Annotated in this window: 78 protein-coding genes and 1 riboswitch; of the genes, 52 read left to right on the top strand and 26 right to left on the bottom strand. The window is 55.4% G+C overall.

The genetic code is table 11. The annotated features are described in order from the left end of the window. Window positions 1–649 precede the first annotated feature (649 nt). The 6 genes from dppA to DBY68_RS17450 all read left to right on the top strand — a co-directional run bounded on the left by dppA (window position 650) and on the right by DBY68_RS17450 (window position 6,711). The gene (gene dppA, locus DBY68_RS17475) at window positions 650–2,257 is read left to right on the top strand and encodes a dipeptide ABC transporter periplasmic-binding protein DppA (protein ID WP_108476741.1); all 1,608 of its coding nucleotides are present in this window, start codon (window positions 650–652) and stop codon (window positions 2,255–2,257) included. A 158-nt stretch (window positions 2,258–2,415) separates the two neighbouring features. After that, window positions 2,416–3,435, top strand: coding sequence for a dipeptide ABC transporter permease DppB (dppB, locus tag DBY68_RS17470; RefSeq protein ID WP_108476742.1), 1,020 nt, complete (start codon window positions 2,416–2,418; stop codon window positions 3,433–3,435). Window positions 3,436–3,444: 9 nt separating this feature from the next. Further along, window positions 3,445–4,347: a dipeptide ABC transporter permease DppC gene (gene dppC / locus DBY68_RS17465; RefSeq protein ID WP_108476743.1), complete on the top strand. Its 903-nt coding sequence runs from the start codon at window positions 3,445–3,447 to the stop codon at window positions 4,345–4,347. Window positions 4,348–4,357: 10 nt separating this feature from the next. Beyond that, window positions 4,358–5,341 (top strand): dipeptide ABC transporter ATP-binding protein, encoded by a 984-nt coding sequence (gene dppD / locus DBY68_RS17460; protein WP_108476744.1) that lies wholly within the window; start codon window positions 4,358–4,360, stop codon window positions 5,339–5,341. Continuing rightward, window positions 5,338–6,345, top strand: a complete 1,008-nt coding sequence (gene dppF, locus DBY68_RS17455) for a dipeptide ABC transporter ATP-binding subunit DppF (RefSeq protein WP_108476745.1) — start codon at window positions 5,338–5,340, stop codon at window positions 6,343–6,345. Before dppD ends, dppF begins: the two co-directional genes overlap by 4 nt. A 258-nt stretch (window positions 6,346–6,603) precedes the next feature. Continuing rightward, complete coding sequence (locus DBY68_RS17450; RefSeq protein ID WP_041686144.1) at window positions 6,604–6,711, top strand: type I toxin-antitoxin system toxin Ldr family protein; 108 nt, start codon at window positions 6,604–6,606, stop codon at window positions 6,709–6,711. Window positions 6,712–6,794: 83 nt separating this feature from the next. On the opposite strand, the gene bcsG is transcribed toward DBY68_RS17450, so the two are convergent. From bcsG to bcsE, 3 genes are read right to left on the bottom strand one after another with little or no spacing between them, the layout of a single operon-like run. After that, the gene (bcsG, locus tag DBY68_RS17445) at window positions 6,795–8,474 is read right to left on the bottom strand and encodes a cellulose biosynthesis protein BcsG (RefSeq protein ID WP_108476746.1); all 1,680 of its coding nucleotides are present in this window, start codon (window positions 8,472–8,474) and stop codon (window positions 6,795–6,797) included. After that, window positions 8,471–8,665: a cellulose biosynthesis protein BcsF gene (bcsF, locus tag DBY68_RS17440; protein WP_108476747.1), complete on the bottom strand. Its 195-nt coding sequence runs from the start codon at window positions 8,663–8,665 to the stop codon at window positions 8,471–8,473. Before bcsF ends, bcsG begins: the two co-directional genes overlap by 4 nt. Next, window positions 8,662–10,221 (bottom strand): cellulose biosynthesis protein BcsE, encoded by a 1,560-nt coding sequence (bcsE, locus tag DBY68_RS17435; protein ID WP_108476748.1) that lies wholly within the window; start codon window positions 10,219–10,221, stop codon window positions 8,662–8,664. Before bcsE ends, bcsF begins: the two co-directional genes overlap by 4 nt. 172 nt (window positions 10,222–10,393) lie before the next feature. On the opposite strand from bcsE, the gene bcsR reads away from it, so the two are divergent. From bcsR to DBY68_RS17390, 9 genes are all read left to right on the top strand, one after another. Beyond that, on the top strand, window positions 10,394–10,594 hold the full coding sequence (bcsR, locus tag DBY68_RS17430) for a cellulose biosynthesis protein BcsR (protein ID WP_108476749.1): 201 nt from the start codon (window positions 10,394–10,396) through the stop codon (window positions 10,592–10,594). Window positions 10,595–10,604: 10 nt separating this feature from the next. Further along, window positions 10,605–11,357, top strand: coding sequence for a cellulose biosynthesis protein BcsQ (bcsQ, locus tag DBY68_RS17425; RefSeq protein WP_108476750.1), 753 nt, complete (start codon window positions 10,605–10,607; stop codon window positions 11,355–11,357). Next, the gene (gene bcsA, locus DBY68_RS17420; RefSeq protein ID WP_108476751.1) at window positions 11,354–13,972 is read left to right on the top strand and encodes a UDP-forming cellulose synthase catalytic subunit; all 2,619 of its coding nucleotides are present in this window, start codon (window positions 11,354–11,356) and stop codon (window positions 13,970–13,972) included. The genes bcsQ and bcsA overlap by 4 nt, the downstream gene beginning before the upstream one ends. 13 nt (window positions 13,973–13,985) lie before the next feature. Beyond that, window positions 13,986–16,298 carry a cellulose biosynthesis cyclic di-GMP-binding regulatory protein BcsB gene (bcsB, locus tag DBY68_RS17415; RefSeq protein WP_108476752.1) on the top strand — a complete coding sequence of 771 codons (2,313 nt, stop codon included), beginning with the start codon at window positions 13,986–13,988 and terminating at the stop codon, window positions 16,296–16,298. A 6-nt stretch (window positions 16,299–16,304) separates the two neighbouring features. After that, window positions 16,305–17,411, top strand: coding sequence for a cellulose synthase complex periplasmic endoglucanase BcsZ (gene bcsZ / locus DBY68_RS17410; RefSeq protein WP_108476753.1), 1,107 nt, complete (start codon window positions 16,305–16,307; stop codon window positions 17,409–17,411). Next, the gene (gene bcsC / locus DBY68_RS17405; protein WP_108476754.1) at window positions 17,393–20,881 is read left to right on the top strand and encodes a cellulose synthase complex outer membrane protein BcsC; all 3,489 of its coding nucleotides are present in this window, start codon (window positions 17,393–17,395) and stop codon (window positions 20,879–20,881) included. Before bcsZ ends, bcsC begins: the two co-directional genes overlap by 19 nt. A 266-nt stretch (window positions 20,882–21,147) precedes the next feature. Further along, window positions 21,148–23,151 carry a biofilm formation regulator HmsP gene (hmsP, locus tag DBY68_RS17400; protein ID WP_108476755.1) on the top strand — a complete coding sequence of 668 codons (2,004 nt, stop codon included), beginning with the start codon at window positions 21,148–21,150 and terminating at the stop codon, window positions 23,149–23,151. Between the two features lie 157 nt (window positions 23,152–23,308). Next, the gene (locus DBY68_RS17395; RefSeq protein ID WP_108476756.1) at window positions 23,309–24,595 is read left to right on the top strand and encodes a dicarboxylate/amino acid:cation symporter; all 1,287 of its coding nucleotides are present in this window, start codon (window positions 23,309–23,311) and stop codon (window positions 24,593–24,595) included. Window positions 24,596–24,825: 230 nt separating this feature from the next. After that, on the top strand, window positions 24,826–26,316 hold the full coding sequence (locus DBY68_RS17390) for a pitrilysin family protein (protein WP_108476757.1): 1,491 nt from the start codon (window positions 24,826–24,828) through the stop codon (window positions 26,314–26,316). A gap of 117 nt (window positions 26,317–26,433) precedes the next feature. Here DBY68_RS17390 and DBY68_RS17385 read toward each other — a convergent pair whose 3' ends face one another. Next, window positions 26,434–27,363, bottom strand: coding sequence for a sugar kinase (locus DBY68_RS17385; RefSeq protein WP_167405898.1), 930 nt, complete (start codon window positions 27,361–27,363; stop codon window positions 26,434–26,436). 203 nt (window positions 27,364–27,566) lie between these two features. On the opposite strand from DBY68_RS17385, the gene pdeH reads away from it, so the two are divergent. Continuing rightward, window positions 27,567–28,340: a cyclic-guanylate-specific phosphodiesterase gene (gene pdeH / locus DBY68_RS17380; RefSeq protein ID WP_108476758.1), complete on the top strand. Its 774-nt coding sequence runs from the start codon at window positions 27,567–27,569 to the stop codon at window positions 28,338–28,340. A 67-nt stretch (window positions 28,341–28,407) separates the two neighbouring features. Then, window positions 28,408–30,465: an AsmA family protein gene (locus DBY68_RS17375; protein ID WP_108476805.1), complete on the top strand. Its 2,058-nt coding sequence runs from the start codon at window positions 28,408–28,410 to the stop codon at window positions 30,463–30,465. 131 nt (window positions 30,466–30,596) lie between these two features. On the opposite strand, the gene DBY68_RS17370 is transcribed toward DBY68_RS17375, so the two are convergent. The 3 genes from DBY68_RS17370 to DBY68_RS17360 form a co-directional block, all read right to left on the bottom strand. After that, a complete protein-coding gene (locus DBY68_RS17370) occupies window positions 30,597–31,919 on the bottom strand; it encodes an MFS transporter (protein ID WP_108476759.1) in 1,323 nt (440 codons plus the stop codon). Between the two features lie 272 nt (window positions 31,920–32,191). Beyond that, window positions 32,192–33,220: an inner membrane protein YhjD gene (gene yhjD, locus DBY68_RS17365; RefSeq protein WP_108476760.1), complete on the bottom strand. Its 1,029-nt coding sequence runs from the start codon at window positions 33,218–33,220 to the stop codon at window positions 32,192–32,194. A gap of 51 nt (window positions 33,221–33,271) precedes the next feature. Further along, complete coding sequence (locus DBY68_RS17360; RefSeq protein WP_108476761.1) at window positions 33,272–34,171, bottom strand: LysR family transcriptional regulator; 900 nt, start codon at window positions 34,169–34,171, stop codon at window positions 33,272–33,274. 119 nt (window positions 34,172–34,290) lie between these two features. On the opposite strand from DBY68_RS17360, the gene DBY68_RS17355 reads away from it, so the two are divergent. Together DBY68_RS17355 and DBY68_RS17350 are read left to right on the top strand one after the other, a co-directional pair. Then, the gene (locus DBY68_RS17355) at window positions 34,291–35,049 is read left to right on the top strand and encodes an SDR family oxidoreductase (RefSeq protein WP_108476762.1); all 759 of its coding nucleotides are present in this window, start codon (window positions 34,291–34,293) and stop codon (window positions 35,047–35,049) included. A gap of 440 nt (window positions 35,050–35,489) precedes the next feature. Further along, a complete protein-coding gene (locus DBY68_RS17350; protein ID WP_108476763.1) occupies window positions 35,490–36,116 on the top strand; it encodes a response regulator transcription factor in 627 nt (208 codons plus the stop codon). Here the strand turns inward: DBY68_RS17350 and DBY68_RS17345 are convergent. Continuing rightward, entirely contained in the window at window positions 36,072–36,548 is a 477-nt protein-coding gene (locus tag DBY68_RS17345) for a lysozyme (protein WP_108476764.1), read from the bottom strand. The two genes, DBY68_RS17350 and DBY68_RS17345, sit on opposite strands and share 45 nt — an antisense overlap. Before the next feature lie 303 nt (window positions 36,549–36,851). Here DBY68_RS17345 and DBY68_RS17340 point away from each other — a divergent pair, with 303 nt between their 5' ends. Further along, window positions 36,852–38,432 (top strand): STY4199 family HEPN domain-containing protein, encoded by a 1,581-nt coding sequence (locus DBY68_RS17340; protein WP_108476765.1) that lies wholly within the window; start codon window positions 36,852–36,854, stop codon window positions 38,430–38,432. A 50-nt stretch (window positions 38,433–38,482) separates the two neighbouring features. Here DBY68_RS17340 and DBY68_RS17335 read toward each other — a convergent pair whose 3' ends face one another. From DBY68_RS17335 to DBY68_RS17320, 4 genes are all read right to left on the bottom strand, one after another. Further along, the gene (locus tag DBY68_RS17335) at window positions 38,483–40,132 is read right to left on the bottom strand and encodes an alpha,alpha-trehalase (protein WP_108476766.1); all 1,650 of its coding nucleotides are present in this window, start codon (window positions 40,130–40,132) and stop codon (window positions 38,483–38,485) included. 227 nt (window positions 40,133–40,359) lie between these two features. After that, a complete protein-coding gene (locus DBY68_RS17330) occupies window positions 40,360–41,190 on the bottom strand; it encodes an SdiA-regulated domain-containing protein (RefSeq protein ID WP_158529127.1) in 831 nt (276 codons plus the stop codon). Window positions 41,191–41,263: 73 nt separating this feature from the next. After that, window positions 41,264–42,616 carry a glutathione-disulfide reductase gene (gene gorA / locus DBY68_RS17325; protein ID WP_108476768.1) on the bottom strand — a complete coding sequence of 451 codons (1,353 nt, stop codon included), beginning with the start codon at window positions 42,614–42,616 and terminating at the stop codon, window positions 41,264–41,266. A gap of 101 nt (window positions 42,617–42,717) precedes the next feature. Continuing rightward, entirely contained in the window at window positions 42,718–43,560 is an 843-nt protein-coding gene (locus tag DBY68_RS17320) for a 23S rRNA (adenine(2030)-N(6))-methyltransferase RlmJ (RefSeq protein WP_108476769.1), read from the bottom strand. A gap of 215 nt (window positions 43,561–43,775) precedes the next feature. Here DBY68_RS17320 and prlC point away from each other — a divergent pair, with 215 nt between their 5' ends. Next, window positions 43,776–45,818 (top strand): oligopeptidase A, encoded by a 2,043-nt coding sequence (gene prlC / locus DBY68_RS17315; RefSeq protein WP_108476770.1) that lies wholly within the window; start codon window positions 43,776–43,778, stop codon window positions 45,816–45,818. A gap of 7 nt (window positions 45,819–45,825) precedes the next feature. Continuing rightward, on the top strand, window positions 45,826–46,578 hold the full coding sequence (gene rsmJ / locus DBY68_RS17310; protein ID WP_108476771.1) for a 16S rRNA (guanine(1516)-N(2))-methyltransferase RsmJ: 753 nt from the start codon (window positions 45,826–45,828) through the stop codon (window positions 46,576–46,578). Between the two features lie 126 nt (window positions 46,579–46,704). On the opposite strand, the gene DBY68_RS17305 is transcribed toward rsmJ, so the two are convergent. Further along, on the bottom strand, window positions 46,705–47,907 hold the full coding sequence (locus DBY68_RS17305) for an NAD(P)/FAD-dependent oxidoreductase (protein WP_108476772.1): 1,203 nt from the start codon (window positions 47,905–47,907) through the stop codon (window positions 46,705–46,707). A gap of 219 nt (window positions 47,908–48,126) precedes the next feature. Between DBY68_RS17305 and DBY68_RS17300 the strand changes: the two genes are divergently transcribed. Beyond that, complete coding sequence (locus tag DBY68_RS17300) at window positions 48,127–48,630, top strand: Rrf2 family transcriptional regulator (protein ID WP_108476773.1); 504 nt, start codon at window positions 48,127–48,129, stop codon at window positions 48,628–48,630. 92 nt (window positions 48,631–48,722) lie between these two features. On the opposite strand, the gene uspA is transcribed toward DBY68_RS17300, so the two are convergent. Beyond that, the gene (uspA, locus tag DBY68_RS17295; RefSeq protein ID WP_108476774.1) at window positions 48,723–49,160 is read right to left on the bottom strand and encodes a universal stress protein UspA; all 438 of its coding nucleotides are present in this window, start codon (window positions 49,158–49,160) and stop codon (window positions 48,723–48,725) included. Window positions 49,161–49,585: 425 nt separating this feature from the next. Between uspA and uspB the strand changes: the two genes are divergently transcribed. After that, the gene (uspB, locus tag DBY68_RS17290) at window positions 49,586–49,921 is read left to right on the top strand and encodes a universal stress protein UspB (RefSeq protein WP_015962600.1); all 336 of its coding nucleotides are present in this window, start codon (window positions 49,586–49,588) and stop codon (window positions 49,919–49,921) included. Window positions 49,922–49,982: 61 nt separating this feature from the next. Here uspB and pitA read toward each other — a convergent pair whose 3' ends face one another. Next, window positions 49,983–51,479, bottom strand: a complete 1,497-nt coding sequence (gene pitA, locus DBY68_RS17285; RefSeq protein ID WP_108476775.1) for an inorganic phosphate transporter PitA — start codon at window positions 51,477–51,479, stop codon at window positions 49,983–49,985. Between the two features lie 230 nt (window positions 51,480–51,709). On the opposite strand from pitA, the gene DBY68_RS17280 reads away from it, so the two are divergent. Continuing rightward, window positions 51,710–52,915, top strand: a complete 1,206-nt coding sequence (locus DBY68_RS17280) for an NAD(P)/FAD-dependent oxidoreductase (protein ID WP_108476776.1) — start codon at window positions 51,710–51,712, stop codon at window positions 52,913–52,915. 57 nt (window positions 52,916–52,972) lie between these two features. Here the strand turns inward: DBY68_RS17280 and DBY68_RS17275 are convergent, their stop codons facing one another. Beyond that, window positions 52,973–53,986: a magnesium transporter gene (locus tag DBY68_RS17275; RefSeq protein ID WP_108476777.1), complete on the bottom strand. Its 1,014-nt coding sequence runs from the start codon at window positions 53,984–53,986 to the stop codon at window positions 52,973–52,975. A 53-nt stretch (window positions 53,987–54,039) separates the two neighbouring features. Further along, a riboswitch (M-box (ykoK) riboswitch) is annotated at window positions 54,040–54,222 on the bottom strand. A 180-nt stretch (window positions 54,223–54,402) separates the two neighbouring features. Between DBY68_RS17275 and DBY68_RS22945 the strand changes: the two genes are divergently transcribed. From DBY68_RS22945 to DBY68_RS17260, 4 genes are all read left to right on the top strand, one after another. After that, window positions 54,403–54,540, top strand: a complete 138-nt coding sequence (locus DBY68_RS22945; RefSeq protein WP_158529126.1) for a hypothetical protein — start codon at window positions 54,403–54,405, stop codon at window positions 54,538–54,540. A 63-nt stretch (window positions 54,541–54,603) separates the two neighbouring features. Further along, window positions 54,604–55,671, top strand: a complete 1,068-nt coding sequence (locus DBY68_RS17270; protein ID WP_108476778.1) for an HlyD family efflux transporter periplasmic adaptor subunit — start codon at window positions 54,604–54,606, stop codon at window positions 55,669–55,671. After that, window positions 55,668–58,403, top strand: a complete 2,736-nt coding sequence (gene rbbA / locus DBY68_RS17265; protein ID WP_108476779.1) for a ribosome-associated ATPase/putative transporter RbbA — start codon at window positions 55,668–55,670, stop codon at window positions 58,401–58,403. Before DBY68_RS17270 ends, rbbA begins: the two co-directional genes overlap by 4 nt. Continuing rightward, entirely contained in the window at window positions 58,403–59,527 is a 1,125-nt protein-coding gene (locus tag DBY68_RS17260) for an ABC transporter permease (RefSeq protein WP_108476780.1), read from the top strand. Before rbbA ends, DBY68_RS17260 begins: the two co-directional genes overlap by 1 nt. A 90-nt stretch (window positions 59,528–59,617) precedes the next feature. Here DBY68_RS17260 and DBY68_RS17255 read toward each other — a convergent pair whose 3' ends face one another. Continuing rightward, window positions 59,618–60,478 (bottom strand): LysR family transcriptional regulator, encoded by an 861-nt coding sequence (locus tag DBY68_RS17255; RefSeq protein WP_108476781.1) that lies wholly within the window; start codon window positions 60,476–60,478, stop codon window positions 59,618–59,620. A 96-nt stretch (window positions 60,479–60,574) separates the two neighbouring features. On the opposite strand from DBY68_RS17255, the gene DBY68_RS17250 reads away from it, so the two are divergent. Further along, window positions 60,575–61,084 (top strand): phenolic acid decarboxylase, encoded by a 510-nt coding sequence (locus DBY68_RS17250; protein ID WP_108476782.1) that lies wholly within the window; start codon window positions 60,575–60,577, stop codon window positions 61,082–61,084. 3 nt (window positions 61,085–61,087) lie between these two features. On the opposite strand, the gene DBY68_RS17245 is transcribed toward DBY68_RS17250, so the two are convergent. Then, window positions 61,088–62,137 carry an AI-2E family transporter gene (locus DBY68_RS17245; protein ID WP_108476783.1) on the bottom strand — a complete coding sequence of 350 codons (1,050 nt, stop codon included), beginning with the start codon at window positions 62,135–62,137 and terminating at the stop codon, window positions 61,088–61,090. A gap of 142 nt (window positions 62,138–62,279) precedes the next feature. On the opposite strand from DBY68_RS17245, the gene DBY68_RS17240 reads away from it, so the two are divergent. Then, on the top strand, window positions 62,280–63,500 hold the full coding sequence (locus DBY68_RS17240) for an MFS transporter (protein WP_108476806.1): 1,221 nt from the start codon (window positions 62,280–62,282) through the stop codon (window positions 63,498–63,500). Here DBY68_RS17240 and DBY68_RS17235 read toward each other — a convergent pair whose 3' ends face one another. Further along, the gene (locus DBY68_RS17235; RefSeq protein WP_015962611.1) at window positions 63,501–64,058 is read right to left on the bottom strand and encodes a DcrB family lipoprotein; all 558 of its coding nucleotides are present in this window, start codon (window positions 64,056–64,058) and stop codon (window positions 63,501–63,503) included. 73 nt (window positions 64,059–64,131) lie between these two features. Beyond that, window positions 64,132–64,797, bottom strand: coding sequence for a 7-cyano-7-deazaguanine/7-aminomethyl-7-deazaguanine transporter (locus DBY68_RS17230; protein ID WP_108476784.1), 666 nt, complete (start codon window positions 64,795–64,797; stop codon window positions 64,132–64,134). Window positions 64,798–64,996: 199 nt separating this feature from the next. On the opposite strand from DBY68_RS17230, the gene tusA reads away from it, so the two are divergent. The 4 genes from tusA to DBY68_RS17210 all read left to right on the top strand — a co-directional run bounded on the left by tusA (window position 64,997) and on the right by DBY68_RS17210 (window position 68,227). Continuing rightward, window positions 64,997–65,242 (top strand): sulfurtransferase TusA, encoded by a 246-nt coding sequence (tusA, locus tag DBY68_RS17225; protein ID WP_015962613.1) that lies wholly within the window; start codon window positions 64,997–64,999, stop codon window positions 65,240–65,242. A 186-nt stretch (window positions 65,243–65,428) separates the two neighbouring features. Further along, window positions 65,429–66,412: a TRAP transporter substrate-binding protein gene (locus DBY68_RS17220; protein WP_108476785.1), complete on the top strand. Its 984-nt coding sequence runs from the start codon at window positions 65,429–65,431 to the stop codon at window positions 66,410–66,412. Between the two features lie 10 nt (window positions 66,413–66,422). Further along, window positions 66,423–66,932 (top strand): TRAP transporter small permease, encoded by a 510-nt coding sequence (locus tag DBY68_RS17215; protein WP_015962615.1) that lies wholly within the window; start codon window positions 66,423–66,425, stop codon window positions 66,930–66,932. Window positions 66,933–66,943: 11 nt separating this feature from the next. Beyond that, window positions 66,944–68,227: a TRAP transporter large permease gene (locus DBY68_RS17210; RefSeq protein ID WP_108476786.1), complete on the top strand. Its 1,284-nt coding sequence runs from the start codon at window positions 66,944–66,946 to the stop codon at window positions 68,225–68,227. 182 nt (window positions 68,228–68,409) lie between these two features. Here the strand turns inward: DBY68_RS17210 and zntA are convergent, their stop codons facing one another. Next, on the bottom strand, window positions 68,410–70,611 hold the full coding sequence (gene zntA, locus DBY68_RS17205) for a Zn(II)/Cd(II)/Pb(II) translocating P-type ATPase ZntA (RefSeq protein ID WP_108476787.1): 2,202 nt from the start codon (window positions 70,609–70,611) through the stop codon (window positions 68,410–68,412). A gap of 78 nt (window positions 70,612–70,689) precedes the next feature. After that, window positions 70,690–71,316 (bottom strand): lysoplasmalogenase, encoded by a 627-nt coding sequence (locus tag DBY68_RS17200; RefSeq protein WP_108476788.1) that lies wholly within the window; start codon window positions 71,314–71,316, stop codon window positions 70,690–70,692. A 135-nt stretch (window positions 71,317–71,451) separates the two neighbouring features. Here DBY68_RS17200 and DBY68_RS17195 point away from each other — a divergent pair, with 135 nt between their 5' ends. Then, a complete protein-coding gene (locus tag DBY68_RS17195) occupies window positions 71,452–71,820 on the top strand; it encodes a DUF2500 domain-containing protein (protein ID WP_108476789.1) in 369 nt (122 codons plus the stop codon). Window positions 71,821–71,868: 48 nt separating this feature from the next. Here the strand turns inward: DBY68_RS17195 and DBY68_RS17190 are convergent, their stop codons facing one another. Both DBY68_RS17190 and rsmD read right to left on the bottom strand, forming a co-directional pair. Continuing rightward, the gene (locus tag DBY68_RS17190; RefSeq protein ID WP_108476790.1) at window positions 71,869–72,141 is read right to left on the bottom strand and encodes a DUF1145 family protein; all 273 of its coding nucleotides are present in this window, start codon (window positions 72,139–72,141) and stop codon (window positions 71,869–71,871) included. Continuing rightward, window positions 72,131–72,727, bottom strand: coding sequence for a 16S rRNA (guanine(966)-N(2))-methyltransferase (rsmD, locus tag DBY68_RS17185; RefSeq protein ID WP_108476791.1), 597 nt, complete (start codon window positions 72,725–72,727; stop codon window positions 72,131–72,133). Before rsmD ends, DBY68_RS17190 begins: the two co-directional genes overlap by 11 nt. Window positions 72,728–72,919: 192 nt before the next feature. Here rsmD and ftsY point away from each other — a divergent pair, with 192 nt between their 5' ends. The 5 genes from ftsY to livJ all read left to right on the top strand — a co-directional run bounded on the left by ftsY (window position 72,920) and on the right by livJ (window position 78,765). Then, window positions 72,920–74,506, top strand: a complete 1,587-nt coding sequence (ftsY, locus tag DBY68_RS17180; RefSeq protein ID WP_108476792.1) for a signal recognition particle-docking protein FtsY — start codon at window positions 72,920–72,922, stop codon at window positions 74,504–74,506. Window positions 74,507–74,508: 2 nt separating this feature from the next. Further along, complete coding sequence (gene ftsE / locus DBY68_RS17175) at window positions 74,509–75,177, top strand: cell division ATP-binding protein FtsE (RefSeq protein WP_015962623.1); 669 nt, start codon at window positions 74,509–74,511, stop codon at window positions 75,175–75,177. Beyond that, a complete protein-coding gene (gene ftsX / locus DBY68_RS17170; RefSeq protein ID WP_108476793.1) occupies window positions 75,170–76,225 on the top strand; it encodes a permease-like cell division protein FtsX in 1,056 nt (351 codons plus the stop codon). Before ftsE ends, ftsX begins: the two co-directional genes overlap by 8 nt. A gap of 243 nt (window positions 76,226–76,468) precedes the next feature. Continuing rightward, the gene (gene rpoH, locus DBY68_RS17165; RefSeq protein ID WP_015962625.1) at window positions 76,469–77,323 is read left to right on the top strand and encodes an RNA polymerase sigma factor RpoH; all 855 of its coding nucleotides are present in this window, start codon (window positions 76,469–76,471) and stop codon (window positions 77,321–77,323) included. Window positions 77,324–77,661: 338 nt separating this feature from the next. Beyond that, entirely contained in the window at window positions 77,662–78,765 is a 1,104-nt protein-coding gene (livJ, locus tag DBY68_RS17160) for a branched chain amino acid ABC transporter substrate-binding protein LivJ (RefSeq protein WP_041686153.1), read from the top strand. A 102-nt stretch (window positions 78,766–78,867) separates the two neighbouring features. Here the strand turns inward: livJ and panM are convergent, their stop codons facing one another. Then, window positions 78,868–79,251, bottom strand: a complete 384-nt coding sequence (panM, locus tag DBY68_RS17155) for an aspartate 1-decarboxylase autocleavage activator PanM (protein WP_108476794.1) — start codon at window positions 79,249–79,251, stop codon at window positions 78,868–78,870. A gap of 419 nt (window positions 79,252–79,670) precedes the next feature. Between panM and livK the strand changes: the two genes are divergently transcribed. The 10 genes from livK (at window position 79,671) to ugpQ (ending at window position 89,782) form a co-directional block, all read left to right on the top strand. Then, the gene (gene livK / locus DBY68_RS17150) at window positions 79,671–80,780 is read left to right on the top strand and encodes a high-affinity branched-chain amino acid ABC transporter substrate-binding protein LivK (protein WP_108476795.1); all 1,110 of its coding nucleotides are present in this window, start codon (window positions 79,671–79,673) and stop codon (window positions 80,778–80,780) included. A gap of 54 nt (window positions 80,781–80,834) precedes the next feature. Next, window positions 80,835–81,761, top strand: coding sequence for a high-affinity branched-chain amino acid ABC transporter permease LivH (livH, locus tag DBY68_RS17145; RefSeq protein ID WP_108476796.1), 927 nt, complete (start codon window positions 80,835–80,837; stop codon window positions 81,759–81,761). Continuing rightward, a complete protein-coding gene (locus tag DBY68_RS17140) occupies window positions 81,758–83,035 on the top strand; it encodes a high-affinity branched-chain amino acid ABC transporter permease LivM (protein ID WP_108476797.1) in 1,278 nt (425 codons plus the stop codon). The genes livH and DBY68_RS17140 overlap by 4 nt, the downstream gene beginning before the upstream one ends. Continuing rightward, entirely contained in the window at window positions 83,032–83,799 is a 768-nt protein-coding gene (gene livG / locus DBY68_RS17135; RefSeq protein ID WP_015962634.1) for a high-affinity branched-chain amino acid ABC transporter ATP-binding protein LivG, read from the top strand. Before DBY68_RS17140 ends, livG begins: the two co-directional genes overlap by 4 nt. A gap of 1 nt (window position 83,800) precedes the next feature. Beyond that, window positions 83,801–84,514, top strand: a complete 714-nt coding sequence (gene livF, locus DBY68_RS17130) for a high-affinity branched-chain amino acid ABC transporter ATP-binding protein LivF (protein ID WP_108476798.1) — start codon at window positions 83,801–83,803, stop codon at window positions 84,512–84,514. 289 nt (window positions 84,515–84,803) lie between these two features. Further along, window positions 84,804–86,120, top strand: coding sequence for a sn-glycerol-3-phosphate ABC transporter substrate-binding protein UgpB (gene ugpB, locus DBY68_RS17125; protein WP_108476799.1), 1,317 nt, complete (start codon window positions 84,804–84,806; stop codon window positions 86,118–86,120). A 123-nt stretch (window positions 86,121–86,243) separates the two neighbouring features. Beyond that, complete coding sequence (ugpA, locus tag DBY68_RS17120; RefSeq protein WP_108476800.1) at window positions 86,244–87,131, top strand: sn-glycerol-3-phosphate ABC transporter permease UgpA; 888 nt, start codon at window positions 86,244–86,246, stop codon at window positions 87,129–87,131. Continuing rightward, window positions 87,128–87,973 (top strand): sn-glycerol-3-phosphate ABC transporter permease UgpE, encoded by an 846-nt coding sequence (ugpE, locus tag DBY68_RS17115; protein ID WP_108476801.1) that lies wholly within the window; start codon window positions 87,128–87,130, stop codon window positions 87,971–87,973. Before ugpA ends, ugpE begins: the two co-directional genes overlap by 4 nt. Before the next feature lies 1 nt (window position 87,974). After that, window positions 87,975–89,045 carry a sn-glycerol-3-phosphate import ATP-binding protein UgpC gene (locus DBY68_RS17110; protein WP_108476802.1) on the top strand — a complete coding sequence of 357 codons (1,071 nt, stop codon included), beginning with the start codon at window positions 87,975–87,977 and terminating at the stop codon, window positions 89,043–89,045. Further along, window positions 89,042–89,782, top strand: coding sequence for a glycerophosphodiester phosphodiesterase (gene ugpQ / locus DBY68_RS17105; RefSeq protein ID WP_108476803.1), 741 nt, complete (start codon window positions 89,042–89,044; stop codon window positions 89,780–89,782). Before DBY68_RS17110 ends, ugpQ begins: the two co-directional genes overlap by 4 nt. On the opposite strand, the gene DBY68_RS17100 is transcribed toward ugpQ, so the two are convergent. Next, window positions 89,779–90,219, bottom strand: a complete 441-nt coding sequence (locus DBY68_RS17100; protein WP_108476804.1) for a DUF2756 family protein — start codon at window positions 90,217–90,219, stop codon at window positions 89,779–89,781. The two genes, ugpQ and DBY68_RS17100, sit on opposite strands and share 4 nt — an antisense overlap. 124 nt (window positions 90,220–90,343) lie before the next feature. Here DBY68_RS17100 and ggt point away from each other — a divergent pair, with 124 nt between their 5' ends. Further along, the gene (gene ggt / locus DBY68_RS17095; RefSeq protein ID WP_108476807.1) at window positions 90,344–92,092 is read left to right on the top strand and encodes a gamma-glutamyltransferase; all 1,749 of its coding nucleotides are present in this window, start codon (window positions 90,344–90,346) and stop codon (window positions 92,090–92,092) included. Window positions 92,093–92,221 lie beyond the last annotated feature (129 nt).

Here is a 92,221-nt window from a genome sequence, read left to right as displayed (position 1 = left end):
TGTAAGTGTCTACCATGTCTCCGAACAAGTGTTCACTATGTCCCCGGACTGTACAGGGAGAGGGCCGGGGTGAGGGGAACAGCGTGCGACGATCACACATAAGGCCCTTTACGCATCTGAATCATCGCGACCTCTCCATTTTGTGACCTATTCCATTGCTTTTTTTTATACATAGTCAGATCTTTTTTTTCGTTGCTTATGGATAACCTCAGCATTTTCCCCTGTGCGTTTTAACGTTCGCGGTATTTATCGCTCAGATAATCACCATTCTGTCATTATTTTTTCATAATGTGATTAAACGTTAATCACTGACCACCTGGAATTATCAAGAACAAAACTCTGGCTTGTCGCGAGTAGCATAAATTTCTCTGCTGAAAATACCGCTCTGGAGTTTTTTTAATCTTTGCCTGTCAATTCTCACCCTTGTTGTAAATCCCGGATGAGTGTATTGACGTTTTCACATTCTGTTGACAGATTGTAGGGCACGAGGGGCATTTCAGGGAGGATCTGCGCTGCAACTCACACGCTCACCTGAAAGGAATCTCCATCCCCTGTAACGCCTTCGGGCACCACCGACCAGACCGGTTAAAAAACAAATAAAGGCTGGCGGAATAACAACAACACAACACACATAACCTGGAGCAGAATAATGAGTATTTCCTTGAAGAAGTCAGGGATGCTGAAGCTTGGTCTCAGCCTGGTGGCGATGACCGTCGCAGCGGGCGTACAGGCTAAAACCCTGGTTTATTGTTCTGAAGGCTCGCCGGAAGGCTTTAACCCACAGCTCTTTACCTCGGGAACCACCTACGACGCCAGCTCGGTGCCAATCTATAACCGTCTGGTGGAGTTCAAAACCGGCACCACCGAAGTCATCCCTGGGCTCGCTGAAAAGTGGGAAGTCAGCGAAGATGGCAAAACCTACACCTTCCACCTGCGTAATGGTGTGAAGTGGCAGGACAGCAAAGATTTCAAACCAACGCGTGACTTCAACGCCGATGACGTGGTGTTCTCATTCGATCGTCAGAAAAACGATCAGAACCCGTACCATAAAATTTCTGGTGGCAGCTATGAATACTTCGAAGGCATGGGCCTGCCGGAGCTGATTAGCGAAGTGAAAAAAGTCGATGACCACACGGTTCAATTCGTGCTGACTCGTCCGGAAGCGCCGTTCCTCGCCGACCTGGCAATGGACTTCGCCTCTATTCTGTCAAAAGAATATGCTGACAACATGCTGAAAGCCGGTACGCCGGACAAAGTTGACCTGAACCCAATCGGTACCGGGCCATTCCAGCTGCAGCAGTACCAGAAAGACTCCCGTATTCTCTATAAAGCCTTCCCGGGCTATTGGGGCACCAAGCCGAAGATCGACCGTCTGGTCTTCTCCATCACGCCTGACGCTTCCGTGCGTTACGCCAAGCTGCAGAAGAACGAATGCCAGGTGATGCCGTACCCGAACCCGGCAGACATCGCGCGCATGAAGCAGGATAAAAATATTACCCTGCACGAGCAGGCGGGCCTGAACGTGGGCTATCTCTCCTACAACGTGCAGAAAAAACCGCTCGATGATGTGAAAGTTCGCCAGGCGCTGACCTACGCGGTGAACAAAGAAGCGATCATCAAAGCCGTTTATCAGGGCGCTGGCGTGGCCGCGAAAAACCTGATCCCGCCAACCATGTGGGGCTATAACGATGATGTTAAAGACTACAGCTACGATCCTGAAAAAGCGAAAGCGCTGCTGAAAGAAGCGGGTCACGCGGACGGTTTCACCATCGATCTGTGGGCGATGCCGGTTCAGCGTCCGTATAACCCGAACGCACGCCGTATGGCGGAGATGATCCAGGCCGACTGGGCCAAAGTGGGCGTGAAAGCCAATATCGTCACCTACGAATGGGGTGAGTACCTGAAACGCGCGAAAGCCGGTGAACACCAGACGGTAATGATGGGCTGGACCGGTGATAACGGGGATCCGGATAACTTCTTCGCTACCCTGTTTAGCTGCGCGGCGTCAGAGCAAGGCTCCAACTACTCAAAATGGTGCTACAAGCCGTTTGAAGACCTGATTCAACCGGCACGCGCGACCGACGATCACAACAAGCGTATTGAACTCTACAAACAAGCTCAGGTAGTGATGCACGACCAGGCGCCAGCGCTGATCATTGCTCACTCCACCGTGTACGAGCCGGTGCGTAAAGAAGTCAAAGGCTATGTGGTTGATCCGTTGGGCAAACACCACTTCGACAACGTCTCTATCGAATAATAACGATGTTCCCCCTCTCCCTCAGGGGTGAGGGCGGGGTGAGGGTGGCCTGGTGTCACCTTTAGCCTCCCCTGTGCCCTGAGGGGGCGGGTATTTACATTTGTGAGCAATACAGACACCCAGTTCCAGGCTGCGTGTCACTAGAGAGAATCCGGGTTATGTTGCAGTTTATTCTCCGACGTTTGGGGCTCGTCATCCCCACGTTTATCGGTATTACCCTTCTCACGTTTGCGTTTGTCCATATGATCCCCGGCGACCCGGTGATGATTATGGCGGGCGAGCGTGGCATCTCCCCTGAACGCCATGCCGAACTGTTGGCCGCGCTCGGCCTTGATAAGCCGATGTGGCAGCAGTACCTCCACTATATCTGGGGCGTCATGCATGGTGATTTAGGGATCTCACTGAAAAGCCGTCTTCCGGTGTGGGACGAGTTTGTGCCGCGTTTTAAAGCAACGCTGGAACTCTGCATCTGCGCCATGATGTTCGCCGTCGCCGTGGGTATCCCGGTGGGCGTGCTGGCTGCGGTAAAACGCGGCTCTATCTTCGATCACACCGCCGTTGGCCTGGCGCTGACCGGCTATTCCATGCCTATTTTCTGGTGGGGCATGATGCTGATCATGCTGGTTTCGGTGCACTGGAACCTGACGCCGGTCTCCGGGCGTGTGAGCGACATGGTGTTCCTTGATGACTCGAACCCGTTGACCGGTTTCATGCTGATTGATACCGCCATTTGGGGCGAAGAGGGTAACTTTATCGACGCGGTGGCGCACATGATTTTGCCCGCCATCGTGCTGGGTACCATCCCGCTGGCGGTGATTGTACGTATGACGCGCTCCTCCATGCTGGAAGTGCTGGGTGAAGATTATATCCGCACCGCACGCGCCAAAGGGCTGACCCGCATGCGAGTTATCATCGTACACGCGTTGCGTAACGCCATGCTGCCAGTGGTGACCGTTATCGGCCTGCAGGTCGGTACGCTGCTGGCAGGCGCGATCCTGACAGAAACCATCTTCTCCTGGCCGGGCCTTGGCCGCTGGTTGATTGACGCGTTACAGCGCCGTGATTATCCGGTGGTACAGGGCGGCGTGCTGCTGGTGGCGACGATGATAATCCTGGTCAACCTGCTGGTTGATCTTCTCTATGGCGTGGTGAACCCGCGTATCCGGCATAAGAAGTAAGGGGCCATCATGTCACAAGTCACTGAAAATAAAACGGTGTCCGCACCGGTGCCAATGACGCCGATGCAGGAGTTCTGGCACTACTTTAAACGTAACAAAGGTGCGGTGGTTGGCCTGATTTACGTGGTCATTGTGCTGTTTATTGCGATTTTCGCTAACTGGATAGCGCCTTATAACCCGGCGGATCAGTTCCGTGATTCCTTACTCGCCCCGCCTGTGTGGCAGGAAGGCGGAAGCTGGGCGCATTTGCTGGGGACTGATGACGTAGGCCGTGATGTGATGTCGCGTCTGATGTACGGTGCGCGTTTATCGCTGCTGGTGGGTTGTCTGGTGGTCGTGCTGTCGCTGGTGCTGGGGATTGTCCTCGGGCTGGTGGCGGGCTACTTCGGCGGCCTGGTGGATAACGTCATTATGCGCGTGGTCGATATCATGCTGGCGCTGCCGAGCCTGCTGCTCGCGCTGGTTCTGGTGGCGATTTTCGGCCCCTCTATCGGTAACGCCGCGCTGGCGCTGACCTTTGTTGCGCTACCGCACTATGTCCGTTTGACGCGCGCCGCCGTACTGGTGGAAGTCAATCGCGACTACGTCACCGCGTCTCGCGTGGCGGGGGCGGGGGCGATGCGCCAGATGTTCGTCAATATCTTCCCGAACTGCCTTGCGCCGCTGATTGTTCAGGCGTCGCTCGGCTTCTCTAACGCCATTCTCGATATGGCCGCCCTTGGCTTCCTCGGCATGGGTGCGCAGCCGCCAACACCGGAGTGGGGCACCATGCTCTCCGACGTGTTGCAGTTCGCGCAAAGCGCCTGGTGGGTCGTGACCTTCCCGGGTCTGGCGATCCTGCTGACGGTGCTGGCATTTAACCTGATGGGTGACGGTCTGCGTGACGCGCTCGATCCCAAACTGAAGCAGTAAGAGGTTCGAGATGGCGTTATTACATGTAGATAAATTATCGGTGCACTTCGGCGACGAAGGCACACCGTTTCGCGCCGTGGACCGCGTCAGTTATCGCGTGGATCAGGGTGAAGTTGTGGGGATTGTTGGCGAGTCGGGTTCCGGTAAATCGGTCAGTTCGCTGGCGATCATGGGGCTGATTGATTATCCGGGCCGTGTCATGGCGGAGAGCCTGGCGTTCAACGGCCAGGATTTGCAGCGTATTTCAGAAAAAGAGCGTCGTAACCTGGTGGGCGCCGAAGTGGCGATGATCTTCCAGGACCCGATGACCAGTCTTAACCCGTGCTACACCGTCGGTTTCCAGATAATGGAAGCGATTAAGGTGCATCAGGGCGGCAATAAGAAAACGCGTCGCCAGCGGGCGATTGACCTGCTGAATCAGGTCGGTATTCCCGATCCGGCCTCGCGGCTGGATGTCTATCCGCATCAGCTTTCCGGCGGGATGAGCCAGCGTGTCATGATCGCCATGGCGATTGCTTGCCGGCCAAAACTGCTGATTGCCGATGAACCGACGACGGCGCTCGACGTGACCATTCAGGCGCAGATCATCGAACTGCTGCTGGAGTTGCAGCAGAAAGAGAATATGGCGCTGATCCTGATCACCCACGATTTGGCGCTGGTGGCGGAAGCGGCACATAAAATTATCGTGATGTATGCCGGCCAGGTGGTGGAAACCGGGGCGGCGCGCGATATCTTCCGCGCGCCGCGTCATCCGTACACTCAGGCGCTGCTGCGCGCGCTGCCGGAGTTTGCGCAGGACAAAGCGCGTCTGGCCTCATTGCCGGGCGTAGTTCCGGGCAAATATGACCGCCCGAACGGCTGTCTGCTGAATCCGCGCTGCCCGTATGCCACGGATAAATGCCGCACTGAAGAGCCGGATCTGAACCTGCTGGATGGCGCGCGTCAGTCCAAATGTCACTACCCACTCGATGACGCCGGGAGGCCTACACGATGAGTACGCAAGAGGCCGCTCTGCAACCGCTGTTGCAGGCAACCGATCTGAAAAAATACTACCCGGTGAAGAAAGGGTTATTTGCCCCTGAGCGCCTGGTGAAAGCGCTGGATGGCGTGTCGTTTACGCTTGAACGCGGTAAAACGCTGGCGGTGGTGGGCGAATCTGGCTGTGGCAAATCAACGCTGGGCCGTCTGCTGACGATGATTGAAACCCCCACCGGCGGGGCGCTGTCTTATCAGGGCCAGGATCTGCTGAAACATGACCCGCACGCGCAGAAGCTGCGTCGGCAGAAAATTCAAATAGTCTTCCAGAATCCTTACGGCTCTCTGAACCCGCGTAAAAAAGTGGGGCAGATTCTGGAAGAGCCGCTGCTGATTAACACCTCACTTAGCAAAGCTGAACGCCGTGAAAAAGCGCTGGCGATGATGGCGAAAGTGGGCCTGAAAACGGAACACTATGACCGTTATCCGCATATGTTCTCCGGCGGCCAGCGTCAACGTATCGCCATCGCCCGTGGTCTGATGCTCGACCCGGATGTGGTGATTGCCGACGAACCAGTTTCCGCGCTGGACGTCTCGGTGCGCGCGCAGGTGCTCAACCTGATGATGGATTTGCAGCAGGAGCTGGGGCTGTCTTATGTATTTATCTCGCACGATCTGTCCGTGGTCGAGCACATTGCCGATGAAGTGATGGTGATGTATCTGGGGCGCTGCGTGGAGAAGGGAACGAAAGACCAGATCTTCAATAACCCGCGTCACCCGTACACCCAGGCGCTGCTATCGGCGACACCACGTCTGAATCCGGACGATCGCCGTGAGCGTATTAAACTCACCGGCGAACTGCCAAGCCCGCTGAATCCGCCGCCGGGCTGTGCCTTCAACGCCCGCTGCCGTCGTCGCTTTGGGCCATGTACCCAACTCGCGCCGCAGCTAAAAGAGTATGGTGGTCAATTGGTTGCGTGCTTCGCCGTAGACCAGGATGAAAACCCTGAAAAGGCGTTATAAGGTCTGGAAGGCAGTGCGCATATTGCGAGATTGCCTGGTGAAGGGAATAAACAGAAAAGCGTAGTATCGACGCCAGGCCGGGTTCGCCCGGTCAGGCGCAATGTTGCGGGGGCTTGATCCCCGGCGGCATTGGTTGCTGGAAAGAGAAAACCCCCGCGCGTTGAGAGGTTTAACCTGACAACATAACGGGGGCTAATCTTGACTCTAGACAATTCAAGAATAGCCGCGAACTGTTGTCATTTCAAGCAAGGCGGCTATATGACGTTCGCACAACTCTGTGTGATCTTCTGGCACGATCTGGCAGCGCCGATTCTGGTGGGGATTATCACCACCGCAATCGTGAGCTGGTGGCGTAACCGGAGATAATATGCAGGCGGGCGTCAGGCTGTCGAGATGGCAACGCGCGCCCGAATCGGGCCGCAGGGGTAACATCCTGCGGCCTTTTTTGCTTACTGCGGATACGGTACCCAGTCGCCACCGTTCAGGCGAACATACGGTTTACCCTGGTATTGCATCACCACGGCGTTGGAGTTCTCAGAGACCGGCGCCGTTTGCGGCAGGCTATTGGTGTAGGCCTGCCAGTCCACGCTATCTTCATTAAACATCTTACCGTCAACGGCGCGGGCAACCAGTTCCGAGACCGCAAGGTAGCTGCTCGGCTGATCGATAACGATCGGCGCGCCCTGATGCGGTGCTTTCATACCGAAGAATTTCACCGCTGCCGGGACATGCGTAATAGACGGGCTCGGAATATCGCGCAGGCCAGAAACCTGCATTTTATCGCCCTGCAGCGCCGCGCCGTGTTCCGGCACCACAACCACCATCACTTTACGCCCCGATTTTTCCAGTTCGGTAAAGAAGGTATCCAGCTCGTCGAACAGCTTCTGCGCACGCGCTTTGTAATCGGCTGTTTTGCTCTGGCCCTGATAGTGGTTACCGTCGTGGAGCGGCAGAATGTTGAAGAAGGTTGCGGTACGTTTTTCCGCGCCCTGGCCTTCCGACTCCTGCCAGCGTTTCAGAACGGCAAGGTCGTCATATACCGGTGAGCCGTCGAACGAGAGCAGGTTAATCGGCAGTTTGCTTTGATCCATCAACGGGCTTTGCACACCCCCGTTATCACGTATCTCTTTCAGGAAGCCACCGAAGACGCCGTTGTGATCCAGCATCAGTTGCTGCGCGAAGCCCAGTTTGCTCAGGTTATCGAACAGGTAGCACTGATTACCGGCGGGCTGATACAGATTGGTATGCGACGCTTGACCGCAACTGGCGCGCAGCAGACGAATCGCCGCCGGGCCGCTGTAAGAGGTGGCTGAGTTGAAGTTGGTAAAGCGAATATCAAAGTGCGACCACAGCGGATGCTGCATCAGACCAGCCGCTTCAATATCGGCGTTCGAGAGCGAGCAGATGTTGATCACCAGCAGTTCAAAAGGCTGGGCATCGGCAGGCAACGTATCGGGGAATTTGGTCGAGCGCTTTTCTTCCGATTGATAGAAACTGCTCAGCCAGGCATTAAGATTGGCGGAAGTCGGCGGTGCGGTTTGCGCCGGAATATCACCCACAACCGGCGTATTGCCCGCCGTAGCGACCGTCGCGGCAGCCGTGCCGCCGGTGGTGGTGACGGTATTGGTCGGCTGACCGCCGGGGAACAGGCTAAAGGAAGGGCCAACCAGCGTAATCAGATTCAGCCAGACCATCGCCGCGACCACAAACACCGTCACGCGGATCCACTGGGTTAAGAACAGCCAGGCGACCAGCAGCACAAAGAAGGCGCCAACCATCTGCCAGTTGATAAAGCGGGTGACCAGATCCCACATATAGTCCGCGCTGAAGCCCGCAATTTGCGAGCCCTGGCTCATAATACTTTCCGGACCAGGCAGCCATGTATCATGCCAGAAGAGGGCAAAGCCTATCGGAATGGCAATCCAGTTGCGCCACTTATGCAGACGGCGATTGGGCAGTGGAAACAGCAGAAACGCCATAAACACCAGGTTCTGCATGGCGTGAAAATTGAGGTAACCGGCCCACAGCAGGCCAAATTTTACCAGGAAATAGAAGTTCCAGCCGGACAAGCCGCGCCAGTATTGCCAGAGTGGCGATGAGGCCGTGGCGGTTTGGGTTGATTGGGTCATTTTTCTGTTTTCGCTCTGGAACTTGAACCCCGGCGCAGGACGCCAGCAGGTTTAACATAACGCGGTTTAAAGAACATCAGCCGGAAGGCGTTTTCGATGCGGCGTTGATAGTGGCGTGTCAAATATCCCAGCGGGAAGAAGAGCAGCGCGCACAAGACAACTAACTGAATAATATCGCTTATCGACATCATGTTGGTTGTTCTCCCGTATCGGTGGATAAACGATGCGGTTCCGGATAACGGCGCCAGTGTCGGCCATCGTGCGTGGCGTTGATAATTTTGCCCGGCTGGGTGGTCACTGGCAGCGGTTTCGTCCAGCGTTCCGGTTTCACGTCCTGCATATTCACCAGTTCCGCCGCGATTTGCTTATCTTCAAACCAAATTACCCGGTTAGAAAAAATGTCGCCCGTTGGCAGTGGGAAAATATGGTTCAGGGCGATATCAAGATCGTTGACCCGACAAAAGGATAAAAAGATCATCAGCCGCTTATCCGCAATGGTGGCAATATCCCCCATACGGTGCGGGCGGCACAGGGTCAGCGCTTGTTCAACACGTAAGCCCGGTGCCGGACGCAGCGCGACGAGCACGCCTTTACCATCGGCTGGGAGCAGCGGATTGTTGACGATTTTTTGCACCGCCTCGCAGAACACATCCCACTTCTGGTAGCCTTTGAGCTTTAATGGTTCGGTATTACTAAACAGCGTAGCCAAATCTTCAGGCACGCGGCGGCTGAATTGCTGATTTTGCACGCTTTCAATTAACGTCAGACAGCGCGAAAGCGCCGAACTGTGCGAGATAACCAGGTTTGCACCGCAGCTTAACAATAGACGCTCATCGGTGGCGCGCAGACTGGGCACGCTTTCACGCACCACGATTTTAATTGCCGTACCGCGCTGACGCCGTAGCGTGTGAATATATCGCGCGAGCTGTTCGATCTGGCTGTTCTGGCCCATAACGAAAATAATCGTCGCGGCCTGTGCGCTGCGCGCGGCATTAAAGACGGCGTCATTGGTATCGAATACCGTCCAGTGTTCAGAAAGGGGCGGAGCGCCTTCCAGAAAGGCGATATTGCTGAACACTTCCTTTTCATCCGTGCGCGGCTGAACATTTGCCAGTTCTTCCTGAACTAATTCCAGGCCGTTATCGTGTTGCCTAACGAGAAGCTGCTGACGGGCGCTTACGCCTTTTTCATTCGCCCAAAAAGCAATGTCAAAAAGCAGCCCATCGCCCTGATAACGTAAACTTGCCAGACCGGCAAGTGAACCGTACTCACTTAACAAACGCGAGGTTTGCGCATCAGAATTGTTTCCGGGGCTGAGAATCAGAAGGGTGCAACAATGGTATTTAACCCACTTATTGGATTTACGAAGCCAATCATGAAATTTTTCTGGAGGAATATTTTTCCATGCATTATTGCTGCATAAAACCACAATCAGGAAATTTGTAGGATCGAGAGAGCAGAGTAAATCGCGGCGCATAAAGTATAGACTACTTTCATTTTCCTGCATGGAAAAAAGATCTATTTTTTGAGGCCCGCGGTCTTCTTCTAACCTTATGATTTTCTTTGGATCTGAACCCATGCATACCACCGCGACCCGCGCCTCTTTTTGTTGCGCGGCAAGGGTTTGGTTTAGCAGGCTGACAGCGTCTTCATGGCGATCGGTATTAACCCACCAAACGCCACCGGTCGGCATGTGACTGACTTCGTCCCATAATGACTGAATACCAATAGAAAATATGGGGTTCATCGTGTCCTTCTTTTTGCGGATTTGCCTGCATATCAGTTTACTAGCGAAAGCAGTAGAATAAACCTAAGATTGAAATTAAATAACATCAGATTTAGCATGTAAACGAATTTCAGGAAAAGCTTGCTTAGCACCGTAGCGTAGTTCCTGGTTTATTCCATAGGGATCGACAAAAATGCCGGATAATGAACCCATGACTTCGTCAGATTCGACGCTCGGTTATACATTTCAGAATGACTTCCTGGCGTTGAGCCGGGCATTTTCTTTGCCAGATATTGATTACACCGATATTTCTCAGCGCGAACAACTCGCCGCAGCTTTTAAGCGTTGGCCTTTGCTGGCTGAGTTTGCAGATCAAATAGTCGAACAAAAATAAGGAAGCCATAATGGCCATTCTGGGATTACAGGGCTTGCGTGGCGGAGTGGGGACCACTTCCGTTACGGCGGCGCTAGCCTGGTCATTACAACTACTTGGCGAATCGGTGCTGGTGATTGACGCCTGCCCCGACAATTTGCTGCGCCTGTCATTTAATGACGAGATAGCCCATAAAGGCGGCTGGGCGCGCGCGGTGCTTGACGGTGAAGACTGGCGCGACGCCGGGATGCGTTACACCTCGCTAATCGATGTTTTGCCGTTTGGCACGCTGACGCCGGGCGAGCGTGAAAACGTGTTGTCGCTGGCAGATCAACTTGCTGAAATCACCGCCATTGCCGAAGCGCTCGAGCGTAAAGGAGAGTATCGCTGGATCCTCCTCGACCTGCCGCACGGCTTTTATCCGTGGACGCAATCTCTGATGGCGGCCTGCCACCATACGCTGATGATTGTCCAGCCCGACACCAACTGTCACGTGCGCCTGCATCAGCAGGCGCTGCCGGTAAACGCCCATATCCTGATTAACGACCTGCGCGTCGGCAGCCAGCTTCAGGAAGATCTGTATCAGGTATGGCTGCAAACCCAACGTCGCCTGCTGCCGATTGCCGTCCATCGCGACGAAGCGATGGCCGAGTGTATGGCGGCGAAACAACCGCTGGGCGAATATCGCCATGACTCGCTGGCGGCGGAAGAGATCCTGACGCTGGCGAGCTGGTGTCTGCTGCATTACGCCGGTGTTCGTGCTCCAGAGGAGTCGGCATCATGATTCGCCTGAGCGCCTGGCTGTTTGCCCCGGAAGCCTATGCGCGCCTTCATGCGCGTTATCAGGGCTACCGGCGCGCGGGCGCATCTCGTTTTAGCGCGTCGCTGGGCTGCTTTTGGGTGGCACTGGTGTGGGCGTTTATTCCGCTTGAACAGGCGAACTGGCAGCGGCTGATCGCCCGCCAGGATGAGCTTTATCCCCATATTGATGCTGAGCGTCCGCGTCCGCTCGACCCGCTACGCTATCTGCTGCAAAGCGTGTGGCTGCTGGCGACAAAGCGACCTGAACCGGCGAAGCGTCCTGGCTGGCGATCGCTTGCGGCGGTGCAGGGCGTGATGGGGCGCTATCATCAGTGGGTGGAGGCGATCCCGGCGAAAGTTAACGCGCGAACCGGGCATCTCGATAGCCACAAAGAGCTGGCGCACATCAACCCTAAAATCCGCCGTATCGTGTTGGGCGTGGTGGTGACGCTGTCGCTCGCGCTGGCGCTCATCTGTATCACCCAACCCTTTAATCCACTGTCTCAGTTCATCTTTTTAATGTTGCTGTGGGGCGTGGCGCTGCTGGTCAGACGCATCCCAGGGCGCTTCTCGGCATTGATGCTGATTGTACTGTCGCTCACCGTGTCCTGCCGCTATATCTGGTGGCGCTACACCTCGACGCTGAACTGGAACGATCCGGTGAGCCTGGTGTGTGGCCTCATTCTGCTGTTCGCTGAAACCTACGCGTGGATTGTGCTGGTTCTGGGGTATTTCCAGGTTGTCTGGCCGCTCAACCGCCAGCCCGTTCCGCTGCCAAAAGATATGAACCAGTGGCCAACGGTCGATATCTTTGTGCCGACCTACAACGAAGACCTCAACGTGGTGAAGAACACGGTCTACGCGTCGCTGGGTATCGACTGGCCGAAGGATAAAGTGTCAATCTGGATACTGGATGACGGTAACCGCCCTGAGTTTCGTCAGTTTGCGAAAGATGTCGGTGTCGAGTACGTGGCGCGCAGTACCCATGAGCATGCGAAAGCCGGGAACATTAACAACGCGCTGAAGCTGGCGAAAGGCGAATTCGTGTCGATTTTTGACTGCGACCACGTGCCAACGCGCTCGTTCCTGCAAATGACCATGGGCTGGTTCCTGAAGGATAAAAAGCTGGCGATGATGCAGACGCCGCACCACTTCTTCTCGCCGGATCCGTTTGAACGTAACCTGGGTCGTTTTCGTAAAACGCCGAACGAAGGCACGCTGTTCTATGGCCTGGTGCAGGATGGTAACGACATGTGGGATGCGACCTTCTTCTGCGGTTCCTGCGCCGTCATTCGCCGTAAACCGCTCGATGAAATTGGCGGCATCGCCGTGGAAACGGTGACGGAAGATGCGCACACCTCGTTGCGTTTACACCGTCTGGGCTACACCTCTGCTTATATGCGTCTTCCACAGGCCGCGGGGCTGGCGACGGAGAGTCTATCCGCGCACATCGGCCAACGTATTCGTTGGGCGCGCGGAATGGTGCAAATCTTCCGCCTGGATAACCCCTTGTTTGGCAAAGGGTTAAAATTCGCGCAGCGGCTCTGTTACGTCAACGCCATGTTCCACTTCTTGTCCGGCGTGCCGAGGCTCATCTTCCTCACCGCGCCGCTCGCTTTCCTGCTGCTGCACGCCTATATCATTTACGCCCCGGCGCTGATGATTGCACTGTTCGTGCTGCCGCACATGATCCACGCCAGCCTGACCAACTCGAAGATCCAGGGCAAATATCGCCACTCCTTCTGGAGCGAAATCTACGAAACGGTGCTGGCATGGTATATCGCGCCGCCGACGCTGGTGGCGTTGATTAACCCGCATAAAGGTAAATTCAACGTCACGGCGAAAGGCGGGCTGGTGAAAGAGGAGTATGTTGACTGGGTGATTTCCCGGCCATACATCTATCTTGTTTTACTCAACCTTGTGGGCGTGGCGTTTGGTATCTGGCGCTTTATGTACGGCCCGGAAGATGAAATTCTCACGGTCTGGGTCAGCCTGATATGGGTCTTCTACAACCTGATTATCCTCGGCGGCGCGGTGGCCGTGTCGGTGGAAAGTAAACAGGTTCGCCGCTCGCATCGCGTAGAGATCAAAATGCCTGGCGCAATTGCCCGCGAAGACGGTCATCTCTTCTCCTGTACGGTGCATGACTTCTCCGATGGCGGCGTGGGGATCAAAATTAACGGCGACGCACAGGTGCTCGAAGAGCAGAAAGTGAATCTGCTGCTCAAGCGTGGCCAGCAGGAGTACGTCTTCCCGACGCAAGTGGTGCGCGTGATTGGTAGCGAAGTTGGTCTCAAACTGTTACCGATGACCACCCGTCAGCATATCGATTTTGTTCAATGTACCTTCGCGCGTGCCGATACCTGGGCGCTCTGGCAGGACAGCTATCCGGAAGATAAACCACTGGAAAGCCTGCTGGATATTCTCAAGCTCGGCTTCCGGGGCTATCGCCATCTGGCGGAATTCGCCCCTCCGTTTGCAAAAGTAATTTTCCGTACGCTCACTTCGCTGGTGGCCTGGGTGGCTTCTTTTGTCCCGCGTCGCCCTGAGCGTGAAGCTGTGCAGCCGCACTCACAGCCGGTTATGGCTCAACAATAATGATGAATACACGATGAAAAGAAAACTCTCCTGGATTTGTGCAGTGGCGATGGGAATGGGCAGCCTGCTGCCTGCGACAACCTGGTCTGAACCGACGACCGCAACGCCGGTCATGCCGCCTGCTCAGGAGAGCGCGACGACGCCTGCTGCTGCGCCGTCTGATGCTTCACCCGTGGTGGTGGAAAGCGTGCCATCGCGCGATGTTAAACTCACCTTCGCGCAAATTGCGCCGCCGCCGGGCAGCATGGTGCTGCGCGGTGCGAATCCTAATGGCTCTATTGAATTTGGTATGCGCAGCGACGAAGTCGTGTCGAAAGCCTTGCTGAATCTCACCTATACGCCATCGCCATCGCTTCAGCCGGTATTGTCGCAACTGAAGGTGTATCTGAATGAAGAGCTGATGGACGTGCTGCCGGTCACCAAAGAGCAATTGGGGAAAAAGGTCAGCGCGCAAATTCCTATCGACCCGCTCTATATCACCGACTTTAACCGCGTGCGTCTGGAGTTTGTCGGCCACTACCGTGACGTCTGTGAAAACCCGGCCAACACCACCGTCTGGCTGGACGTGGGCCGTAACAGTTCGCTGGATTTAACCTATCAGGCGCTGAATGTGCGTAACGATCTGTCGCACTTCCCGGTTCCATTCTTTGATTCTCGCGATAACCGCCCCTTAACGTTGCCGATCGTTTTCGCGGCGACGCCGGATCTGCAACAGCAGCAGGCGGCGGGGATTGTCGCCTCGTGGTTTGGTTCGCGTGCGGGCTGGCGTGGGCAAAACTTCCCGGTCAGCTACAACACGCTGCCGGATAAAAATGCCATTGTCTTTGCCACCAACGACAAGCGCCCTGATTTCCTGCGCGATCATCCGCCGGTGAAAGCCCCGACGATCGAGATGATCAACCACCCTAACGATCCTTACGTCAAGCTGCTGGTGATCATGGGCCGCGACGATAACGATCTGCTGATGGCCGCGAAAGGCATTGCTCAGGGCAATATCTTGTTCCGTGGCGACAGCGTGGTGGTGGATGATGTGAAACCGTTGCTGGCACGTGTGCCGTACGATGCGCCGAACTGGGTGCGTACCGATCGTCCGGTGACGTTTGGTGAGCTGAAAACCTATGAGCAACAGCTGCAATCCACCGGGCTGGAACCGGCGTCCATTAACGTGGCGCTGAATCTGCCGCCGGATCTCTACCTGCTGCGCAGCAATGGTATCGATATGGATCTCAAATATCGCTTTACCATGCCGGCGGTGAAAGACAGTTCGCGAATGGATATCAGCCTGAACGATCAGTTCCTGCAGTCGTTTAACCTTAACAGCACCCAGGAAGTGAGCAGTCTGCTGCTGCGTCTGCCAGTATTGCAGGGGTTAGTTGACGGTAAAAACGAAGTGACCATTCCGGCGCTGCGCCTGGGCGCAATGAACCAGCTGCGCTTCAACTTCCAGTATATGAACCCGATGCCGGGCGGCTCGATTGATAACTGTATTACCTTCCAGCCGGTGCAGAACCATGTGGTGATTGGCGATGACTCGACGATCGACTTCTCCAACTACTATCACTTCCTGGCGATGCCTGACCTGCGCGCGTTTGCCAACGCGGGCTTCCCGTTCAGCCGTATGGCGGATCTCTCTGACACCACCGTGGTGATGCCGAAAAACCCGACCGTTGAACAGGTGACCACGCTGTTGAATACCGTGGGTGAGATGGGCGCACAGACTGGCTTCCCGGCGATGAACGTCACGCTCGCCGATGAGGGCAGCGACATTCAGGGCAAAGATACCGACCTGCTGCTGATTGGCTCCATTCCGCAAAAACTGAAAAACGACAAGCAGATTGACCTGCTGGTTGAAGCCACGAAGAGCTGGGTGAAAACGCCGCTGCGTCATCATGACCTGCCGAGCATCTATCTTGATGAAAACGAACGTAAGCCGAACGTGCAGACGGACGTCACCTCCTCCGGCCCGATGGCGGCGATAGTCGGTTTCCAGTCGCCGTATAACGATCAACGCAGTGTGGTTGCGCTATTGGCGGACAGCCCGCGCGGTTATGAACTGCTGAACGGCGCACTGAACGACAGCGGCAAGCGCGCGGCGATGTTTGGTTCGGTGTCGGTGATTCGCGAATCGGGCGTAAGCAGCCTGCGCGTGGGCGATGTGTATTACGTCGGTCACCTGCCATGGTTTGAGCGCCTGTGGTTTGCCCTCTCTAACCATCCGATTCTGCTGGCGCTGTTTGCCGCTATCAGCATCGTATTGCTGGCGTGGGTACTGTGGCGACTGCTGCGCATTATCAGCCGCCGTCGACTGGATCCTGAAGACGAGTAAGCCGTGATGAAAAGCGTACGCTGGATAGTTTTGCTGTTAGCGCTGGGCACAATGGTACAGGCCCGGGCGGCCTGTAACTGGCCTGCCTGGGATCAGTTCAAAAAAGACTATGTCAGTGCTGAAGGGCGCGTCATCGACCCGAGCGATGCGCGCAAAATTACCACTTCCGAAGGGCAGAGCTACGCATTGTTCTTCGCGCTGGCGGCTAACGATCGCGAAACGTTCGGCAAACTGTTCGACTGGACGCAGAACAACCTGGCGCAGGGTGACCTGAAAAGCACGCTGCCCGCCTGGCTGTGGGGCAAGAAAGAGGACAACACCTGGACGGTGCTGGATACCAACTCCGCGTCCGATTCTGACGTCTGGATCGCCTGGTCGCTGCTGGAAGCAGGCCGCCTGTGGAAGAACGCGAACTATACCGAAACCGGGAAAGCGCTACTCTCGCGCATTGCCCGTGAAGAGGTGGTGAACGTGCCGGGGCTGGGCTCGATGCTGCTGCCGGGCAAAATTGGTTTTGCCGAAGCGAATAGCTGGCGTTTTAACCCAAGCTACCTCCCGCCGCAACTGGCGAGTTATTTCACCCGCTTTGGCGCGCCGTGGACGACGCTGCGTGAAACCAACCAGCGTCTGCTGATGGAAACGGCCACGAAAGGTTATTCGCCCGACTGGGTGAATTACGAGAAAGGCAAGGGCTGGCAGAAGCAGAGCAAAACGCCACTGGTGGGCGGTTATGACGCCATCCGCGTCTATTTGTGGGTGGGCATGATGCACAACAGCGACCCGCAAAAAGCCCGTCTGTTAACCCGATTTAAAGCGATGGCGGCGCAGACCGCCCGCGAAGGCGTTCCGCCGGAAAAAGTCGACACCCTCACTGGCAACGTGACCGGCAATGGCCCGGTGGGCTTTTCTGCCTCACTGCTGCCGTTCCTGCAGGATCGCGATGCGCAGGCCGTTCAGCGCCAGCGCGTGGCCGACAACTTCCCTGGCGCAGACGCCTATTACAGCTATGTCCTGACCCTCTTTGGCCAGGGCTGGGACCAACACCGTTTTCGCTTCAGCGCCCGCGGTGAATTACTACCTGACTGGGGCCAGGAATGCGCAAGTTCACACTAAGTTTACTCACTTTCTCGTTAGGTATTACGCTGGCTCCGGCGAGTTATGCCGCGCCTTCCGCGCAGGAACAACTGCTCAATCAGGTACGTTTGGGGGAAGCCAGCAAGCGCGAAGATATTGTGCAGCAGTCGCTGTATCGCCTGGAGCTGATTGACCCAAATAATCCGCAGGTTCTCGCCGCGCGATTGCGTTACATGCTGCGTCAGGGCGATACCGCCGGGGCGCAGAAACAACTTGAGCGGCTGAAAACGCTGGCACCCAATTCAACGGAATACAACGCCTCGCGTACAGAGCTTTTGTTGAATTCGGCGGAAGGGCGCCAGGCGCTGCAACAGGCGCGTCTGCTGGCGACTACCGGCCATGCCGATGAAGCCATCGCGGCCTATGAGAAAGCGTTTAACGGCCCGCCGCCGGACGGTGACTATGCGGTTGAGTACTGGACGACGGCGCTGAAAATTCCGGCGCGCCACAATAATGCGCTGGCACGTCTGCAGGCGCTGAATAAGCAGATGCCGGGCAACGTCACGCTGCAATCCACTCTGGCGCGCACGTTGCTGGCGGATAACCGTCGCGACGACGCGTTTGCTGTGCTGGAACAGATGGCGAAATCCTCCAACGGGCGCAATGAAGCGGGCGATGTCTGGTTCAATGCCATTAAAGATCAGCCACCGAGCCAGGCGAGCGTGCAATCGCTTCAGCGTTTCCTGCAAATTTTCACTACCGGCGAGCAGGCGGATGACGCCCGTGGCTTGCTGGCTGAACAACAGAAAACCCTGTCTGATCCTACCGTTCGCGCGAAGAGCGAAGCCGCTGCCGCGCTGGCGTCAGGCAATGCCGCGTCTGCCATTGCGGATTTGCAACGCGCTGTAGCAACAAACAATAAAGATGCCGACGCTATCGGTACGCTCGGCGAAGCCTATTCGCAGAAAGGCGACCGCGCGCGTGCGGTCGCGCAACTGCAAAAAGCGATTGCCCTCGACCCGCAAAACACCAGCCGCAGCAAGTGGGATAGCCTGCTGAAAACCAACCGCTACTGGCTGTTGATTCAGCAGGGCGATGCGGCGTTGAAGGCAAACAATCCGGCGCAGGCGCAAACGTATTACCAGCAGGCACAGCGGGTGGATAACAGCGACAGCTACGCGATTCTTGGGTTGGGCGACGTCGCTGCTGCACGGAAGGATTACCCGACGGCGGAAGGCTACTATAAACAAACCCTGCGCATGGACAGAGATAACAATCTCGCCGTGCGTGGCCTGGCGAATGTATACCGAGCGCAGTCTCCCGAGAAAGCGACCGCTTACATTCAGTCGTTACCCGCCGCACAGCGTCGCAGCATTGATGATATTGAACGCGGCCTGACTAACGATCGCCTTGAACAGCAGGCGGAAACGCTTGAGAGCCAGGGCCAGTGGGCGCAGGCCGCCGAGGTTCAGCGTCAGCGTCTGGCGCTCAACCCGGACAGCGTCTGGATAACCTATCGTCTGGCGAAAGACCTCGACAGCGCGGGCAAGCGCGGTGAAGCCGATTCGCTGATGCGCAATCTGGCGCAGAAGCAAGCCGAAGACCCGGATCAGGTGTATGCCTACAGCCTGTATCTCTCCAGCACCGACCGTGATGCTGCCGCCATTTCCCATTTAGGGACGCTGCCGCGCAGTCAGTGGAACAGCAATATTCAGGAGCTCTCAGACCGCCTGCACGTTGCGAAGACGATGCAGGAGGCGAACCGGCTGCGCGATGCCGGTCAGGAGAAACAGGCGATTGCGCTTCTGCGCAAACAACCCGCATCTACGCGAATCACGTTGACCCTCGCCGACTGGGCAGAGCAGCGCGGCGATGCGCCGCAGGCTATCGCGCTCTACAACGAGGTGCTGAGCAAAGAGCCGCAGAATGACGATGCGCGTCTGGGGCTGGCCGAGCTTTATTTAGCGCAGGGCGATAAAGCCGCCGCGCGTGCGCAACTGGCACAACTCTCCACTACGGGCGAAGCGCCATCGATGGGTATGCAGAGGCGTATTGCGCTGGTGCAGTCTGGCCTCGGTGAAAACGAAAAAGCGCGTAATACCTTTAACACGTTGGAACAGCAGGCGAAATCTCAGCCGCCGTCAATGGACAGCGCGCTGGTGCTACGCGATGCGGCACGTTTTCAGGCGCAGGACGGCAATCCGCAGCAGGCGCTGGAAACTTATAAAGACACGATGGTCGCCACCGGTATTACGCCGACGCGACCGCAGGATAACGACACCTTCACCCGCCTGACGCGCAACGATGCCAGCGATGACTGGCTTAAGCGTGGCGTACGGAGTGACGCAGCCGATCTCTATCGCCAGCAAGATCTCAACGTGACACTGGAACATGATTACTGGGGCTCCAGCGGCACGGGCGGGTATTCAGCCCTGAAAGCACATACCACCATGCTTCAGGTGGATGCGCCGCTCTCAGACGGGCGGATGTTCTTCCGCTCCGACTGGGTGAACATGAACGTTGGCAGCTTCTCGCGTAAAAGTGATGGCAGCTACGCACCGGACTGGGGTACCTGTGGCATTAAAGATCACGCCTGTCGCGGTGGCGCGAGCGCAAGCGATAACGGCGTCAGCGTAGCGGTGGGCTGGAAAAACGACACCTGGAGCGGCGACATCGGTACCACGCCGATGGGCTTTAACGTGGTGGATGTGGTCGGTGGCCTGAGCTACAGCAGCAAAGCGGGCCCGATTGGTTACACTCTCGAAGGTCACCGTCGCCCGATCTCCAGTTCGCTGCTGGCCTTTGGTGGCCAGCAGGATAACAGCAAAGAGGGTCACACCGGCAAGAAATGGGGCGGGGTACGCGCCGACGGTGGCGTGCTCAGCCTGAGTTATGACAAAGGCGAAGCCAACGGTGTATGGGCGTCGCTGGGCGCGGACCAGTTAACCGGCAAGAACGTTGACGATAACTGGCGCGTGCGCTGGATGACCGGCTACTACTACAAGGTGATTAATGAAAATAATCGCCGGGTGACGGTCGGCCTGAATAACATGATTTGGCATTATCAGAAGGATCTGAGCGGCTATACCCTGGGCCAGGGTGGATACTACAGCCCGCAAGAGTATGTGTCGTTTGCCGTGCCGGTGACCTGGCGTCAGCGCACGGAGAACTGGTCGTGGGAGCTCGGCGGTTCGGTATCGTGGTCGCATTCGCGCACCAAGTCTCAGGCCAGCTATCCGCTGATGAATCTGATTCCGCCCGACTGGCGGGAAAACGCCAGCCAGGATAGCAGCAGTGGCGGCAGCAGTCAGGGCTTCGGTTACACCGCGCGTGCGCTGGTCGAACGTCGGGTGACCTCAAACTGGTTTGTTGGCGCGGCGGTGGATATTCAGGAAGCGAAGGATTACACCCCAAGCCATGCGTTGCTGTATGTGCGTTACTCAGCGGCAGGCTGGCAGGGCGATCTGGATATGCCGCCTCAGCCACTGGTTCCTTATGCTGACTGGTGATTTTAATCGCTGAAATTAACCGGCAACTGTCACGAAATCCATTCTCTTAGCGTATAATCGGCCCGCGAAGCATAATATTTTGTTACGTTATCGCGGGCTTTGTCCTGTTTTGTTGCGCATCTGATATCTGCACAGTAGGCTTTTGCGTTTTCTGTTGCGGATCGTCGTTTTGTCGGCCTGTTCCTTTTTGGTCACCTTTTGACTTTGTCATCGACCTCGTTATCCTCATGACGGGCAGTGCGTTAAGTTTTTAGTGGAGAATTCTTTTGCGCGTCAGCCGTTCACTTACGATCAAACAAATGGCAATGGTTGCAGGCGTAACCATGGTGTTCGTGTTTGTCTTTTGTTTCATTCTGCTTTTTCACTTTGTGCAGCAGAACCGCTATAACACGGCCACGCAACTTGAAAGCATCGCCCGTTCTGTTCGCCAGCCGCTCTCGGCGGCTATTCTCAAGGCCGATATCCCGGAAGCGGAAACCATTCTTGGCCGCATTCAGCCCTCCGGCATTGTGAGCCGGGCCGATGTGGTGTTGCCTAACCAGTTTCAGGCGCTGCGCATGAGCTTTATCCCGGAACGCCCGGTTCCGGTGATGATCACCCGTATTTTTGAGCTACCGGTGCAAATTTCGCTGCCGCTCTATTCGCTGGAACGCCCGGCAAATCCACAGCCGCTGGCTTATCTGGTGCTTCAGTCCGATTCATACCGCATGTACAAATTTGTAATGAGCGCCCTTGCTACGTTAGTGACTGCTTACTTACTTTTAGTGCTGATCCTCACCGTGGCGCTGACGTGGAGTATTAACCGCCTGATTGTGCGTCCGCTGCGCGCGATTGCCAATGAACTGAACGACCTCTCGCCGGAAGAGCGCGTGGGGCATCAGCTCGCGCTGCCGCGTCTGCATCATGACGATGAAATAGGCAAAATGGTGCGTAGCTACAACCGCCATCAGCAGCTCGCTTTGCGCCAGTATGATGAGCTTTGCAGCCGTGCGACGCGTTTCCCGGTTTCCGAGTTACCCAACAAAGCCTTCTTACTGGCGTTGCTTGAGCGAACCGTCAGCCAGCAGAAAACCACCGCGCTGTTGATGGTGGCGTGCGAGACCTTGCAGGACACGGCAGGCGTATTGAAAGAAGAGCAGCGCGAAATGCTGCTGCTGACCCTGGTTGAGAAGCTGAAACAGGTGATTTCGCCGCGCATGGTGCTGGCGCAGATCAGCGCCTATGACTTCGCCATTCTGGCCGAAGGTGTCACCGAGCCGTGGCACGCCATCACATTAGGTCAGCAAGTACTCACTGTCATGAATGAGCGTTTGCCGTTGCAGGGTATTCAACTGCGCCCAACCGCAAGCGTCGGTATCGCCATGTTTGAAGGTGGACTGAGCGCCGAGCAACTCTATCGCCGCGCGATTTCGGCGGCCTTTAGCGCGCGCCGTAAGGGCAAAAATCAGATTGAATTTTTTAACCCGGAGCAGATGGAAAAAGCGCAAAAACGCCTGACCCAGGAGAGCGATATTCTCTCGGCGCTGGAACACCATCAGTTTGCCGTCTGGTTACAGCCGCAAATCGATACCGAGACCGGCAAGGTGTGCAGCGCGGAAGTGTTGCTGCGCCAGCAGCAGGGGAATGGCGATTGGGAGTTGCCAAACGACCTGATCGATACCATCGAATCCTGCGGGCTGATGGTGACCGTCGGCCATTGGGTGCTGGAAGAGGCGTGTCGCCTGCTCTCCGCGTGGCAGAAGCGCGGCATCATGCTGCCGCTGTCGGTCAATCTCTCTGCTCTGCAACTGATGCATCACAACATGGTGCCGGACATGCTGGCGCTGCTCGAACGCTACCGCATTGCACCGGGCACGCTGGTGCTGGAAGTGACTGAAAGCCGCAGCATTGACGATCCCAAAGCCGCTGTAGCGATTCTGCGCCCGTTGCGCAATGCTGGCGTGCGTATCGCGCTGGATGATTTCGGCATGGGCTATGCGGGGCTCCAGCAGCTTCAGCATATGAAGTCGCTGCCGGTGGATATCCTCAAAATCGACAAGCTGTTTGTGGATACCCTGCCGGAAGATGCCAGTATGGTGGCGGCGATTATTCAACTCGCGCGTAGCCTGAATTTGCGCCTGGTGGCGGAAGGCGTAGAGACGCAGGAGCAATATGCGTGGCTGAAAGAAGCGAAAGTGGATGTGTTGCAGGGCTTCCTGTTCGCGCGTGCGGTATCACCGGAAAGTTTTGAGCAGGACTACCTGCCGGATGCGGCGGTGAAACCCGATTGAAAATGATTTCGCAGTTGTGCGAGTCAGCTCAAGTTTTTTAACAATTCAGTTGCAAATGAGGCTATATATATTTCCGTAATGTTTCGTGGGTGTTATTTTGAGGTCACAAGTTGGGTAATCCCCTACCTGGTTTGTGGTTTTATCTTAAGGACATCCTATGAAAACCTCTTTCTTCAAAAGCCTCTACGTGCAGGTTCTGACCGCCATCGTCATCGGTGTGCTGTTGGGACACTACTACCCTGAGTTAGGCGCGCAAATGAAACCGCTTGGCGATGCGTTCGTTAAGCTGATTAAAATGATCATCGCGCCTGTCATCTTTTGTACCGTCGTGACCGGTATTGCCGGGATGGAAAGCATGAAGGCGGTAGGGCGCACCGGTGCGGTGGCGCTACTCTACTTCGAAGTCGTCAGTACCATTGCGCTGATAATCGGCCTGATTATTGTAAACCTGGTGCAACCCGGTGCGGGCATGAACGTTGATCCGGCAAGCCTGGATGCAGGGGCGGTTGCGGTGTATGCCGAGCAGGCGAAGGATCAGGGCATTGTCGCCTTTATCCTGGATATCATTCCTTCCAGCGTGATTGGCGCGTTCGCCAGCGGTAACATTCTGCAGGTGCTGCTGTTTGCGGTGCTGTTTGGTTTTGCGCTACATCGTCTGGGCAGCAAGGGCCAGCTGATTTTTAACGTTATCGAGAGCTTCTCGCAGGTTATCTTCGGCATTATCAACATGATTATGCGCCTGGCACCTATTGGGGCTTTCGGGGCCATGGCCTTCACCATCGGTAAGTACGGCGTAGGCACGCTGGTGCAACTCGGTCAGTTGATCATCTGCTTCTACATCACCTGTATTCTGTTCGTGGTGGTGGTACTGGGTTCTATCGCCAAAGCGACCGGCTTTAGCATCTTCAAATTTATCCGCTACATCCGTGAAGAGCTGCTGATTGTGCTGGGGACATCGTCCTCCGAATCGGCGCTGCCGCGTATGCTGGACAAGATGGAGAAACTGGGTTGTAAGAAATCGGTGGTGGGGCTGGTGATACCGACGGGATACTCGTTTAACCTCGACGGCACCTCAATTTACCTGACGATGGCGGCGGTGTTTATCGCCCAGGCGACCAACAGCCACATGGATATCTTCCATCAAATCACCCTACTGGTGGTGCTGTTGCTCTCCTCCAAAGGGGCGGCGGGTGTCACCGGAAGCGGGTTTATCGTGCTGGCGGCAACCATTTCCGCCGTGGGGCATTTACCGGTAGCTGGCCTGGCGCTGATTCTGGGTATCGACCGCTTTATGTCGGAAGCGCGCGCGTTGACTAACCTGATTGGTAACGGCGTGGCAACCATTGTGGTGGCAAAACGCGTTAAGCAGCTCGACCAGCAACAACTGGATGATGTGCTGAATAATCGTACGCCAGCCAACAAACCGCACGAATTATCCTCTTAAATCCTCATCTTATGCTCGCGCTCCCTTGCTGGAGTGCGGGCTCCTGCGCATAATTAGGCGGCGTTGCATTATTGCATGCAGCGACGTCATGCTATCGTAAGACATTATTTTTCGTAGCGATGTGACGTTTTGACGATCGTGTGGTCAAACAGACGTGTTTACGACATTCTTTTCGGCAACCACGACGTGTGGATTGCCTTTGTAACCAGGAACGTTCATCAGGGGTTCACATGCAGGGCACAAAAATTCGACTCTTAGCTGGCAGTTTGCTGATGATGGCGACAGCGGGTTATGTGCAGGCAGAGGCGCTACAGCCCGATCCCGCCTGGCAACAGGGTACCCTGGCTAATGGTTTTCAGTGGCAGGTGCTTTCCACGCCTCAGCGTCCCAGCGATCGCGTTGAAATCCGGCTGGTGGTGAATATCGGCTCGCTCTCTGAAAGCGCGCAACAAACCGGCTACAGCCATCTCATTCCCCGCATTGCGCTGACGCAAAGCGGAAGCTTACAACCGATGCAGGCGCGCTCACTGTGGCAGCAGGGCATCGACCCGAAACGGCCGCTGCCGCCCGCGATCGTTTCTTATGATTACACCCACTTTAATTTAAGCCTGCCGAACAACCGCACAGACTTACTGAAAGAGTCTCTCGCCTGGCTTGCCAGCGCGGGCAACAGCGTGTCGATTACGCCTCAAACTATTGAACATGCGCTGAATACGCAGGATATGGTTGCAACCTGGCCACAGGATACTAAAGATGGCTGGTGGCGCTATCGTCTGAAAGGTTCAACCATGCTGGGTCACGACCCGGCAGAACCGCTGAAGCGTCCGGTGGATGCGGAACAGGTGAAAGCGTTCTACCAGAAATGGTACACCCCGGATGCGATGACCCTGATTGTGGTGGGGAACGTTGACAGCCGCACGGTTGCAGAGCAAATCAACAAAACCTTCGGCGAATTGAAGGGCAAACGTGAAACGCCAGCGGCGGTACCGACGCTTTCGCCGCTGCGCCCGGAAGCCGTCAGCATCATGACCAAAAACGTCACTCAGGATCGCCTGTCGCTGATGTGGGATACCCCATGGCAACCGATTCGCGAATCTGCGGCTATGCTGCGCTACTGGCGTGCGGATCTCGCGCGTGAAGCGCTGTTCTGGCATGTTCAGCAGAAACTGAGCAAAAACAACGCGAAAGATATTGCGTTAGGCTTTGATTGCCGGGTGCTGTATCTGCGTGCGCAGTGTTCTATCAACCTGGATTCTCCGGGCGATAAGCTCGACGGCAATCTCGGCGTGGTGGCGAAGGAGCTGGCGGAAGTCCGCGAAAAGGGTTTGCCGGTTGAAGAATTCGACGCGCTGGTGGCGCAGAAAAAACTGGAGCTGCAAAAACTGTTCGCGACTTACGCGCGCACCGACACCGATGTGCTGATGAGCCAGCGTATGCGTTCGTTGCAAAATCAGGTCGTGGATATCGCGCCAGAGCAGTATCAGCAACTGCGCCAGAACTTCCTTGATACGTTAACACTCGATATGGTGAATCAGGATCTGCGCAGCCAGCTGTCGCAGGATATGGCGCTGATTTTGCAGCAGCCGGCCGGTGAGCCAGAGCATAACATGAAGGAACTGAAGGCGACCTGGGATAACGTGATGGCAGCGCCTGTGGCGGCAGAACCGGTAAGCGGGGATGACGTGCACCAGGAAGTGTCGGATATTCCGCCGGGGCAGTAAAACAACCCTCACCCCGCCCTCTCCCTGAGGGAGAGGGAGAAAAACCGCACACGTTTAACCTTTGGCACAATCGGTACCCTCTCCCTTAGGGAGAGGGTTAGGGTGAGGGGCTTGCCCTTAAGCCGGCATCGCCTCGCGCGGAATAATCGCGCCGCGATGCTGAATCACGGTGCTGGCGGTCAGGTGACCACGTTGTGCCGCCGCGACCGCATCGCCACCGGTCAGACGTACCGCCAGGTAACCCGCACTGAAAGAATCGCCCGCTGCGGTGGTATCCACAACTTTCTCTTTCGGCAGTTTCACCGCAGGAACATCAACCACGTTCTGGCCTGCAATCGCTACCAGACAGGAGTCTGCGCCGCGTTTCACCACCACTTCCTGCACGCCTGCCGCGTGGGTACGCGCAATGACGTCTTCAACCGGCTTCTCGCCCCACAGTGCGTCTTCGTCGTCCAGCGTCAGAAAGGCGATGTCGGTGCATTCCAGCATCTGCTGGTAAACCTGCTGGGTTTCTTCTTTGCTGGCCCACAGGCGCGGACGGTAGTTGTTGTCGAAAATGACTTTCCCGCCGTTAGCGCGGCATTCGCGCAACAGAGAGAGCAATTTTTCGCGGCTGGTCGGGCTCAAAATCGCCAGGCTGATCCCGCTCAGGTAGAGGTAGTCGTAGGTCGCCAGCTCTTCGCAAACGGCAGCGGCTTCATCGCTTTCCAGCCAGAATTTTGCCGCGGCTTCGTTACGCCAGTAGTAGAACGTACGCTCGCCGGTGTCGTCGGTTTCGATGTAGTAGAGGCCTGGCATGCGGTTGCTCATACGCTGAATCAGCCCGGTACCGACGTTTTCTGCTTGCCAGGCATCCAGCATCTGCTGGCTGAACGTATCGGTGCCCAGTGCGGTGACGTAGTCGACGCGCAGCGCAGCAGAATCAACCTGGCGTGCGATATACACTGATGTGTTTAAAGTGTCGCCGCCAAAGCCGCGGGTAACGTCTGCGCCCTTCTCGGACAGCTCAATCATGCATTCGCCAATCACGGCAATTTTTTTAGACATAGTCGTGAACCTGATCTGAATCGGAATATTAGCGCTAGTGTGCGCTGCGCTGTTTTAGTGGTCAACTATATTAAAACATCGTTCCATTATTTTTTTGAGCTAGCGCGTGTTAGCGCAAATTTTTGCACATAAAGTTCTCCTTTAACCCGCCGATAACCTGTTGACGAGTTCCATTCGATCCCTCATTGCAACAGGAAGCTGAAATGAAGTTAACGCCGGTCATCCCGCAGTTGAGCATTCCTGAGCCAGGTCTCGCGAATCTGCAGGCACAGCACGACTGGCTGGAGTGTGAACGCGCCTACACTTACCAGCCCATCTATACCACTGAAGGCCGCCTGATGGCGATTGAAGTGCTGACGGTCGTGACGCATCCCAACCATCCTTCTCAACGCATTGCGCCCGACCGCTATTTCTCTGAAGTGCCGGTCAGCCAGCGTATCGCTGTCCTAAAAGAGCAGTTGCACATGCTGATGCTGAAGCAGGAATTCTTCGCGCAGAACCACATCCTGGCGTCGGTCAACGTGGACGGCCCCACGCTGATGGCGATGCAGCAGGATCAGGCGCTAAAAGACATGATTGAGCCGCTCGACTGGCTGCGTTTCGAATTAGTTGAGCATACGCGTCTGCCGCAGGAATCGTCGTATGCGTCCATTTGCGAGTTTGGCTCGCTGTGGCTCGATGATTTTGGCACGGGCATGGCAAACTTCTCATCGCTCAGTGAAGTGCGCTACGACTACATCAAAGTCGCCCGCGATCTGTTTATCATGCTGCGCAAAACGCCCGAGGGGCGCAATCTCTTCACCATGCTATTACAGTTGATGAACCGCTACTGCCGCGGCGTGATAGTGGAAGGCGTGGAAACTCAGGAAGAGTGGCAGGACGTACAGGAATCGCCCGCCTTTGCGGCGCAAGGTTACTTTCTTTCCCGCCCGGTTCCCATGAAGACGCTCGACGATGTCGTAATAGCATTTTCCTGATTTACGCCGCTCTCTTCTCCCTCAGCTATCTTTATGAGAGGTGAGGAATTTCATGAAAGGAGCGAGCGTGACGAAATTAAGCAAAGCGATTGCCATCACCGCAGGGGTATTAGTGGCCCTGATTATCCTGCTGGTGATAATTATTGCGACCTTCGACTGGAACCGGCTGAAGCCAACCATCAACGAAAAAGTCTCCACAGAATTGCACCGGCCCTTCGCCATTCGCGGCGATCTTGGCGTGGTGTGGGAGCGTCAGAAGCAGGAGACCGGCTGGCGAAGCTGGATCCCCTGGCCGCACGTGCATGCTGAAGACATCATGCTCGGCAACCCGCCGGATATCCCTGATGTCACCATGGTGCATCTTCCGCGCGTAGAAGCTACGCTTGCGCCGCTGGCGCTGTTGACCAAAACGGTCTGGCTACCGTGGATTAAGCTGGAACAGCCGGACGCGCGCCTGATTCGCCTCTCGGAAAAAAACAATAACTGGACTTTCAATATCGGTGACGGCAAGGATGAGAAAAACGCCCAGCCATCGGCGTGGTCATTCCGTCTGGATAATATTTTGTTCGATCGCGGGCGCATTACCGTGGATGACAAAGTGAGCAAGGCAGATATTGAGATCCTGGTTGATCCGCTCGGCAAACCGCTGCCGTTCAGTGAAGTCACCGGCAGTAAAGGAAAGGGCGATAACACGAAGGCCGGGGATTATGTTTTCGGCCTGAAAGCGCAGGGGCGCTATCGCGGCGAACCGCTTACCGGCACGGGTAAGATTGGCGGGATGCTGGCGTTGCGCGGTGAAGGGCAACCTTTCCCGGTGCAGGCCGATTTCCGATCCGGTAATACACGAGTGGCGTTTGTTGGCGCGATCAACGATCCGATGAAGATGGGCGGTGTCGATCTGCAGCTTAAATTCTCCGGTGACTCCCTGAGCGATCTCTACGATCTCACGGGCGTACTTCTGCCTGACACCCCGCCGTTTGAAACGGATGGTCGGCTGGTGGCGAAAATTGATAGCGAAAAGTCGTCCGTTTTTGACTATCGCAAATTCAATGGTCGTATTGGCGACAGCGATATCCATGGCTCGCTGACCTATACCACCGGGAAACCGCGCCCGAAACTGGAAGGCGATCTGGAATCGCGTCAGCTTCGGCTGGCGGATTTAGGCCCGCTGATTGGCGTGGACTCCGGAAAAGGTGCGCAAAAAGCGAAAAGCGCCGAGGCGCGTAAAGGGGAAGCCACGGTACAGCCTGCCGATAAAGTGTTGCCTTATGACCGCTTCGAAACCGACAAATGGGACGTGATGGATGCGGATGTGCGTTTTAAAGGGCGCCGTATTGAGCATGGCAGCACGTTGCCGATTAGCGATTTGTCGACGCACATCATCCTCAAAAATGCCGATTTGCGACTGCAGCCTATCAAACTTGGGCTCGCGGGCGGCACGATCAGCGGCAATATCCATCTGGAGGGCGACCGTAAACCGATGCGTGGTCAGGCGGATATTCAGGCACGTCGTCTGAAGCTGAAAGAGCTGATGCCCAACGTGGAACTGATGCAGAAAACGCTCGGTGAGATGAACGGCGATGCGCAGTTCCGCGGTACCGGGAATTCCGTGGCGGCGCTGCTGGGTAACAGCAACGGTAACCTGAAGCTGCTGATGAACGATGGGCTTATCAGCCGTAACTTAATGGAGATTGTTGGTCTGAACGTGGGCAACTTTATCGTTGGGCAGATTTTTGGCGATGATGAAGTGCGGGTGAACTGTGCGGCGGCAAACCTCGATATTGTCAACGGCGTAGCGCGTCCGCAGATTTTTGCCTTTGATACGGAAAACGCGCTGATTAACGTGACCGGCACCGCCAGTTTCGCTTCAGAGCAGCTCGATTTGACGATTGACCCGGAAAGTAAGGGGATTCGCATCATTACCCTGCGCTCGCCGCTGTATGTACGCGGCAGCTTTAAGAACCCGCAGGCAGGCGTGAAAGCCGGGCCGCTGATTGCACGCGGTGCGGTGGCGGCGGCGCTGGCAACGCTCGTCACACCGGCGGCGGCGCTGCTGGCGTTGATTTCGCCGTCAGAAGGGGAGGTGAATCAGTGCCAGACGATTTTGTCGCAGATGAAGCATTGATGCTGGACGGTGCGCGCTGATGCCCTCACCCTAACCCTCTCCCACAGGGAGAGGGAACCGACAGTGCTAATTGTTAAGTTTGTGCGGTTTTCTCCCTCTCCCTGTGGGAGAGGGCGGGGTGAGGGGACGTTTTACAACGCCTGATGCTTGGTCTCATGGGTCAGCAGCAGCGCAATCAGCGTCAACGCCGCCATCGCTGCCAGATACACGCCTACGTAGTACAACCCGTAGCTGCCCTGTAACCAGGCCGCGATGTACGGCGCAACCGACGCGCCAAGAATCGACGACACGTTATAAGAGAACGACGCCCCCGTATAACGCACTTCCGTCGGGAACAGCTCCGGCAGCAGTGCGCCCATTGGGCCAAACGTCAGCCCCATCAGGCTCAGGCCAATCAACAGGAACAGCATAATCAGCGACGGCTCGCCGGAGCCGAGCAGTGGCTGGAAGAAGAACAGCGCGAACAGAATAATCAGCGAGGTAATGACAATCATGCTGGAACGGCGGCCAAAACGATCGGCCAGCAGCCCGGCAATCGGCACCATCACGCCAAAACCAATCACCGCCAGCATCAGCATCCACAGCACTTCATTGCGCGGCAGTCCTAAACCGTTCGGCGCAGCGGCGGTGCTGTAACTCATGGAGTAAACGGTCATGATATAAAACAGCGTATAGGTCGCCAGCATGATAAAGGTGCCGAGAACCGTCACGCGCACGTGCTTCGTCAACAGCGTGCCCATCGGCACTTTTACCTGTTTTTTCGCGGCGGCGACTTTGGCGAACACCGGCGTTTCATGCAGCGACACGCGGACGTACAGCCCGATAATGACCAGCACCGCAGAGAAAATAAACGGCACGCGCCAACCCCAGCTCATGAATTGCTCGTCGGTTAACAGCCAGGAGAGCAGCAGGAAGGTGCCGTTGGCAAAGAAGAAGCCGATAGGCGCGCCCAGTTGCGGGAAGGAACCGTACAGCGCGCGCTTACGCGGCGGGGCGTTCTCCGTTGCCAGCAGCGCCGCGCCGCCCCATTCACCGCCCAACCCCAGCCCCTGGCCAAAACGCGCCAGCGCCAGCAGCATCGGTGCCAGAATGCCGATAGTCTCGTAGCCCGGCAGCAGGCCGATCACCACCGTGGAAATCCCCATCGTCAATAACGAGGCCACTAACGTCACTTTACGCCCAACGCGATCGCCAAAGTGGCCGAACAGCGCAGAGCCAATCGGACGCGCGACGAAGGCGATGGCAAAGGTCGCCAGCGACTGAAGCGTGGCTGCGGCAGGGTCGCCCTGCGGGAAGAAGATGTGTGGGAAAACAATCACTGCGGCGGTGGCGTAAATATAGAAATCGAAGAACTCGATGGCGGTGCCGATGAGTGAAGCGACGACGACTTTATTACGTGAGTTAACCGGTGCGATGTCTTGTTCGTTATCGAGTGTTGTGGCGGTAGCTTGCATAGTCTTTTCTTATTTTATAGCGAACGAACGGCCATATTAGACATAGCAAAATCGACATTTCAATCTGTAACAGACCGGGCGGAAGCGTGGAAAAACGGCAAAAAGTGGATAGTTTTTAAGCCAGCGAAATCGCTTCTATGAAATGCTTCACAGAAATTACACGTTAGTGGATAAAACTGGATTTTGGTTAAAAAAAAGTTACTAACTGGATTTATCTGCTGAAATGATGAATCGGGCTGAAATTTTGCATTTTCATTCAGCCCGATAGCGCATTAACGATGCGTCTTGCCCGGCATGCGCGGGTCATCTTTGTACTGCGCGGTGGCAATCCATGCGGCGCAAAACAGGGTTAAGCGCGCGAAGAAGTAGAAGAACGCCATCAGACCCAGAACCGAACCGAACGCCGCGCCGGACGGGGATTTCACCAGTGCAGGCAGTGTCCAGGTCATGATGATTTTAATCACCTCAAAGCCAATAGCCGCAATGAACGTGCCGCGAATCAGGGCTTTTTTACGTGGGCGATGACGCGGCAGCCGCCAGAAGATCCAGAAGAAGAGCAGATAGTTGGCGAAAATGGAAATCGCCAGGCCAATCAACCGCCAGGCCGGTTTCAGCCACTCAATGCTGTCGAGATAGAGGGCTGAAATGATCATCTGCTGTGCCGAGCCAGAAACCGAGGTAATCGACAGGGTGACAATCAGCGCAACCAGCAGGCCAATCAGCGAGACAAAATCGCGCAGGTATTTAACCCAGATTTTTTCCTGATCCTGCGGGGTGCGCTCCCAGACATCACGCGATTGCGCGCGGATGGCCTCTCGCAGGTTACCCATCCAGTTCACGCCTGAGTAGAGCGCCACTGCAAGGCCGACTAAACCGACGGTGGTACGCTGCTGGACGGCGGTATTGATCGTGCTTTTTAGCGTGGCGGCAAGCGTTGGGTCGCTCACGTTAGTCAGAATTTTATCGAAGATGTCCTGCAACAGCGTGGGGTGCGAGGCGAGAATAAAACCGCCAGCAGCAAACGACACCATCAGAATAGGAATCATCGACAGGAATGAAAAGTAGGTGATGGCGGCGCCAAACTGATTGCCCAGACGATCGTTAAAGCGCTCGGCGGCGCGGAGCAGGTGGGCGATGATCGGCTGCTGCTGAATTTTCTGCGCGGTATGTGTGACTTTGTTCAGCGCTTGCGTGGCTTTTCCTGGCTCCTCTGGAGCCCGATGCATTTCGGTATCGATGGGTTTGATGGGGTCGTGCTCCAGTTCCTGAGTAGGACGTTTTACGTCATTTTCCGGCGTCATCAGGTCGGTTTTCCTTTTCTCTTGTTTACTATCACTAAATTATAGACTCTGCTAATCAACGTACGCTTTCATCACCTCAGTTAGCCATTCCATAAACAGATGCACCCGGCGTGACAGGTTGCGGCGATGGGGATAAATCAACGAGACCGGCATCGGCTCCGCGCGATACTGTGGCAAAATTTCGATGAGCTTACCGCTGCGCAGCGCCTCCCGCACGCCAACGCGCGGCACCTGAATAATCCCCAGCCCGGCAAGGCAGGCGGCGTGATAGGTTTCGGTGCTGTTGACCGTCAGCACACCACCGGTTTTCACCCAGCGCGTGGTTTTATCCACCAGCACCTCAAACCCCTGTGGGCGCACACCGAGGCTGGTGGCGTAATGCACCACCGCATGATCCTCGAGCTCATCCAGCGATTCTGGATAGCCGAATCGGGCCAGATAATCCGGGCTGGCGCAGTTCACCACCGTCAGCTTGCCGAGCGGCCTGGCGATTAATCCTGAATCCTTAAGATGGCCTACGCGTACCACGCAGTCGAACCCTTCACGAATGACATCCACCAGGCGATCGCTGCTGCTTAGCTCCAGCTCAATGCCGGGGTAGTGCTGCAAAAACGCGGGCAGCCGGGGAATGACCACATTTTGCGCGACGGCTACGGGCATATCGACGCGCAAGCGCCCACTGACGCTGCTGGGGTCGCTCTGGAACATGCTGTCGAGCTCTTCAAGATTGCTGAGCAGATCTTTGGCGCGTTCATAGTAGACCATACCGTCCTGCGTCAGGTGAACACGCCGCGTGGTGCGGTGCAGCAAACGACAGCCAAGCTGGTTTTCCAGCGCCTGAATCTGGCGCGATACGCTACCTTTAGGAAGGCCGAGGGTATCGGCGGCGCGGGAGAAACTCTCCAGTTCCGCTACGCGGATGAACAGTTGCATTGCATGAATTTTATCCATCCCTAACCCTTATTGTTGTTTTAAATGAGACAGTGAAGCGTAATCAGCAATATTTATTGTTCTTTTATCACCTAATAAGCTTGTTCTCAACGAACATACCCACTGAAATGAGGTTTCTCATGACGCAACGTATCGCATTAGTGACTGGCGGCAGCCGTGGTCTGGGCAAAAATGCCGTATTAAAGCTGGCGGCTCAGGGAACAGATATTATCTTTACCTGGAATAGCCAGCAGCAGGCGGCACAGGATGTGGTAGAAGAACTTCAGCAAATAGGCGTGAAAGCGGTGGCATTACAATTGAATGTCAGTGATATCAGCACGTTTGGCGATTTTACGCAGCAGGTTACACAGGCGCTGAAAGAGACGTGGCAGCGCGACACGTTTGATTATTTAGTGAACAATGCTGGAATCGGGATCAATGTACCGTTTGCCGAGACCACGGAAGCACAGTTTGATGAATTATTGAACATTCAGTTTAAGGGGCCGTTTTTCCTGACTCAGCATCTGCTGCCGCTGATAAAAAACGGCGGACGCATCCTGAACGTTTCGACGGGGCTGGCACGTTTCGCGCTTCCGGGCTTTGCCGCCTATGCCGCCATGAAGGGGGCGATGGAAGTGCTGACGCGCTATCAGGCGAAAGAGCTGGGCGAGCGCGGCATTTCGGTGAATGTGATTGCGCCAGGGGCGATAGAAACCGATTTTGGCGGTGGCAGCGTGCGGGATAATGAACAGATTAATCAGTACATTGCCTCGCAAACCGCGCTGGGGCGCGTGGGTGTGCCAGATGACATTGGTGACGCGATTGCCGCGCTGCTAAGCGATAAACTTGGCTGGATGAGTGCACAGCGGGTGGAAGTGTCTGGGGGAATGTTTTTGTAGTACCCCCTCACCCCAGCCCTCTCCCACAGGGAGAGGGAGAAAACCGACGCAGTTCTGTAAGCTATGCACAATCAGTCCCCTCTCCCTGTGGGAGAGGGTTAGGGTGAGGGGGGAACCCAACAACGCGTGCTATTTCACACTTTGTAACACTCGCCTCTTTCCATCACCTTTCCTTTATTTTCGCCATCGCGCTATTCTTCTCAAAATTAATATTTATTCCGCTGAAAATTATATTCAGGATTTCCTTAAATAGAATGTAATAAATAATGAGAATAAGTAATCTCTCCCCAGGACTCCAAATCATTCATAACAAAAATGTTTTTATTTTTATTTTCATCAGTAAAATAGCCCAGGCCAAACAGCGAGTTCTTATTTACCTCCGCTAGTAATACCCTTCACCCCTCAATGTGTAGGGTTCATTTTTCTGATGAGGAATCAGTATGCAGGTAATCATGTTTGACAGGCAGTCAATATTTATTCATGGAATGAAAATCAGTTTGCAGGAAAATATTCCTGAAGTAGATATTTACGCCGTCAGTCAGGCTGATGAACTGTGGCGACGGTTGCTGGAATATCCAGAGTCATTACTTATTCTGGATGGCGACATGGATAAATCGTTTTGCAGTTGGTTATTGCAGGAAAAAGCACAGCAATTTCCGTTATCACACACGGTGATTGTAGCGAGTGATTGTCAGCAAGCGTGGCTCAAAGAGTCGCTTGCATGGAATGTTCAGGCTATTGTGCCGCGCCATGAAAGTGTCGAAACGTTTGTGCAGGCGATCAATAGCGCCGCGTGTGGGTTAATGTGCCTTCCCGGCGGTTGGATGTTTAATTACGAAAACGAGAAGCGTGGTCTCGATCAGCTCAGCCATCGCCAGCGTGAAATTCTGGAACTGCTGGCTAATGGCGAGTCGAATAAGGAGATCAGTCGGGCATTGAATATCAGCGCAGGTACGGTGAAAGCGCATCTGGAATCACTGTACCGACGTCTGGATGTGAAAAATCGTACTCAGGCGGCGATGTTATTCGGCGCACACGAATTCCCGTCCCAGATCTGCTCGGAATAAGGCACATTCGGCCTGACGTTGTCTGTTCAGGCCGTTGCTTTTCACCCCGTTAAGCTCTGTTTCGGCTCGCCATACCGCAAGTGCTTTCGCGAACTGTTGCTGATTGATATAGCGCACGATAGCGGAGGCGGCAAACCTCTCTGGCCCCACACTGAGCGCCAGCGATAGCAACGCATCGTATTGAGACTGGAGAAGGGGCACCTGTATTTCGTGCGCCAGTACGCGTTGACAGACGTGAATATCCCATTGCAATAACACATCGGCCTGCTGCTGGCTAAGCGGCATATCGAACGTCTCGCTTCCCTGAATCAAATGACCATAACCCACGACCCACAGATGACATTCATCCTGGTAGGGCTCGGCAGAAAATCCCTGACATTTTTTAATAAACGCTAACCCTTCTGGGCTGAGACGCAGGGCTGTATTTGGCATTTTTCTTCCTCACTCAGATGGTTAGCGAGTGTAGAGGATGCGATGACGCGCGCCTATTTGCCAGATGGCCTGGTTCAATCGGGTAGGAGGCGAGAATATTTCCCCTCAATCGTAAAATTCGCTGCAACAATAGAAAGACAGGCCAATCGTTTGCGGAATGTCGTGAGAGGGATCGACTTTCGCATCAGTGACGGCGCCGTGGCCTTTTAATTTTGAAGGTTTCGTATATGTTGTATCAGCAAAAAAACAAAAATAGACCTTACTAATCTTCGGGTTATTTCCCACTGTGGGTTAAGGATGTGGATGATGCCTACTCCATCGCATCAATTATTTGAACATTGTCTGGGCGTGATCCGTCAGGCGTCTGTGGAGATCCTTAACCTGCTCGATATGCGTGTCGGGGAAGGTAAGGATCCTCGCTGGTTTCTGGAGCAACTGGATCAGGCTCGGCTGAATCTTGGCGGCTGGGCGAGTGTCGCGAAAAAGCTTAACCTCAATGATGCTGAATTGAGCAAGTTTACCCTGCAACTCCGCCATTTACAGAAGCTGGTACCGCAATATGAGCGCGGGCAACCCATCACGGAGGATCAGCTGATTGCGGCGGCGCGCATGGTGGCTGCGCTGGAGCTGATGCGCCGCCGTCAGCCGCTGCTGGTCTTTGAGAGCGACTCTGATGCGGACGCTGAGCAACTGGAAGCCCTGGCGCTGCGGCAGTTGCGCACGATCCAACTGATGCTGACCGCGCTTATTCGTCAGGCCTGGCCGGATACCACCCGTTTGCACAATCACCTCAAGCTGCAGTTTGGCGCGGACTGCGTGCGGCGCTGGCTCTCGCGCAGCAAAGAGGGCGATATTCTCAGTGGCATGCAGTTCAGCGAGCTTGCGCTGCTGGTGGTGGATAAAAAAGAGTTTTCGCGCCACTACGCTTCGCTTTTTCATAGCGCGACCCTACTTACCTTCCATGCGGATCCGCGTTTAACACTGCATGCTTTCCTTGACGATATCCGCCAGATGCGCAGGGCGGTGGTCAGCCAGCGTACCGTGTCATCCACCGCGTTTTTGCTGCTGGATATTTACGCTCGCCAGATTGCGACGCCGATTCAGCGTGCGTTTGAGCAGGGCAGAACGTTGGTGAATCCCGCCAGTCTGATGGCGACGGACGGCAACGAGGTGCAGCATTTCTGGGATGAAGAGCGTGAGTTTGCCCGGCTTAACGGTGCGGATGATCAGCCTATCCATGAGTCCATTGAACGTACCCGGAAAAAATCCGCCCGAACGGTGGAGGCACGGGAAAAATTAATCTCTTCAGGGCTGTGGGCCGCCGTGGGCCTGATGGTACTGGCGATGGTTGTTGGGGGCATCTGGATGCTCAATACGTCGCCTGCCGCGCCAACGGTCAGCGCATCGACAACGCCTGCGCCGGGCATTGAAGCGCCGTCGCGAGAGTCGCCGCGAGAACAACTGGCGAATCGCGGTATTAATTGGGATATCAATGGATTACGGTCGGCTATCGATCGTAACGATGTTGATGTTGTGCGGCTCTTTATGCGCGGCGGAATGGCGTGGCAGCTCGCCTGGACGGAGCAGGCGCTGTCAGCACAGCATGATGAAGTGATTGCTTTGCTACTGCGTTACCGCCTGCAAATGGACGAGCCAAAACCGTGTCGGCGCTTTATCACCACCCTGAGCCACGCGCTGGCGGGCGGTGAGGCGCTCACGTCCGCCAGACGCGATCTGTTGCAGGCGTTTTGCACCCGCCCCGCCGTGGTTGAACGTCAACGGCGGGAAGTGGATAACGCCCGACAACGCGTGAAGGCCGAGCCAAAGATGCACAATGAGCGTTGGCTGGATGTACAGCGCGAGATTTATGCGGTGATTAAATAGCGGGTCTTGAGCCGTTGTAGGCCGGGCAAGCGCAGCGCCCCCGGCTTCTGTTAAGGCTCACCATACAAACCAATCAAACGGCGCACCACGCCGTTGGTCCAGCCGAAACCATCCTGCAACGGATACTCCCCGCCGCCCCCTTCGCGCGGCGTACCTTCGGCGATGTGATACTTCTCAATCAATTTATGATGGTCGCGATAGAAATGATTCACCGTCTCCAGCCAGTTGTGGGCGATTTCGTTGCCCAGCACGTCGTGGCCGTAGAGTTTGAACCCCTGAATCGCCATCCACTGAAGCGGTGCCCAGCCGTTCGGGTAATCCCACTGCTCGCCGCTTTCATATTCCGTCGCCAGAATACCGCGTGGTGTCAGCAACCGGGCGCGGACGGCAAGCGCCAGCCGGTCTGCCTGCTCATGTGTCGCCATACCGACATACAATGGCACAACGCTGGCGGCAGAGAACAGCGCCTGTTGTTCGCGACGCCAGTCGTAGTCACGGAACAGGCCATTTTCTTCATCCCACAGATAACGCGTCACCGCCGCGCGGCGTGCGCTGGCTTTCTGCTTAAACAGCGCCTGCGTCTCTTTATCGCCCTTCAAACCGGAAAGATTGGCGATGGTGTTTTCCAGTTTGAACAAAAAGGCGTTCAAATCGATGGGAATAAATTGGGTCGTCCGGATACTCGCCAGCCGCGAGGTATCACGCAGCCAGCGCGAGGAGTAATCCCAACCGGATGCCGCCCCGGCGCGCAGGTCGCGATACACCTCATTCGGCGGTCGGCCAGAATGCTGCGCCGTTTCGACATCTTCAATCCAAGACTCATCGCGCGGCGTGTCGCGATCATCCCAGTAACGGTTGAGCAGCGAGCCATCCGGCATGCGCACGACATGGCGGTAAGCCTGGTTGGGAATGAGCGATTCCGCGCCATCCATCCAGAAGCTGTACTCCATCTTCAAATGGTCGAGATAACGTTTCGCTCCGCGCACGCCATCCTCTTCAAACAGCTCGACCATCAGTGCAAAGACCGGTGGCTGCGAGCGGCTAAGATAGTAGGTACGGTTGCCGTTAGGAATATGCCCGTAGCGCTCAATCATCCACGCAAAATTATCGGCCATGCATTTCAGCAGGTCTTCCCGGCCACTTTCCGCCAGCCCCAGCATGGTGAAGTAGGAGTCCCAGTAGTAGGTTTCGGTAAACCGCCCGCCGGGCACGATATAGGACTGTGGCAACGCCAGCAGCGATGAACCGGGAATATGATCCTGCGGCTCGCGGGTAAGCACCGGCCAGAGCGTGTCGATGTGCTCTTTCAGCGTTTTTTCCGGATCCGAAACGTACTCGCTGTCGCGCAGTTCCGGTGGCCAGAAGTTCTCTTCCACAAAGCGGCGCAGGTCAAAACCTGGTTTGCGCTTGATGCGGCGATAGTGGATGAGAATATCCAGCGGATCTTTTTTCGGCGCGCAGTCAGGAAACGTTTTGCTATCGCTAAAAATGCGCGCGCGCTGAACGTTTTCGAACAGTTCCAGATAACGATCGGCTGGGGTCAGGGCATCGGAGGCGGGTAGCCCCTCAATGACTTCCGGTTCCGGTTCGGCATCGAGCATTTCATCCAGTTTTAATTCGTACGGATCCGCCTCGTAGCACAGCTCGACTTCAATGGCTAAGGCTTCGGACTCTTCGTGACGTATTTTCTGGTTGAACATAGCGCAGGTCACCTCCGGTGAGCGTCGTTTTACATCCCGGTTTTATCCGGCCACCTATAAAGCGTAGACATTCGCTTCGGTTACGGGTGAACAAAGCGTGCGGAAGATCACACTTTTTTGAGGGGTGGAAGATTGGGATTTTTTCAGGTTTTTGAAAAACAATAAAAAAATGTAATCCCGGATTTTATCAGTGCCGGGATTTTCAGAACAATCGATTGTAACGTGTTTTAACGTGGGCTGAATTTATAAAACAGATTCGGCTCGCTCACGATATAGAGGTTACCTGTGCCATCGGTGGCGATACCTTCCGGTTGAGGTATATCACGTGAGAGGCCGTAATGCCCTGCCGTCAGCGACATAAATTTCAGCTTATGCTCGCGGTCGACCATAACGACTTTTTGCGAAATATCGGAGAGAATATAGAGGTTAGACGTCGAACCATCAAAATCCATTCCGGAGATATCGCGCACATACCAGGAGAGCATTAACTCATTGAGTGGGCTTTTGTCTGTTTTGAATGCCCCTTCGTTATCGAGGATATTAAAAATACGGACGGGTTTTTTCTCCTGGGCGGTCACCATGCGAGACAGTTCGGGTTTCCAGGCTAATCCTTCCACGCCGCTGTTTTGCTTTTCGGCCTGAACTGCCGGACGATAAGTTTCGGCATGGCTGATATCCACTTTTTGCGTATCGTTATTAATGGTGATAATAGCCAGCGTGCCGCTCTTTTCTTTGGAAAGGTAGAAGCGTTGATTGCCGATGTATTCAATCGCCTCAAGGTCAGCGGGTTTATCCGTTTTGATGCGGCGCAGCACCTTTCCATCCGTGCTGAGTTCCAGAATTAAAGAGGGCGCATCGGTGACGGCGAATAGCGTTTGCGTGTCTTTATTCCAGGTCAGGCCGGATAATCCGCCCTCTAAATCTGAGATCGGTTTAGCGTCGATCGTGACGTGGTAGTTATCTATTTGTGGGTAATTTGTGATGTAGTAATAGAAAGAGAAAATACAAATAAGAACAATAATAAAGCCTGAAAATAATTTAGTTTTCTTATTCTTCATAAACCCACAGAGAATGAACGAGAGAGTCAGATATCCCCTACATGTTGCCATGTAGGGGATTGCGCGTCATATATTAACGCATGGTAACAAACTCTTCCGCCGCTGTCGGGTGAATTGCCACGGTATTATCGAAATCTTTTTTGGTTGCGCCCATTTTCAGCGCCACGGCGAAACCTTGCAGCATTTCATCCATACCAAAACCGATGCCGTGAATACCGACAATTTTCTCTTCCGGGCCAACACAAACCAGCTTCATACGGCACGGCTGGCGGTGCGAAGTAACGGCGGTATACATCGCGGTGAAGGAGGATTTATAGACCTTCACGGCGTCGTCGCCATACTGCTCACGCGCCTGCGGTTCGGTTAAACCGACGGTGCCGATGGGCGGGTGGCTGAAGACCACGGTCGGGATATTGCTGTAATCCAGATGCTCTTCCGGTTTGTTATTAAACAGACGTTCTGAAAGACGACGGCCCGCCGCGACCGCAACCGGCGTCAGCTCAACGGCACCGGTGTTATCACCGACCGCATAAATCCCCGGAACATTGGTGTTCTGGAATTTATCGACCACGATATAGCCTTTATCGTTGGTTTTCACGCCCGTTGCCGCCAGGTTGAAATTGTCAGTTGCCGGTTCACGGCCAATTGCCCAAATCAGGCAATCTACTGTCTGGCTGCGGCCATCTTCCAGTTCAATCGTCAGGCTACCGTCGGCGTTTTTCACCACCGCTTTTGGCACCGCCTGGGTATGCAGAGTCGGGCCTTCCGCGTTCATGACTTCAACCAGCGTCTCGGTAATCAGCGGGTCGAAGGTACGCAGCGGCGCGTGTTTACGCACAAACAGATGCGTTTCTGCGCCCAGTCCGTTAATCACGCCTGCCAGTTCCACAGCAATGTAGCCCGCACCGACAACCGCGACGCGTTTCGGCAGTGCTGGCAGCGCGAAGAAACCGTCGGAATCGATACCGTATTCCACGCCCGGAATATCCGGATGACTTGGGCGACCGCCGGTGGCGATCAGGATATGATCGGCGGTGATCGTTTCCCCGTTCACTTCCACGGTTTTCGCATCAACAAAGCGGGCAAAGCCTTTAATGACGTCGACTTTGTTTTTCGCCAGGCCATTGTCATACGACGTATGAATACGGTCGATGTAGGCGGTACGGCTCGCAATCAGCTTGTTCCAGTCGAAGTCGTTGATGGTGGTATCAAAACCGTAATCCGGGCCATACATGTGGATGGCTTCGCGAATTTGCGCGGCATGCCACATCACTTTTTTCGGCACGCAACCGACGTTAACGCAGGTGCCGCCCAGCTCTTTGGCTTCAATCAGCGCGCACTTCTGGCCGTACATCGCCGCACGGTTAATCGAGGCGATGCCGCCGCTGCCGCCGCCAATAGCGATATAGTCGTAATGTTTGGTCATGACCGCTCCTTCCTGTTCATTGTCAGGCGAGGGCTCTGCGCCCAGCGCCAAAGATCCGCGATTGTATACCTGAAACTGATAGGTTCTGGCTATGTCTGCAATTACTCAGGCACGATCCAGCTTACCGTGGTGTGGCCGATACCGTTCGGCACCAGCTTGCTGTGCAGCCACGGCAGTACGGCGTTCATCTGCTGTTCCAGCTTCCACGGCGGGTTGATAACAATCATGCCGGACGCGGTCATACCGCGCTGGTCGCTGTCCGGGCGCACCGCCAGCTCGATTTGCAGAATTTTACGGATGCCGGTGGCTTCGAGGTCTTTGATCATGCGTTTGATTTGCGCACGCAGGACGACCGGATACCACAACGCATAGGTGCCTGTCGCAAAGCGTTTATAGCCTTCGTGAATACCCGTCACGACTGCCTGGTAATCGGTTTTAATTTCATACGGCGGGTCGATGAGGATCAGCCCACGACGAGAAACCGGCGGCAGTTTGGATTTGAGTTGCTGATAACCGTCGGCTTTCTCCACGCGCGCACGATCGTCTTTCTGGAACTCGGAACGCAGCAGCGGGAAATCGCTTGGGTGCAGTTCGGTCATCATCAGGCTGTCTTGTTCACGCAGTAACTGACGCGCAATCAGCGGTGAGCCTGGGTAGTAGCGCAACTGACCGCTGCGGTTAAAGTGCTGTACCACGCTGATGTACGGCTCCAGTTCGGCAGGCAGATCGTCCTGCTGCCAGATACGGGCGATACCTTCCAGATACTCACCGGTACGCTCGGCATGCTCGCTGCTTAGCTGGTAACGGCCTGCGCCCGCATGGGTGTCCAGATAGAGAAACGGTTTCTCTTTCTCTTTCAGTGATTCGATGATCAGGCTCTGAACGGTGTGTTTAAGGACGTCGGCGTGGTTGCCAGCGTGAAAGCTGTGGCGATAACTGAGCATGGGTAAAGGGGTTCCGCTAAGTAAAACATGGGCCCGTTACCGGGCAACAAAAAAGGCTATCCGAACAGTATACCGAAAAGTCGCCGCCGCCGCGAAAGCGCAACGCTTATCATTGAAATTCACTACACTTAACCCCATGCTACATACATTACGCGCCGGAAGGCGACGCTACGCGCTTGAGCGTTTGTTCCCCCTTTTTAACCAGGACTGTGCATATGACGAATCCATTACTGACTCCCTTCGAACTGCCACCGTTTTCCGCCATCAAGCCTGAGCATGTTGTTCCCGCCGTCACCAAAGCGCTGAACGACTGCCGTGAAAATGTGGAACGTGTGGTAGCACAGGGCGCACCTTACTCCTGGGAAAACTTATGCCAGCCGCTGGCGGAAGTGAACGATGTGCTGGAGCGTATTTTCTCGCCGGTCAGCCACCTGAACTCGGTCAAAAACAGCCCGGAACTGCGTGAGGCTTACGAGCAAACCCTGCCGTTGCTGTCGGAATACAGCACCTGGGTCGGTCAGCATGAAGGGCTGTACAAAGCGTATCGCGACCTGCGCGACGGCGATAACTACGCCACGCTCTCAACCGCACAGAAAAAAGCGGTCGATAACGCACTGCGCGATTTCGAGCTGTCCGGTATCGGACTGCCGAAAGAGAAACAGCAGCGCTACGGCGAAATTGCGACGCGACTGTCTGAACTGGGCAACATCTATAGCAACAATGTGCTGGATGCCACCATGGGCTGGACGAAGCAGGTAAGCGACGAAGCGGAGCTCTCCGGTATGCCGGAAAGCGCGCTGGCCGCCGCCAAAGCTCAGGCCGAAGCCAAAGAGCTGGACGGCTATCTGCTGACGCTGGATATCCCAAGCTATCTCCCGGTGATGACCTACTGCGACAACCAGGCCCTGCGTGAAGAGATGTATCGCGCCTACAGCACCCGCGCCTCCGATCAAGGCCCGAATGCCGGTAAATGGGATAACAGCCCGGTGATGGCGGAAATCCTCGCCCTGCGTCACGAACTGGCGCAACTGCTGGGTTTCGAGAGCTATGCTTCTAAATCTCTCGCCACCAAAATGGCGGAAAACCCGCAGCAGGTGCTGGAATTCTTAACCGATCTCGCCAAACGTGCGCGTCCGCAGGGTGAAAAAGAGCTGGCGCAACTGCGTGCCTTCGCGAAAGCGGAATTTGGCGTCGATGAGCTGCAACCGTGGGATATCGCGTACTACAGCGAAAAACAGAAACAGCACCTCTACAGCATCAGCGACGAGCAACTGCGCCCGTACTTCCCGGAAAACAAAGCCGTTAACGGCCTGTTTGAGGTGGTGAAACGCATTTACGGTATCACCGCCAAAGAGCGCAACGATGTTGACGTCTGGAGCCCGGAAGTGCGCTTCTTCGAGCTGTATGACGAAAACAACGAACTGCGCGGTAGCTTCTACCTTGACCTGTACGCACGTGAACACAAACGCGGCGGAGCGTGGATGGACGACTGTGTCGGCCAGATGCGCAAGCTCGATGGCTCGCTGCAAAAACCTGTCGCCTATCTGACCTGTAACTTTAACCGTCCGGTCAACGGCAAACCGGCGCTATTTACGCATGATGAAGTGATCACCCTGTTCCACGAATTCGGTCACGGCCTGCATCACATGCTGACCCGCATCGAAACCGCGGGCGTTTCCGGGATCAACGGTGTACCGTGGGATGCGGTCGAACTGCCGAGCCAGTTCATGGAAAACTGGTGCTGGGAGCCGGACGCGCTGGCGTTTATCTCTGGTCACTATGAAACCGGCGAACCGCTGCCGAAGGAACTGCTGGATAAAATGCTGGCGGCGAAAAACTACCAGGCGGCGCTGTTTATCCTGCGTCAGCTGGAATTCGGCCTGTTCGACTTCCGTCTGCATGCGGAATTTAACCCGGAACAGGGCGCGAAAATCCTCGAAACTCTGGCAGAAATCAAGAAACAGGTCGCTGTGGTGCCGGGGCCGTCATGGGGCCGCTTCCCGCATGCTTTCAGCCATATCTTTGCTGGCGGTTATGCGGCGGGTTACTACAGCTATCTGTGGGCCGATGTGCTGGCGGCGGATGCGTTCTCCCGCTTCGAAGAAGAGGGGATTTTCAACCGCGATACCGGGCAGTCGTTCCTCGATAACATCCTGACGCGCGGCGGTTCTGAAGAACCCATGGCACTGTTCAAACGCTTCCGTGGCCGTGAACCGCAGCTCGATGCGATGCTGGAGCACTACGGGATCAAAGGCTAATCAGTCAGTGAAAATCTGTTTACTTGATGAAACGGGCGCCGGAGACGGCGCCTTATCTGTTCTTGCCGCCCGCTGGGGGCTGGAGCACGATGAAGACAACCTGATGGCGCTGGTGTTAACGCCAGAGCATCTGGAACTGCGCAAACGTGATGAGCCTAAGCTTGGCGGTATCTTCGTGGATTTTGTTGGCGGGGCGATGGCGCACCGTCGCAAATTTGGCGGCGGTCGCGGTGAAGCGGTAGCGAAAGCGGTGGGCATTAAGGGCAGCTATTTACCGGACGTGGTTGACGCCACGGCGGGGCTGGGGCGCGATGCGTTTGTGCTGGCCTCGGTGGGCTGCCATGTACGGATGCTGGAACGCAACCCGGTCGTGGCGGCGCTGCTCGACGATGGCCTGGCGCGCGGCTATGCCGACCCGGAAATCGGCGGCTGGTTGCAGGAGCGCTTGCAGTTGATCCACGCTTCCAGCCTGACGACGCTTGCGGATATCACGCCGCGACCGCAGGTGGTGTACCTTGACCCGATGTTCCCGCATAAGCAGAAAAGCGCGCTGGTGAAGAAAGAGATGCGCGTGTTTCAGTCGCTGGTGGGGCCGGATTTAGACGCGGATGGATTGCTGGAACCCGCACGCTTGCTGGCGACGAAACGGGTGGTGGTGAAACGGCCAGACTACGCACCGCCGCTTGCGGATGTGGCAACAACGAACGCGGTGGTCACCAAAGGGCATCGGTTTGATATTTATGCGGGGACGGCGGAGTAGGGGCGGTGCGGCCTGATGCCCTTCACCCTAACCCTCTCCCACAGGGAGAGGGAACCGATTGTGCCAAGGGTTAAGCTTGTGCGGTTTTCTCCCTCTCCCTGTGGGAGAGGGCCGGGGTGAGGGCCCCTACACAAATGGCGCGTACGGATCCGCCATCTCAAACGCCGCCGCTCTCTCTGCTTTCGGTGGGTAAATCAGCTCACTGACGATCGACACCTTCAACTTCTTCGCTTCTTCGCGCGTCAGTTTTACCTGCTGATCCCAACCTTCGGTATACACCGCGCCCCATGCGCCGAGATCCAGACAGGTGACGTACATCTCCTGGCGATACGGTGACGGCTCCACACCCAGCAGACTGGCTGCAGCGTTATTCCCGGCGAATTTGCCCAGCAGAATCGCGTGCTGGCAGGTCATCAATGCGTGGTTGCCTTTGTCATCCGTTGCCGCATAAGCCACGTCGCCCGTGGCGAAAATCGCTTCATGCCCGACAACCTGAAGATTCGCATCCACATGCAGACGCCCCTGACGATCGCGAGGCGCATCAATCTGTGCTGTCAGGTCGCTTGCCTGGACGCCCACGGTCCAGATAACGGTTGAAGAGGCAATTCGCTGCCCGTTTTTCAGCGTGACGCCTGTGGCATCTACTGATTCCACCTCTGCATTCACAATCCATTCGACGCCCAGTTCGTTGGAGGCATCAATAACCACATTACGCAGTTCTTCACTGTAGCGTGAACCAGGCTGTGGGCCGCGCTCAACTACGACTACTCTGGTCTTAGCATTTGAGCCAAGAATGTCGCGCAGACGGCCTGGTAATTCCATCGCCATTTCAATACCGGTAAACCCGCCGCCGCAGACAACGACGGTGTTACGCGCCTCGCTTTCCGGTTTCTTCGCCAGGGATTGCAGATGTTTTTCTAAAACGGCTGCGCTCTCTAACTGATCGAGATCGAACGCATGCTCTGCGACACCTGAGATAAATGAACGGTTTACGTGACTCCCGCTCGCCAGAATCAGGCGATCGTAGCCATGCTGGTGGGATTCGCCGTTGGCATCTTTCCAGCTCACGCTACGTGAGTCGGTGTGGATATCCGATACGGTGCCACGCAGAAATGCCACACCGGTGGCGTCGAAGAGCGGCATCAGTGGGGAAACCAGCGTTGCCACGTGGCTTTCATAAAAACGCGGGCGAACACGTAGCTCTGGCTGTGGAGCAATCACTGTAATATCAATTGCCTGGCCGTTGTTTTTGTCTGCCAGACGTGCCGCGCTCAGGGCCGCCCACATACCGGCGAAGCCGGCACCGACGATCAGAATTTGTTTACGCATTGCTTATTCACTCTGTTAACTCCGATTAATTTACTCGGATTTTATTGGTCGTAGTTTGAAAAAGCAATGCGAAAAAAGAGCGCTGTAGCGATTTCATGTTTATGACGTTGAATAATCGCTATTTATTTCTTCTTTTTGATAGGGTGTCGCGAGGGCGTCTGGATTGCAGAGGGTAGAAAAGCTACAATAACTCAGAGTTATATTGGCTGAGATTACAACATGGCATTTTACAGTTCCGGGGTTGAGTACGGCATTCATAGCCTGATGTGCATGGTAGACAGTAAGGGCGATGCCCGCGACATGAGCGTGCGCGAAATTGCGGAGTTACAAAGCGTGCCCTATGACTACCTCGCCAAAATCTTCACTCGCCTGTCAAAAGCCGGTCTGGTGCGTAGCATTGAAGGAAAGGGCGGCGGTTTTCAGCTGGCGAAACCAGCGGAGCATATCACGGTGAAAGACGTGGCTGTTGCCATCGACGGTGAAAAACGCATCTTTGAATGCCGTGAAATTCGCCAGCGGCTGGCCGTGTTTGATGAACAACCGCCAGCGTGGGCGTGTGAAGGTATCTGCGGCGTACGTTCAGTAATGGATATGGCGCAACAGCGAATGGAAGAGGCACTGGCTCAGCACACGATCCTCGACCTTGCCCGCAAGATGTACCGCAAAGCGCCGGATGAATTTGTTATCGAAGTTCAGGACTGGATTGCCGCGCGCAAAGCGTAAGCGTATAGCCTGATGGTGCTGCGCTTATCAGGTTTGCGTACTGAAAAAAAACGCCCGCAAAAGCGGGCGTTGTCATTATGCGCGGGAAGCGATTACTCTTCTTCTTCGTCGCGCAGTGGAACAATCAACATATCCACGTGAACGGTGTTGATCAACTGACGTGCAGAAGACATCAGCTTGCTCCAGAAGTCCTGATGATGGCCGCAAACCACCAGGTCCATATCGTATTTCTTAATGGCGTCGACCAGCACCTGGCCCAGATCGCCGCTGCCGCTCAGGGTTTCGGTAATCGGGTAACCCGCATTGGTGGACAGCTCAGTCAGCGCATGGTGAGTCTCTTCCGAAATGCGTTTTTGCATATCGCCCAGATTCACATCGATAAGGCCGGTATAGAGATCGGAGTAATTCACATCAACATGAATCAGGGAAACTTTCGCGTTGTATGGGCGTGCCATAGATACGGCTTTCTCAACCAGTACTTTACTCTCTGGTGAAAGGTCTACCGCGATAAGAATGTGTTTGTAAGCCATGGTGTTACTCCTTCCATAAAGTTGTCGATGACCAATGGGCGTGAAGTCGCCCGCGTCCTGCATGTCGATTGCGCGGGGGTTTAGCCCTGCCTAAAATCTGCCGCATCCGTGGATGCTAATCAGGCCTTGTAATAATCTTAAAGACCTCATTGTAGAAGATATTTCTACATTATAGCGACCGGGTCTGCGCGTCAATGCGACGCGATCACCAATTTGTTAAACAAATTTATCTAAAGACACCTATTGATAACGCTTAAGGTTGTGGTAAAAAATTTCACTAATCTCCTACACTATTTAATGAGCCGGTCGGACAAATAAACGTGATCGGATTCTCACCTTTTTCACTGAGCTGTCTGGAGCTATGGGTAATTGGGGTGCGGTAGCCCGGGAGGTATCTCCTTTGGGCGGGTCGCCGGGGAGGAGGTATGATCAGCACAATCGCGCTGTTTTGGGCCCTGTGTGTCGTCTGTGTGGTAAATATGGCACGCTATTTCTCGTCGTTACGTGCATTGCTAGTGGTACTGCGTGGTTGCGATCCCTTGCTCTATCAATATGTTGATGGTGGTGGGTTTTTTACCTCACATGGTCAACCCAGCAAGCAGGTAAGGCTGGTTTGGTACATTTACGGTCAGCGTTATCGCGATCATCATGACGACGAGTTTATTCGCCGCTGTGAACGCGTGCGCCGCCAGTTCATTTTGACCAGTTCGTTGTGTGGATTAGTGGTGGTGAGCCTGATTGCACTGGCTCTTTGGCATTAATCTTTCCACATAAAAAAAGACGGGCCAGTTTCCTGACCCGTCTTTTTTGTCTGCCTGATGATTAGATAATCATCAGCGACAGCCAGTACAACCCGCCCGACAGCAGAATCGACGCCGGCAGTGTGAAGACCCAGGCCATCAGAATGTTGGTCACGGTTTTCCGTTGCAGACCGCCGCCATCCACAATCATCGTCCCCGCCACAGAGGAGGAGAGCACGTGGGTGGTGGAAACCGGCATCCCGGTATAACTCGCCAGGCCGATGGATACTGCAGAGGTCATCTGCGCCGCCATACCCTGTGCGTAGGTCATGCCTTTCTTACCGATTTTCTCACCGATGGTGGTCGCCACGCGACGCCAGCCAATCATCGTACCGCAACCCAGCGCCAGCGCGACGGCCATGATGATCCAGACCGGTGCGTACTCAATGGTGTTGAGCATGTCGCCTTTCAGTTTCTTCAGCAGACGCTGATCGTCAGCGCTCACTTCCGGCAGCTTAGCGACTTTATCGGTGGTATCAGAGATACACAGCATGATGCGACGCAGTTGGCTACGCTGCTCAACGCTCAGTTTGTCGTAGGTCTCGATATCCGCCAGCATGTTCTTCACGCGGGTTAACGCGTAGAGAGAGTTGGCCGGATGACAGTGCAGCTCGCCAGACGGCGTGATAGCGGTGTCAGGCTCAGGAATAATCTGGTCAACGCCGGTGACTTTTTTCAGTAGCGCAGGATGCTGCTGATAGAAGACTTCAACGTTATTGATAGCATCACGGGTACGGGTGATTTCGTAGCCCGACGCGTTCATGTTGACCACGAAACCTGCCGGAGCCACGCCAATCAGTACCAGCATGATAAGACCAATGCCTTTCTGACCGTCGTTCGCGCCATGAGAGAACGCGACGCCGATAGCCGAGATGATCAGGGCGATACGCGTCCAGAATGGCGGCTTTTTCTTGCCGTCTTTCTTTTCACGCTCTGCCGGCGTCAGGTGGATACGCGCACGTTTTTTCGTACCGCTCCAGTAGCGACGCAGCAGGAACACCAGACCACCTGCGAAGACCAGGCCGACAATCGGTGACACAATCAGGGAGCCGAAAATATTCAGTACTTTCGGAATGTTAAGCGCATCCACCACCGATGTGCCGGTCATCAGCGCATTGGTTAAACCAATACCGATAATCGCGCCAATCAGCGTGTGGGAACTGGACGCCGGCAGACCAAAATACCAAGTGCCGAGGTTCCAGATAATCGCAGCCAACAACATGGAGAAGACCATGGCGAGGCCGTGCGCCGAACTGACATTAAGCAGGAGATCTGTCGGTAACATATGCACGATGGCATAAGCTACACTCAGGCCGCCCAGCAGAACGCCGAGGAAGTTAAAGATAGCCGCCATGGCAACCGCAAGCTGCGATCGCATAGCGCGAGTATAAATCACGGTTGCCACTGCGTTTGCTGTGTCATGGAAGCCGTTAATCGCTTCGTAGAACAGAACAAAAATCAGAGCAAGTACCAACAAAAGCCCGGTATGTAAATCCAGACCTGCGAACAAATGTAACATAGTACGTTACGCCATTTTGAGGACATGAACGCGCGGCATTATCATGGACTTTGGCAGCGCGGGCAAAGTGAAATATAGACTTTTTTTGATATTTCCCCATCTTTGTATAAACGGTGAAAATGATTTTTTAAGAATTTTCAAACGGATATGCAGGATTGTCTTATATTTCACTGGTACGACATGCGTGAAAAATTTACAATTCCCGACAATCTCTAAGTTGAGGATAGTGCGTGGAAAGGTTTGATGCCATTGTAATTGGGGCCGGTGCCGCAGGAATGTTTTGTGCCGCGCAGGCCGGGCAGGCGGGCCTGCGCGTGCTGTTGTTGGATAACGGTAAGAAGCCGGGGCGTAAGATTTTGATGTCCGGCGGTGGCCGCTGCAACTTTACTAATCTTTATGTCGAACCCGCGGCATATCTCAGCCAAAACCCGCATTTTTGCAAATCCGCACTGGCGCGCTACACCCAATGGGATTTCATCGACCTGGTTGGAAAACACGGCATCGCCTGGCATGAGAAGACGCTGGGGCAACTTTTCTGTGATGATTCCGCCGAGCAAATTGTGAAGCTGTTGGTGGATGAATGTGCAAAAGGCAACGTTACGACGCGCCTGCGCAGCGAAGTATTGAGCGTTGAGCGTGATGAAGCAGGCTTTAGCCTGCAACTCAACGGCGAAACCGTCACCGCCCAAAAACTGGTGATTGCCAGCGGCGGATTGTCGATGCCGGGCCTTGGCGCATCGCCATTTGGTTACAAAATTGCCGAACAATTTGGCCTGAAGGTTCTACCAACCCGCGCGGGGCTGGTGCCATTCACGCTGCATAAACCAATGCTGGATGTTTCCCAAACCATCTCCGGTGTTTCCGTTCCCTCTGTGATTAGCGCGCAAGACGGCACCGTTTTTCGTGAAAGCCTGCTGTTTACCCATCGTGGCCTCTCCGGCCCGGCGGTATTGCAGATTTCCAGCTACTGGCAGCCAGGGGAGTTCGTCACCATCAACCTGCTGCCGGATATCGACCTGGCCGAATTCCTTGATACGCAGCGCGCTGAACACCCGAATCAGAGCCTGAAAAACACGCTGGCGATGCATCTGCCGAAACGCCTGGTGGAGTGTTTGCAGCAACTGGGGCAGATTCCGGATGTCACGCTGAAACAGCTTAATGTGCGCGATCAGCAAACATTGGTGGAAACGTTGACCGAATGGCGTGTGCAACCGAACGGTACGGAAGGGTATCGCACGGCGGAAGTCACGCTGGGCGGCGTGGATACCAACGAACTCTCTTCCCGAACCATGGAAGCGCGCAAGGTGCCGGGGCTGTATTTCATTGGTGAAGTGATGGATGTCACCGGCTGGCTGGGCGGTTATAACTTCCAGTGGGCCTGGTCGAGCGCCTGGGCGTGCGCGCAGGCGCTGGGGGAGAGTGCTACAGGCAGATAGGTGCTCTTATCACCTGTTCGTGCTTGCAAAGCCGGCAGCCAGGCTGCCGGATAATGATTAATTCAACCCAAGAAAATACTGGGCGATTTTAAAGTAGATAATAAGACCTGTGCCATCAATCAGCGTTGCAATAAAGGGCGCAGATACAACGGCGGGATCGATGCCAATCCGCTTAAGCACCATTGGAATGACTGAGGACACAATTGCGCTCCAAAGCGTTATGCAAACTAACGTTAGGCTAACGATCATGGTAATTTCGATGCCAATCCCCATCATCCAGGCTCGGAAACAGCCAGCAAGACCCAATGTCAGCGCAATCATGAATGAGGTGGTCACCTCTTTACGAATGACTTGCCCCATGTCACGTAAACGCACCTCACCAAGGGCCATCGCGCGTACAAGCGTTGAGGTAATTTGGGTACCACTGTTTCCTCCTGTACCTATCAACAAAGGTATGAAAAACGCCAGTGCGATAGCAGACTCCAGCGACTCCTCAAAATGTTGAAGCACACTGCTGGTATAGGCTTCAGCGACAAATAGTAATAGCAGCCAAACAGAACGTTTTTTCCATAACGCCCATGGCGTCATATCAAGATAGGGTTTTTCTAAAGGAAGCGTGGCCCCCTGTAATTGAGCATCCTCGGTAACGTCGTCTTCCTGCAAATGCACAATCTCTTTCATCGTCAGGCAGCCAACAAGCTCGCCTTTATCGACGACGGGAATAACATCCAGCTCGCGCTGTGCCAGAATAGCCACAACGTCAGCGCGTTCTGCATCAGGTTTCACACGGAGTAAGCAATTGTCCATTAGATGATTAATCGGAAGCTTTAAATCTTTTTCCTGAAGGAGCTTTTTAATTGAGAGTACGCCGCGTAGCGTTTTATCGGCGACAACAAAAAGTTGTCCTGGTATATCCTGAAGAGAGAGTTGAGAAATAAAGCGGTCGCGCGCTTCGCCCACGCAAAGATGGTCGGGTAGCGTCATAAAATCAGTACGCATATATTGTGCGATCGCATCACCCTGGAAAGCCGTTAAGCCATTGTGGATAGCATCATATTGAATGGAGGACATAAAATTACCCTATAGAAAAGTTCTCATAGGGGCGAACAAGACAGGATTAGCAAAGCAGATCCCTACGTCCTGGATTTAGCACTGTACAACGTATCTGACCAAAAGCATTTTGGCAGAAGTTATCTTGGCAACACCTTGATTCGATGGATGCCTGTATTTCCCTGAGCGGTCTCTCTCGATACCAACAGGGCGATAACTTATTTTTGTACAGGAGCCTCGCCATAACGAGATCATTAAATTGAGTCGGCAGAATAGCCATTATCAAAATAGTTAACAATATTAATAGTTGTGCCTGTTTATAATTTGTTGAGGTTAAACTCATTTCATTTACACAATAGACATACAAAAACCAGGTGTTACTATCACATTGACACTATCAATGAGTACGCGTGTTTCATTTACGGCCAGGAACGCTGATGATGACAACATTACTACCCGATTTCGCAACACCTTCATCCAGCATTCTCCTTCACGGTGAGCGTCATCCCGACGCCTGTACACTGTCTGGCTCTCTCTCTTCTTTCCCTCTTATCCCGGAGGGGAATCGTCGCTGAACGCTTGTTCGGCGCGCTTTGTGACACGCGTGGTTTGGTAACAGGGATTATGGCGGGTCGAGTATGGACAACATTAAGCGTCATTTGACGTGGTGGATTATTGGCATCGTGGTGGTGGTGGCCGCCGTGGCGTGGTGGATGTTACGACCCGCGGGCGTACCGGAGGGTTTCGCGGCCAGCAATGGCAGAATCGAGGCCACGGAAGTGGATATCGCCACTAAAATAGCCGGACGCATCGACACCATACTGGTGTCGGAAGGGCAGTTTGTGCGTCAGGGCGAGGTGTTAGCGAAGATGGACACCCGCGTGCTTCAGGAGCAACGCCAGGAAGCTATTGCGCAAATCAAAGAAGCGGAAAGCGCGGTCGCGGCTGCACGAGCCTTGCTGGAGCAGCGCCAGAGCGAGATGCGTGCGGCACAGGCGGTGGTGAAGCAGCGTGATGCCGAGCTGGCATCCGTCTCTAAACGGCATACCCGTTCACAGACGCTGTCGACGCGCGGCGCGGTCTCAGCGCAACAATTAGATGACGATCGCGCGGCGGCAGAGAGCGCGCGTGCGGCGCTGGAGTCGGCAAAGGCACAGGTTTCGGCGTCCAATGCGGCGATTGAAGCAGCGCGCACCAATATCATTCAGGCGCAAACGCGCGTCGAGGCAGCGCAGGCCACCGAGCGGCGCATTCAGGCCGATATCGACGACAGCGAGCTAAAAGCCCCGCGCGACGGGCGCGTGCAATATCGTGTCGCCGAGCCGGGCGAAGTGCTGGCGGCGGGCGGCAGAGTGCTCAATATGGTTGATCTCAGCGATGTTTATATGACCTTCTTCCTGCCGACCGAGCAGGCGGGTTTGCTGAAGATTGGCGGTGAAGCGCGTCTGGTGCTCGATGCCGCACCCGATTTACGCGTTCCGGCCACCATCAGTTTTGTGGCGAGCGTCGCCCAGTTCACGCCAAAAACCGTGGAAACCCGCGATGAGCGGCTGAAGCTGATGTTCCGCGTGAAAGCGCGCATTCCACAAGCGCTGCTGCAACAGCATCTGGAATATGTGAAAACCGGGTTACCGGGCATGGCGTGGGTGCGTCTGGATGAACAGAAGCCCTGGCCGGATGACCTGATGGTGAGGCTGCCGCAATGACCGGGCAGGTAAGACCCGCTGTCGCGCAGCTTGAAGGCGTCGGCCAGCGTTACGGCGCGACGGTGGCGTTAAAGAACATTACGCTGAACATTCCCTCACGCTGTATGGTCGGCCTGATTGGCCCGGATGGCGTCGGGAAATCAAGCCTGCTGTCGCTGATTTCCGGTGCGCGGGTGATTGAGCAGGGCAATGTGATTGTGCTCGGCGGCGATATGCGCGATGCGGCGCACCGCCGCGATGTCTGCCCGCGCATCGCCTGGATGCCGCAGGGGCTGGGCAAAAACCTCTATCACACGCTGTCGGTGTATGAAAACGTCGACTTCTTCGCGCGCCTGTTTGGCCACAACAAAGCGGAGCGTGAAGCGCGGATCAGCGAATTGCTGAACAGCACCGGGCTGGCCCCGTTCCGCGATCGCCCCGCCGGGAAGCTTTCTGGTGGGATGAAGCAAAAGCTGGGGCTGTGCTGTGCGTTGATCCACGACCCGGAATTGCTGATCCTCGATGAACCCACAACCGGCGTTGACCCGCTTTCACGCGCGCAGTTCTGGGATCTGATCGACAGCATCCGCGAACGACAAAGCAACATGAGCGTGCTGGTCGCGACCGCCTACATGGAAGAAGCCGAGCGTTTTGACTGGCTGGTGGCAATGAACGACGGCGAAGTGATGGCGACGGGCAGCGCGCAGCAACTGCGGGATAAAACCGACAGCGAGACGCTGGAGCAAGCCTTTATCGCCCTGTTGCCAGAGGCGCAGCGGCAGGCGCATAAACCGGTCGTCATTCCGCCGTATCAGGCAGAAAATGCGGAAATCGCCATTGAAGCACGCGATCTCACCATGCGTTTCGGCGATTTTGTCGCGGTCGATCATGTGAACTTTCGCATTCCGCGCGGCGAGATTTTTGGTTTTCTCGGCTCCAACGGCTGCGGCAAATCGACCACCATGAAGATGCTGACCGGTCTGCTGCCTGCCAGCGAAGGCGAAGCCTGGCTGTTCGGCCAGCCCGTCGACCCGAACGATATCGAAACCCGCCGCCGGGTAGGGTATATGTCGCAGGCGTTCTCCCTTTACAGTGAACTCACCGTGCGGCAAAACCTGGAGCTTCACGCCCGCCTGTTTCATATTCCCGAAGCGGAGATCCCGCAGCGCGTCGCGGAAATGAGCGCGCGTTTCATGCTCACCGACGTCGAGGATGCGCTTCCTGCCTCGCTGCCACTGGGCATTCGCCAGCGATTGTCGCTGGCGGTAGCGGTGATCCATCGCCCGGAAATGCTCATTCTTGATGAACCGACCTCCGGCGTTGACCCGGTAGCACGCGATATGTTCTGGCAACTGATGGTTGATTTGTCGCGGCAGGATAAAGTCACTATTTTCATCTCCACCCACTTTATGAACGAAGCGGAGCGCTGCGACCGCATGTCGCTGATGCACGCGGGCAAAGTGCTGGCCAGCGGCACGCCGCAGGAACTGGTTGAGCGCCGTGGCGCGGCGAACCTGGAAGAGGCGTTTATCGCCTGGCTCCAGGAAGCGTCCGGCCCTGCGCAGGCGGTGACGCCGCCAGATGACATCCCGGTGACGCATGAAGCACCAACGCCGCCGCGTCAGGGCTTCAGCCTGCGCCGTCTGTTCAGCTACAGCCGCCGGGAAGCGCTGGAATTGCGCCGCGATCCGGTACGCTCGACGCTGGCGATGCTCGGCACGGTGATTCTGATGCTGATCATGGGTTACGGCATCAGCATGGACGTCGAAAACCTGCGCTTCGCGGTGCTCGATCGCGATCAAACCATGAGCAGCCAGGAATGGACGCTCAATCTTGCCGGTTCGCGCTATTTTATCGAACAGCCGCCGCTCACCAGCTATGACGAGCTGGATAAACGGATGCGGGCAGGCGAGGTCGCCGTGGCGATTGAAATTCCGCCCAACTTTGGCCGAGATATCGCGCGCGGTACGCCGGTGAAAATCGGTGTCTGGGTGGATGGTGCGATGCCGAGCCGCGCGGAAACGGTGCAGGGTTACGTGCAGGCGATGCACCTGACCTGGCTTCAGGACGTCGCCAGTCGCCAGCCGACGTCAAATGCGCAGAATGGCCTGATGACCATCGAAACCCGCTATCGCTATAACCCGGATGTAAAAAGCCTTCCGGCGATTGTGCCTGCGGTTATTCCGCTGCTGCTGATGATGATCCCCTCCATGCTCAGCGCGTTAAGCGTGGTGCGTGAAAAAGAGCTGGGGTCGATCATCAACCTGTACGTTACGCCGACGACACGGAGCGAATTCCTGCTTGGTAAACAGTTGCCCTACATCGCGCTGGGGATGCTCAACTTCTTCCTGCTATGCGCGTTGTCGGTGTTTGTGTTTGGCGTTGAACACAAAGGCAGTTTCCTCACCCTGACGCTGGCAGCGCTGCTGTATGTCACCATCGCCACCGGCATGGGGCTGCTGATTTCCACCTTTATGAAAAGTCAGATCGCCGCCATTTTTGGCACCTCGATCATTACGCTTATCCCGGCGACCCAGTTCTCCGGGATGATCGATCCGGTGGCGTCGCTCGAAGGGCCGGGGCGGTGGATCGGTGAGATCTACCCGACCAGCCATTTCCTGACCATCGCGCGTGGGACGTTTTCGAAGGCGCTGGATCTGGGCGATCTCTGGCCGCTGTTCATTCCGCTGCTGATTGCCGTGCCGCTGGTAATTGGCCTGAGCGTGCTGCTGCTGAAGAAACAGGAGGGATGATGCGCCGATTACGCAATATTTATAACCTGGGCATCAAGGAACTGCGCAGCCTGCTGGGCGATAAAGCGATGCTGGCGTTGATTGTGTTTGCGTTTACGCTGTCGGTTTACTCGTCGGCGACGGTCACGCCGGGGTCGCTGCATCTCGCACCGATTGCTATCGCGGATATGGACCAGTCGCAGCTTTCTAACCGTATAGTGAACAGCTTCTACCGCCCGTGGTTCCTGCCGCCGGAGATGATCACCGCCGATGAAATGGACGCCGGGCTGGATGCCGGGCGCTATACCTTCGCGGTGAATATACCGCCCAATTTTCAGCGTGATGTGCTGGCCGGGCGTCAGCCGGATATTCAGGTGAACGTTGATGCCACGCGTATGAGCCAGGCGTTTACCGGTAACAGCTACATCCAGAGCATTATCAACGGCGAGGTGAACAGTTTTGTCGCGCGCTACCGTGATAACAGCGAGCCGCTGGTGGCGCTGGAAACGCGGATGCGTTTTAACCCGAACCTTGAACCTGCGTGGTTCGGCGGAGTGATGGCGATTATCAACAATATCACCATGCTGGCGATTGTGCTGACAGGCTCGGCGCTTATCCGCGAACGCGAGCACGGCACCGTTGAGCATTTGCTGGTGATGCCAATTACGCCGTTTGAAATCATGATGGCCAAGATCTGGTCGATGGGGCTGGTGGTGCTGGTAGTGTCCGGATTGTCGCTGGTGCTGATGGTGCAGGGTGTGCTGGGCGTGCCGATTGAAGGATCGATCCCGCTGTTTATGCTCGGCGTGGCGTTAAGTCTGTTTGCCACCACGTCTATCGGGATTTTCATGGGTACGGTGGCGCGCTCGATGCCGCAACTGGGGCTGTTGATGATTCTGGTGCTGTTGCCGCTACAGATGCTCTCCGGCGGCTCGACGCCGCGTGAAAGTATGCCGCAAATGGTACAGGACATAATGTTGTCGATGCCGACGACCCATTTTGTCAGCCTGGCGCAGGCGATTCTCTATCGCGGTGCCGGGTTTGAGATTGTCTGGCCGCAGTTTGTCACGCTGCTGGCGATTGGTGGGGTGTTCTTTATGATTGCCCTGCTGCGGTTCAGGAAGACGATTGCGACGATGGCGTAGCCTGGGGTTGCCGGATGGCGAGTATCGTCAATGCATTCGTAGGCCGGATAAGGCGTAGCCGCATCCGGCATTTCCCTGCACTGCGTTTCCCTACCCTTCGCTAAACAGCCGCAACAGCGTCTCAACCTGCTCATCCAGCGGGGCGAGATCCTGCTTCACGATTAAATGCAGCGGCGTGGCGCGACGCGCGCCGTGATGCAACGGTAAAGGCTTCAATACGCCTTGTTCCAGCAGGCGCTGAATACGCTCTTCCGGCAACCAGCCGTAGCCCACCTGATACATCACCGCATCAATCGCTGCATCAATTGTCGAAAAGGTCCACGCATCGCTTCCCGGCTGGCGTGTGCTGTCATGGTCGGCAATACGAATGAGCGGCCAGTTACGCAGCATCTCATCGCTGAACGGGGCATCCTGGTGAAACAGCGGGTGATCGCGATGCGCGACGGCGATGAAATCGATATTCATCAACCATTCGCCGCGCCCGGTAATATCCTGACGTCGCGTCAGCACCATCACATCCGCTTCTGCCTGAACGGCATCGCTGTTAGTGCTGTTCTCCAGCACTTCCGTCAAACGCACCTGCGTTTTCGGGTACGCCTGCTGAAACTCGCGCAGGATCGCAAACAGCCGCTTGCGCGGGAAGATGCTGTCCACCACTAAATCCAGTCGCGTGCGCATGCCGTCGCGTAGCGTGGCGGCACGGGTTTCGACCCAGGCGAAGGCTTTCAGTAGCGGTTTCACCTGACTGAGTAACAGTTCCCCGGCGGGTGTCAGTACCGCGCGGCGGCCTTCTGGTGCCAGTAGCGCGACGCCTAATCGTTCCTGCAACAACGATAAGTTATAGCTTACCGATGACTGGCTACGGTTGGTCTCTTCTGCGGCTTTGGCAAAGCTGCCTGATTCAACTACTTTTTCGAGGAGCGCCCACTGCTCAAGCGTTGTTTTATGCATAATTGATTTAAAATTTAGATGAATTTCATTCAAACATAGCGTTATTCATTCATATTTTAAAGCAATAAGATAACTCCATCGAAAAGAGGAGAACGAATTATGAGCAGCTTTGATAAACATGATTTAAGCGGTTTTATCGGTAAACATCTGGTTTATACCTACGATAACGGCTGGAACTACGAAATTTACGTCAAAAACGCCAATACCCTTGATTACCGCATTCACAGCGGTCTGGTAGGGAATCGTTGGGTGAAAGATCAGCAGGCATACATCGTGCGTGTCGGGGAAAGCATCTACAAAATTTCATGGACTGAACCGACCGGTACCGACGTTAGCCTGATTGTGAACCTGGGCGACAAACTGTTCCACGGCACCATCTTCTTCCCGCGTTGGATCATGAACAACCCGGAAAAAACCGTCTGCTTCCAGAACGATCATATTCCACTGATGAATTCGTATCGTGATGCCGGCCCGGCCTATCCGACCGAAGTGATTGATGAGTTCGCGACCATTACCTTTGTACGCGACTGCGGCCCGGACGATGACAGCGTCATCGCCTGTGCCGCCAGTGAACTGCCGAAAGATTTCCCGGCAAACCTGCGCTAAAGACTAGCCCGGCAGGCGGCTTTTGGGCCGCCCCGGGCCAAGCAGTATCGCCAGTTTGCTCCCGCCTTTTGTGGTTTCCATCCAGATTTTACAGACGCTGGTCAGCGGCACCGACAGCAACATGCCCACCGGCCCCAGCAGCCATCCCCATATCAGCAACGACAAGAACACCACCAGCGTCGACATCCCCAGACGATGCCCCATCACGCGTGGCTCCAGAATATTGCCCAGCACCATGTGCACCACCAGGAACAGCGCACCGACCATTAAACATTCGTAATAGCCATTAAACAGCAGTGCCTGAATCATCGGCGGAATGGCGGAAATCACCGAGCCAATGTTGGGAATGTAGTTCAGCAAAAACGCCAGCACGCCCCACATCAGCGCGAATTGCACATCGAGCAGCAACAGGCCGAGCCAGACAATCACGCCTGTCATCACGCTGATAAATGTTTTGAGCGCCAGATAATGGGATACCCCTTTTAACGCACGGTGGAGCCCGGCGATATGTACCTGCGGGTTGACGAGAGCAAACCGCATTTTGTAAGGGACGTGGCGGGCTTCGAAAAGCATGAATACCACAGTCATGATCAGCAGCACGATGCTGGTCATCGCCCCGGATAGCTGGGTCATTAAGGCTGTCGCCAGGGTCATCACCTTATCGGAATCCATTCGCTGGAGTAATCTTTCCGGCGAGATGTGCAGATGCAGAAACGGCAGCATCTCCTGTAACTCGATAAACTTACGGGTGAGCTCTTTGTTGTAACTCGGCATCAGGGCAATGAAGTCATTGATTGACGAGGCGAGGACGGCCATCAGCGCCGTAAGGAAGAAGAGCATCACTATCATCACAATGGTGATGGCCAGCGCACGCGAGAATCCCCTTCGCAAAAACCACGTCACCAGCGGGTTAAGCACAATGGCGAAAAAGAGCGCCAGCAGCAACTGGACGATGATATCGGCGGCGGCATGAATACCGGCCAGGATCACCACCAGGGCGGCGAGTTTGAGTAAAATATGCAGGCCCGCTTTATCAGGCTGTGGGGAGGTCATATCGAATTCCTTTTGATCGTTCGCACTTAAGTGTAGTGCGAAGCGGCAGGCTTATTATCTGAAAGTGCGCGGTGCAAAAGCGCGACTTCAATTTCAGCGCATGCAATAATGAAAACATCGTTTTAAAATTCGGATGTTTGTCATGCCAGACACCGCAGATGGGGCACAACTCAGCGGTTTTCGCCTCAATTTACGCATCGTTTCCGTCGTTATTTTCAACTTCGCCAGCTATCTTACCATCGGCCTGCCACTTGCGGTGCTGCCGGGCTATGTCCATGATGTCATGGGGTTTAGCGCCTTCTGGGCGGGTCTGGTTATCAGCCTGCAATACTTCGCCACACTGTTAAGTCGTCCGCATGCCGGGCGCTTTGCCGACCAACTTGGGCCGAAGAAAATCGTGGTGTTTGGTCTGTGCGGCTGTTTTCTCAGCGGCCTGAGTTATTTGCTGGCGGCGATGGGCGGTAGTTGGCCGATAGTAAGCCTGGTGCTGCTGTGCCTGGGACGGGTGATTCTGGGGATTGGCCAGAGCTTTGCCGGGACGGGCTCCACGCTGTGGGGTGTCGGTGTGGTCGGCTCGCTGCATATTGGGCGGGTCATCTCCTGGAACGGCATCGTAACTTACGGAGCGATGGCGATGGGCGCGCCACTCGGCGTGCTCTGTTACCAGTACGGCGGCCTGCACGGTCTGGCGCTGGTGATTATGGCGGTTGCTGCGCTGGCAGTGATTTGTGCACTGCCGCGTGCGGAAGTGAAAGCGGCGAAGGGCAAGGTGATGTCGTTTCGCGCGGTGCTCGGGCGCGTCTGGCCCTACGGCATGGCGCTGGCGCTGGCCTCGGCGGGCTTCGGCGTTATCGCGACCTTCATTACGCTGTTTTATGACGCCAAAGGCTGGGACGGCGCAGCCTTTGCGCTCACGCTCTTTAGCTGCGCATTCGTTGGCACGCGTCTGCTGTTCCCCAACGGGATCAACCGTCTGGGCGGGCTGAACGTAGCCATGATCTGTTTTTCGGTTGAGATTATCGGCCTTCTGTTGGTCGGAATCGCTGATACGCCACTGATAGCGAAAATCGGCACCTTCCTGGCGGGAGCAGGCTTCTCGCTGGTCTTCCCGGCGCTGGGTGTGGTGGCGGTGAAGGCCGTACCGCCGCAAAATCAGGGTTCCGCGCTGGCAACCTACACGGTGTTTATGGATTTATCGCTCGGGATTACCGGGCCGCTCGCCGGGCTGATGATGGCGTGGATGGGCGTGTCGACGATTTATCTGGCTGCCGCCGGGCTGGTGGCGATTGCGCTGCTACTGGGATGGCGGCTAAAAAAAAGGCCTCCGGTTGAACAACCGAAGGCCGCGTCATCATCAGACTAATTAGTTGATAACGATAGTGTTAATGATGTTTTCAGCGGCAGTTTGCGCCTGCTGCTGATTGTCTGCCGGCAGGGTAACCTGCATGGTCAGCAGCTTGCCATCAATTTTGCCGAGGATAACGGAAGAGTACGCAGTCTGGCCTTTGGCAGAAATAATGCTGTCCAGTTGTTGCAGCGTGTGGCCTTTCACCTCGATGGATTTATTGGTCACAACCTGCAGCTGCGGGTCGCGGCTGCGCTGTTGCTCTTCCAGACGTTTCGCCATCACGCCGAGGTCTTCATCGGTGTTGTCGCCCACGATAACGATCACGGCTTTCTGCCCGGTCGCATCAGAGTAAACGTGCATGTTGTTGCTCTGGGTGCCCATCTTCCCGCTCTGGTCGGTCATATCCGCGGGTAATGAGAAGCTCAGCTTGCCATCCAGCAGGTTAATCGGCTGCCCGGAGGCGTTGCTCTCTGCCGCCGCACCCTGTGCCGGAGCTTTGGTATCGCTGTTGTCACAGGCTGCCAGCCCCGCAACCAGCAGGCCAATACCAACGTATTTCACCAATTTGCGCATTGACTTCTTCCTTTCGATAAACGGCCATTAACGGCTCATTCACCCATCTTATCACAACTCGGAAAACGAACCTTTAACCTGGCTGCATTGCTGACAAATCGGATTTGTCTGCCAGGCGTTTCATCAGCATATTCAGCAGCACGCCGTACATCGGCAGGAAGAAAATGATGCTGATCAGCACTTTAAAGCAGTAATCGACCAGCGCGATTTCCACCCAGTGCTGCGCCATAAACGGGTCAGTGCTGCGCCAGAAGGCGATGAAGAAGAAGGCCAGCGTGTCGCTGATATTGCCGAACAGCGTCGAGGCCGTCGGCGCGAGCCACCAGTGTCGGCTTTGACGCAGGCGGTTAAAGACGTGAACGTCGAGGATTTGCCCCAGTGCATAGGCCATAAAGCTGGCGGCGGCGATACGAGCGACAAAAAGGTTGAAACTCGCCAGTGCGCCAAACCCCTGCCACTCACCCATATAGAAAAGTGATGAGATAGCGTAGGAGACCATCAGTGCGGGGAGCATGACTGCGAAAACGATGCGTCGAGCCAGCGGCGCGCCAAAGATGCGCACGGTGAGGTCAGTCGCAAGGAAAATAAACGGAAAGCTGAACGCGCCCCAGGTGGTGTGGAAGCCAAAAACAGAAACCGGCAACTGCACCAGATAGTTACTGGAGATAATCACCAGCAAATGGAATAGCGATAGCCAAACCAGCGCGTGCCTGCGCTGTACGGATGTAAAGGGAGTCATATTGTACCTTTTTAGTGATTGGGGTGAGGGAACCCAATAAAACTGTTCGTATTCTTATCGTTACCTGCGCGATAAGGGAGCGAATGATACTGCTTCCGCGCATCATTGCAATGGTTGTTTTTCACGCAATCGTTAACCTGACTTGCGTCACAGAAATCACGGCGTAAACTAAGCCCGATTTTTCTACGGTGAGACCACAATGACCGATCTGTTCGCCAGCCCAAACCATACTTTAGATGCCCTTGGCCTTCGTTGCCCGGAGCCAGTGATGATGGTGCGCAAAACCGTGCGCACGATGCCCGTGGGTGAAACGCTGCTGATTATTGCCGACGACCCGGCAACCACCCGCGATATTCCGGGTTTCTGCACGTTCATGGAACATGAACTGATTGCCAAAGAGACCGACACTCTGCCGTATCGCTACCTGCTGCGTAAAAGCCATTAGTTTTTGTCAGGGCAGATTCTGTGATCTGTCCTAAAATATCGTTATCACATCGTTAAAATCGCGTTTCGAAATTGTTTCTTTTGTGAGTTATCTCACCGCCCACCTCGCACTTCCCGTCTAGTTTTTAAGCGGAAAACTAAAACAACGTTTTATCTCTTACCGCAAAAATACCGCTGGAGCCGACCGATGAAGATGACTGTTAAGCCATTCGTGGCCGCTTTGTGCCTTTCCTCCGCTGCCTTCCTGTTTACCTCTTACGCCTCGGCGCAGGTGATCAAGGCCGCTGACGTTCACCCTGAGGGCTACCCGAACGTGGTGGCGGTGCAGCATATGGGGGAGAAACTTAAACAGCAAACCGGTGACAAGCTGGAGATTAAAGTCTTTCCCGGCGGCGTGCTGGGCGATGAGAAGCAGATGATCGAGCAGGCGCAGATGGGGGCGATCGACATGATCCGCGTATCGATGGCCCCGGTCGCGGCGATTTTGCCGGATATCGAAGTCTTCACGCTGCCTTACGTTTTTCGCGATGAAGATCATATGCATAAGGTGATTGACGGCGAGATCGGTAAGCAGATTGGCGACAAGCTCACTAACAATCCGAAATCGCGGCTGGTCTTCCTCGGCTGGATGGATTCCGGTACGCGTAATCTCATCACTAAAGAGCCGGTGCTGAAGGCGGAAGATCTCAAGGGGATGAAAATTCGCGTGCAGGGCAGCCCGGTTGCGCTGGCGACACTCAAAGATATGGGCGCGAACTCGGTGGCGATGGGCGTGAGCGAGGTTTACAGCGGCCTGCAAACGGGCGTGATTGACGGCGCGGAGAATAACCCGCCGACGTTTATTGCCCATAACTATCTGCCCGTCGCCAAAAACTACACCCTGAGCGGCCACTTTATTACCCCGGAAATGCTGCTCTACTCGAAAGTGAAGTGGGACAAACTGAGCCCGGACGATCAGCAAAAAATCATCACCCTGGCCCATGAAGCGCAGCTGGAGCAGCGTGAACTGTGGAAAGCCTACAACGACCAGGCGCTGGCGAAGATGAAAGCGGGCGGCGTGCAGTTCCACGAAATCGACAAAACCTTCTTTGTACAGGCCACGGAACCGGTGCGAAAAGCCTATGGCGAAAAGCATCAGGATCTGATGAAAGCGATTGCTGATGTCCAGTAGCGGAGGCGTTATGTCAGAGCATTTTTCGCGCGCAATGGACCGGCTCTATATGCTGGCGATGTGGGTCGCCGGGTTGTCACTGCTGCTGATGACGATAGTCATTCCGGTGGGGATTTTTTCTCGCTATGTGCTTAACCGGGGCGAATCCTGGCCGGAGCCGATTGCCATTATCTGCATGGTGACCTTCACCTTTATCGGCGCGGCGGTGGGCTATCGGGCCGGGTCGCATATCGCGGTCAATATGCTCACCGACCGCTTGCCCGCAGCGCTGCAAAAAGCGGCGGCGCGGCTGGTGGACTTACTGATGCTGTTGGTGACCGTCCTGATGTTCTGGTACAGCTTCTGGCTCTGCGTCGAGTTGTGGGAGCAACCCGTTGCGGAATTCCCGGTGATGACCTCCGGCGAGAGCTATCTGCCGCTGCCGGTGGGTTCCGCTGTGCTGATTCTGTTTGTGATTGAGCGCCTGCTGTTCGGTTCGCAGGAACACCGCCCGGTGGTGCTCATCGGTAACCACGGTTAATGAGGTGAAAGATGGATGCGTTTATTTTGCTTTTCACCCTCGCCATTCTGTTGGCCGTGGGGATGCCCGTCGCGTTCGCGGTGGGCTTAAGTGCCGTTGCCGGCGCGCTGTGGATTGACCTGCCGCTGGAGGCGTTGATGATCCAGATAACCAGTGGGGTGAACAAGTTTACCCTGCTGGCGATCCCGTTCTTTATTCTGGCAGGGGCGATCATGGCTGAGGGGGGTATCGCCCGGCGGTTGGTCAATTTCGCCTATCTTTTCGTGGGCTTTATTCGCGGTGGGCTATCGCTGGTGAACATTGTTGCCTCGACCTTTTTCGGCGCGATTTCCGGTTCATCGGTGGCGGATACGGCGTCTATCGGCAGCGTAATGATCCCCGAGATGGAAAAGAAAGGTTACCCGCGCGAATACGCGGCGGCGGTGACGGCGAGCGGTTCAGTGCAGGCGATTTTGATCCCGCCCAGCCATAACTCGGTGATTTACTCGCTGGCGGCGGGCGGTACGGTTTCTATTGCGTCGTTGTTTATTGCGGGCGTGCTACCAGGCTTATTGCTGGGGTTGTGCCTGATGATCCTGTGTCTCGGTTTTGCCCATAAGCGCGGTTATCCGAAAGGGGAGCGCATCCCGTTTAAGCAGGCGGTGAAGATTTTTGTCGATGCGCTGTGGGGGCTGATGACGGTGGTCATTATTCTCGGCGGTATTCTCTCCGGCATTTTTACCGCCACCGAATCGGCGGCGGTCGCCTGCTTGTGGGCGTTTTTCGTGACCATGTTTATCTACCGTGATTATAAGTGGAGCGAGCTGCCGAAGCTGATGTGCCGGACGGTGAAAACGGTCAGTATCGTGATGATTTTGATTGGTTTTGCCGCCGCATTTGGCGCGGTGATGACCTATATGCAGCTTCCGGTGCGCATCACCGGGTTCTTTACATCGCTGTCAGATAACAAGTACGTCATTTTGATGTATCTGAACATTATGCTGTTACTGATTGGTACGCTGATGGATATGGCGCCGATTATCCTGATCCTGACGCCGGTGCTGTTGCCGGTGACCAATGCGCTGGGCATCGACCCGGTACATTTTGGCATGATCATGATGGTGAATTTGGGAATTGGCCTGATTACCCCGCCGGTGGGCTCGGTGCTGTTTGTCGCCAGCGCGGTGAGTAAGCAGAAAATTGAGAGCGTGGTGAAAGCAATGTTGCCGTTTTACGGCATGTTGTTGATGGTGCTGGCGCTGGTGACCTACGTTCCGGCGATATCGTTATGGTTGCCGGGGGTATTGGGGATGTGAGTTTTGTGCGCGTTGTTGCCGGATGCGCTTCGCTTATCCGGCCTACGGTAAGATTGCGGCGTGCCAATACATTCGTAGGCCGGATAAGGCGCAGCCGCATCCGGCTAACCCCGGCACCGCATTCATTGACGCTGCATGTTTTCGTAGGCCGGATAAGGCGTAGCCGCATCCGGCAAACCTCCTCACCGCAGCTTCATCCGCAACAACCGCAGCGCGTTCAGCGTGACCAGCACCGTTGCCCCGGTATCCGCCAGTACCGCCAGCCACAGCCCGGTAAGACCGAGCAGAGTGGTGACGAGGAAAATGCCTTTTAACCCCAGCGCGATGGCAATGTTCTGCCGCACATTGGCGTGCGTAGCGCGCGCCAGACTCAGCATTTGCGCCAGCCCGGTTAAGCGGTTGTGCGTCAGGGCGGCATCGGCGGTTTCCAGCGCCACATCACTGCCGCTACCCATCGCAATCCCAATAGTAGACGCCTTCATGGCTGGCGCGTCGTTAATACCATCGCCGACCATCGCCAGCGGCGCTTTCGCATTTAACGCTGTGACCTCGGTGACTTTATCCGCCGGCAGCAGCCCGGCGCGGAAATCGAGCCCCAGTTCGCCCGCGATAGCCGCTGCCGCACGCGGGTTATCGCCGGTCAGAATAATGCCCTGAATGCCCAGCGTGTGCAGGGTGTCGATGGCTTCGCGCGCGTCATCACGCAGCGTATCGCGCAGTGCCAGTATGCCCAGCAGAGCCTCTCCGCGCGTCACCAGTACCACCGTGTTACCGGCTTTTTCCAGTTCTTCGATCGGCATCTGATGGGCATCCGCCGCGAATTTACCCGCCGCGCAAATCAGAATGCGTTGCCCATTAACGTCCGCTTCGATACCGGAACCCGCCAGCGTGCGCTGGTTGTTAGCTGCGGGCAACGTTAGCTGGCGCTGTTGCGCCTCGCGAACAATGGCCTGTGCCAGCGGGTGCGTTGAGCCTTGCTCTACGGCGGCGGCCAGCGCCAGTAGACTGTTTTCGTCGAGCTCCGCCACGGCGACAACGGATGTCACTTGCGGCTTGCCGACGGTCAGGGTGCCGGTTTTATCGAACGCCACCTGCTGCACGCGGCCCAGTTGTTCCAGCGCCGCGCCGCCTTTAATCAGTGCGCCATAGCGTGCGGCGGTTGCCAGGCCGGAGGTTATCGCCGCCGGCGTTGAGATTACCAGCGCGCATGGGCAGCCAATCAGCAGTAACGTCAGACCTTTGTAGATCCACTCCAGCCACGGCGCGGAAAATGCCAGCGGCGGCACCAGCGCAACCAGCAGCGCCACGACCATAATCGCCGGGGTGTAGACGCGGCTGAAACGGTCAATAAAGCGCTCAATCGGCGCACGGCGCTCTTCCGCTTCTTCAATTAAACGCAGAATGCGGTCGATAGCGCTGTCGCCAGGCTGTGAGGTGACGGTGATTTGCACCAGCCGATCGACGCTGGTGGCCCCGGCGCTGACGCGCTCGCCCGCACTGTGTTCCACCGGAATAGATTCACCGGTTAAGGCGCTTTCATCAAAGCTGGCAAAGCGTGAGATCAGTGTACCGTCGGCAGGTAAGCGCCCGCCCGCCGCCACTTCAATTACATCGCCTGGGCGTAAATCCTGCTGTGCGACGGTTTCACGCCGATCGCCACGTACGCGCACGGCGGTGTCGGGCTTTAGCGCCATTAGCGCGCTCACGCCCTGACGTGCGCGGGTTGCCGCCCAGCCTTCGAGTCGCTCGCCGATTAAAAACAGCAGTAATACCATCGCCGCTTCCGCCGTTGCGCCAATGAACAGCGCGCCAATCGCCGCGACGCTCATTAGCGTTTCGATGGCAAACCAGCTACCGCTTTTGATCAGGCGTAACGCCTGACGCGCCACCGGATAGAGGCCGACCAGCGTCGTCGCGATAAACGCGGCATTGCCGAGCGGATGATTGAAATGCTCCAGCCCCCAGCTGATCGCCATCAGCAGCGTTAGCAAAATGAGCGGTAGATTCTCGCGCAGACGGGAAGGGGCTTCTTCCGCTTTAGGCGTGTTTGCATTGCGCAGGGTGTACCCGGCGGCAGTGACCGCGCGTTCGACCTGGTCGCGAATGTCGTCGTCGGCATCAACCAGCAGCTTTTCGGTGGCGAACAGGACTTTAACCTGTTTAACGCCGGGGATCTGATTTACCGCTGTTTCGACTTTGCGGGCGCAGGCGGCGCAGTCCATGCCATCGACAAGCCAGCTATAGCGGGCATCAGCCAGGCTGTCGGCAACGGTCGGCGCGCACTCGCCGTCGCAGCAGCAGTCGTCCGTTTTGGCAGGCGCAGGGGTAAACTTCAGTGAGGAAAACTGCGGCGCTCTGGCGGGCTTCGTCTCTGGAGTCGACATGGTATCCTCCGGTTAATGATCGTTGTTTCATTAAACGCAGCATACACTCTGGAGTCGACTCCAGAGTCAAGAGCCATTTTACATATAGAGGGCGCGGACGATTAAAAAGTGCCCGGCGAAGTAGCAGGCCGACGAAATGGCGTTATCGGCGCGGAAGCGATAGCGATAGTGGCTAACCAGCCAGACGATATTCCCCAGCAACAGCAGTGCAGCCCCCACGAAGCCCGAAAGCGCGGGGCTGGTCGGGCGCAGGAACCACAGTTCACCCGCCAGCCAGACCATCACCAGCGTCATGGCGATAAAGGTGGCGATCGGAATGCGCAGCTCCTCCAGTTTGCTCCAGATAACCGCCAGCAGCAGCGCGCCAATCACCAGCAGTACCAGCGGTAGCGGCCAGAAAATGCTGAGCGTCATTTGGCTGGCAAACCAAATGGTATAAAGCAGATGCGACAGGAAGAATGCGCCGATGGCATAGAGCAGGCGCTGGCGTGGCAGCAGTGTGAGCGCGTCACCGATCAGTGAGGCGCAAAGCCCCGCGACGACCAGATAGCCAACCGCCTCAAACATCGGGGCTTGCCAGGCGAGAAACAGAAGAAGAATGAGCGTAACCGGTTTAAACACCCAGCGCTGCCAGGCCGGGCCACGGTAAGATGCATCGACATAAAGCCATGCGGATAAGCAGACAGCAATAAACGACCAAAGCATATTAAGTCCCTGTTATCATTAATTAGGTATTACACGCGTAGTCTTGGTCTTCAGTGTAGTGTTCATGAGCGCCTAATGACAATCGCCTTACATGCCGTAACGCCCGAATTCCGTAAATTCCTATGAGATGTGATGATGAGTAAGATGCCGTTATTTTTTGTCGTCGTGGTCGCAATTATTGTGATTGCCGCATCGTTTCGCTATGTACAGCAGCGGCGGGAAAAGCAGGAAAACGAGGCTGCACCACTGATGCAAAAGCGCGTTACGGTCAGCAATAAGCGGGAAAAAGTGCTTAACGATCGCCGCTCGCGTCAGCAAACGGAAATCCCGGCGGGCAGTTCAATGCGCTACGACGTGAGCTTTAAGCCGGAGCAGGGCGGGCTGGAGATGCATTTTCGTCTGGCCGACGCGCAGTATCATGCGCTGACGGTGGGCGACAAAGGCGTGCTGAGCTACAAAGGTTCGCGGTTTGTGGCTTTTGAGGCGGATAAGGAAGTGCAGTGATGCTTATTGCCGGATAAGCGTCAGCGCCATCCGGCAAAAAACCGCACATTACTTTTTCTTCGGCGTGATTTTTTTCTGCCACACCAGCAACTCGAAAACGCCAAACAGGAAGATGCGCACCTTCTCTGCTTTGGTCATCTGCGGGCCATCTTTCGGGATGGTGGACTGCAACAACGCCATTTGCATACCATGCATCAGCACCATAAATACCAGCGCGACGTTGACGAAAATATTCAGCGGGCGCGGAAACGGCTGGAAAAGATTGAGCACTAAAAACGCCCACACGCACAGCATCAGTAACCGACCCAGATTAATCAGCATCTTTTTCCCCTTGTGCTTCACGATGGTACAGGCGATAAGCCACCTGTCCGGCGACTTTTTCACGGTGCAGTTCCCAGCTTACCGGTACCGCGGGCAGGCCATTTTCCACTTCGCTTTCAACATAGATAAGCGCATCGTCCGCCAGCCAGCCGTTATTTTCCAGCAGGGCGAGCGTTTCAGCGAGCAGCCCTTTACGGAACGGCGGATCGACAAAAACGATATCATGCGGCGTGCCCGGCTGGTTGAGGAATGAGAGCGTGTTCGTATTCACGACCTTGCCCTGATTCGCCTTCAGCGTGGCGAGATTTTTCTGCAACTGCTGGGCGACCTGTTTGTCCATTTCCAGCAGCGTTGCGCCCGCGGCATAACGCGAGAGCGCTTCCAGCCCGAGTGCGCCGCTTCCGGCGAAGCAGTCCAGACACCGGGCATCGACCATTGACGGCGCGAGCCAGTTAAACAGGGTTTCACGCACGCGATCGGTGGTGGGGCGCAGGCCGGGGCTGTCCGGAACCGGTAATTTTCGGCCACGCCACTGGCCGCCGATAATTCGGATCTGGCCGCTGCCCGCAGAGGTTGGTTTCTTCATTTTCTTGCTCAGGTCGCTCTTTTGGCCTGCTATTCTAACGATCTGCTTACTTCGGCGAAACCTTAATCCGCAGGCGGTGATGCGCGCCGCGTTAAGTGGTAGACTAACCGACTAATTTCATCATTATTTTAGCTTTCGCCCCTGTTATGGCGAAACAGCGCCATAAATAAACCGCGAGGAGTTAAGTCGCAAATGGCAAAAGAGAAGAAACGTGGCTTTTTTTCCTGGCTGGGCTTTGGGCAAAAAGAACAGCAGCAGGACGTTGAATCTGAACAAAAAATCGAAGAACAGGCGGCGGTAGAAACGCAGCCTGCGCAGGACGATGCGGCGGTTGTCGAGGCGTCTGGTGAACACACTCAGCAGGAGAGCGAAGCGTTCGCCGCTGAGGTGGTTGAGGTGACCGAAGAGGTTGTGGAAAGCGAAAAGCCGCAGCCCGTTGAGGTGATTGAACCTGAAGTTACGCCAGAAGCGGTAATTGAACACGAAGAGCTGCCGCTGCCGGAAGAAATTGCGGAAGAGAGCGCTGAACCTGAAGTTCAGCCGGAAGCGGTTCTCATTGAAGAGGTGATTGAGCCTGTTCAGGAGGCCGAACCGGTTATTGAAGAGGTTGTGGTTGTTGAGCCGGCGGAAGAACCTGTCGTTGAAGCGCCTGTTGCTGAAGAACCTGCCGTAGAAGCGGCGGCGGCTGAAGAGCCTGCTGCCGTAGAGCCAGTTGTCGAAGACGAGCCGGTGATGAGCGATGAAGAGCTCGAAACACAGGCACTGGCCGCGGCGGATGCCGCCGAAAACGCTATCGACGACGAAACCGTTGAAGAGCCGCGGGAACAGCCTGAGCAGCAGGAGCAAGAAAAGCCGACTAAAGAAGGATTCTTCGCGCGACTGAAACGCAGCCTGCTGAAAACAAAAGAAAATCTTGGTTCCGGATTTATCAGTCTGTTCCGTGGCAAGAAAATCGACGATGATCTGTTTGAAGAGCTGGAAGAACAGCTCCTGATTGCCGACGTCGGGGTGGAAACCACCCGTAAAATTATCAGCAGCCTGACCGAAAGCGCCAGCCGCAAACAGCTTCGCGATGCCGAAGCTCTGTATGGTCTGCTGAAAGATGAAATGGGCGATATTCTCGCAAAAGTGGATGAACCGCTTAATATTGAAGGCAAAACCCCGTTCGTCATTCTGATGGTTGGCGTCAACGGCGTGGGTAAAACCACCACTATCGGTAAGCTGGCGCGTCAGTTCGAGCAGCAGGGCAAATCGGTGATGCTGGCGGCGGGTGATACCTTCCGCGCGGCGGCGGTGGAGCAGCTCCAGGTGTGGGGCCAACGTAACAATATTCCGGTGGTCGCGCAGCACACGGGCGCAGACTCCGCATCGGTGATTTTCGATGCTATTCAGGCGGCGAAGGCGCGTAATATCGACGTCCTCATCGCTGATACTGCAGGGCGTTTGCAGAACAAATCGCACTTGATGGAAGAGCTGAAGAAAATCGTCCGCGTCATGAAAAAACTCGACGTTGAAGCGCCGCATGAAGTGATGCTGACCATTGACGCCAGCACCGGTCAGAACGCGATTAGCCAGGCCAAACTGTTCCATGAAGCCGTTGGCCTGACGGGAATTACGCTCACCAAACTGGACGGTACGGCGAAGGGTGGGGTTATCTTCTCTGTAGCTGACCAGTTCGGTATTCCGATTCGCTATATCGGCGTCGGCGAACGTATCGAGGACTTGCGTCCGTTTAAAGCGGGCGATTTTATTGAGGCACTTTTTGCCCGAGAGGACTAACAATGATTCGCTTTGAACACGTCAGCAAAGCCTATCTCGGCGGGAGACAAGCGTTGCAGGGAGTGACCTTCCATATGCAACCAGGCGAGATGGCATTCCTGACCGGCCATTCCGGCGCAGGGAAAAGTACCCTGCTGAAGCTTATCTGTGGGATTGAACGGCCCAGCGCCGGGAAAATCTACTTCAGCGGGCATGATATCAGCCGCCTGAAAAACCGTGAGGTGCCGTTCCTGCGTCGCCAGATCGGCATGATTTTCCAGGATCACCATCTGCTGATGGACCGCACCGTGTTTGATAACGTGGCGATCCCGCTGATTATTGCCGGGGCAAGCTATGATGATATCCGCCGTCGCGTCTCGGCGGCACTGGATAAAGTCGGGCTGCTCGACAAAGCGAAAAACTTCCCGATTCAACTTTCCGGCGGTGAGCAGCAGCGCGTGGGTATCGCCCGTGCGGTGGTGAACAAGCCTGCCGTACTGCTGGCGGATGAACCAACGGGTAACCTGGATAACGCGCTGTCGGAAGGCATTTTGCGTCTGTTCGAAGAGTTTAACCGCGTAGGTGTCACGGTTCTGATGGCGACCCACGACCTGGGGCTCATCTCCAGCCGCGCTTACCGCATGCTGACGCTGAGCGACGGCCATTTGCATGGAGGCCACACGGGTGAATAAACGCGAAGCAATGAATCACATCCGCCAGTTTGGCGGCCGACTGGATCGTATTCGTCAATCGGTGGGGAAAGGCGGCGGTGGACGTAATGCGCCAAAACGCCCTAAAGCCGCACCGAAACCCGCTAACCGCAAAACCAATGTGTTCAACGAGCAGGTGCGTTATGCCTGGCAGGGCGCATTACAGGATCTGAAAAGTAAGCCGTTCGCCACGTTTCTGACGGTGATGGTGATCGCCATCTCCCTGACTCTACCGAGCGTGTGTTACATGGTTTACAAGAACGTGAATACGGCGGCGTCACAATATTATCCATCGCCACAGATTACGGTCTATCTGCAAAAAACGTTGGATGACGACGCGGCGGCGCGCGTGGTGGCGCAGCTTCAGGCGGAGCAGGGCGTTGAGAAGGTCAATTACCTTTCCCGCGAAGAAGCGCTGGGCGAATTCCGCAACTGGTCAGGCTTCGGCGGGGCGCTGGATATGCTGGAAGAGAACCCGTTGCCTGCGGTAGCGGTGGTTATCCCTAAACTCGATTTTCAGGGCACTGACTCGCTCAATACCCTGCGTGACCGTGTGGCGCAGGTTGATGGCGTAGACGAAGTGCGTATGGATGATAGCTGGTTCGCGCGCCTGGCGTCGCTGACCGGGCTGGTGGGCCGCGTATCGGCCATGATCGGCGTGCTGATGGTGGCGGCAGTATTCCTCGTCATCGGTAACAGCGTGCGTCTGAGCATCTTTGCCCGTCGCGATACCATCAACGTGCAGAAACTGATTGGCGCAACGGATGGTTTCATCCTGCGTCCGTTCCTTTATGGTGGCGCGCTGCTCGGTTTTTCCGGCGCATTTCTTTCACTGATTCTGTCAGAAATTTTGGTGATGCGGCTCTCTTCTGCGGTGACAGACGTGGCGCGCGTTTTCGGAACTCAGTTTGAACTCAGTGGTTTATCGTTCGATGAGTGCCTGTTGCTGCTGCTGGTTTGCTCGATGATCGGCTGGATTGCGGCATGGCTTGCCACCGCACAACATTTACGTCGATTTACTCCCGAGTAATAAAGTTCTGTTATACTCTTCCCCTGCTACGAGTTCCCGTTAGCAGGGGATACGTTCCACTCTTACCTTTCCCCTGCCCTCGCTTATCGAGTGTCACATTTTGTGCGTAATCTATTCACAGTGTTGCATTGAACTTGTGGATAAAATCACTGTCTGATAAAAGAGTGAATGATAATCTCGTTGCTCAAAAGCTCTGGCACGGTTGTTGCTCAACGGCCAGACGATATTGATTGAGAGGATTGAATGACCAAAGAAATGCAAAATTTAGCTTTAGCCCCTGTTGGTAACCTGGAGTCGTACATCCGGGCTGCGAACGCATGGCCGATGTTGACGGCTGATGAAGAGCGGGCGCTCGCTGAAAAGCTGCATTACCAGGGCGATCTGGAAGCAGCTAAAACGCTGATCCTGTCTCACCTGCGCTTTGTTGTTCATATCGCTCGTAACTACTCGGGCTATGGCCTGCCGCAGGCGGACTTAATTCAGGAAGGTAATATCGGCCTGATGAAAGCCGTTCGTCGCTTCAACCCTGAAGTGGGCGTGCGTCTGGTCTCTTTCGCCGTACACTGGATCAAAGCGGAAATTCATGAATACGTGCTGCGTAACTGGCGTATCGTGAAAGTCGCCACGACCAAAGCACAGCGTAAGCTGTTCTTTAACCTGCGTAAAACCAAGCAGCGTCTGGGCTGGTTTAACCAGGATGAAGTCGAGATGGTCGCGCGCGAACTGGGCGTATCCAGCAAAGATGTCCGTGAAATGGAATCCCGTATGGCGGCGCAGGACATGACCTTTGACATGTCTTCCGACGACGAGTCCGACAGCCAACCGATGGCACCAGTGCTTTACCTTCAGGATAAAACGTCTAACTTTGCCGACGGCATTGAAGATGATAACTGGGAAGAGCAGGCGGCCAACAAGCTGACTGACGCGATGATGGGTCTGGACGAACGTAGCCAGGACATTATCCGCGCACGCTGGCTGGACGAAGACAACAAGTCGACGCTGCAGGAACTGGCCGATCGTTACGGCGTTTCCGCTGAACGTGTGCGTCAGCTGGAAAAGAACGCGATGAAAAAACTGCGCGCCGCGATTGAAGCGTAACCGCGCAACGCGTTAAGCAGTACCTGATAACCCCTGGATGCAAGTCCGGGGGTTTTTGTTTTTTATCGTGCACATTCTCAGGTAGGCCGGATAAGCGAAGCGCCATCCGGCAATCGCTATCGGCGCTGAGAATGTCATAAATCTGTTACATCCCTTCCAAATTTCTCGTTTCAAAATCCGAAAAATGGGGTATGTTTTTAGCAGACTATGCTGCTATGACACCGCATGCATCGGTTATCACTACTATCATATGCTTATCTTATAGATAAAAGCAGAATAACGTGTCGAACAACAACATCACAACAAATACAATCACCATAACAATGGGGAACCTCAGGATGAACATGAAGGGTAAAGCGTTACTGGCAGGATGTATTGCGCTGGCGTTCAGTAACATGGCTTTCGCAGAGAATATTAAAGTCGCGGTCGTGGGCGCGATGTCTGGCCCGGTTGCGCAGTACGGCGACCAGGAGTTTACCGGTGCTGAGCAGGCGGTTGCGGATATCAACGCCAAAGGCGGCATCAAGGGGAATAAGCTGCAAATCGTAAAATATGATGATGCCTGTGACCCGAAACAAGCGGTCGCGGTCGCGAACAAAGTGGTTAACGATGGCATCAAATATGTTATCGGCCACCTTTGCTCCTCTTCGACCCAGCCCGCTTCTGATATCTATGAAGATGAAGGCATTCTGATGATCACGCCGGCGGCGACCGCCCCGGAGCTGACCTCCCGCGGTTACCACCTGCTGCTGCGCACCACTGGCCTGGACTCTGATCAGGGCCCAACTGCGGCGAAATACATTCTCGATAAAGTGAAGCCGCAGCGTATTGCTATCGTGCACGATAAGCAGCAGTACGGTGAAGGTCTGGCGCGTGCCGTTCAGGACAACCTGAAGAAAGGCAACGCTAACGTGGTCTTCTTTGACGGTATTACCGCTGGTGAGAAAGACTTCTCAACGCTGGTAGCGCGCCTGAAGAAAGAGAATATCGACTTCGTTTACTTTGGCGGCTATCACCCGGAGATGGGGCAGATCCTGCGTCAGTCTCGCGCGGCGGGTCTGAAAACTCAGTTTATGGGGCCAGAAGGCGTGGCGAACGTTTCACTGTCTAACATCGCAGGCGATTCTGCGGAAGGTCTGTTAGTGACCAAGCCGAAGAACTACGATCAGGTTCCGGCGAACAAACCGATTGTGGATGCGATTAAAGCGAAGAAACAGGATCCGAGCGGCGCGTTCGTGTGGACAACCTATGCTGCGCTGCAATCGCTGCAGGCGGGCCTGAATCAGTCTGAAGACCCGGCGGAAATCGCGAAATACCTGAAAGCGAACTCCGTTGAAACCGTGATGGGGCCGTTGTCATGGGATGAGAAGGGCGACCTGAAAGGCTTTGAGTTTGGTGTGTTTGACTGGCATGCCAACGGTACGGCGACTGACGCCAAATAAAAAGCAAACGGCAACCTATGGTTGCCGTTTTAGTCTTTGCGCCCTCTCCCTGTGGGAGAGGGATGGGGTGAGGGCATCAGGCCGCACCTGTGGTAACAAGCGTTACCGCTTCTCCCATCCATCCGCCTGCGCCGTAAAGCCCAGTGCCTGCATAAACGCCGCCATTGCGCCGCGGTCTTCCACGCCGATATCCGCCATCCACCAGCTGGATGCCTGCGCGTTATCCGCAAGCGTTTCTTCCAGCAGATATTGACCCACGCCGCGACGGCGGGTGATTTCGCGCACGCGCAGTGAGTCGAGCGTCGCCTGGGTGCCTTCGAGCGTGACGCGCACGGCACCGAGCAGACGCTCGTTAAAACGTGCCGCATAAATACGGTGGTTATCATCAAGGGTGAGCGTGTTGATGTCGTACTCCGGCCATATTTTTGCCAGATCGAGACGATCCTGTTCGCTGAAGTGCTGTAAGCGGATGATGGTCAGTTTCATTCGAAAATATCCTGCCAAAACGGGTAACTGAGTGTACCTAATTTTCCTTTCAGGGCGATTCTGTTTTTTATCCATTCATTAGCTGATTAATTTTTTTAGCCAGATAAAGGCAGTTTTATTCAATATGGATTGAAAAATAGGCAGTGTTTTACCCTAAAAAGTAGTGATTTATTCCGCCTTATGTACCGTTATTTTATGCTGAATTCAGGACTTTTTTTGTTTATCTCGACAGAAATACAGAATATTATCTCTGCTTAATAGACTGAAAAATAGAGATTTTAGTCTGGTATTAGCCAAAAAACCGCGCTAAACCATTAAAGAGACTGGTAAAAATAGCGTTGTTTAAAAAAAGAACAAGTGCGTTTTAACCATAAAACTACAAAATAAATAAATCACGTCACGAGTGGGGATCCATAAAAATGAGACCGAATGCGAAAACAGCGATCGCAGGGTTGATCGCACTGGCCATGTCGCATGTTGCGATGGCAGAGGATATTAAAGTGGCCGTGGTCGGCGCGATGTCTGGCCCGGTGGCCCAGTGGGGCGACATGGAGTTCAACGGCGCGCGTCAGGCCATTAAAGACATCAACGCCAAAGGCGGTATTAAAGGCAACAAACTGGTTGGCGTAGAGTATGACGACGCGTGCGATCCAAAACAGGCCGTCGCCGTGGCTAACAAAATCGTCAACGACGGCATTCAATACGTTATCGGTCATCTCTGCTCTTCCTCCACGCAGCCCGCTTCCGACATCTATGAAGATGAAGGTATTCTGATGATCACGCCGGGCGCTACCAACCCGGAGCTGACGCAGCGCGGCTATCAGCACATCATGCGTACCGCTGGTCTCGACTCTTCTCAGGGCCCGACCGCCGCGAAATATATTCTGGAGAAAGTGAAACCGCAGCGTATCGCTATCATCCACGACAAACAGCAGTACGGTGAAGGCCTGGCGCGTTCTGTGCAGGATGGCCTGAAAGCGGGTAAAGCCAATATCGTCTTCTTCGACGGGATTACCGCCGGTGAGAAAGATTTCTCGGCGCTGATCGCGCGCCTGAAAAAAGAGAATATCGATTTCGTTTACTTCGGCGGCTACTACCCGGAAATGGGGCAGATGCTGCGCCAGGCGCGTTCCGTCGGCCTGAAAACCCAGTTTATGGGGCCGGAAGGTGTGGGTAACGCATCACTCTCTAACATCGCGGGCGATGCCGGGGAAGGCATGCTGGTCACGATGCCGAAACGCTATGACCAGGAACCGGCCAACAAAGCGATTGTGGATGCACTGAAGGCGCAGAAGAAAGATCCGAGCGGCCCGTATGTGTGGATCACCTACGCGGCGGTGCAGTCTCTGGCAACCGCAATGGAGCGTACCGGCAGCGAAGAGCCGCTGGCGCTGGTAAAAGATTTGAAAGCAAACGGTGCGAACACCGTGATTGGGCCGCTGAAATGGGATGAAAAAGGCGATCTGAAGGGATTTGAGTTTGGTGTCTTCCAGTGGCACGCCGACGGCTCATCAACCCCGGCGAAGTAACTGTCATCCCACCCTCCGGGCGCAACACCCGGAGGGGTTGAAAAAGGTCATTCTATGTCAGAGCAGTTTCTCTATTTCATGCAGCAGATGTTTAACGGCGTTACGCTGGGAAGCACCTATGCACTGATCGCCATCGGTTACACCATGGTTTACGGCATTATCGGCATGATTAACTTCGCCCACGGCGAGGTGTACATGATCGGTAGCTATGTCTCCTTTATGATCATCGCTGCCCTGATGATGATGGGGATTGATACCAGCTGGCTGCTGGTTGCCGCTGGGTTTATTGGCGCGATTATTATCGCCAGCGCCTACGGCTGGAGTATTGAGCGGGTGGCGTATCGCCCGGTGCGTAACTCCAAGCGCCTGATCGCGTTGATCTCCGCGATTGGGATGTCCATCTTCCTGCAAAACTACGTCAGCCTGACGGAAGGCTCGCGCGATGTCGCGCTGCCTAGCCTGTTCAATGGCCAGTGGGTTATTGGCAGTAGCGAAAGCTTCTCGGCCAGCATCACTACCATGCAGCTGGTTATCTGGATTGTGACCTTTATTTCTATGCTGGCGCTGACGCTGTTTATCCGCTATTCCCGCATGGGCCGTGCCTGCCGCGCCTGTTCGGAAGATCTGAAAATGGCGAGCCTGCTCGGTATCAACACCGACCGCGTGATTGCACTCACCTTCGTGATTGGTGCGGCAATGGCGGCGGTTGCGGGCGTGCTGCTCGGCCAGTTCTACGGTGTGATTAACCCGTACATCGGCTTTATGGCCGGGATGAAAGCCTTCACTGCGGCGGTGCTGGGCGGTATCGGCAGCATTCCTGGGGCGATGATTGGCGGGCTGATCCTCGGTATCGCCGAGGCGCTCTCGTCTGCTTATTTGAGTACGGAATACAAAGATGTGGTGTCGTTCGCCCTGCTTATTCTGGTGCTGCTGGTGATGCCGACCGGTATTCTGGGTCGCCCGGAGGTAGAGAAAGTATGAAACCGATGCATTTTGCAATGGCGCTGCTCTCTGCCGTCATGTTCTTTATTCTGGCGGGCGTCTTTATGGGCGTTCAGTTACAGCTGGATGGCACCAAACTGGTGGTGGGCTCGGCGGCGGATATTCGCTGGCAGTGGGTATACATCGGCACGGCGGTGGTCTTCTTCTTCCAGTTGCTGCGTCCTGTCTTCCAGAACACCCTGAAAAACGTCTCCGGGCCGAAGTTTGTTCTGCCAGCGATTGATGGCTCCACCGTTAAACAGAAACTGTTCCTCGTGGCGCTGCTGGTGATTGCTGTAGCGTGGCCGTTTATGGTGTCGCGCGGTACGGTCGATATCGCCACCCTGACCATGATTTATATCATTCTCGGTCTCGGTCTGAACGTGGTTGTTGGCCTCTCTGGCCTGCTGGTGCTGGGCTATGGCGGTTTTTATGCCATCGGTGCGTACACCTTTGCGCTGCTGAACCACTATTACGGCCTCGGTTTCTGGACGTGCTTACCGCTGGCAGGGCTGGTTTCTGCGGCGGCGGGCTTCCTGCTCGGTTTCCCGGTACTGCGCCTGCGCGGCGACTATCTGGCGATTGTCACCTTAGGTTTTGGGGAAATCGTCCGTATTCTGCTGCTCAACAATACCGAAGTGACCGGCGGCCCGAACGGGATCAGCCAAATCCCTAAACCGACCTTCTTCGGCCTGGAGTTCAGCCGTACCGCGCGTGAAGGTGGCTGGGATACCTTCAGCAACTTCTTTGGCGTCAAGTATGACCCGTCCGACCGCGTGATCTGGCTCTATCTGGTGGCGCTGCTGCTGGTGGTGCTCTCGCTGTTCGTGATTAACCGTTTGCTGCGCATGCCGCTGGGCCGCGCGTGGGAAGCGCTGCGTGAAGATGAAATCGCCTGCCGCTCGCTGGGCCTGAGCCCAACGCGCATCAAGCTGACGGCTTTCACTATCAGCGCCGCGTTCGCTGGTTTTGCCGGTACGCTGTTTGCTGCACGTCAGGGGTTCGTCAGCCCGGAATCGTTCACTTTTGCCGAATCCGCTTTTGTGCTGGCGATTGTGGTACTGGGCGGGATGGGCTCGCAGTTTGCCGTTATTCTTGCGGCTATCCTGCTGGTGGTTTCGCGCGAACTGATGCGTGACTTTAACGAATACAGCATGTTAATGCTGGGTGGTTTGATGGTGCTGATGATGATCTGGCGTCCGCAGGGCTTGCTGCCGATGACCCGTGTACAGATGAAGTTGAAAAACGGGAAAGCGAAAGGAGAGCAGGCATGAGTCAGCCATTATTATCCGTGAGCGGCCTGATGATGCGTTTTGGCGGCCTGCTGGCGGTCAATAACGTCAATCTGGAGCTGCACCCGCAGGAGATTGTCTCCCTGATTGGCCCGAACGGCGCGGGGAAAACCACGGTCTTTAACTGCCTGACCGGTTTCTACAAACCGACGGGCGGCACCATCATGCTGCGCGACCAGCACCTGGAAGGGCTGCCCGGCCAGCAAATCGCCCGTATGGGCGTGGTGCGTACCTTCCAGCACGTGCGTCTGTTCCGTGAAATGACGGTGATTGAAAACCTGCTGGTGGCACAGCATCAACAACTGAAAACCGGCGTTTTCTCCGGCCTGCTGAAAACCCCGTCATTCCGCCGCGCCCAGAGCGAAGCGCTCGATCGCGCCGCGACCTGGCTTGAGCGTATTGGCCTGCTGGAACACGCTAACCGTCAGGCGAGCAATCTTGCGTACGGTGACCAGCGTCGTCTGGAGATCGCCCGCTGCATGGTCACGCAGCCGGAAATTTTGATGCTTGATGAGCCTGCTGCGGGCCTCAACCCAAAAGAAACCAAAGAGCTGGACGAGCTGATTGCCGAACTGCGTAACGCGCACAACACCACTATTCTGTTGATTGAGCATGACATGAAGCTGGTGATGGGCATTTCCGATCGCATCTACGTGGTGAATCAGGGCACGCCGCTGGCGAACGGTACGCCGGAGCAAATTCGTAACAACCCGGACGTCATCCGCGCGTATTTAGGTGAGGCATAAAATGGAAAAAGTCATGTTGTCTTTTGACAAGGTTAATGCCCACTACGGCAAGATCCAGGCGCTGCATGAGGTGAGTCTGCATATCAACCAGGGCGAAATCGTCACCCTGATTGGTGCCAACGGCGCGGGGAAAACCACTCTGCTCGGCACGCTGTGCGGCGATCCGCGCGCCACCAGCGGGCGTATTGTCTTTGATGATAAAGACATTACCGACTGGCAGACGGCGAAAATCATGCGCGAAGCGGTAGCGATTGTCCCGGAAGGGCGGCGTGTCTTCTCGCGTATGACGGTAGAAGAGAACCTGGCGATGGGCGGCTTCTTTGCCGAACGCGATCAGTTCCATGAGCGTATTAAGTGGGTGTACGACCTCTTCCCGCGTCTGCATGAGCGCCGTATTCAACGTGCGGGTACCATGTCCGGCGGTGAGCAACAGATGCTGGCGATAGGTCGTGCGCTGATGAGCAACCCACGCCTGTTGCTGCTGGATGAGCCTTCGCTCGGCCTGGCGCCGATCATCATTCAGCAGATCTTCGACACCATCGAACAACTGCGCGAGCAGGGGATGACCATCTTCCTCGTCGAGCAGAACGCCAACCAGGCACTGAAGCTCGCTGACCGCGGCTACGTGCTCGAAAACGGCCATGTGGTGCTCGAAGATACCGGCGATGCGCTGCTGGCGAACGAAGCAGTGAGAAGCGCGTATTTGGGCGGTTAACGCACATGCCCGGTGGCGCTGCGCTTACCGGGCCTACAATTTCAATACTCATCAGGCCGGGTAAGGCGACGTCGCCACCCGGCTTTATTGTGCCTGAATCGTACCTATACGTGCCCCACCTCCCATTTTCCTGTCACCGCAGCGTCATCGTCTTGCCATCCCCCTGACGCCTGACTATCTTTTTTTTGTAATAAAAACGTTATTTTTCTGTAATTCGAGCATGTCATGTTACCCCCGCGAGCATAAAACGCGTGAAATCGCGCATTCGAAACAACAAGAGAGATAATCAATGAAACTGTTACGACATACAGCCTCAGGATTGGCGCTCAGTCTGGTATTTGTTGGCCAGGCACTGGCAGTGACTAATATTCCGTTCTGGCATTCGATGGAAGGGGAGTTGGGTAAAGAAGTTGATTCTCTGGCGCAGCGTTTTAATGCCGCCAACCCGGATTACAAAATTGTGCCTATCTACAAGGGCAACTACGAACAGAACCTGAGCGCGGGGATTGCCGCGTTCCGTACCGGAAATGCCCCGGCGATTTTGCAGGTGTATGAAGTCGGCACCGCCACGATGATGGCCTCGAAAGCCATTAAACCGGTGTATGAGGTGTTTAAAGACGCCGGAATTAACTTTGATGAGTCGCAGTTTGTGCCGACGATTTCCGGTTATTACTCTGATGCGAAAACCGGGCATCTCCTTTCTCAGCCGTTTAACAGCTCCACGCCTGTTCTCTACTACAACAAAGACGCCTTCAAAAAAGCCGGACTTGACCCAGAACAACCGCCGAAAACCTGGCAGGACTTAGCGGCCTACACCGAAAAACTGAAAGCGGCGGGGATGAAGTGTGGCTACGCCAGCGGCTGGCAGGGGTGGATCCAACTGGAAAACTTCAGCGCCTGGAACGGCCTGCCGTTTGCCAGCAAAAACAACGGCTTTGATGGGACTGATGCGGTGCTGGAATTCAACAAACCGGAACAGGTAAAACACATCGCGCTGTTGCAGGAGATGAACAAGAAGGGTGATTTCAGCTACGTAGGCCGTAAAGATGAATCGACCGAGAAGTTCTATAACGGTGATTGCGCGATGACCACCGCCTCTTCCGGCTCGCTGGCGAACATCCGTCAGTACGCCAAATTCAATTACGGTGTGGGCATGATGCCATACGATGCAGACGCCAAAGGCGCGCCGCAGAACGCCATTATCGGCGGAGCAAGCCTGTGGGTGATGCAGGGTAAAGATAAAGAAACCTACACCGGCGTGGCGAAATTCCTCGAATTCCTGGCGAAGCCGGAAAACGCCGCCGAGTGGCATCAGAAAACCGGTTATCTGCCGATCACCACTGCGGCGTATGACCTGACCCGCGAGCAGGGCTACTACGACAAGAGCCCGGGGGCCGACACCGCGACGCGCCAGATGCTGAACAAGCCGCCGCTGCCGTTCACCAAGGGGCTGCGTCTGGGCAACATGCCGCAGATCCGCGTCATTGTCGATGAAGAGCTGGAAAGCGTGTGGACCGGTAAGAAAACGCCTCAGCAGGCGCTGGACTCTGCCGTCGAGCGTGGAAATCAGCTGCTGCGCCGTTTTGAGAAATCGACGAAGTCTTAACCCGTACTTTACCCCTCACCCTAACCCTCTCCCTCAGGGAGAGGGAACAGATCGTCGCGAATACTCACCCTCTCCCACAGGGAGAGGGCCGGGGTGAGGGGCAATTCAACCAAGAGTCCAACTATGTCATCTTCCCGTCCGGTGTTCCGCTCGCGCTGGCTGCCCTATTTACTGGTTGCCCCGCAGTTGGTCATCACCGTTATTTTCTTTATCTGGCCTGCGGGCGAAGCGCTGTGGTACTCGCTGCAAAGCGTGGATCCCTTTGGGTTTTCCAGCCAGTTTGTCGGCCTGGATAACTTCGTCACGCTGTTCCAGGACAGCTACTATCTCGATTCTTTCTGGACGACGATAAAATTCAGCACCATGGTGACCGTCAGCGGTCTGGTGATCTCACTTATTTTTGCCGCGTTGGTGGAGTACATCGTACGCGGCAGTCGTCTGTATCAAACGCTGATGCTGCTGCCTTACGCCGTCGCGCCCGCCGTTGCCGCGGTACTGTGGATTTTCCTCTTCAACCCAGGACGCGGGTTGATCACCCATTTCCTCGCCGAATTCGGCTACGACTGGAACCACGCGCAAAACAGCGGTCAGGCGATGTTCCTTGTGGTGTTCGCCTCGGTCTGGAAGCAAATCAGCTACAACTTCCTGTTCTTCTACGCCGCGCTGCAGTCCATTCCGCGTTCGCTGATTGAGGCGGCGGCGATTGATGGCGCAGGCCCGATTCGCCGCTTCTTCAAACTCGCCCTGCCGCTGATTGCGCCGGTGAGCTTCTTCCTGCTGGTGGTGAACCTGGTCTACGCCTTCTTCGACACCTTCCCGGTTATCGATGCCGCAACGGCGGGCGGGCCGGTGCAGGCGACGACCACGCTGATTTATAAAATTTACCGCGAAGGTTTTACCGGGCTGGATCTCTCGGCCTCTGCCGCGCAGTCGGTGGTGCTGATGTTCCTCGTCATCGTGCTGACGGTGGTGCAGTTCCGCTATGTGGAAAGTAAGGTGCGTTACCAATGATTGAGAACCGTCCGGGGCTGACGATATTCAGCCATACGATGTTGATTCTGGGGATTGCGGTGATCCTCTTCCCGCTATACGTCGCGTTTGTGGCGGCGACGCTGGATGATCAGGCAGTCTTTGCGACGCCGATGACGCTGCTGCCGGGGACGCATTTGCTGGAAAATATGCACCACATCTGGGTGAACGGTGTTGGCGTGAACAGTGCGCCGTTCTGGCGGATGATGCTTAACAGTTTTGTGATGGCATTCAGCATTACGCTGGGCAAAATCACCGTCTCGATGCTCTCTGCCTTTGCCATCGTCTGGTTCCGCTTTCCGCTGCGTAACCTCTTCTTCTGGATGATTTTTATTACGCTGATGCTGCCGGTTGAAGTGCGTATTTTCCCGACGGTAGAGGTCATTGCCAATCTGAAGATGCTGGATAGCTACGCCGGGCTGACGCTGCCGTTAATGGCGTCGGCAACCGCGACGTTCCTGTTCCGTCAGTTCTTTATGACGCTGCCGGATGAACTGGTGGAAGCCGCGCGTATTGATGGCGCATCGCCGATGCGTTTCTTCCGCGATATCGTCTTCCCGCTGTCAAAAACCAACCTGGCGGCGCTTTTCGTGATCACCTTCATCTACGGCTGGAACCAATATTTATGGCCGCTGCTGATCATCACCGATGTTGATCTCGGCACCACCGTTGCGGGTATCAAAGGCATGATCGCCACCGGCGAAGGCACAACCCAATGGAACCAGGTGATGGCAGCGATGTTATTAACGCTTATCCCACCCGTGGTGATTGTTTTAGTGATGCAGCGTGCCTTTGTGCGCGGTTTAGTCGACAGTGAGAAATAAGATGGCAGGACTGAAATTACAGGCAATAACCAAAAGCTGGGATGGCAAAACCCAGGTCATTAAACCGTTGACGCTGGACGTGGCCGATGGGGAATTCATCGTGATGGTCGGGCCGTCCGGCTGCGGGAAATCCACGCTGCTGCGCATGGTGGCCGGGCTTGAACGTGCGACCAGCGGCGATATCTGGATTGACGGCAAGCGGGTGACCGAAATGGAACCGAAAGATCGCGGCATTGCGATGGTGTTCCAGAACTACGCCCTCTACCCACATATGAGTGTGGAAGAGAATATGGCGTGGGGGCTGAAAATTCGTGGCATGGGTAAACAGCAGATTGCGGATCGCGTAAAAGAAGCGGCGCGTATCCTGGAGCTCGACGGGCTGCTTAAACGCCGCCCGCGCGAGCTTTCCGGCGGTCAGCGTCAGCGCGTGGCGATGGGACGTGCAATTGTGCGTGACCCGGCGGTGTTCCTGTTCGATGAACCGCTGTCGAACCTGGATGCCAAGCTGCGCGTGCAGATGCGCCTTGAGTTGCAACAACTGCATCGCCGCCTGAAAACCACCTCGCTGTACGTGACCCACGATCAGGTCGAGGCGATGACGCTCGCCCAGCGTGTGATGGTGATGAACGGTGGCATCGCCGAACAGATTGGTACACCGGTTGAAGTTTATGAGAAGCCCGCCAGCCTGTTTGTGGCGAGTTTTATCGGCAGCCCGGCGATGAACCTGCTGGCCGGGCGCATCAACAATGAAGGCACGCACTTTGAGCTGGAAGATGGCCTGTTGTTGCCGCTCAATGGCTACTCTCGTCAGCACGCCGGGCGTAAAATGACGCTCGGTATCCGCCCGGAGCATATTGCGTTAAGCTCGCAGGCGGAAGGCGGCATACCGCTGGTGATGGATACCCTGGAGATGCTGGGCGCGGATAACCTTGCGCATGGTCGCTGGGGCGCACAGAAGCTGGTGGTGCGTCTGTCTCATCAGGAACGCCCAACGGCGGGCAGCACGCTGTGGCTGCATCTGCCGGATAATCATTTGCATCTTTTTGATGGCGAAACAGGACAAAGAATATGAGTAACTGGCCTTATCCCCACGTTGCGGCTCATCGTGGCGGCGGCAGACTGGCTCCGGAAAACACCCTGGCGGCCATTGATGTAGGGGCGCGATACGGTCATACCATGATTGAGTTCGACGTGAAGTTGTCGAAAGACGGCGAAATTTTCCTGTTGCACGACGATAACCTTGAGCGCACCAGCAACGGCTGGGGCGTGGCGGGCGACCTGAACTGGCACGATTTACTGCGCGTGGACGCGGGTAGCTGGTTTAGCGGTGAATTCAAAGGTGAACCGCTGCCGCTGCTTTCGCAGGTGGCGGAGCGTTGCCGCGAATACGGGATGATGGCGAATATCGAAATCAAGCCGACCACCGGAACCGGGCCGCTAACCGGCAAAGTGGTGGCGCTGGCGGCGCGCGAACTGTGGGCGGATATGACGCCGCCGCTGCTCTCGTCGTTTGAAATTGATGCGCTGGAAGCGGCACAGCAGGCCGCACCGGAATTGCCGCGCGGGTTGTTACTGGACGAATGGCGCGATGACTGGCGTGAACTGACCACGCGGCTGGGCTGCGTCTCGATTCACCTCAACCACAAACTGCTGGATGAAGCGCGCGTGGATGCCCTGCGTGAGGCGGGTCTGAAGATTCTGGTGTACACGGTGAACAGGCCCCAGCGTGCCTCGCAATTGCTGCGCTGGGGTGTGAACTGCATCTGTACCGATGCCATTGACGTTATCGGCCCGGATTTCCAGCCTTAAGGCAGATTCGTTTTCACCGGCAGATTAGGATTGCTATTCAGCATGTCGCCATTCTGCCGCTTCGGCAACATATGTTGCTGATTATTCAGCATCGAATCGCTATTGCCTGATGCCCCGCTCTGGTTCAGCATCCCGCCGTTAGTATTGGGGAGCATTTGCTGACCTGCGGGGTTTCGCTCCCCCGGCTGGGCCTGCTGTATCCGCTGCCTGTCGTTATTCAGTTGCGTCTGAAGCTGTTGTTGCTGAACGCGCGTTTGCGTCTGCAACTGTTGATTCAGCATCCCTTTCTGCTGCACCTGCTGCGATTTCATCTGAGTTTGTAACCGCTGCTGGCTCGGGATTTTGTAATCCGGCAGATTGGGGTTGTTGGTGGTATTGAGTGGCTGTGCTAAAGCGGCAAACGGAAGCCATGCCGCCAGAATCAGTAATCGTTTCATTGTCTCTCCTCCCTTCTGAGGGATCACTTAAGTTTACCTCGTTTTCGCCATAACGATGATTATTTAGGAGTTTTGAACCAGGCTTAAACGGGAACTGTGACCCCAATTCTGGAGAACAACGATGATGAAACAGACGTTTGCGCGTTGGCTGGCGATTGCCGCGCTAACCGCGGGAGGGAGTTTTGCCGTGGCGGCAGCGACGACCGAGCCTGCAGCACCACCGGTATCTTATGGCGTAGAGGAAGATGTTTTTCACCCGGTGCGCGCGCATCAGGGGATGGTGGCAACGGTGGACGCGCTCGCCACTCAGGTCGGGGTGCAAATCCTCAAAGAGGGCGGTAATGCCGTTGATGCGGCAGTAGCGGTCGGTTACGCGCTGGCGGTCACGCATCCGCAAGCCGGGAACCTGGGCGGTGGCGGATTTATGCTGCTGCGAACCAAAGACGGGAATACGACGGCAATCGATTTTCGCGAAATGGCCCCCGCCCAGGCTACGCGTGATATGTTCCTTGATGATCACGGTAACCCGGACAGCAAAAAATCCCTGACGTCACATCTGGCCTCCGGCACGCCGGGTACGGTAGCCGGTTTCTCACTGGCGCTGGAAAAGTACGGCACGCTACCGCTCAACAAAGTAATTCAGCCCGCGTTCAAACTGGCGCGCGACGGTTTTGTGGTGAACGATGCGCTGGCTGACGATCTCAAAACCTACGGCAGTGAAGTCATTCCCAACCATGAAAACAGTAAAGCGATTTTCTGGAAAGACGGCGAGCCGCTGAAAAAGGGCGACAAACTGGTGCAAAAAGATCTGGCGAAAAGCCTGGAGCTGATTGCCGAAAATGGCCCGGATGCGTTTTATAAAGGCGCCATCGCCGATCAGATTGCCGACGAGATGCACAAGCACGGCGGGCTGATCAGCAAAGCGGATCTCGCAGAGTATAAAGCGGTAGAGCGCACGCCAATCAGCGGTGATTATCGCGGTTATCAGGTCTTCTCCATGCCGCCGCCTTCTTCTGGCGGGATCCACATTGTGCAAATCCTCAACATCCTCGAAAATTTCGACATGCATAAATATGGTTTTGGCAGCGCCGACGCCATGCAGGTGATGGCGGAAGCGGAGAAACATGCCTATGCGGATCGCTCAGAATACCTTGGTGACCCGGATTTTGTGAAGGTGCCCTGGCAGGCGCTGACCAGCAAAGCCTACGCTAAATCGCTCGCCGAACAGATTGACCTCAACAAGGCGAAACCATCCAGCGAAATTCGCCCCGGCAAGCTCGCGCCTTATGAGAGCAATCAAACGACCCATTTCTCGGTGGTGGATAAAGACGGTAATGCGGTGACGGTGACCTATACGCTGAACACCACCTTTGGCACCGGGATTGTCGCCGGAAACAGTGGCATTCTGATGAATAACCAGATGGATGATTTTTCAGCCAAGCCGGGTGTGCCGAACGTTTATGGCCTGGTCGGTGGTGACGCGAATGCGGTAGGGCCGAAGAAGCGCCCGCTGTCATCCATGTCGCCAACGATTGTGGTGAAAGACGGCAAAACCTGGCTGGTTACCGGCAGCCCTGGCGGCAGCAGGATTATCACCACGGTGCTGCAAATGGTGGTAAATACCATCGATTATGGGATGAATGTTGCGGAAGCCACTAACGCGCCGCGATTCCACCATCAGTGGCTGCCGGATGAGCTGCGCGTAGAGAAGGGCTTTAGCCCGGATACGCTGAAGTTGCTTGAGCAGAAGGGGCAGAAAGTGGCGCTGAAAGAGGCGATGGGCAGTATGCAAAGTATTATGGTTGGGCCAGATGGCACGCTGTATGGCGCGTCTGATCCGCGCTCGGTGGATGATTTGGCGGCGGGGTACTGAATTTGCCTCTCCCCCTCACCCTAACCCTCTCCCTCAAGGGAGAGGGGACTGTCCGTGCGGTCTGCTTTTCTCCCTCTCCCTGTGGGAGTGTACGGTCCGGGGACATGGTAGACAGGTGTTCGGGGACAT

Source organism: Pseudocitrobacter sp. RIT415 (genome assembly GCF_003057695.2).
GTDB lineage: Bacteria > Pseudomonadota > Gammaproteobacteria > Enterobacterales > Enterobacteriaceae > Pseudocitrobacter > Pseudocitrobacter faecalis.
The sequence above is the reverse complement of the archived record's forward strand: the minus strand, read 5'-3'. Positions and strand labels throughout refer to the sequence as shown.

Excerpts from the sequence above, each read along its gene's own strand:
- DBY68_RS17370 (WP_108476759.1), bottom strand. The coding sequence starts at position 31,919 with ATGCAAGCTACCGCCACAACACTCGATAACGAACAAGACATCGCACCG.
- bcsB (WP_108476752.1), top strand. The coding sequence starts at position 13,986 with ATGAAAAGAAAACTCTCCTGGATTTGTGCAGTGGCGATGGGAATGGGC.
- bcsZ (WP_108476753.1), top strand. The coding sequence starts at position 16,305 with ATGAAAAGCGTACGCTGGATAGTTTTGCTGTTAGCGCTGGGCACAATG.
- DBY68_RS17255 (WP_108476781.1), bottom strand. The coding sequence starts at position 60,478 with ATGCATAAAACAACGCTTGAGCAGTGGGCGCTCCTCGAAAAAGTAGTT.
- bcsE (WP_108476748.1), bottom strand. The coding sequence starts at position 10,221 with ATGAACCCCATATTTTCTATTGGTATTCAGTCATTATGGGACGAAGTC.
- DBY68_RS17100 (WP_108476804.1), bottom strand. The coding sequence starts at position 90,219 with ATGAAACGATTACTGATTCTGGCGGCATGGCTTCCGTTTGCCGCTTTA.
- livH (WP_108476796.1), top strand. The coding sequence starts at position 80,835 with ATGTCAGAGCAGTTTCTCTATTTCATGCAGCAGATGTTTAACGGCGTT.
- DBY68_RS17340 (WP_108476765.1), top strand. The coding sequence starts at position 36,852 with ATGATGCCTACTCCATCGCATCAATTATTTGAACATTGTCTGGGCGTG.
- livG (WP_015962634.1), top strand. The coding sequence starts at position 83,032 with ATGAGTCAGCCATTATTATCCGTGAGCGGCCTGATGATGCGTTTTGGC.
- ggt (WP_108476807.1), top strand. The coding sequence starts at position 90,344 with ATGAAACAGACGTTTGCGCGTTGGCTGGCGATTGCCGCGCTAACCGCG.
- DBY68_RS17330 (WP_158529127.1), bottom strand. The coding sequence starts at position 41,190 with ATGAAGAATAAGAAAACTAAATTATTTTCAGGCTTTATTATTGTTCTT.
- DBY68_RS17320 (WP_108476769.1), bottom strand. The coding sequence starts at position 43,560 with ATGCTCAGTTATCGCCACAGCTTTCACGCTGGCAACCACGCCGACGTC.
- DBY68_RS17350 (WP_108476763.1), top strand. The coding sequence starts at position 35,490 with ATGCAGGTAATCATGTTTGACAGGCAGTCAATATTTATTCATGGAATG.
- prlC (WP_108476770.1), top strand. The coding sequence starts at position 43,776 with ATGACGAATCCATTACTGACTCCCTTCGAACTGCCACCGTTTTCCGCC.
- DBY68_RS17190 (WP_108476790.1), bottom strand. The coding sequence starts at position 72,141 with ATGCTGATTAATCTGGGTCGGTTACTGATGCTGTGCGTGTGGGCGTTT.
- DBY68_RS17215 (WP_015962615.1), top strand. The coding sequence starts at position 66,423 with ATGTCAGAGCATTTTTCGCGCGCAATGGACCGGCTCTATATGCTGGCG.
- DBY68_RS17450 (WP_041686144.1), top strand. The coding sequence starts at position 6,604 with ATGACGTTCGCACAACTCTGTGTGATCTTCTGGCACGATCTGGCAGCG.
- dppA (WP_108476741.1), top strand. The coding sequence starts at position 650 with ATGAGTATTTCCTTGAAGAAGTCAGGGATGCTGAAGCTTGGTCTCAGC.
- tusA (WP_015962613.1), top strand. The coding sequence starts at position 64,997 with ATGACCGATCTGTTCGCCAGCCCAAACCATACTTTAGATGCCCTTGGC.
- ftsY (WP_108476792.1), top strand. The coding sequence starts at position 72,920 with ATGGCAAAAGAGAAGAAACGTGGCTTTTTTTCCTGGCTGGGCTTTGGG.
- ugpE (WP_108476801.1), top strand. The coding sequence starts at position 87,128 with ATGATTGAGAACCGTCCGGGGCTGACGATATTCAGCCATACGATGTTG.
- bcsC (WP_108476754.1), top strand. The coding sequence starts at position 17,393 with ATGCGCAAGTTCACACTAAGTTTACTCACTTTCTCGTTAGGTATTACG.
- ugpA (WP_108476800.1), top strand. The coding sequence starts at position 86,244 with ATGTCATCTTCCCGTCCGGTGTTCCGCTCGCGCTGGCTGCCCTATTTA.
- dppF (WP_108476745.1), top strand. The coding sequence starts at position 5,338 with ATGAGTACGCAAGAGGCCGCTCTGCAACCGCTGTTGCAGGCAACCGAT.
- DBY68_RS17235 (WP_015962611.1), bottom strand. The coding sequence starts at position 64,058 with ATGCGCAAATTGGTGAAATACGTTGGTATTGGCCTGCTGGTTGCGGGG.
- DBY68_RS17305 (WP_108476772.1), bottom strand. The coding sequence starts at position 47,907 with ATGCGTAAACAAATTCTGATCGTCGGTGCCGGCTTCGCCGGTATGTGG.
- DBY68_RS17195 (WP_108476789.1), top strand. The coding sequence starts at position 71,452 with ATGAGTAAGATGCCGTTATTTTTTGTCGTCGTGGTCGCAATTATTGTG.
- DBY68_RS17210 (WP_108476786.1), top strand. The coding sequence starts at position 66,944 with ATGGATGCGTTTATTTTGCTTTTCACCCTCGCCATTCTGTTGGCCGTG.
- pdeH (WP_108476758.1), top strand. The coding sequence starts at position 27,567 with ATGAAGTTAACGCCGGTCATCCCGCAGTTGAGCATTCCTGAGCCAGGT.
- DBY68_RS17395 (WP_108476756.1), top strand. The coding sequence starts at position 23,309 with ATGAAAACCTCTTTCTTCAAAAGCCTCTACGTGCAGGTTCTGACCGCC.
- yhjD (WP_108476760.1), bottom strand. The coding sequence starts at position 33,220 with ATGACGCCGGAAAATGACGTAAAACGTCCTACTCAGGAACTGGAGCAC.
- DBY68_RS17220 (WP_108476785.1), top strand. The coding sequence starts at position 65,429 with ATGAAGATGACTGTTAAGCCATTCGTGGCCGCTTTGTGCCTTTCCTCC.
- DBY68_RS17360 (WP_108476761.1), bottom strand. The coding sequence starts at position 34,171 with ATGGATAAAATTCATGCAATGCAACTGTTCATCCGCGTAGCGGAACTG.
- DBY68_RS17345 (WP_108476764.1), bottom strand. The coding sequence starts at position 36,548 with ATGCCAAATACAGCCCTGCGTCTCAGCCCAGAAGGGTTAGCGTTTATT.
- DBY68_RS17355 (WP_108476762.1), top strand. The coding sequence starts at position 34,291 with ATGACGCAACGTATCGCATTAGTGACTGGCGGCAGCCGTGGTCTGGGC.
- DBY68_RS22945 (WP_158529126.1), top strand. The coding sequence starts at position 54,403 with ATGATGACAACATTACTACCCGATTTCGCAACACCTTCATCCAGCATT.
- ugpQ (WP_108476803.1), top strand. The coding sequence starts at position 89,042 with ATGAGTAACTGGCCTTATCCCCACGTTGCGGCTCATCGTGGCGGCGGC.
- DBY68_RS17260 (WP_108476780.1), top strand. The coding sequence starts at position 58,403 with ATGCGCCGATTACGCAATATTTATAACCTGGGCATCAAGGAACTGCGC.
- DBY68_RS17335 (WP_108476766.1), bottom strand. The coding sequence starts at position 40,132 with ATGTTCAACCAGAAAATACGTCACGAAGAGTCCGAAGCCTTAGCCATT.
- DBY68_RS17385 (WP_167405898.1), bottom strand. The coding sequence starts at position 27,363 with ATGTCTAAAAAAATTGCCGTGATTGGCGAATGCATGATTGAGCTGTCC.
- rpoH (WP_015962625.1), top strand. The coding sequence starts at position 76,469 with ATGACCAAAGAAATGCAAAATTTAGCTTTAGCCCCTGTTGGTAACCTG.
- DBY68_RS17270 (WP_108476778.1), top strand. The coding sequence starts at position 54,604 with ATGGACAACATTAAGCGTCATTTGACGTGGTGGATTATTGGCATCGTG.
- bcsF (WP_108476747.1), bottom strand. The coding sequence starts at position 8,665 with ATGATGTCGATAAGCGATATTATTCAGTTAGTTGTCTTGTGCGCGCTG.
- bcsG (WP_108476746.1), bottom strand. The coding sequence starts at position 8,474 with ATGACCCAATCAACCCAAACCGCCACGGCCTCATCGCCACTCTGGCAA.
- pitA (WP_108476775.1), bottom strand. The coding sequence starts at position 51,479 with ATGTTACATTTGTTCGCAGGTCTGGATTTACATACCGGGCTTTTGTTG.
- livF (WP_108476798.1), top strand. The coding sequence starts at position 83,801 with ATGGAAAAAGTCATGTTGTCTTTTGACAAGGTTAATGCCCACTACGGC.
- DBY68_RS17245 (WP_108476783.1), bottom strand. The coding sequence starts at position 62,137 with ATGACCTCCCCACAGCCTGATAAAGCGGGCCTGCATATTTTACTCAAA.
- DBY68_RS17275 (WP_108476777.1), bottom strand. The coding sequence starts at position 53,986 with ATGTCCTCCATTCAATATGATGCTATCCACAATGGCTTAACGGCTTTC.
- livJ (WP_041686153.1), top strand. The coding sequence starts at position 77,662 with ATGAACATGAAGGGTAAAGCGTTACTGGCAGGATGTATTGCGCTGGCG.
- DBY68_RS17200 (WP_108476788.1), bottom strand. The coding sequence starts at position 71,316 with ATGCTTTGGTCGTTTATTGCTGTCTGCTTATCCGCATGGCTTTATGTC.
- uspB (WP_015962600.1), top strand. The coding sequence starts at position 49,586 with ATGATCAGCACAATCGCGCTGTTTTGGGCCCTGTGTGTCGTCTGTGTG.
- livK (WP_108476795.1), top strand. The coding sequence starts at position 79,671 with ATGAGACCGAATGCGAAAACAGCGATCGCAGGGTTGATCGCACTGGCC.
- DBY68_RS17390 (WP_108476757.1), top strand. The coding sequence starts at position 24,826 with ATGCAGGGCACAAAAATTCGACTCTTAGCTGGCAGTTTGCTGATGATG.
- gorA (WP_108476768.1), bottom strand. The coding sequence starts at position 42,616 with ATGACCAAACATTACGACTATATCGCTATTGGCGGCGGCAGCGGCGGC.
- DBY68_RS17300 (WP_108476773.1), top strand. The coding sequence starts at position 48,127 with ATGGCATTTTACAGTTCCGGGGTTGAGTACGGCATTCATAGCCTGATG.
- uspA (WP_108476774.1), bottom strand. The coding sequence starts at position 49,160 with ATGGCTTACAAACACATTCTTATCGCGGTAGACCTTTCACCAGAGAGT.
- dppD (WP_108476744.1), top strand. The coding sequence starts at position 4,358 with ATGGCGTTATTACATGTAGATAAATTATCGGTGCACTTCGGCGACGAA.
- rsmD (WP_108476791.1), bottom strand. The coding sequence starts at position 72,727 with ATGAAGAAACCAACCTCTGCGGGCAGCGGCCAGATCCGAATTATCGGC.
- dppC (WP_108476743.1), top strand. The coding sequence starts at position 3,445 with ATGTCACAAGTCACTGAAAATAAAACGGTGTCCGCACCGGTGCCAATG.
- DBY68_RS17110 (WP_108476802.1), top strand. The coding sequence starts at position 87,975 with ATGGCAGGACTGAAATTACAGGCAATAACCAAAAGCTGGGATGGCAAA.
- ugpB (WP_108476799.1), top strand. The coding sequence starts at position 84,804 with ATGAAACTGTTACGACATACAGCCTCAGGATTGGCGCTCAGTCTGGTA.
- DBY68_RS17240 (WP_108476806.1), top strand. The coding sequence starts at position 62,280 with ATGCCAGACACCGCAGATGGGGCACAACTCAGCGGTTTTCGCCTCAAT.
- DBY68_RS17140 (WP_108476797.1), top strand. The coding sequence starts at position 81,758 with ATGAAACCGATGCATTTTGCAATGGCGCTGCTCTCTGCCGTCATGTTC.
- zntA (WP_108476787.1), bottom strand. The coding sequence starts at position 70,611 with ATGTCGACTCCAGAGACGAAGCCCGCCAGAGCGCCGCAGTTTTCCTCA.
- bcsR (WP_108476749.1), top strand. The coding sequence starts at position 10,394 with ATGCCGGATAATGAACCCATGACTTCGTCAGATTCGACGCTCGGTTAT.
- rbbA (WP_108476779.1), top strand. The coding sequence starts at position 55,668 with ATGACCGGGCAGGTAAGACCCGCTGTCGCGCAGCTTGAAGGCGTCGGC.
- bcsA (WP_108476751.1), top strand. The coding sequence starts at position 11,354 with ATGATTCGCCTGAGCGCCTGGCTGTTTGCCCCGGAAGCCTATGCGCGC.
- bcsQ (WP_108476750.1), top strand. The coding sequence starts at position 10,605 with ATGGCCATTCTGGGATTACAGGGCTTGCGTGGCGGAGTGGGGACCACT.
- panM (WP_108476794.1), bottom strand. The coding sequence starts at position 79,251 with ATGAAACTGACCATCATCCGCTTACAGCACTTCAGCGAACAGGATCGT.
- DBY68_RS17230 (WP_108476784.1), bottom strand. The coding sequence starts at position 64,797 with ATGACTCCCTTTACATCCGTACAGCGCAGGCACGCGCTGGTTTGGCTA.
- ftsE (WP_015962623.1), top strand. The coding sequence starts at position 74,509 with ATGATTCGCTTTGAACACGTCAGCAAAGCCTATCTCGGCGGGAGACAA.
- dppB (WP_108476742.1), top strand. The coding sequence starts at position 2,416 with ATGTTGCAGTTTATTCTCCGACGTTTGGGGCTCGTCATCCCCACGTTT.